At 65.9% G+C, this 113755-nt stretch carries 105 protein-coding genes and 1 tRNA gene (2 of these 106 cut by a window edge); 38 read left to right on the top strand and 68 right to left on the bottom strand.

The annotated features are described in order from the left end of the window. The 9 genes from ACT53T_RS01505 to fabG all read right to left on the bottom strand — a co-directional run. Positions 1 to 708, bottom strand: partial view of an FTR1 family iron permease gene (locus ACT53T_RS01505; RefSeq protein WP_400770196.1) — the 5' portion only. The gene continues 126 nt to the left of window position 1, outside the view; 708 of the gene's 834 nt are visible here — the first part of the coding sequence; the start codon lies at positions 706 to 708; the stop codon falls past the left edge of the window. A gap of 10 nt (positions 709 to 718) precedes the next feature. Beyond that, positions 719 to 1054, bottom strand: a complete 336-nt coding sequence (locus tag ACT53T_RS01500) for a cupredoxin domain-containing protein (RefSeq protein ID WP_476159642.1) — start codon at positions 1052 to 1054, stop codon at positions 719 to 721. 228 nt (positions 1055 to 1282) lie between these two features. Then, a complete protein-coding gene (locus tag ACT53T_RS01495; protein ID WP_476159641.1) occupies positions 1283 to 1663 on the bottom strand; it encodes a hypothetical protein in 381 nt (126 codons plus the stop codon). A 33-nt stretch (positions 1664 to 1696) separates the two neighbouring features. Continuing rightward, a complete protein-coding gene (gene gmk / locus ACT53T_RS01490; RefSeq protein WP_018267296.1) occupies positions 1697 to 2335 on the bottom strand; it encodes a guanylate kinase in 639 nt (212 codons plus the stop codon). A 72-nt stretch (positions 2336 to 2407) separates the two neighbouring features. Beyond that, positions 2408 to 3295 carry a YicC/YloC family endoribonuclease gene (locus ACT53T_RS01485; protein ID WP_476159640.1) on the bottom strand — a complete coding sequence of 296 codons (888 nt, stop codon included), beginning with the start codon at positions 3293 to 3295 and terminating at the stop codon, positions 2408 to 2410. 80 nt (positions 3296 to 3375) lie between these two features. Continuing rightward, on the bottom strand, positions 3376 to 5229 hold the full coding sequence (gene mltG / locus ACT53T_RS01480; RefSeq protein WP_476159638.1) for an endolytic transglycosylase MltG: 1854 nt from the start codon (positions 5227 to 5229) through the stop codon (positions 3376 to 3378). Positions 5230 to 5443: 214 nt separating this feature from the next. Beyond that, entirely contained in the window at positions 5444 to 6706 is a 1263-nt protein-coding gene (fabF, locus tag ACT53T_RS01475; RefSeq protein ID WP_026191559.1) for a beta-ketoacyl-ACP synthase II, read from the bottom strand. Between the two features lie 91 nt (positions 6707 to 6797). Next, complete coding sequence (locus ACT53T_RS01470; RefSeq protein ID WP_018267300.1) at positions 6798 to 7037, bottom strand: acyl carrier protein; 240 nt, start codon at positions 7035 to 7037, stop codon at positions 6798 to 6800. 266 nt (positions 7038 to 7303) lie between these two features. Next, positions 7304 to 8041 (bottom strand): 3-oxoacyl-[acyl-carrier-protein] reductase, encoded by a 738-nt coding sequence (gene fabG / locus ACT53T_RS01465; RefSeq protein ID WP_018267301.1) that lies wholly within the window; start codon positions 8039 to 8041, stop codon positions 7304 to 7306. A gap of 369 nt (positions 8042 to 8410) precedes the next feature. Between fabG and ACT53T_RS01460 the strand changes: the two genes are divergently transcribed. Beyond that, entirely contained in the window at positions 8411 to 9214 is an 804-nt protein-coding gene (locus ACT53T_RS01460) for an outer membrane protein (RefSeq protein ID WP_476159637.1), read from the top strand. Positions 9215 to 9274: 60 nt separating this feature from the next. On the opposite strand, the gene fabD is transcribed toward ACT53T_RS01460, so the two are convergent. The 3 genes from fabD to acs form a co-directional block, all read right to left on the bottom strand. Beyond that, on the bottom strand, positions 9275 to 10222 hold the full coding sequence (gene fabD / locus ACT53T_RS01455) for an ACP S-malonyltransferase (RefSeq protein WP_476159636.1): 948 nt from the start codon (positions 10220 to 10222) through the stop codon (positions 9275 to 9277). A 92-nt stretch (positions 10223 to 10314) separates the two neighbouring features. Beyond that, positions 10315 to 10509 carry an integrase gene (locus ACT53T_RS01450; RefSeq protein ID WP_476159635.1) on the bottom strand — a complete coding sequence of 65 codons (195 nt, stop codon included), beginning with the start codon at positions 10507 to 10509 and terminating at the stop codon, positions 10315 to 10317. 97 nt (positions 10510 to 10606) lie between these two features. Further along, positions 10607 to 12541 carry an acetate--CoA ligase gene (gene acs, locus ACT53T_RS01445; protein ID WP_476159634.1) on the bottom strand — a complete coding sequence of 645 codons (1935 nt, stop codon included), beginning with the start codon at positions 12539 to 12541 and terminating at the stop codon, positions 10607 to 10609. A 318-nt stretch (positions 12542 to 12859) separates the two neighbouring features. Between acs and ACT53T_RS01440 the strand changes: the two genes are divergently transcribed. After that, the gene (locus ACT53T_RS01440; protein ID WP_245267196.1) at positions 12860 to 13357 is read left to right on the top strand and encodes a hypothetical protein; all 498 of its coding nucleotides are present in this window, start codon (positions 12860 to 12862) and stop codon (positions 13355 to 13357) included. Between the two features lie 13 nt (positions 13358 to 13370). Here ACT53T_RS01440 and ACT53T_RS01435 read toward each other — a convergent pair whose 3' ends face one another. Then, positions 13371 to 14558 carry an MFS transporter gene (locus tag ACT53T_RS01435; protein WP_476159632.1) on the bottom strand — a complete coding sequence of 396 codons (1188 nt, stop codon included), beginning with the start codon at positions 14556 to 14558 and terminating at the stop codon, positions 13371 to 13373. A gap of 131 nt (positions 14559 to 14689) precedes the next feature. Here ACT53T_RS01435 and ACT53T_RS01430 point away from each other — a divergent pair, with 131 nt between their 5' ends. Both ACT53T_RS01430 and ACT53T_RS01425 read left to right on the top strand, forming a co-directional pair. Then, the gene (locus ACT53T_RS01430; protein WP_476159630.1) at positions 14690 to 15826 is read left to right on the top strand and encodes a methyltransferase; all 1137 of its coding nucleotides are present in this window, start codon (positions 14690 to 14692) and stop codon (positions 15824 to 15826) included. Positions 15827 to 15911: 85 nt separating this feature from the next. Then, positions 15912 to 16640 carry a S1 family peptidase gene (locus ACT53T_RS01425; RefSeq protein WP_400770208.1) on the top strand — a complete coding sequence of 243 codons (729 nt, stop codon included), beginning with the start codon at positions 15912 to 15914 and terminating at the stop codon, positions 16638 to 16640. On the opposite strand, the gene ACT53T_RS01420 is transcribed toward ACT53T_RS01425, so the two are convergent. The 4 genes from ACT53T_RS01420 to ACT53T_RS01405 form a co-directional block, all read right to left on the bottom strand. After that, entirely contained in the window at positions 16630 to 17067 is a 438-nt protein-coding gene (locus ACT53T_RS01420) for an iron-sulfur cluster assembly scaffold protein (RefSeq protein ID WP_476159628.1), read from the bottom strand. The genes ACT53T_RS01425 and ACT53T_RS01420 overlap by 11 nt on opposite strands. Next, the gene (locus ACT53T_RS01415; protein WP_476159626.1) at positions 17064 to 17468 is read right to left on the bottom strand and encodes a DUF1641 domain-containing protein; all 405 of its coding nucleotides are present in this window, start codon (positions 17466 to 17468) and stop codon (positions 17064 to 17066) included. Before ACT53T_RS01415 ends, ACT53T_RS01420 begins: the two co-directional genes overlap by 4 nt. An 18-nt stretch (positions 17469 to 17486) precedes the next feature. Beyond that, entirely contained in the window at positions 17487 to 18677 is a 1191-nt protein-coding gene (locus ACT53T_RS01410) for an NAD(P)/FAD-dependent oxidoreductase (protein WP_476159625.1), read from the bottom strand. A 144-nt stretch (positions 18678 to 18821) separates the two neighbouring features. Beyond that, positions 18822 to 19415, bottom strand: a complete 594-nt coding sequence (locus ACT53T_RS01405; RefSeq protein WP_142862913.1) for a TetR/AcrR family transcriptional regulator — start codon at positions 19413 to 19415, stop codon at positions 18822 to 18824. A gap of 151 nt (positions 19416 to 19566) precedes the next feature. Between ACT53T_RS01405 and leuD the strand changes: the two genes are divergently transcribed. From leuD to ptsN, 5 genes are all read left to right on the top strand, one after another. Next, positions 19567 to 20172, top strand: coding sequence for a 3-isopropylmalate dehydratase small subunit (gene leuD / locus ACT53T_RS01400; protein WP_476159623.1), 606 nt, complete (start codon positions 19567 to 19569; stop codon positions 20170 to 20172). A 164-nt stretch (positions 20173 to 20336) separates the two neighbouring features. Beyond that, the gene (gene lptB / locus ACT53T_RS01395; protein WP_018267318.1) at positions 20337 to 21239 is read left to right on the top strand and encodes an LPS export ABC transporter ATP-binding protein; all 903 of its coding nucleotides are present in this window, start codon (positions 20337 to 20339) and stop codon (positions 21237 to 21239) included. Positions 21240 to 21434: 195 nt separating this feature from the next. Continuing rightward, positions 21435 to 23009 carry an RNA polymerase factor sigma-54 gene (gene rpoN, locus ACT53T_RS01390; RefSeq protein ID WP_476159621.1) on the top strand — a complete coding sequence of 525 codons (1575 nt, stop codon included), beginning with the start codon at positions 21435 to 21437 and terminating at the stop codon, positions 23007 to 23009. A 389-nt stretch (positions 23010 to 23398) separates the two neighbouring features. Beyond that, the gene (hpf, locus tag ACT53T_RS01385) at positions 23399 to 23959 is read left to right on the top strand and encodes a ribosome hibernation-promoting factor, HPF/YfiA family (protein ID WP_400770216.1); all 561 of its coding nucleotides are present in this window, start codon (positions 23399 to 23401) and stop codon (positions 23957 to 23959) included. A gap of 226 nt (positions 23960 to 24185) precedes the next feature. Then, the gene (ptsN, locus tag ACT53T_RS01380; protein ID WP_026191563.1) at positions 24186 to 24650 is read left to right on the top strand and encodes a PTS IIA-like nitrogen regulatory protein PtsN; all 465 of its coding nucleotides are present in this window, start codon (positions 24186 to 24188) and stop codon (positions 24648 to 24650) included. A 57-nt stretch (positions 24651 to 24707) separates the two neighbouring features. On the opposite strand, the gene ACT53T_RS01375 is transcribed toward ptsN, so the two are convergent. Beyond that, entirely contained in the window at positions 24708 to 24986 is a 279-nt protein-coding gene (locus ACT53T_RS01375) for a con-10 family general stress protein (protein WP_026191564.1), read from the bottom strand. A 153-nt stretch (positions 24987 to 25139) separates the two neighbouring features. Continuing rightward, positions 25140 to 25955 (bottom strand): response regulator, encoded by an 816-nt coding sequence (locus tag ACT53T_RS01370; RefSeq protein WP_026191565.1) that lies wholly within the window; start codon positions 25953 to 25955, stop codon positions 25140 to 25142. 220 nt (positions 25956 to 26175) lie between these two features. Here ACT53T_RS01370 and ACT53T_RS01365 point away from each other — a divergent pair, with 220 nt between their 5' ends. The 3 genes from ACT53T_RS01365 (at position 26176) to fumC (ending at position 28504) form a co-directional block, all read left to right on the top strand. Next, positions 26176 to 26457: a NepR family anti-sigma factor gene (locus tag ACT53T_RS01365; RefSeq protein ID WP_476159619.1), complete on the top strand. Its 282-nt coding sequence runs from the start codon at positions 26176 to 26178 to the stop codon at positions 26455 to 26457. Further along, on the top strand, positions 26457 to 27035 hold the full coding sequence (locus tag ACT53T_RS01360) for a sigma-70 family RNA polymerase sigma factor (protein WP_018267325.1): 579 nt from the start codon (positions 26457 to 26459) through the stop codon (positions 27033 to 27035). Before ACT53T_RS01365 ends, ACT53T_RS01360 begins: the two co-directional genes overlap by 1 nt. 62 nt (positions 27036 to 27097) lie before the next feature. Then, a complete protein-coding gene (gene fumC / locus ACT53T_RS01355) occupies positions 27098 to 28504 on the top strand; it encodes a class II fumarate hydratase (RefSeq protein ID WP_476159617.1) in 1407 nt (468 codons plus the stop codon). 128 nt (positions 28505 to 28632) lie between these two features. Here fumC and ACT53T_RS01350 read toward each other — a convergent pair whose 3' ends face one another. The 12 genes from ACT53T_RS01350 to ACT53T_RS01295 all read right to left on the bottom strand — a co-directional run bounded on the left by ACT53T_RS01350 (position 28633) and on the right by ACT53T_RS01295 (position 43653). Continuing rightward, on the bottom strand, positions 28633 to 29538 hold the full coding sequence (locus ACT53T_RS01350; RefSeq protein ID WP_476159616.1) for a heparan-alpha-glucosaminide N-acetyltransferase: 906 nt from the start codon (positions 29536 to 29538) through the stop codon (positions 28633 to 28635). Further along, positions 29535 to 30521, bottom strand: coding sequence for a hypothetical protein (locus tag ACT53T_RS01345; RefSeq protein ID WP_476159614.1), 987 nt, complete (start codon positions 30519 to 30521; stop codon positions 29535 to 29537). Before ACT53T_RS01345 ends, ACT53T_RS01350 begins: the two co-directional genes overlap by 4 nt. Positions 30522 to 30569: 48 nt before the next feature. After that, complete coding sequence (locus ACT53T_RS01340) at positions 30570 to 32372, bottom strand: hypothetical protein (protein ID WP_476159612.1); 1803 nt, start codon at positions 32370 to 32372, stop codon at positions 30570 to 30572. Continuing rightward, positions 32369 to 32818: a GtrA family protein gene (locus ACT53T_RS01335; RefSeq protein WP_476159610.1), complete on the bottom strand. Its 450-nt coding sequence runs from the start codon at positions 32816 to 32818 to the stop codon at positions 32369 to 32371. The genes ACT53T_RS01340 and ACT53T_RS01335 overlap by 4 nt, the downstream gene beginning before the upstream one ends. Positions 32819 to 32990: 172 nt before the next feature. Beyond that, the gene (locus tag ACT53T_RS01330; RefSeq protein WP_476159608.1) at positions 32991 to 34481 is read right to left on the bottom strand and encodes an NAD(P)/FAD-dependent oxidoreductase; all 1491 of its coding nucleotides are present in this window, start codon (positions 34479 to 34481) and stop codon (positions 32991 to 32993) included. Positions 34482 to 34571: 90 nt separating this feature from the next. After that, entirely contained in the window at positions 34572 to 35747 is a 1176-nt protein-coding gene (locus ACT53T_RS01325; protein ID WP_476159606.1) for a GGDEF domain-containing protein, read from the bottom strand. Positions 35748 to 35917: 170 nt separating this feature from the next. Next, complete coding sequence (locus ACT53T_RS01320; RefSeq protein WP_476159604.1) at positions 35918 to 36658, bottom strand: nucleotidyltransferase family protein; 741 nt, start codon at positions 36656 to 36658, stop codon at positions 35918 to 35920. Then, positions 36651 to 38183 carry a tRNA (adenosine(37)-N6)-threonylcarbamoyltransferase complex ATPase subunit type 1 TsaE gene (tsaE, locus tag ACT53T_RS01315; protein ID WP_476159602.1) on the bottom strand — a complete coding sequence of 511 codons (1533 nt, stop codon included), beginning with the start codon at positions 38181 to 38183 and terminating at the stop codon, positions 36651 to 36653. The genes ACT53T_RS01320 and tsaE overlap by 8 nt, the downstream gene beginning before the upstream one ends. Continuing rightward, a complete protein-coding gene (locus ACT53T_RS01310; protein WP_400770228.1) occupies positions 38180 to 40714 on the bottom strand; it encodes a PAS-domain containing protein in 2535 nt (844 codons plus the stop codon). Before ACT53T_RS01310 ends, tsaE begins: the two co-directional genes overlap by 4 nt. 242 nt (positions 40715 to 40956) lie before the next feature. Further along, a complete protein-coding gene (gene ahcY, locus ACT53T_RS01305) occupies positions 40957 to 42363 on the bottom strand; it encodes an adenosylhomocysteinase (protein WP_476159601.1) in 1407 nt (468 codons plus the stop codon). Positions 42364 to 42480: 117 nt separating this feature from the next. Continuing rightward, on the bottom strand, positions 42481 to 43032 hold the full coding sequence (locus tag ACT53T_RS01300; RefSeq protein ID WP_476159599.1) for a hypothetical protein: 552 nt from the start codon (positions 43030 to 43032) through the stop codon (positions 42481 to 42483). A gap of 183 nt (positions 43033 to 43215) precedes the next feature. After that, on the bottom strand, positions 43216 to 43653 hold the full coding sequence (locus ACT53T_RS01295) for a four-helix bundle copper-binding protein (RefSeq protein WP_476159597.1): 438 nt from the start codon (positions 43651 to 43653) through the stop codon (positions 43216 to 43218). Between the two features lie 181 nt (positions 43654 to 43834). On the opposite strand from ACT53T_RS01295, the gene ACT53T_RS01290 reads away from it, so the two are divergent. After that, positions 43835 to 44551 (top strand): MgtC/SapB family protein, encoded by a 717-nt coding sequence (locus tag ACT53T_RS01290; protein ID WP_400770232.1) that lies wholly within the window; start codon positions 43835 to 43837, stop codon positions 44549 to 44551. Positions 44552 to 44591: 40 nt separating this feature from the next. Here the strand turns inward: ACT53T_RS01290 and ACT53T_RS01285 are convergent, their stop codons facing one another. Genes ACT53T_RS01285 through mnmE form a run of 5 tightly spaced genes read right to left on the bottom strand, consistent with a single transcriptional unit; the run spans position 44592 to position 50191 of the window. Beyond that, positions 44592 to 45470 (bottom strand): ParB/RepB/Spo0J family partition protein, encoded by an 879-nt coding sequence (locus ACT53T_RS01285; protein WP_400770233.1) that lies wholly within the window; start codon positions 45468 to 45470, stop codon positions 44592 to 44594. A 58-nt stretch (positions 45471 to 45528) separates the two neighbouring features. Continuing rightward, a complete protein-coding gene (locus tag ACT53T_RS01280; RefSeq protein ID WP_400770234.1) occupies positions 45529 to 46347 on the bottom strand; it encodes a ParA family protein in 819 nt (272 codons plus the stop codon). A 1-nt stretch (position 46348) separates the two neighbouring features. After that, positions 46349 to 46999, bottom strand: coding sequence for a 16S rRNA (guanine(527)-N(7))-methyltransferase RsmG (gene rsmG / locus ACT53T_RS01275; protein WP_018267342.1), 651 nt, complete (start codon positions 46997 to 46999; stop codon positions 46349 to 46351). 8 nt (positions 47000 to 47007) lie between these two features. After that, positions 47008 to 48855, bottom strand: coding sequence for a tRNA uridine-5-carboxymethylaminomethyl(34) synthesis enzyme MnmG (gene mnmG, locus ACT53T_RS01270; protein WP_476159595.1), 1848 nt, complete (start codon positions 48853 to 48855; stop codon positions 47008 to 47010). A 31-nt stretch (positions 48856 to 48886) separates the two neighbouring features. Next, entirely contained in the window at positions 48887 to 50191 is a 1305-nt protein-coding gene (gene mnmE / locus ACT53T_RS01265) for a tRNA uridine-5-carboxymethylaminomethyl(34) synthesis GTPase MnmE (protein WP_476159594.1), read from the bottom strand. Here mnmE and ACT53T_RS01260 point away from each other — a divergent pair. Then, the gene (locus ACT53T_RS01260; protein WP_476159593.1) at positions 50166 to 50363 is read left to right on the top strand and encodes a hypothetical protein; all 198 of its coding nucleotides are present in this window, start codon (positions 50166 to 50168) and stop codon (positions 50361 to 50363) included. The genes mnmE and ACT53T_RS01260 overlap by 26 nt on opposite strands. Positions 50364 to 50394: 31 nt before the next feature. Beyond that, positions 50395 to 50814 carry a hypothetical protein gene (locus ACT53T_RS01255; protein WP_476159591.1) on the top strand — a complete coding sequence of 140 codons (420 nt, stop codon included), beginning with the start codon at positions 50395 to 50397 and terminating at the stop codon, positions 50812 to 50814. Positions 50815 to 51419: 605 nt separating this feature from the next. On the opposite strand, the gene ACT53T_RS01250 is transcribed toward ACT53T_RS01255, so the two are convergent. The 4 genes from ACT53T_RS01250 to hemE all read right to left on the bottom strand — a co-directional run bounded on the left by ACT53T_RS01250 (position 51420) and on the right by hemE (position 55381). Next, positions 51420 to 52370 (bottom strand): Rieske 2Fe-2S domain-containing protein, encoded by a 951-nt coding sequence (locus tag ACT53T_RS01250; protein WP_476159590.1) that lies wholly within the window; start codon positions 52368 to 52370, stop codon positions 51420 to 51422. Positions 52371 to 52416: 46 nt separating this feature from the next. Next, complete coding sequence (rho, locus tag ACT53T_RS01245; RefSeq protein WP_018267347.1) at positions 52417 to 53685, bottom strand: transcription termination factor Rho; 1269 nt, start codon at positions 53683 to 53685, stop codon at positions 52417 to 52419. Positions 53686 to 53919: 234 nt separating this feature from the next. After that, positions 53920 to 54339, bottom strand: a complete 420-nt coding sequence (gene hemJ, locus ACT53T_RS01240; RefSeq protein WP_018267348.1) for a protoporphyrinogen oxidase HemJ — start codon at positions 54337 to 54339, stop codon at positions 53920 to 53922. Between the two features lie 4 nt (positions 54340 to 54343). Continuing rightward, entirely contained in the window at positions 54344 to 55381 is a 1038-nt protein-coding gene (hemE, locus tag ACT53T_RS01235; RefSeq protein ID WP_400770241.1) for a uroporphyrinogen decarboxylase, read from the bottom strand. Positions 55382 to 55892: 511 nt separating this feature from the next. Between hemE and ACT53T_RS01230 the strand changes: the two genes are divergently transcribed. The 3 genes from ACT53T_RS01230 to dnaQ are packed head-to-tail and all read left to right on the top strand — an operon-like array spanning position 55893 to position 57859. Further along, complete coding sequence (locus ACT53T_RS01230) at positions 55893 to 56480, top strand: Maf family protein (protein WP_476159718.1); 588 nt, start codon at positions 55893 to 55895, stop codon at positions 56478 to 56480. Beyond that, complete coding sequence (gene coaE, locus ACT53T_RS01225) at positions 56477 to 57097, top strand: dephospho-CoA kinase (RefSeq protein ID WP_476159588.1); 621 nt, start codon at positions 56477 to 56479, stop codon at positions 57095 to 57097. Before ACT53T_RS01230 ends, coaE begins: the two co-directional genes overlap by 4 nt. Positions 57098 to 57118: 21 nt before the next feature. Further along, positions 57119 to 57859, top strand: coding sequence for a DNA polymerase III subunit epsilon (gene dnaQ / locus ACT53T_RS01220; protein ID WP_476159586.1), 741 nt, complete (start codon positions 57119 to 57121; stop codon positions 57857 to 57859). 115 nt (positions 57860 to 57974) lie between these two features. Here dnaQ and secB read toward each other — a convergent pair whose 3' ends face one another. Further along, positions 57975 to 58454, bottom strand: a complete 480-nt coding sequence (gene secB, locus ACT53T_RS01215) for a protein-export chaperone SecB (protein WP_400770245.1) — start codon at positions 58452 to 58454, stop codon at positions 57975 to 57977. 111 nt (positions 58455 to 58565) lie between these two features. Beyond that, a complete protein-coding gene (locus ACT53T_RS01210) occupies positions 58566 to 59033 on the bottom strand; it encodes an FxsA family protein (protein ID WP_036293567.1) in 468 nt (155 codons plus the stop codon). Between the two features lie 108 nt (positions 59034 to 59141). On the opposite strand from ACT53T_RS01210, the gene ACT53T_RS01205 reads away from it, so the two are divergent. Genes ACT53T_RS01205 through ACT53T_RS01195 form a run of 3 tightly spaced genes read left to right on the top strand, consistent with a single transcriptional unit; the run spans position 59142 to position 61517 of the window. After that, complete coding sequence (locus tag ACT53T_RS01205; RefSeq protein ID WP_476159585.1) at positions 59142 to 59837, top strand: Tim44/TimA family putative adaptor protein; 696 nt, start codon at positions 59142 to 59144, stop codon at positions 59835 to 59837. An 11-nt stretch (positions 59838 to 59848) separates the two neighbouring features. Then, entirely contained in the window at positions 59849 to 60958 is a 1110-nt protein-coding gene (gene mltA, locus ACT53T_RS01200; protein WP_476159583.1) for a murein transglycosylase A, read from the top strand. Beyond that, a complete protein-coding gene (locus ACT53T_RS01195; protein WP_476159582.1) occupies positions 60951 to 61517 on the top strand; it encodes a Smr/MutS family protein in 567 nt (188 codons plus the stop codon). The genes mltA and ACT53T_RS01195 overlap by 8 nt, the downstream gene beginning before the upstream one ends. A gap of 23 nt (positions 61518 to 61540) precedes the next feature. Here ACT53T_RS01195 and ACT53T_RS01190 read toward each other — a convergent pair whose 3' ends face one another. Beyond that, positions 61541 to 62194 carry a DUF4384 domain-containing protein gene (locus ACT53T_RS01190; protein WP_476159580.1) on the bottom strand — a complete coding sequence of 218 codons (654 nt, stop codon included), beginning with the start codon at positions 62192 to 62194 and terminating at the stop codon, positions 61541 to 61543. Positions 62195 to 62207: 13 nt separating this feature from the next. After that, the gene (locus tag ACT53T_RS01185; RefSeq protein WP_476159579.1) at positions 62208 to 63854 is read right to left on the bottom strand and encodes a caspase family protein; all 1647 of its coding nucleotides are present in this window, start codon (positions 63852 to 63854) and stop codon (positions 62208 to 62210) included. 404 nt (positions 63855 to 64258) lie between these two features. Between ACT53T_RS01185 and ACT53T_RS01180 the strand changes: the two genes are divergently transcribed. Together ACT53T_RS01180 and ACT53T_RS01175 are read left to right on the top strand one after the other, a co-directional pair. Then, complete coding sequence (locus tag ACT53T_RS01180; protein WP_476159578.1) at positions 64259 to 65890, top strand: FMN-binding glutamate synthase family protein; 1632 nt, start codon at positions 64259 to 64261, stop codon at positions 65888 to 65890. 75 nt (positions 65891 to 65965) lie between these two features. Beyond that, positions 65966 to 67420 carry a methyltransferase regulatory domain-containing protein gene (locus tag ACT53T_RS01175; RefSeq protein ID WP_476159576.1) on the top strand — a complete coding sequence of 485 codons (1455 nt, stop codon included), beginning with the start codon at positions 65966 to 65968 and terminating at the stop codon, positions 67418 to 67420. A 17-nt stretch (positions 67421 to 67437) separates the two neighbouring features. Here the strand turns inward: ACT53T_RS01175 and ACT53T_RS01170 are convergent, their stop codons facing one another. The 13 genes from ACT53T_RS01170 to ACT53T_RS01110 all read right to left on the bottom strand — a co-directional run bounded on the left by ACT53T_RS01170 (position 67438) and on the right by ACT53T_RS01110 (position 87899). Further along, positions 67438 to 70257: a caspase family protein gene (locus ACT53T_RS01170; protein ID WP_476159575.1), complete on the bottom strand. Its 2820-nt coding sequence runs from the start codon at positions 70255 to 70257 to the stop codon at positions 67438 to 67440. Between the two features lie 139 nt (positions 70258 to 70396). Next, complete coding sequence (locus tag ACT53T_RS01165; RefSeq protein ID WP_476159574.1) at positions 70397 to 70618, bottom strand: hypothetical protein; 222 nt, start codon at positions 70616 to 70618, stop codon at positions 70397 to 70399. Continuing rightward, a complete protein-coding gene (locus tag ACT53T_RS01160) occupies positions 70618 to 72084 on the bottom strand; it encodes a hypothetical protein (RefSeq protein WP_476159573.1) in 1467 nt (488 codons plus the stop codon). The genes ACT53T_RS01165 and ACT53T_RS01160 overlap by 1 nt, the downstream gene beginning before the upstream one ends. Positions 72085 to 72091: 7 nt before the next feature. Next, positions 72092 to 73918 carry an NHL repeat-containing protein gene (locus tag ACT53T_RS01155; RefSeq protein ID WP_476159572.1) on the bottom strand — a complete coding sequence of 609 codons (1827 nt, stop codon included), beginning with the start codon at positions 73916 to 73918 and terminating at the stop codon, positions 72092 to 72094. Positions 73919 to 74228: 310 nt separating this feature from the next. Further along, positions 74229 to 76034, bottom strand: a complete 1806-nt coding sequence (locus tag ACT53T_RS01150) for a serine/threonine-protein kinase (protein WP_476159571.1) — start codon at positions 76032 to 76034, stop codon at positions 74229 to 74231. Between the two features lie 78 nt (positions 76035 to 76112). Next, positions 76113 to 76913 (bottom strand): PP2C family protein-serine/threonine phosphatase, encoded by an 801-nt coding sequence (locus ACT53T_RS01145; protein ID WP_476159570.1) that lies wholly within the window; start codon positions 76911 to 76913, stop codon positions 76113 to 76115. Next, positions 76910 to 77596 carry a type VI secretion system-associated protein TagF gene (gene tagF / locus ACT53T_RS01140; protein WP_476159569.1) on the bottom strand — a complete coding sequence of 229 codons (687 nt, stop codon included), beginning with the start codon at positions 77594 to 77596 and terminating at the stop codon, positions 76910 to 76912. The genes ACT53T_RS01145 and tagF overlap by 4 nt, the downstream gene beginning before the upstream one ends. Before the next feature lie 10 nt (positions 77597 to 77606). After that, positions 77607 to 81155, bottom strand: coding sequence for a type VI secretion system membrane subunit TssM (gene tssM, locus ACT53T_RS01135; protein ID WP_476159567.1), 3549 nt, complete (start codon positions 81153 to 81155; stop codon positions 77607 to 77609). A gap of 11 nt (positions 81156 to 81166) precedes the next feature. Beyond that, on the bottom strand, positions 81167 to 82684 hold the full coding sequence (icmH, locus tag ACT53T_RS01130) for a type IVB secretion system protein IcmH/DotU (RefSeq protein WP_476159565.1): 1518 nt from the start codon (positions 82682 to 82684) through the stop codon (positions 81167 to 81169). Further along, positions 82681 to 84021 carry a type VI secretion system baseplate subunit TssK gene (gene tssK, locus ACT53T_RS01125; protein WP_476159564.1) on the bottom strand — a complete coding sequence of 447 codons (1341 nt, stop codon included), beginning with the start codon at positions 84019 to 84021 and terminating at the stop codon, positions 82681 to 82683. Before tssK ends, icmH begins: the two co-directional genes overlap by 4 nt. 50 nt (positions 84022 to 84071) lie before the next feature. Next, on the bottom strand, positions 84072 to 85439 hold the full coding sequence (gene tagH / locus ACT53T_RS01120; protein WP_476159563.1) for a type VI secretion system-associated FHA domain protein TagH: 1368 nt from the start codon (positions 85437 to 85439) through the stop codon (positions 84072 to 84074). A 46-nt stretch (positions 85440 to 85485) separates the two neighbouring features. Next, positions 85486 to 86052: a DUF6931 family protein gene (locus ACT53T_RS01115; protein WP_476159561.1), complete on the bottom strand. Its 567-nt coding sequence runs from the start codon at positions 86050 to 86052 to the stop codon at positions 85486 to 85488. Positions 86053 to 86063: 11 nt separating this feature from the next. Then, a complete protein-coding gene (locus ACT53T_RS01110; protein WP_476159559.1) occupies positions 86064 to 87899 on the bottom strand; it encodes a type VI secretion system Vgr family protein in 1836 nt (611 codons plus the stop codon). A gap of 109 nt (positions 87900 to 88008) precedes the next feature. Between ACT53T_RS01110 and ACT53T_RS01105 the strand changes: the two genes are divergently transcribed. From ACT53T_RS01105 to ACT53T_RS01055, 11 genes are all read left to right on the top strand, one after another. Beyond that, on the top strand, positions 88009 to 88554 hold the full coding sequence (locus ACT53T_RS01105) for an OmpA family protein (RefSeq protein WP_476159558.1): 546 nt from the start codon (positions 88009 to 88011) through the stop codon (positions 88552 to 88554). A gap of 6 nt (positions 88555 to 88560) precedes the next feature. Further along, complete coding sequence (locus ACT53T_RS01100; protein WP_476159556.1) at positions 88561 to 90147, top strand: type VI secretion system protein TssA; 1587 nt, start codon at positions 88561 to 88563, stop codon at positions 90145 to 90147. Positions 90148 to 90314: 167 nt separating this feature from the next. Beyond that, entirely contained in the window at positions 90315 to 90854 is a 540-nt protein-coding gene (gene tssB / locus ACT53T_RS01095; RefSeq protein WP_018267376.1) for a type VI secretion system contractile sheath small subunit, read from the top strand. After that, positions 90851 to 92374 carry a type VI secretion system contractile sheath large subunit gene (gene tssC / locus ACT53T_RS01090; RefSeq protein WP_476159555.1) on the top strand — a complete coding sequence of 508 codons (1524 nt, stop codon included), beginning with the start codon at positions 90851 to 90853 and terminating at the stop codon, positions 92372 to 92374. Before tssB ends, tssC begins: the two co-directional genes overlap by 4 nt. A gap of 72 nt (positions 92375 to 92446) precedes the next feature. Further along, positions 92447 to 92929 (top strand): Hcp family type VI secretion system effector, encoded by a 483-nt coding sequence (locus ACT53T_RS01085; RefSeq protein ID WP_018267378.1) that lies wholly within the window; start codon positions 92447 to 92449, stop codon positions 92927 to 92929. 95 nt (positions 92930 to 93024) lie between these two features. After that, positions 93025 to 93600, top strand: coding sequence for a type VI secretion system baseplate subunit TssE (locus ACT53T_RS01080; protein WP_476159554.1), 576 nt, complete (start codon positions 93025 to 93027; stop codon positions 93598 to 93600). 3 nt (positions 93601 to 93603) lie between these two features. Continuing rightward, positions 93604 to 95568, top strand: a complete 1965-nt coding sequence (tssF, locus tag ACT53T_RS01075; protein ID WP_476159553.1) for a type VI secretion system baseplate subunit TssF — start codon at positions 93604 to 93606, stop codon at positions 95566 to 95568. Next, a complete protein-coding gene (gene tssG, locus ACT53T_RS01070) occupies positions 95565 to 96776 on the top strand; it encodes a type VI secretion system baseplate subunit TssG (protein ID WP_476159552.1) in 1212 nt (403 codons plus the stop codon). The genes tssF and tssG overlap by 4 nt, the downstream gene beginning before the upstream one ends. Next, complete coding sequence (tssH, locus tag ACT53T_RS01065) at positions 96773 to 99412, top strand: type VI secretion system ATPase TssH (RefSeq protein ID WP_476159551.1); 2640 nt, start codon at positions 96773 to 96775, stop codon at positions 99410 to 99412. The genes tssG and tssH overlap by 4 nt, the downstream gene beginning before the upstream one ends. Before the next feature lie 207 nt (positions 99413 to 99619). Then, on the top strand, positions 99620 to 100960 hold the full coding sequence (locus ACT53T_RS01060; protein WP_476159550.1) for a tetratricopeptide repeat protein: 1341 nt from the start codon (positions 99620 to 99622) through the stop codon (positions 100958 to 100960). A gap of 13 nt (positions 100961 to 100973) precedes the next feature. Next, complete coding sequence (locus ACT53T_RS01055; RefSeq protein ID WP_476159549.1) at positions 100974 to 102395, top strand: FecR family protein; 1422 nt, start codon at positions 100974 to 100976, stop codon at positions 102393 to 102395. A 126-nt stretch (positions 102396 to 102521) separates the two neighbouring features. Here ACT53T_RS01055 and ACT53T_RS01050 read toward each other — a convergent pair. Then, a tRNA-Arg gene (locus ACT53T_RS01050) sits at positions 102522 to 102598 on the bottom strand. 185 nt (positions 102599 to 102783) lie between these two features. On the opposite strand from ACT53T_RS01050, the gene ACT53T_RS01045 reads away from it, so the two are divergent. Further along, on the top strand, positions 102784 to 103548 hold the full coding sequence (locus ACT53T_RS01045; protein ID WP_476159717.1) for an alpha/beta fold hydrolase: 765 nt from the start codon (positions 102784 to 102786) through the stop codon (positions 103546 to 103548). 16 nt (positions 103549 to 103564) lie between these two features. After that, complete coding sequence (cysE, locus tag ACT53T_RS01040; protein ID WP_476159547.1) at positions 103565 to 104398, top strand: serine O-acetyltransferase; 834 nt, start codon at positions 103565 to 103567, stop codon at positions 104396 to 104398. Here cysE and ACT53T_RS01035 read toward each other — a convergent pair. From ACT53T_RS01035 to parC, 3 genes are all read right to left on the bottom strand, one after another. Next, positions 104367 to 104678 carry a BrnA antitoxin family protein gene (locus tag ACT53T_RS01035; protein ID WP_476159545.1) on the bottom strand — a complete coding sequence of 104 codons (312 nt, stop codon included), beginning with the start codon at positions 104676 to 104678 and terminating at the stop codon, positions 104367 to 104369. The genes cysE and ACT53T_RS01035 overlap by 32 nt on opposite strands. 13 nt (positions 104679 to 104691) lie before the next feature. Then, positions 104692 to 104958: a BrnT family toxin gene (locus ACT53T_RS01030; RefSeq protein ID WP_018267388.1), complete on the bottom strand. Its 267-nt coding sequence runs from the start codon at positions 104956 to 104958 to the stop codon at positions 104692 to 104694. Positions 104959 to 105169: 211 nt separating this feature from the next. Beyond that, complete coding sequence (parC, locus tag ACT53T_RS01025; RefSeq protein ID WP_476159544.1) at positions 105170 to 107422, bottom strand: DNA topoisomerase IV subunit A; 2253 nt, start codon at positions 107420 to 107422, stop codon at positions 105170 to 105172. Positions 107423 to 107572: 150 nt separating this feature from the next. On the opposite strand from parC, the gene ACT53T_RS01020 reads away from it, so the two are divergent. Then, complete coding sequence (locus tag ACT53T_RS01020) at positions 107573 to 107818, top strand: hypothetical protein (protein ID WP_476159543.1); 246 nt, start codon at positions 107573 to 107575, stop codon at positions 107816 to 107818. Here ACT53T_RS01020 and recO read toward each other — a convergent pair. The 5 genes from recO to ACT53T_RS00995 form a co-directional block, all read right to left on the bottom strand. After that, a complete protein-coding gene (gene recO / locus ACT53T_RS01015) occupies positions 107778 to 108608 on the bottom strand; it encodes a DNA repair protein RecO (protein WP_476159542.1) in 831 nt (276 codons plus the stop codon). The two genes, ACT53T_RS01020 and recO, sit on opposite strands and share 41 nt — an antisense overlap. An 8-nt stretch (positions 108609 to 108616) precedes the next feature. Beyond that, positions 108617 to 108847 (bottom strand): DUF1737 domain-containing protein, encoded by a 231-nt coding sequence (locus ACT53T_RS01010; protein ID WP_476159541.1) that lies wholly within the window; start codon positions 108845 to 108847, stop codon positions 108617 to 108619. 88 nt (positions 108848 to 108935) lie between these two features. Next, positions 108936 to 109211, bottom strand: a complete 276-nt coding sequence (locus ACT53T_RS01005; RefSeq protein WP_018267394.1) for a DUF6460 domain-containing protein — start codon at positions 109209 to 109211, stop codon at positions 108936 to 108938. Positions 109212 to 109268: 57 nt separating this feature from the next. Then, positions 109269 to 109694, bottom strand: coding sequence for a hypothetical protein (locus ACT53T_RS01000; RefSeq protein WP_476159540.1), 426 nt, complete (start codon positions 109692 to 109694; stop codon positions 109269 to 109271). A gap of 93 nt (positions 109695 to 109787) precedes the next feature. Then, positions 109788 to 110918 (bottom strand): DUF4424 family protein, encoded by a 1131-nt coding sequence (locus tag ACT53T_RS00995; protein WP_476159538.1) that lies wholly within the window; start codon positions 110916 to 110918, stop codon positions 109788 to 109790. Positions 110919 to 111063: 145 nt separating this feature from the next. Here ACT53T_RS00995 and ACT53T_RS00990 point away from each other — a divergent pair, with 145 nt between their 5' ends. Continuing rightward, positions 111064 to 111561 carry a PAAR domain-containing protein gene (locus tag ACT53T_RS00990; RefSeq protein ID WP_476159537.1) on the top strand — a complete coding sequence of 166 codons (498 nt, stop codon included), beginning with the start codon at positions 111064 to 111066 and terminating at the stop codon, positions 111559 to 111561. A 6-nt stretch (positions 111562 to 111567) separates the two neighbouring features. Here the strand turns inward: ACT53T_RS00990 and ACT53T_RS00985 are convergent, their stop codons facing one another. Further along, positions 111568 to 112959: a heme biosynthesis HemY N-terminal domain-containing protein gene (locus tag ACT53T_RS00985; protein WP_476159536.1), complete on the bottom strand. Its 1392-nt coding sequence runs from the start codon at positions 112957 to 112959 to the stop codon at positions 111568 to 111570. Positions 112960 to 113037: 78 nt separating this feature from the next. Beyond that, positions 113038 to 113755, bottom strand: the 3' end of a protein-coding gene (locus ACT53T_RS00980; RefSeq protein ID WP_476159535.1) for a COG4223 family protein. The gene runs 761 nt beyond the window's last position; the window shows 718 of its 1479 coding nt (coding positions 762-1479); its start codon lies off the right edge, out of view; it ends in the stop codon at positions 113038 to 113040.

Raw genomic sequence — 113755 nt, 5'->3', positions numbered from 1 at the left:
GCCGATCAGCGTATGCAGCACGCGGCCGAAGAGGCTCGAATCCGGCAGCACGCCCGATGTGTCCCACACCGTCTGCGACAGGGCGGTGACGATCCAGGCCTGCTGCAGAAAGCCCGCGCATTGCGCCGCGAGGCCCGCCGCCAGCAGAGTGATCATCGCCGTCGTCACGGCGAACAAATGCCGCGCCGGAATGGTGACGAGGCCGAAATAGGTGAGCGCGCTGACGCCCGCGCCGAGCACGAGGCCCGCCACGCCGCCGGCGAAGAGATCGGCCGCCGTCTCGCCCGAGGCGAGAATTCCGTAGAGGAACAGCGCCACCTCCGAGCCCTCGCGCAGCACGGCCACCGCGACGACCACCGCCAAAGCGAGAAAGGATTTTTCGCCAGAGACGGCGGCGCGGCCGGCCGCCGCCAGCTCGCTCGCCAGCTCGCGGCCGTGGCGCGCCATCCAAATATTATGCGTGGCGAGCATCACCACCGCCACCGCGAGGACGCCGGCGTTGAACAGCTCCTGCCCACGGCCGGCGACGGCCTGCGACAGCGCATCGGCGAACAGCGCGACGACGCCGGCGCCGAGCGCGCCCGCCGCCACGCCGCCGAAGACATAGGCCCGCGAGCCGCGCGCGCCGCGCGTGACGGCGAGCACGATGCCGATGACGAGACCCGCCTCTATGACCTCGCGAAAGACGATGATGAGTGCGCCCAGCATGGTGTGATCCTTACTCGACGACGAGCTCGCCCTTGGCCGTATCCTCGTGATATTCGCCGACGAAATGATAGCGGCCGGGTTTCAGCGGGCGCACGCGCACGGTGATCTCGGCCTTGCCGGCGACGACCTTCTCGATCTTGAGCGCCTTGCTCTCGAACTCCTCCGGCGTCGAGTCGAGATTCTTCACGACGATGGTGATCGGCTTGTCGGCAGGGGCATGCAGCTCGGAGGTCGAGAATCGGTGATCCTTGATGGAGATTTCGAGAGAGGTCTCGTCAGCCGCGACGGCGGCGCCGACGCCCGCCGCGAGAGCGGCGGCGACGAGAAGAATACGGGAGGATTTCATTTCACGCCTTTCGATGAATCGTTTCGACGCCTTCGCCCACGCCCCGCGTGAAGCGAAGCAAGAACCGGCCCACCGCCATGCGCGCGGCGGGCGATACGTCGCCCGTCCATGAATGCGCTACAGCTTGAATATGAAGGTAGTTAAAGGCTCGGCTCGCCACAACGGCGCGAGTTGAGATTGCTTCCAATGTGACCCGCTCGCGATGCGATTCGGACGAAATGTCGCGACTCAGCCCGGATAGCCGTGACGCGCCTTGCTCGCATGCACCAGAGCGACAGCCTGAGCGTCGCGACCCGCCGCGCAGGCCGAGGCGGCGGCGGCGATCTCGTTCTGGATCGTCGCATAGACGCCCTGATTCACGTGACCCATGGCGAGATCATTGTCCATGATCGCGCGATAGCGGCGGATGGCGCCGGAGCAGCCGGAGCCCTCCGGCAGCTCGAAGCCCGCCGGCGTCGTATTGCGCGTCGCGACCGCGGGCGCCGGCGCGACCGCGACCGCGACGGGCTGCGCGGAATTGCAGGCGGCGACGCATAGCGCCGCGATGATCGGGACGAAGAGCTTTGCGGATGTCATGGCGAAACCGAAATCCTTCTCGATGCGGCGCATTTCCCCCTCTCCCCGTTCGCGGGGAGAATCGCCTCACTCGCTCAAAAGACGCGCGACGAAAGCCTCTATGCCCGGCAGGCGACGCGGCCGACGCTGACGCTCGGCGCGCAATATTGCGAGAAGATCGTCGAAAGTGCGCTGCAGATCGTCGTTGACCAGCACATAATCATATTGCTTCCAACGCTGAATCTCATTGCGCGCATTCTCGAGACGGCGCTCGATCGTCTCGCGCGAATCTTCCGCGCGGCGCTCGAGACGCGCGCGCAGCTCCTTCATCGACGGCGGCAGAATGAAGACGGTGACAGTGTCCGCGGCCATCTTGTCGCGCACCTGCTGGGTGCCCTGATAATCGATATCGAAGAGCGCATCGCGGCCTTCGCGCAAAATCTCTTCCACCGGCGCGCGCGGCGTGCCGTAATAATTGCCGTGCACCTCCGCCCATTCCAGCAATTCGCCGCTGTCGCGCATCGACTCGAAGCGGCTCTTGGAAATGAAGGAATAATGGATGCCGTCGACCTCGCTGGAGCGGCGCGGGCGCGTCGTCACCGAGATCGAGAGGGTGAGGTCGAGCTCGCGGTTCTGCAGCAGCATGCGCGTCAGCGTCGTCTTCCCCGCGCCGGAGGGCGACGAGAGAATGAGGACGATTCCGCGGCGGTCTGGCGTTGTGGGCATCTCAGATCCAACGAATAGCGAGTGGCGAAGGGAGCGCGTCTTTCGCGCTACTCCCTATTCGCAATTTTCTCCTCACTCAATGTTCTGCACCTGCTCGCGCCATTGCTCCACCTCGATCTTGAGCTCGAGGCCGAGCGCGGTGAGCGCGCCATCATTGGATTTGGCGCAGAGCGTGTTGGTCTCGCGGGATAATTCCTGGGCGAGAAAATCGAGGCGGCGGCCGATCGGGCCGCCCTTTCCGATCAGCTCGCCGGCGCTCACGACATGGGCCTTCAGCCGGTCCAGCTCCTCGCGAATGTCGGCCTTGACCGCGAGCAGCACCGCCTCCTGATGCAGGCGCTGCGCGTCGAAGGAATGGCCCGTCTCCAGCAGAGCCGCGATCTGGCTGGCGAGCCGCGCGCGCACCGCCTCGGCCGAGCGGCCGGGCAGCGCCTCCGCCTGCGCGGTCAATTCGCCGATGCGCGCCAGACGCGCCGTCAGCACATCGCCAATGGCCGCGCCTTCGGAAGCGCGCGAGGCGGTCAGCGCCTCGAGCGCTTGCGCCAATGTCGCCAGCACCTTCGCGTCGAGCGCATTGCGCTGCTCCTCATCGTCCTCCGGCTCTATGACCTCGACAATGCCGCGCACGGCGAGCAGACCATCGAGCGAAGCCGGCCGCAAGGATGCGTGCAGCGGCACATCGTCCAACGCCTTCAGCAGACGCTCCAGCGCGGGGCGATTGATGCGCGTCTCGACCACGGCGTCGTCGCGTCGCGCGGTGAGATTGGCGAAGCAGGAGCCGCGAGCGATGCGGCCGGAGATCAGCGCGCGCGCCTTCACCTCCACCGCATCGAAATTGGGCGGAACGCGCAGCCGCAGATCCAGCCCTTTGGAATTGACGGTCTTGATTTCCCATGCGTAGCGCCACGGTCCGAGACTGTCGTGAGCGCGGGCGAAGCCGGTCATGCTGGCGAGAGACATTGCGATCCTTGGTAGGCGCGAACAGCGAGTAGCGAGCGGCAGTCTATTCGCTACGCGCTATTCGCCATCTCGCTGCTTCGTCACCGAAACTTGGCCACATCCGGCACGGTCTTGGCGGAGTTCAAATCCCAGCCGCGATCCCGCAGCGGATCGAGCGCCGTGCCTTCCGAAGCGTCGAAGGCGCGCGCGCGGGCGGCGCGCGGCGCCTGGCCGGCGTCGGCGGCCGAAGCGGAGAGCGGCAGGGGGCGGTCCACGGGCCGCTCCTCGACCGCCAAGCCGAGACGCGCGGCGCGGGCGCGCTGCTCGGCGCGCAGAGTGGCGGAGACCGGATAACTCGCCGACGAATCGAGACCATCGTCCTCGGCCAGCTCATCGGAGCCGGCCTGCGAATCATCCGCCGCGGCGGCGATCATCGTGACGGCGGCGCGCGCCTCGGGCTGGGCGCGCTGGGCGAATTGCGTGGTGAAGAGCGGCGGCGCGACCCGCGCCACGGCGGCGCGCTCGGCCGCGAGCCGCAGGCTCTCCTCATTGTCGCCGGCATATTCGAACGGGATGGACGGCAGAGCGGCGCCGATTCGCTTCAGCGCGCCATGGCGCGGATCGGCGGCCGTCACCGGCTCCATCTGCGCATCGGCCAGCGCTACGAGCCGGCCGAAAGCCGCGTCGCCACGCTTTTCCCGCGGGGCGGGCTGCGTCGGCCCGACGACGGCGCCGGGCTCCAGGCGATCGACGCCCTGAGCGCGGTCCTTCTCGATCTGACGCCAGCGCTGGACATTGCGCGAATGCTGCTCGAGCGTCTCCGCGAAGACATGGCCGCCGGTTCCGTCGGCGACGAAATAGAGCTCCTGCGTGCGCGAAGGATTGGCGACCGCCTCCAGCGCCGCGCGGCCCGGATTGGCGATCGGCCCCGGTGGCAGGCCGTCGATCGCGTAAGTGTTATAGGGCGTCCACTTCTCGACCTCGGACTTCAAAATCCCGCGGCCGAGCGTCGCGCGCCCGCCGACGAGGCCATAGACGATGGTGGGGTCGGACTGCAGCCGCATGCCCTTGCGCAGGCGATTGACGAAGACGGCGGCGACGCGCGGCCGCTCATCGGCCTTGCCGGTCTCCTTCTCGACGATGGAGGCGAGCGTCACCAGCTCATAGGGCGTCTTGACGGGAAGGTCGGGATTGCGGCGCGCCCAGATCTGATCGAGCAGCTTGCGCTGATCCTCCTGCATCTTCTGCAGCAGCTTGGCGCGCGGGTAGCCGCGCGCGACCTTATAGGTCTCCGGCAGCAGCGCGCCCTCCTTGGGCAGCTCCGTCATGTCTCCGGCGAGCACGTCGCTCTCGCGCAGGCGCGAGACGATCTGATCCGTCGTCAGCCCTTCGGGAATGGTGACGCCATGCAGAATTTGCCGGCCGTTGATGAGCTCGTCCATCACCTCGCGCAGGCTGGCGTTCTGCTTGAAGGCGTATTCGCCGGGCTTCAGCTTGCCGCGCACGCCCTCGATCAGGAGCGCGATGTTCATCAGCATGGGATTGTCGATGACGCCGTCGCGCTCGAGCTGCGCCAGAATCTCGGGAACGTCGCTGTGCGGGGCGATGTAGACGATCTTCTCGGCCGCGAGCGGGCCTGGCTCGCGCAGCTTGTGCAGCACGGCGATGAGGCCGAAAACGCCGGCGACGGCCACAACCAGCAGCAAGGAGAGCAGGCTGCTGAGCGCGGAGAGCGTTCCCTCCCGCTTGCGGCGCGGCGGGGGCGGCGGCGGAGCGTCCGCGCCGCCAGAGCCGCGCAGGCTGGCGCGGCGGCGGAAGAATGAGGAGGATTGGCTCTGAGACTGCGCGCCTGTGGGCTCCGGGCCCGCGGCCTCCGTACCCTTCGCGTCCTGCCCTAGGGCCTCGGACGGGCCATCCTTGGGCGTCTCGGACGAATCATTGGGAGCATCGCTCATCGGGAAACTCCGTCTCTTTGGTTTCGGGCCGTGTCGTGATTCGGATCACACCGACCAGAAAAACGCGACGGACCGAACAAAACGCCTCCGCGGCGGCGCGCCGAGAAGGATTGCGACGACTTTGCGGCGCTCGCGCGTCCGTTACCCTATCGTTCTTTGTGGCGAAATCAGGAACGCCCTTCGTCCACGGCCGCGCACGAACGCGGCGGCGCCGCTACTGCGGGCGCCGGAAGACAAGGGACGCGTTGGTGCCGCCGAAACCGAAGGAATTGGAAAGGACGATATCGATCTTACGCTCCCGCGCCTTGTGCGGCACGAGGTCTATTTCGGTCGCGACCGAGGGATTGTCCAGATTGCGCGTGGGCGGCGCGACGCCATGGGTGAGCGCCAATATGGAATAGATCGCCTCCACGGCTCCGGCCGCGCCGAGCAGATGCCCGATCGCCGATTTGGTCGAGGACATGGAGAGGCTGGGCGCCTCATTGCCGATGAGGCGATGCACGGCCTGCAGCTCGATCTCGTCGCCGAGCGGCGTCGAGGTGCCGTGGGAATTCACATAATCCACATCCGAGACGCGCAGGCCGGCGCGCTTCAGTGCGATCTCCATGCAGCGATAGGCGCCGTCGCCGTCGGGCGCGGGCGCGGTGATGTGATAAGCGTCGCCGGACATGCCATAGCCGATCAGCTCGGCGTAGATTCGCGCGCCGCGCGCCACCGCATGCTCATAGGATTCGAGCACGACGCAGCCGGCGCCCTCGCCCATCACGAAGCCGTCGCGATCGCGATCATAGGGCCGCGAGCCCGCCTCGGGACGATCGTTGAAGCCGGTCGACAGCGCCTTGCAGGCCGCGAAGCCCGCGACGCCGATGCGATTGACCGGCGATTCGGCGCCGCCGGCCACCATCACCTCCGCCTCGCCCAGCGCGATCAGCCGGCCCGCGTCGCCAATGGCGTGCGCGCCGGTGGAGCAGGCGGTGACGACGGCGTGATTCGGCCCTTTGAGGCCGTGCATGATCGACACATAGCCGGAGGCCAGATTGATGATGCGGCCGGAGATGAAGAAAGGCGACACGCGTCGCGGGCCTTTCTCCTTCAGCGTGATGGAGGTCTCATAAATGCCGCCGAGGCCGCCGATGCCGGAGCCGATCAGCACGCCGGTCGTGTTCTGCTTTTCCGCCGTGTCGGCCTTCCAGCCGGCGTCGGCCAGCGCCTGAGTGGCCGCGGCGACTCCATAGATGATGAAGTCGTCGACCTTGCGCTGCTCTTTCGGCTCGAACCAGGCGTCGGGATCGAAGGTTCCGTTGGAACCGTCTCCGCGCGGCACGAAACCTGCTATCTGACACGGGAGATCCGACGCCTCGAAGGTGTCGATGCGGCGAAAGCCGTGCTCTCCGGCGATGAGCCGCCGCCAATTGACGTCCACGCCACAGCCCAACGGCGAAACGATGCCGAGTCCGGTGACCACCACCCTGCGCATGGATTCTCTCGAGAGCTGTGCCTTGCAGTTCATTGACGAAAACGCGGAACCGCGGATCGATCCACGATCCGCGTCGCGTCGGCCATTGGCCTCAAGCCGCTTTGGCTTTTTCCAGATAGGAGATGGCGTCGCCGACCGTGTTGATCTTCTCGGCCTCTTCGTCCGGGATCTCGACGCCGAACTCCTCCTCGAAAGCCATGACCAGCTCGACGGTGTCGAGAGAATCGGCCCCGAGATCGTCGACGAAAGACGCCTCCGGCTTCACCTCTTCTTCTTTGACGCCGAGATGTTCGACAACGATACTCTTAACGCGCGGGGCGATATCGCTCATCTTCTCTGATCCTCGTTCGATCGATCTGCTGACACCGACTTGGCGGATCCAGAGTTCGGCTCGGACCTCGCTCGATCGTTTCAGGGGTAAACTACGTCACATTTCTGCGGTTTCGCTCGCGCGACCCGCGGAAACGTCGCCATCGGGAGGCGGGCTTTTTCGCCGGCCCGAATTGCTCTTTGCGGCGTCGCCCCCGGCCAGCGACGCGTCTGGTAGCATAATTAATTCGCCGTGGCGAGAGGCGCCCCGCGGCAAATCCTGAGCTTTCAGATCATCGCCATGCCGCCGTTCACATGCAGAGTCTGGCCGGTGACATAGGCCGATTCGTCGCTCGAAAGATAGACGACGGCGGCGGCGACATCCGCGCCCGTGCCCAGCCGTCCGGCCGGCACGGCGCGCAGAATCGTCTGTTTCTGCGTCTCGTTCAGCGCGTCGGTCATCGGGCTCTCGATAAAGCCGGGCGCCACGCAATTGACGGTTATGCCGCGCGAGGCGACCTCGGCCGCCAGTGATTTGGTCATGCCGATCATGCCGGCCTTGGCGGCGGCGTAATTGCCCTGGCCGGCGTTGCCGGTGACGCCGACGACCGAGGTGATGCCGATGATGCGGCCGAAGCGCTTGCGCATCATGCCGCGCAGCGCCGCCCGCGACAGGCGGAAGGCCGAGGTGAGATTGACGTTCAGCACCGCGTCCCAATCCTCGTCCTTGAGGCGCATGAACAGCATGTCGCGGGTGATGCCGGCGTTGTTGACCAGAATGTCGAGCCCGCCCATGGCCTTTTCCGCCGCCGGGACCAGCGCCTCGGCCTGCGCCTTGTCGGAGAGATCGCAAGGAAGGATGTGGACGCGCTCGCCGAGCTCGGAAGCGAGCGTCGCGAGCGCCTCCTCGCGCGTGCCGGAAAGCGCCACCACGGCGCCGCTCTTATGCAGAGCGCGCGCGATGTCCCGGCCGATGCCGCCGCTCGCGCCGGTGACCAGCGCCGTCTTGCCGCTCAGATCGAACATGTCTCTCCCCCTAGCCGCCGCTGTGCTCGCGCGGCTTCGCGAACCTTACGCGCCTCTATAGGGCGCCGCGCGCACGGCGCGCAATGTCGTAGCTCGGCTGCCGTCTTTGTCGCATTAGGTAGTTTTGCGGAGCGCGTGTCTGCCGATGCTATAGTATAAAAACAGTGTATCTCAAATTACCTAGGGGTGCCTTTTTATCACACCGACAAACGAAATGCTGTTTCGCGCCGCCTATAGCCTTTTTCGGCGTTTACAGTGTCAGGAATTTACGAAATCTTCGCCCGTAGCGGTTCGAATGCTTGCGTTGGTGAGGTCGAACGGCGTGATTGGCGTGCTGCGCCGCTTTATAGAGAATTGAGGAGCGATCTAATGAAAACCAGGATTTCCCTTCTCGCGGTCTTTTCGGCTCTGCTCGCCGGATCGGCCAGCGCGGCCGATCTGCCCTCCCGCAAGGAAGTCGCCGTCGCCTTCGTCCCGCCTCCGGCCTTCTCCTGGACCGGCCCCTATGTCGGTCTGAACCTCGGCGGCGGCTGGCTCGACCGCGGCAACAACAACAATAATTGGGCTTGGGGCTGGAACAACAATAACAACAACACCAGCGGCGGCGTTGTCGGCGGCGGCCAGCTCGGCTGGAACTATCAGATCTCGCCGCTCTTCGTCGTCGGTCTCGAGACCGACATTCAGGGCACCAGCATCGGCAGCGGCAACAACAACAATAATTGGTGGGGCGGCTTGGGCGGCGCCGATCGCACCCAGGTTCCGTGGTTCGGCACGGTGCGCGGCCGTCTCGGCCTGGCGCTGCTCGATTCCCGCCTGCTGATCTACGGCACCGGCGGCTTCGCCTATGGCGAGGTGAAGCATCCGTTCGGCGGCTTCTGGTGGGGCAACAACAATAACAATGACGTGCGCGGCGGCTGGACGGCCGGCGGCGGCGTCGAATGGGCCTTCCTGCCCAATTGGTCCGCCAAGATCGAATATCTCTACACGGAGCTCAATAACAACAATAACAACAATAATTGGGGCGCGCTGGGTCCGGTCCTGTTCCCGCAGTTCCCCGTCGCGATCTGGGGCGCCAACAATTGGAATCGTCATACGCGCATCAACACTGTGCGCGCCGGCATCAACTATCACTTCAATCTCTTCACCCCCGCTCCCGTGGTGGCGAGATACTGAAGCGTCTCTCCTCCTCCTAGGGACGAAGAGCCCGGCCCTCGCGGCCGGGCTTTTTTGTCGTCAAACGAAGGCGCGATAGGCGTCCAGATCTTCCGGCGCGCCGACATTGATTCCCTTGGCCTCGGAGGCGATGCGCTTCAGCAGGCCGGTCAGCACCTTGCCGGCGCCGCATTCGACGAATTTATCGACGCCCGCCCCGGCCATATGGGCGACGCATTCGCGCCAGCGCACCGTGCCGGTCACCTGCTCCACCAGCAGCCGGCGGATATCCTCCGGCGATGCGATCGGGCTCGCCGTCACATTGGCGACGACGGGGACCTTGGGCGCGAGAATCGTGGTCGTCGCCAGCGCCTCGCGCATGGCGTCGGCTGCGGGCTGCATCAGCGCGCAATGGAAGGGCGCGGAGACGGGCAGCGACACGGCGCGCTTCACGCCCCGCTCCTTGGCGACGAGAATGGCCTTCTCCACCGCGGCCTTGGCGCCGGAAACGACGATCTGGCCGCCGCCATTGTCATTGGCGACCTGGCAGACCGCCCCTTCGGCCTCGGCGGCCGCCTCGGCGATCGCGCGGGCGGCCTCCAGCTCGACGCCGATGAGCGCGGCCATCGCACCTTCGCCGACCGGAACCGCCGCCTGCATGGCCTGGCCGCGCAGCCGCAGCAGCCGTGCTGTGTCGGCGATGGAGAGCGCCCCGGCGGCGGCCAGCGCCGAATATTCGCCGAGCGAATGGCCGGCGACGAAGGCCGCGTCGCGTGAGAGGTCGAGCCCGGCCTCGGCCTCCAGCACGCGAATGGCGGCGAGCGAGACCGCCATCAGCGCCGGCTGGGCGTTGGCGGTGAGCGTCAGCTCCGCTTCCGGGCCTTCGAACATGATCTTGGAGAGCGGCGCGCCGAGCGCGGCGTCCACTTCCTCATAGACGGCGCGCGCCTGAGGAAAGGCCTCGCCGAGCGCCTTGCCCATGCCGACCGCCTGCGACCCCTGCCCCGGAAACACGAATGCCTTCGCCATGCGCTGCTCGCCTCTCTCGCTTGCACTTTGGAGAGGCGCCGAGTGGCGCAGGCGGAAGAGCCTGTCAAGTCGAGCGGCGAAAATCCCAAAGATCAGTGCAGGAAAAGCTTCAGCGCCACGGCGGAAAGGAGGGCGATGACAACGCCGAGCATCCACTCGATGACGGCCGCGTCCTTCTCGAGCTTGGAAAATCGGCTCTTGTAGAGCGCCAGGGCTTCGGCGGCGCGACGCGCCTTCTCCTCCGGCGCTCCGGCCGAGACGAAGGCGTCATAGTCCTTGGAAATCATGAGCTCACGTCGAATACGGGCGGCGCTTCATAAAATATAGCGCCGATTAGGCCGGCGCGCGAGGGGCGAGCTTCGCCGCCGCGCGCGCCCTCTCCCGTCACCCCGCCGGCCGGTTCTTGATCAGATCATCCACCACGCTCGGATCGGCGAGCGTCGACGTATCCCCCAGCGCGCCGATTTCATTCTCGGCGATCTTGCGCAATATGCGCCGCATGATCTTGCCGGAGCGCGTCTTCGGCAGGCCGGGCGCGAATTGGATCACATCCGGCGAGGCGATGGCGGAAATCTCCTTGCGCACGAAATCGACCAGCTCCTTGCGCAGACGCTCGGAGGGCTCGACGCCGCCCATCAGCGTCACATAGGCGTAAATGCCCTGTCCCTTGATGGCGTGCGGGAAGCCGACGACCGCGGCCTCGGCGACCTTCTCATGCGCGACGAGCGCGCTCTCGATTTCCGCCGTGCCGAGACGATGGCCGGAGACATTGATGACGTCGTCGACGCGGCCGGTGATCCAATAATAGCCGTCGGCGTCGCGCCGGCAGCCGTCGCCGGTGAAATATTTGCCCGGATAGGCGGTGAAATAGGTCTGCACGAAACGCTCGTGATCGCCGAACACGGTGCGCGCCTGTCCGGGCCAGCTGTCGGCGATGACGAGATTGCCCTCGCAGGCGCCCTCGAGCACATTGCCATTGGCGTCGACGATCTCCGGCTGCACGCCGAAGAATGGCTTGCTCGCCGAGCCCGGCTTCAGCGCCGTCGCGCCCGGCAGCGGCGCGATGAGAATGCCGCCCGTCTCCGTCTGCCACCATGTGTCGACGATGGGGCAGCGGCCCTCGCCGACGACGCGGTGATACCATTCCCAGGCTTCTGGATTGATCGGCTCGCCGACCGAGCCGAGCAGGCGCACCGACTTGCGGCTCGTCTTCTTCACCGGCTCCTCGCCGGCGCCCATCAAAGCGCGGATCGCCGTCGGCGCCGTGTAGAAGATGTCGACTTTGTGCTTGTCGATCACTTCCCAAAAGCGCGAGACGGTCGGATAATTCGGCACGCCTTCGAACATCAGCGTCGTCGCGCCATTGGCGAGCGGGCCGTAGACGATATAGCTGTGGCCCGTCACCCAGCCGACATCCGCCGTGCACCAATAGACGTCGCCCTCGCGATAATCGAAGACGAGCTCATGCGTCAGCGCGGCATGGACGAGATAGCCGCCGGTCGTATGCAGCACGCCCTTGGGCTTTCCGGTCGAGCCGGACGTGTAGAGGATGAACAGCGGGTCCTCGGCGCCGACCTCGGCGTAAGGACAATCCTCGGGAACCTTCTTCGCCTCGTCCTCGTAACGGAAATCGCGGCCGGGCTTCATATCCACCTTGGCGCCGGTGCGCGTGACGACGATGACGGTCTTGGCGGAGACCTTCTCCAGCGCGGCGTCGACATTGTCCTTCAGCGGCGATTTGCGGCCGCCGCGCACGCCCTCGTCCGCGGTGATGACGACATCCGATTGCGCATCCTCTATGCGGCCGGCGAGCGCATCCGGCGAGAAGCCGCCGAACACCACGGAATGCACGGCGCCGATGCGCGCGCAGGCGAGCATGGCGTAAGCGGCCTCCGGTATCATCGGCAGATAGATCGTCACGCGATCGCCCTTGCGCACGCCATGCGCCTTCAGCACATTGGCGAAGCGGCACACCTGCTCGTGCAATTCGCGATAGGTGATGTGACGCGAGAGCGAGGGATCGTCGCCCTCCCAAATGATCGCCACCTGATCGGCGCGATGCGGGAGATGGCGATCGATGCAGTTCATCGCGACATTGGTGGAGCCGTCGCCGAACCATTCGATCGCGACATTATGCGTGTCGAAGCTCACCTCCTTCACGCGCGTGAAAGGGGCGATCCATTCTATGCGCTGCGCCTGCTCGCCCCAAAAGCCGTCGGGATCGGCGACAGAGCGCCGGTAGAGCTCCGCATATTTCTCGGCGTCGACGCGGGCCTCGTTCCGCCACGCTTCCGGCACTGCATAGATCTTGTCGGTCATTTCGAGCGTTCCCTCGGATGATCGCGGCGCGTTGGAGCGCGCCGTCGGCTTGTCGTGAATATGACCTTATTTCGCGCCTGAGGCTATGGCGTCGAGTCCGCGAAGCGCCCCGCTTTTCGGCGCCGTCCTGCTGCGCGGGCGGCGCTGCGACGAGTCGCCGCGCCGCCGCGACATCAGGTCACAGATCGCTCCGAAGTGCTACGTATTACAGGAGCAATGCGCGTGCTGCGAGCTGAATTTCACGGCGGCGCCGGACTGGCCGGCGCCGGATTTGCGGCTCTTTTAGACGGCGCCACCCCAACGCCTCGAGGAGCCCAGATGAGGAAGACCCCATTGCTCGACGACATTCGCGAACTATGCCTTCGCCGCTGCGACACGATTTTCTATTCCCTCGTCGCGATCATCGCCCTCGCCCGCGCGATCGTGGATTTCCAGGAGGGCGCGTTCAGCGCCGAGCTCTACGCCGCGCTCGTCAATTACATCGGCTATCGCGAATTGCTGCGCCTCTTCCTGTGGGCGACCGTGAATCCGCGTTACGCCATCGCCTCGCTCTATGGCGCCGTCATCGCCTCGGCGCTGCCGGTCATGTTCTCGCATCCGAGCGCCTTCTTCTTCGAATGCACGGTCTATCTGCTGCTGCGCATCGCCGCCGACATGCTGTTCGGCCTCAATGAGAAGGCCGTGGTCAAGCTCTATCGCGAGGTGCTGTTCGACTATTACAATCGCAAGCCGCCGCAGAAGCGCGACCGCAAGCGCCGCAAATCTCTGCTCGAGCGTCTCGGCCTCGAGGAAGGCTTCGCGCCGGGCGCCGCCTGAGCTTTCGGCGCCGCTAACGCTTTGGTCCCGTCTCCGGCATGGCGACGAGGACCAGCGCGAGGCCCGCCAGCGCGACCGCGGCCAGCGTCAAAAAGCTCGCCGCATAGCCGCCGGACGTGACGATGAAGCCGGCGACGGACAGGCTCGTCGCGCCGCCCACGCCCTGCACGAATCCGAGCCCGCCGCGCGCCAGGCTGTAATGTCCCGTGCCGCGCATGATATCCGCCAGCACCAGAGGCAGCAGCGCGTCGAAGAGGCCGCCGCCGACGCCGTCCAGCAATTGCGCCGCGAGCAGATGCAGCGGCGTCTGCGCGAAGACGCAAGCGAGATCGCGCGCGAAGAGCGCGACGAAGGCGAGGACGATGAGCGGCTTGCGCCCGATGAGATCGGCGCGCTCGACGAGGAGCGCCATGCCGATGGTCGAGAGCTGCGCGAGAATGATTGCGGCCGAGGTCACGCCGCTCTCGAGGCCCGGATTTTCCGAGGCGAGCTTCTGCGCGATCAATGACAATGTCGGCGCATTGGCGAAATTGAACAGCGCCGCCGCCGCCGCATAGACGAGCAGCGGGCGGTAATGCAGCAAATCACGCAGCCGGCCCGGCTGCGGCGGATGCGCGAGATCGACATCCTCTAGACCGCGCGCGCGATCGTGATCGATAGCCTCGGCCGGAATGGAAAAGGCTGCCCGCGCCGCGAGCACAGCGAAGATCGGCGCCAGATAGAAAGGCGCCGTCTGCGACGCCAGCACGCCGACGAGGCCGATGATTCCGGCGATGAAAATATTCCCCGCGCGATCGAAGGCGGCGTTGCGGCCGAGCCGCTCGGCGAGACGCTCGCGGCCATAGAGGCCGAGCGTGAGCGCCGCCACTGTCGGCGCGAAGACGGCGCCGAGCGTCGCCATGACGATATCGGCCGCGACGACCACCGGAATGCTCGGCGCATGAATGATGGCGAGGCCGCAGGCGCAGAGCACGAAGCTCGCGACCACGAGAAGCTCGCGCTTGGCGCGCGTGCGATCGATGAAGGCGCCGACCGCCGGATGCGCGGCTATGCCGACGAGCCCGCTGACCGTCAGCACGGCGCCGATCTCGGCCTGGCTCCAATGCGCCTGCGTGAACAGGAAAACCCCGACGAAAGGCCCGAGCCCGCCGCGCACGTCGGCGAGAAAGAAATTGAGCCGATCGAGAGCGTCGAAGCGCATGGCGGCGATGGTCTCCCGGGCAGCCCCCGCGAGCGTCCCGCAAGGGCCAAACGCTGGACCCGGGATAATCGACGTTTCCGTGCCGGCGCTTTTGGGCTAGGAGCGGATGATTCTCGACGGAGGGGCGGCGTATGGGGCAGTTCTTTCGGGACAGGCTGCGGCGGCTGCGGGATCGGCTGGTGTCGAGCCCGCGCTTTCAGCGTCTCGCCGCCGCGCATCCGCTGACCCGCGCCGCGGCGCGCAAGCGCGCGCGCTCCATGCTCGATCTCTGCGCCGGCTTCGTCTATTCGCAAGTGCTCCTCGCCTGCGTGCGGCTGAAGCTGCTCGAGCTGCTGCTGGAGCAGCCGCGCACTGTGGAGCAGGTCGCCGAAAAGCTCGAGCTCTCGCAGGACGCCGCCGCGCGTCTGCTGGACGCCGCGGCCTCGCTCGGCCTCGTCGAGCGGCGCGGCAAGGGGCGCTTCGGCCTCGGCGAGCTGGGCGCGGCGCTCATCGGCAACAAGGCGGCGCTCTCGCTCGTCGCGCATCAGCCCATGCTCTACGCCGATCTCGCCGATCCGGTCGGCCTGCTGCGCGGCGACGAATCGGCCGAGCCGCGGCTCGCCGATTATTGGCCCTATTCGGCGGCGGAAAATCCCGCCGCCCTCTCCGCCGAGGAGGTCGCGCCCTATAGCGCGCTGATGGCCGCCTCGCAGCCGCTGGTGGCGCAGGAGCTGCTCGACGTCTACCCCATCCGGCGGCACACGAAGCTTCTCGACGTCGGCGGCGGCGAGGGCGCCTTTCTCATCGCCGCGGCGGCGAGGGCGCCGCGCCTGCGGCTGATGCTCTTCGATCTGCCGACGGTGGTGGAGCGCGCCCGCGCCCGGCTCGAGGAGGCGGGGCTCACCAAGCGCGCGACCTTCTTTTCGGGAAACTTCCTCACCGATCCGCTGCCCAAGGGCGCGGATGTGATAACATTGATTCGTATCGTCCATGATCACGACGACGCTTCCGCGCTGGAGCTGCTGCGCAATGTGCGCCGCGCCCTGCCGCGCGACGGGACGCTGCTGATCATAGAGGCGATGTCCGGCGTCGAGGGCGCGGAGCCGCTCGACGCCTATTACGGATTCTACACGCTGGCCATGGGCCGCGGCGAGCCGCGCACCCTCGCCGAGCTGCAGAAGCTCGCCAAAAAGGCGGGCTTTGGCCGCTTCCGCCTGCTGAGCAATCCTATGCCGATCGTCGCCAGCATTCTGCTGGCGAAGCCGGACCCCGATTATCACGGCCCCTGAGCGGCGCCCCTGACTTGCCGGGGCGGAACCGAGCAGCCATGTCGCCGTTAGGGGAGAATCTCCCATGGAGGAGAAAGGCCGGGCGATGACGATCGAACCTCTGCTTCTCACCACGGCGCGCGTGGGCACGTTCCAAGGCGACGCCCCGCTGACCAACGCCAGCGGCTTCTTCTTCGAGCGCGACGAACGGCTGTTCCTGGTGACGAGCCGGCATGTGCTGAGCGATGCGGCGACCGGCCATTGCCCCGACCGAATCGAGATCGAGCTGCATATCGACGCCGAGAACATGACCCAATCGACCGGCTTCTCGATGCTGCTCTACGAAGACGGCAAGAGCGTCTGGCGCCAGGGCCTCGACGCGGGCGGCGAGATCGATGTCGCGGCCATAGAGATCGAACGCCAGGCTCTGCCGGAGCCGACCGTCTATCGGGCCTTCACCCCGGCGCATCTCTGCGGCGAGTTCGACACGGTGGAGGTCGGCTCCTCGCTGCTGATTCTCGGCTTTCCCTTAGGCTTCCACGACACGCTGCATCATATGCCGGTGGCGCGGCAGGGCGTCGTCGCCTCCTCCTTCGGCCTGCGTTTTCAGGGCCAGGGCTATTTTCTCACCGACGCGCGCACGCATAGAGGCGCGAGCGGCGCGCCCGTTGTGGCCCGCGCGCCAACGCTGGAGGCGGGCCAGGGCGATCTGCCCTGGACGCTGCTCGGCGTCCATTCGGCGCGGCTGGACGTCGGCCGAGACCTCCAGCAGGACGAGGCCCTCGGCCTCAATTGCGCCTGGTACGCGGATATTCTGCTGGCGCTCACCGAGTAAGGAGGACACGCGCCTCGGCCAGCGCGTCGAAGGGCAGCAGAATGGAGCCGCGCCTTGTCGGGAAGGCGCGCGCGGCGGCGAATATCTCCAGCTCCCGCCATCTCTCGGGAAAGCCGACGTCGGCGCCGTCCAGAAGCTGCGCCAGCGCTTCGCCGGCCGTGAGGACATCGGCGAGAGTTTCGCCGATCGCCCCCGCGACGACGATTCCCGTCGCGGCCATGCCGAGCGTGCAGGCGCGCGCGCGATGGCCGAGAGCGACGACGCGGCCGTTCTCGCAACGCAGATCGAGCGTCAGCCGGCTGCCGCAGATCGGGCTCGTCCGCGTGACGGAGACGGCGGCGTCTGCGAGGCGCAGGTCGTCGCGCGCTCGCCGCGCCCAGTCGCGCACGCGCCGCTCATAGAGTGCGGCGAGCGCCGTGTCGGTCATGCCGGCTCGTCGCGCGTCTCGCGCCCGAGCACGGCGAGGAACAGCAGCGCGAAATGCAGGCCGCGCCGCACATCCTCGTCGCCCGCCGAACGCAGCAGGCCGAGCAGAGACGGCGTCGGCTTGCGCGACGCCTCATTGGCGGCGAAGCGCGCGGCGTTGCCGAGCGTCCAGGCGGCGCCGATCGACTCCTCATAGGCTTTCATCAGCTTTTGGATCATCGCGTCATCGGCCATGTCCACAGCGTCGGAAGCGAGAGAGAGAAGATCGACGATATTGTGAAAGCGCCGGCCCTGAAGCAGCGGCGAGGCTTTTTCGAGAAGATCGGCGATTCCCTTTCGCGTCGCCTCGTCGAGCGTTCGCGAAGCGCCTTCATGATGCATGTCGAGTTCGGTCGTGCTCATCGCTCATCCCTCGCTTTTTCAGATCACGCCGCGCGCGACAGACCAATAGATTCCGCGGTTGAAAGCCTTGCGGAGAAGCCCGCCCAGCTTTGTGGGCGGCGTCGGATGAACGTCCTCGTCATAGTCGTACCAGAGCGGCATTCCCAGCTCGAGGCCCATTTGCGCCACCGCCTGAACCTTGCCGTCATAGGCGTCGACCGTGCGGCCGATGCGAATGTCGCCGGCAATATTATTGGCGATGACCGGGCATTGGTTGTGACAGGAGCCGCCGGCCTTGCTGATCGGCAAATCGACCGTGTCGCCCATCACATAGGCGTTGGCGAAACCCTCGATCTGCAAGGTTCGGCGGTCGGTGGGCAGCCAGCCTTCATTGTTCATCGCCTGCGACACTCCGCTGGCGATCACCGCATCGACCGCGCGAATCGGCGGCGTGCACATCAGCAGGTCGAAATTCTCCTCATGGCCTTCCTCAGAGCGCGCGACCTTGCGATCGGGATCGACCGAATCCAGCGTGAAGCCGCGCTGGAATTTGATTCCCTTGCTCTCGAAGACGGTGGGCAGAACCTCGCAGACCTCCCGCTGGAGGAAGAGGCAGTTGCGCAGCAGCTGCGAGACGGTCGGATAGGTGTAGACGATCTCGACCTGGTCGCGCACGCCTTTGCGGCGCAGATATTCGTCGAGCATCAGCGTCGTCTCGATCGGGGCTATGCCGCATTGATGCGGAACATTGGGCGTCTTCGGAAAATTGACGGTGATGAAGATGCGGCCCTTCTCGAAGCCGCGGAGCTTGTCGGCGAGGCGGCGCGCCGGCTCATATTGATAGAAATAATCGCCCGCCTCTTTCAGGCCCGGTATGCGCTCGGGCGCCGGCAGGCATCCGGTGGAGACGACGATATAGTCATAGCCGATTTTGCGGCCGCTCCTCGTCGTCACGCTGGAGTCGGCGAAATCGAATCGCTCCACCTTGTCGACGATGAATTCGATCTCGGGTCGCAACAGGGAGCTCTGCTTGCGGCGCAGCTCGCCCTCGAAGAACATGTCGAAGGCCACATACATGAAAGCCGGCTTGTAATAATGCCAGGGCGAATCGGAGAGCATGGTCACTTGGACCGAGCCTTCCGAGATTTCGGGGTAGAGCTTCGCTACGATGCTGTTGGCGGTCATCGTTCCGCCTATGCCGCCGCCGACGACGAGTATGCGCTTGGCCACTGCTTCCTCCCATTTTTCCACAGGGCTTTTGCGCCCGCGGTTTTTTCGACGCGCTCGGGGCGCGACGGCTCCTCCGGGGCGATCGTTCGCCTCGGACTCGACCTCTGTTTAAAATGACCGGTCGTCTCAAATCCGGGCAAAAAATCAGGCGCGGAAATAGCCGTTCAGCAGCATGTCGCGGAACTGGGTCAGCGGACGGACGGAGCGCTCGATCTTCATGCGCAGAAGCGAGCCCTGCCACGCGTCCACGAGAAAATCGGCCATTTCTTTGGCGTCGAGATCACGGCGGAAGCAGCCCTCCGCCTGGCCGCGCGCAACTCCCTCCCGCAGCTTGTCGCGATAGCGGCGCACCGCCTCGCGCAGCGATGTCTGGCACAGATCGCTGGTGTCGCCGATCTCGCCGATCAGATTGCCGAGCAGGCAGCCGCCTTTGAACTCCCGGCGCTCTGTATCGGCGATCAGCTCGTCGAAATAGGCGCGGAGCGCAGCATCCGCGCCGACGTCGGTGCGCGCGAGATGCGCGTCGAGCTGGGCGATGAAGGGGTCGATATAATGCTTCACCACCTCGGCGCTGAACGCCTCCTTGCTGGGGAAGTAATTGTAGAACGAGCCCTTGGGCACGCCGACGCTCTGCACCAGCTCGTGCAGGCCGGTGCCGTGATAGCCCTGCTCCATCAGCAAAGCGACGCCCTGGTCCAGGAGCTTGCGCCGAATATCGTTCACGTCCCGTCTGCTCATGGCGCTCTTATACGACCGATCGTCTCAAACGGCAAGTGGCGGCCGACGCGGCTGTGGCGCCACAGGATCGCCTGCTTTGCGCCTTTGGCGACGATTTGCTAAAGGGCGCCGGAGAGCGCCCCGCGCGCCCGAGGCTCCAGGACAGTCCGAAATGGAAAAATTCGTCACCCTCACCGGCGTCGCCGCGCCGCTGCCGATCATGAACATCGACACGGACATGATCATCCCGAAGCAATATCTGAAGACGATTCAGCGCACCGGCCTCGGCAAGGGTCTCTTCTCGGAGCTGCGCTATAAGGACGACGGCTCGGACAATCCCGATTTCGTGCTCAACAAGCCGGCCTATCGCGACGTCAAGATTCTGGTGGCGGGCGATAATTTCGGCTGCGGCTCGTCGCGCGAGCACGCCCCCTGGGCGCTGCTGGACTATGGCGTGAAGGCGGTGATCTCCACCAGCTTCGCCGACATCTTCTACAACAACTGCTTCAAGAACGGCATTCTGCCGATCAAGGTCACGCAGGCGGAGCTCGAGAAGCTGATGGACGACGCTGCGCGCGGCGCCAACGCCACGCTGACGATCGACCTGCCGGCGCAGGAGATTCGCGGCCCGGACGGCGGCGTCGTGAAATTCGACATCGATCCGTTCCGCAAGCACTGCCTGCTCGAGGGGCTGGACGATATCGGCCTCACGCTGCAAAAGGCCGGCGCGATCGACGCTTTCGAGGCCAAAACGGCCGCGACTCGGCCCTGGGCCTGATCGCGGTTTACCGGATTGCAAAAAAGTAACGAGGGTTTTTGGTCGAGAAAGCTTAGGATCGTCGCGAGCGGCGCGCGATCTTCGCGGTCCGTCTCTCTCGTGCAGGGCGCTGAGGCTTGAGCTTTCGATCCTACCCATCCGCGAGCGACGCCCGACCCGGCCTATTGAGCCGGATCGGGGAACGGCTGCGCCTGCGCCGTCCCGCCCGAGCGGAGGCTTCGGCGCGTTTTTCGGCCGAAATCGACGCCCGGATCGAAGAGGGCGCCGATAATTTAGGCGCCGAGGAGACGCCCGAGATCGGCGCCGACCCCGCGTCCTATTCCGAGGCCGAGATCGCCACGCATAAGGGCGTGCTGTCGATCCAGCATCTCGCCAAAGCCTATAAGACCCGTCGCGTCGTCGAGGATGTGAGCCTGCATGTGGCGCGCGGCGAGGCGGTGGGCCTGCTGGGCCCCAATGGCGCCGGCAAGACCACTGTTTTCTATATGATAACCGGGCTAGTGAAGCCCGATCGCGGCGTCATCGCGCTCGACGGCTATGACGTCACCGGCCTGCCCATGTATCGACGGGCGCGGCTCGGCATCGGCTATCTGCCGCAAGAGGCGTCGATTTTCCGCGGGCTCACGGTCGAGGACAATATCCGCGCCGTGCTGGAGATCACCCAGCCCGACAAGCGCCTGCGCGAGCAGGAGCTGGACGCGTTGCTGGAGGAGTTCAAGCTCGAGCGCCTGCGCCGCACGCCGGCGGTGGCGCTCTCGGGCGGCGAGCGGCGGCGCTGCGAGATCGCCCGCGCCCTCGCCGGCCGCCCCGCCTTCATGCTGCTGGACGAGCCTTTCGCGGGCATCGACCCCATAGCCGTCGGCGGCATTCAGGACCTCGTGCGGCATTTGAAGGCGCGCGGCATCGGCGTGCTGATAACGGACCACAGCGTTCGCGAGACGCTGGGCCTCACCGACCGCGCCTACATCATCTACAACGGCCATGTTTTGACGGAAGGAACGCCCGACGAGATCGTCGCGCATCCCGATGTGCGGCGCATCTATCTCGGCGAAGATTTCCGCATGTGATTTGTGATTTTTGGAACGAAATTCCGACCGGAAGCGTCGCGGCGATTAACTGCTAGGCGGAATTTCCGGTGGGCGCCGAATAAATGGTCCTGCGCCCAATCCCTCCCCGTGCTATAAGCAAGAAACAGGCCGAGAACAGCCGTTGTGGCGGCCCATTGCCGTACGTAATGGCGGAAAGTTTCGAGTAGGCGGAAAATGGCTATTTCCACCAAGCTTATGATGCGTCAGGGCCAAGCCCTGGTGATGACGCCCCAGCTGCTGCAAGCGATCAAGCTGCTGCAATTCTCCAATCTCGAACTTTCTGCTTTCCTCCATGAGGAGCTCGAACGAAACCCGCTGCTCGAGGCCGTGGAGTCCGACGATTTCCCCGACGCCCCGCAGGAGCGCGGCAGCGACAGCGATGGCGGCGAGGCCAGCTTCGACGGGGTCGGCGAGCCGCGCGAGGGCGATTGGGCGCAGGAGAGCCTCGCGGTGGACGCCGGCCAGCTGGCGGCGGAGCTCGGCACGGAAATCGGCAACGCCTTCGAGCTCGAGGGCCAGCGTCCCGGCGCCGACACCTCGGGCTCGCTCGAGGGCGCGGGCCTCTCGGCCAATTCCTGGACCGGCGCCAGCGGCGTCGGCGGCGATGGCGAGACGCCCAATCTCGAGGCCTATGTCGCCGCGGACGCCAATCTGCACGATCATCTCGCCGAGCAGCTCGCCCTCGCCTCCGCCGACCCGCGCGACCGGCTGATCGGCCACGCCATCATCGACGCGATCGACGAGACCGGCTATCTGCGCGAGGACATAAACGAGATCGCCCTTCGGCTGGAGGCCGACCCCGAGCGCGCCGCCGCCGTTCTGGCGACGATCCAGAGCTTCGATCCCTCCGGCGTCGCCGCGCGCGATCTGCAAGAGTGTCTCGCCATTCAGCTGCGCGAGCGCGACCGCTTCGATCCGGCGATGCAGATTTTCATCGCCAATCTGCCGTTGCTGGCCAAGCGCGACTTCCCGGCCCTGGCGCGGCTCTGCGGCGTGGACGAGGAGGATGTGACGGATATGGCGGCGGAGGTTCGCCGTCTCGATCCCAAGCCCGGCCGCGCCTTCGGCGGCGCGCCGATCCAGCCGCTGGTCGCCGATGTGATCGTGCGGCCGGCGAGCGACGGCGGCTGGATGGTGGAGCTGAACTCCGACGCGCTGCCGCGCGTGCTGGTCAACCACTCCTATGCCGCGAAGGTGAGCGCCGGCGCCAAGCGCGACGGCGACAAGACCTTCATCTCGAGCTGTCTGCAGAACGCCAATTGGCTGACCAAGAGCCTCGAGCAGCGCTCCCGCACCATTTTGAAGGTCGCCTCGGAGATCGTGCGGCTGCAGGACGCGTTTTTGGCCAAGGGCGTCGAGCATTTGCGGCCGCTCAATCTGCGCACCATCGCCGACGCCATCGGCATGCACGAATCGACCGTCTCCCGCGTCACCTCCAACAAATATATGATGACGCCGCGCGGCATATTCGAGCTCAAATATTTCTTCTCCGCCTCCATCGCCACCACCAGCGGCGGCGAAGCCCATTCGGCCGAGGCGGTGCGCTACAAGATCAAGCAGATGATCGACAAGGAGAGCCCTTTCGACGTGCTCTCCGACGACGCCATCGTCGCACGGCTCAAGGAGGTGGACATAGACATCGCCCGCCGCACCGTCGCCAAATATCGCGACAGCCTGCGCATCCCCTCTTCCGTCGATCGACGCCGCGCCAAGCAGGCGATGGCGCGGGAGAATGCGCCGGCGCTGTGAGCGTCCCGGGCCCCGCTGGAACGCCCTGCCGCGAATGACGGCGCCCTTTCTGTTCGAATGACGCGATTCATCGGCTCCGTAGCAGCGCCTAGGCGCCCGGGCGCCACGGGAATGAGCAAAACGCTCGCCCATTGACTTCCCGAGCCGAGGCACTTAGAGCCTGTCGCCGAAGCGGGCAGGGCGCAAATGCGAGCTCGGCCCGTCTTCCGCCACGTTCGAACGGCAAGAATGACGCTCGAACGCTGGGCCGGGACATTCGCCGGCGTCGCGGCGAGGACCGTGGGGGGACGGTCGAAACCGACGCTCACGAGACCATCGCGAGATTTTTTTTCGAGGGAAGGCGGCTCCGCGCCCGGCGCGAGCCCTCCAATGGACGAGGCGAATCCGATATGTCGCTGCGCGTGTCCGGCAAGAACATCAACATCGGCGAGGCTTTACGGATTCATGTCGGCGACCGGCTGAAGGCCGCCGCCGGCAAATATTTCGACGGCGAGCTCAGCGGCCATGTGACGATCTCGCCGGAAGGCTCCGGCTTTCGCGCCGATTGCAGCCTGCATCTCAATGGAATCGACGTTCAGGCCGACGGCCGCGCGCAGGAGCCCTACGCCTCCTTCGACCAGGCCGCTGATCGCATCGAAAAGCGCCTGCGCCGCTACAAGAGCCGGCTGAAGGATCATCACGCCCCCCGCGAGGACGGCGAGGTGGCGCAGAGCTATGTGCTCGAGGCGCCCGATCAGGAACAGGACGCGCCCAAGGAATTCGCGCCGACGATCGTCGCCGAGGCGACGTCGCGGCTGCGTCGGCTGACGGTCTCGGCCGCGGTTTTGGACCTCGATCTGACCGGCGCGCCGGTGGTCGTTTTTCGCAACGCCGACACCGGTCGGCTCAATGTTGTCTACCGACGCGGCGACGACCATATCGGTTGGATCGATGCGCCGGGCGGCGAATAGGCGGCATATATCTTGCCTTTTGATTGGATGAAGCTGTGAGGGCGGCCATGCTTATTGCTCACCAATGGAATTCGCCCTGCGACCCGAATGAGAGCGGCCGTCGTCGCCGCGGGTCGGGTCGCAATGGCGCGACGCGGCGCATCCTATGATCAACAGCGATTTCGCGCGCGACACGCGCGACGGCGGAGCTCGGCCCCGACAGGGCCTCGAATGGGATAGACGCCACATGCGGCTCGCGGATTTGCTCTCCACAGAAGCGGTCATTCCCGCGCTCAAGGCGAACAGCAAGAAGCAGGCGCTTCAGGAGCTGAGCGAGAAGGCGGCCGAGATTTCCGGCCTGCCCGCCCGCGAGATCTTCGACGCGCTGCTGCAGCGCGAGCGCCTCGGCTCCACCGGCATTGGCGACGGCGTCGCCATTCCGCATGGCAAGCTGGCGCGCATCAAGACGATCTTCGGGATTTTCGCGCGGCTGGAGCGGCCGATCGACTTCGAGGCGCTCGACGGCGCGCCGGTCGATCTGATCTTTCTATTGGTGACGCCGGAGGCTTCCGGCGCCGATCACCTCAAGGCGCTGGCCTGCGCGGCGCGCGTGCTGCGCGACCCTTCGATCGTGGCGACGATTCGCGCGACGCGGGACCCTTCGGCCCTCTATTCCATCATCGCGCAAACCTCCACGCCCCACGCCGCCTGAGGCCTTCGCGCCGCTGACGTCAGCCGGCCGCGATACGGCGAAGAAAAAGGCCGCGGATTACTCCGCGGCTGTTCTCGGCTTGCTGTGGGAGGCGTGGCCGCCCTTGCGTCCCGCCTCGGAGGCGAGCTGGTGATCGCGGGAGAAGCTCCGCTTCGTCGGATCGACGCTCTGCCCGCCCTTGCGCCCGGCCTTGGCCGCCAGCTCGGGGTTCTGCGAGAAGCTGCGCTTTTCATCGGGAACGTTCTGGCCGCCCTTGCGCGCGATCGCCCGCTGCTTCTCGGGGTCCATCGAAGCAAAGCCACGGTTCGACTTTTTCGGTTCCTGGATCGCCGTCATATCTTTTACCTTCTCTTGTCCCCCGGGAGTCAACGCCCGAGTCAAGACAAGGTTGCGCTCTATTCGCTTCCGATAGAAGTTTTTTTTGCCGCAATTCGGCCTGTGGTCTATACGTACGAGAATCAGCTATTACCTACGCTATGGCCTAATTGCTCACTTGTGCTTATCATTGTATTTGAGATGGGACCGTCGGTCGAAAAACAAAGCTTGACTGATGATCGCTTTCAAGCTGTCGACGCTGAAAGGCTTGGCGATGAGAAACGCCGGCTCGGGCGGCTCTCCGGTGAGAAAGCGCTCTGGATAGGCGGTGACGAAGATCACCGGGGTCGACAGCGCGCCCAGTATTTCATTGACCGCCTCGAGGCCGGAGCTGCCGTCCGCCAGCTGAATATCGGCCAGAATGAGGCCGGGTGGAGTCTTGGATATGGCCTCGACCGCCTCCTTATGGGTGCGCGCCACGGCGACGACCCGATGACCGAGCTCCTCGACCAGCCCGCGCAGATCGAGCGCGATCAGCGGCTCGTCCTCTATGATGAGCACATCGGTCGCCAATTGGCCGGCGATCTCGGCGCTCGCCGTGTCGATGAGCGCCGCCGCCCGCGCCTCGGACACCGCGAGCGCGCGCGCGATCTCGCCCAGCGAGAAGCCCTCGAGCGCGCTCAGCAGAAAAGCGATGCGGGGCTGCAGCGAGATGGCGTCGAGATTGCGCCGCGCGCCCGTCTCATCGTCGCTCGCGGCGCCGGAATGGTCGGTGTGGGCGTTGATCGGGCTCGAGGTCCATATTTCCAGAAACAGGCGATAGAGGGAGATTTTCAGATCCTCGTCGGCGACGAGGCGGGTGGGATCCGCCACCGCGGTCTCGAGCGTCGCCAGCACATAGGCGTCGCCCCCTTCGCGGCTGCCCGAGAGAGCGCGGGCGAAACGCCGCAAATAGGGCACATGCCTTAGAATAGCCTGAGAAATGGACATCATGTCCCTCGTTTCGCGTTGCGAAAGTCGCGCCATCATGGCGCGCCGTGCTGCGTCAAATCGCCGCCGTATATATGGGAACTATTTGGTAAAATTAGCGTTGTGCGTGGGTCGGCGCAAAGCAGTATAGCGCGGCCGCGTCCGCTCGCCAGAGTCGGGCCTCACGGGAATTCTCGAGGAGCAGATGGTAAAAAGCAGCCGGAAGTCCACTGCCGCAGCCTTGAGCACGAGCGAAAGCGCCAATGAAAGCATTCTGGAGGACGGCGCCCTGGTCGCGGCGCCCGAAGGGCTCGTGGTGCTGAATTCACGACGTCCCCAGCGGAGCGCGCGCGCCAAGGCGGCGGAGACCAGCGACCTCGGCGAGCAGATCGGCGAGCAGCTGCGCGGGCTCTATGACGACGTTCTCAGCCAGCCGGTCCCGGATCGTTTCTTAGAGCTCTTGAACCGTCTCGAGAGCGACCCGATATCCCCGGAGCGGTCGAAGACGCCCGGGGAGGGATAGTGTCGACATCCGAAGCGGCGAAAGCCCAAGGAAAGGGGACCAAAGCCGACCTCGTCGCGGCGATTCCCAATCTGCGCGCATTCGCGGTTTCGCTCTGCGGCAACGCCGATCGCGCCGACGATCTCGTCCAGGAGACGCTGGTCAAGGCCTGGAGCAGCCTCGCCTCCTTCACCGAAGGCACCAATCTCACGGCCTGGCTGTTCACCATTCTCCGCAACATCCACTATAGCGACTATCGCAAGCGGCGCCGCGAGGCGCCGGACCCGGACGGCGCCATAGCCGCGCGGCTGGTGTCGCTGCCCGCGCAGAACGCGCATATGGATTTTCTCGATTTTCGCAGCGCGCTGCAGAAGCTGCCGCTCGACCAGCGCGAGGCGCTGATCCTCGTCGCCGCCTCCGGCCTCTCCTATGAGGAAGCCGCCGCCATCTGCAATTGCGCGCCCGGCACGATGAAGAGCCGCGTCAATCGCGCGCGCAATCGCCTCGCCGAGGTGCTCGCGCTACGCTCCACCAGCGATATCGGCGATTCCTATTACATCGGCGAGCAATCGATTCTGCCGCGCACGGGCAATGATTGATAGACGGGCCGAAATGCCCCATAGGGAAGCTTGAGCCCGATCATTTTCCGCGAGCGAGACCGATGACCGACAAGACGACCGAATTCCGAACCGAGCGCGATTCCTTCGGCGACATAGAGGTTCCCGCCTCCGCCTATTGGGGCGCGCAGACGGAGCGGTCGCGGCAGAATTTCCCCATCGGCGTCGGCCGCATGCCGATCGAGATCGTCCATGCGCTGGCGCGGGTCAAGCTCGCGGCCGCCGAGGCCAATCTCGAGAAGGGCCTGCTGAAGAGCGAGGTCGCCGCCGCAATTTCCGCCGCCGCCCGCGAGGTGATCGAGGGCAAGCTCGACGCGCATTTCCCGCTCGTCGTCTGGCAGACCGGCTCCGGCACGCAATCCAACATGAACGTCAATGAGGTGATCGCCAATCGCGCCAATGAGGCGCTGGGCGCCGGCCGCGGAGCCAAGGCGCCGGTCCACCCCAATGACCATGTCAACCTCGGCCAATCCTCCAACGACAGCTTCCCGACCGCCATTCATGTGGCCGCGGCCATCGCGATTTCGCAGCGCCTGCTGCCGGCGGTGGAGCGGCTGCACGCGGCGCTCGCCGCCAAGTCCAAGGCCTTCGAGCATATCGTCAAGATCGGCCGCACCCATTTGCAGGACGCCACCCCGGTCACGCTGGGCCAGGAATTTTCCGGCTATGCGGCGCAGGCCGAGTTCGGCGCCAAACGCATCCGCCAGGGGCTCGAGGATTTGTTTCTGCTCGCCCAGGGCGGCACCGCCGTCGGCACGGGCGTGAACACTTACAAAGGCTTCGCCGAGGCGGTCGCGGCCAAGATCGCGGCGCAGACCGGCCTTCCCTTCCAGACGGCGCCGAATAAATTCGAGGCGCTCGCCGCCCATGACGCCGCCGTCTTCGCCCATGGCGCGCTGAACGCGCTCGCCGCCGGCCTCTATAAGATCGGCTGCGACATTCGCCTGCTCGGCTGCGGCCCGCGCGCCGGCCTCGCCGAGCTGAAGCTGCCGGAGAACGAGCCCGGCTCCTCCATCATGCCCGGCAAGGTCAATCCGACCCAGGTCGAAGCGCTGACCATGGTCTGCACGCGCGTTTTCGGCAATAACGCCACCATCACCTTCGCCGCCTCGCAGGGCCATCTCGAGCTGAACGTGTTGAAGCCGGTGATCGCCGCGGCGCTGCTGGAATCGACGATATTGCTCGCCGACGGCATCGACAGCTTCATCACCCGCTGCATCGACGGGATCGAGCCGGACGAGGCGAACATCAAGAATTTCTTGGAGCGCTCGCTGATGCTGGTGACGGCGCTGGCGCCCAAGATCGGCTATGACGCCGCCTCGAAAATCGCCCGCGCCGCGCATCACAATGGCACGACTTTGCGCGAGGAGGCGCTGAAGTCCGGCAAGGTGACGGACGCCGAATTCGACGCGCTGGTGCGGCCGGAGAATATGCTCGCGCCGAATGATTGAGGGCGGCGCGAGAGAGCGACCCGCATTTTTCCGTCATTGCAAGGAGCGCAGCGACGAAGCAATCCAGAAGCCGCCTCACGGCTGAAGGATTGCTTCGCTCCGCTCGCAATGACGGCCCCGAGCAAAAGCTATTTCACCACGCAGGCGCGCGCGATGCGCTCGAGACGGGCGCGGCCGTCGTCGGTCGCAGCGTCGGGCAGCGCATCCTCCCGCGCCGCCTCGCGCGCCGCGCAATCGCAGGCCGTCTGGCATTTTTGAGCATTGGCGCCGGACGCCACGCATTGCGCGCGGCAGGCTTCTTCGAACCGCGCATTCTGCATCGGCGCGAGCAGCATGGCGACGGCGGTGAAGCCGGCGAAGAACAACGGCTGATGCAAGAGATAGAGCGCGAGGCTATGCCGCCCGAGACAAGCGACGGCCCGGGTCGCCGCATTGCCTTGCGTGCTGGCGGCAGTCGCCGGGCGTAGACGCGCCAGCTTCCCCGCGCCGACGCCGAAGAGCAACGCCCCCGCCCAGGGCGCGAGCGGGCGATAATCATTGGTCATCGGCTCGAAGGTCGAAAGCCCCGTCCACCAGAACCAAGGCGCATCGAAGAAAGACGCCCGCGCGAAGAAGGATGCGATGACCAAGGCGAACCCCGCGGCGAAAGCCGCCGGCCAGGGCAGCCGCAGGAAAGGCAGAGCGAGCAGGCTCGCCGCCGCTATGCAATGCAGAATGCCGAAAAAGACGAAGCTCGACGGGAAGGCGATATAGGTCCCAGCGCTCACCAGCAGCGCGGCGCCGACGAGCAGCGCGAGCCGGCGCCAATAGGCGCGCGCACGAAACGCCGTCCCCTGCGCGAGCGTCAGCGAAAGGCCGGCGATGAACAGAAAGCTCGACGCGATCGCATGGCCGAACGCCTTATAGGCGTCCGAATAGGGGATATCGGGATCGATATGCCCGAAATGGCCGAGGTCCCAGCCGAAGTGAAAGGCGAACATCGCCAGCACGGCGAGGCCGCGCGCGACATCCAGCCAAAGGAGCCGCGCGGTCATTTGACCGCCGTCGCCGCCGTCGATTGGAACTTGCCGAACACCATATCCGGCGCCGAGAGATTGTGCCGCGACGGCATGTGCCGGCCGAGCCAGATTTCCGTCGCCGGCGCGCCGGGGAAGCCGATGACCGGCGCCTCCTGCCAGCCTATGCCGCGCTTGGCGCGCCAGGCGACCAGCGCCGCGTCGCTCATCGATTGCGTGGTGTACATGGACCGCAGCGAGGCGAAGGGCAGGCCGTCCGGCATTGCGTCGCTATAGGAGACATCGAGCACGATGCGATCCTGATCGATGGAGCCGAGACGAATCTTCGCCTCGCCGCCGCGGCGGAAGCGCAGGGTGAAGCTGCGTGTCTCGGGATCGAAGACGATTTCCTTCAGCGCGACGATCGGGCGCTCCTGCACCTCCACCGGGCCGATGAGGAAGGAGGAGCCATAGGCCGTCCAGCGCATATCCTCGAAAGGCAGCGGGCGCGCGCGCCAATAGCCGTCCGGCGGATAGAAGACCAGAATTTCCTCCGCGCGCTCGCGATAGGTCATCCACAGCTGCACGAGATGAAAGCCCTTCTCCACCCGGTCGCCGACGCGCACCGGCACGTCATTGGGCCGCCAGAAGGAGGGGAAGGTGTAGCCGACCAGCCAGAATTCCGGCGTCTCCCAAAAGGTGAGGCGGCGCGCGTCGGCGGCGAATTTGGAATCATGCGAGAGATCGCAGCTCGTCCAATCCGGCGCCCAGCGGTCCGAGCCGATCATGCCGATATAGGAGGGATGAACCGCCTGCACGCGCATGCGCCGCACCTGCGGCGAGACGAAATCCAGCTCGATATTGTCCTTCTCGGCGCAGAGCTCGGGCGTGGATCGGTTCTCGATGCGCACTTGCAGATCCTCCTCCGCCTCCAGCGCCTGCTGCGCGAAGGACGGCCGGGCGAAGGGCAGGCTGGAAGCGGCGACGAGAAGCCGGCGGCGATCGATCAGCGGAGCGGACATGGGCGGTATCGGATTCCTGTTACGGCAAGAGCAACGATGCGCGGGATATTATTGCGCAGGACGCAGGGCGAAAACATGGAAAGGCGAGCGCTCGAGTGGGATTTTCTCGAGAAAGGAGGGGCTCTCGCCACGCGCGAGGGCGGCCGCCAGCCCATGGGGCGCGCGCTCGATGAGGGCGTTGCCGGTCTCGCCGCCGTCGCACCAGAACAGCAGCTCGGCGCCGGCGGCGCGCAGCAGGCGCTCGGCCGCGGCAGGATCGGCCAGAAAAGCGTCGACCGCGAGGCGATTGCCGCGATTGTCGCGATGATAGGGCGCGGCGAAGACATGATGCGGCGTGAAGGCGAGAATATGCGCGCCCATATCGACCGGCGCGACGATGCGCGCCGGCGGCAGCGCCGCGAGGCCGGAGAAGGCCGCGGCCTCGAGGCAGGCGCGGCGGGTCTCGCGCGGGGCGGCCTCGCCGTCCGATTGCAGCGCCAGAGCGAGGCCCATGGGCGAGACGAAGAGGCAGAGCAGGCCGATCGAGAGCCAGCGCAGCAGCGGCATGACATGAGCGAGGCGCGCCGATAGCGCGGCCGCCGCGCCGGCGAGCGCGACCATGGCCAGCGGCGTGACCGAAGAAAAGACGCGAATCTGCCAGAGCGCCGCGGCGAAGCCGATGAGGATCGCCGCCGCCAGCATGGCCCAGCGCCCGCGCGCGAGGCCGCGCTCCCGCCAGGCGAGGACAATGGCGGCGAGGAGGCCGAGCAGCACCGGCGCGGCGGTGGAGACCATCAGGGCCGGATCGGAGACAAAGGCCTTCAGCGGCTTGGCCTCGGTGACATGGGAGAGCCAAAGATCGCGCAGCAGCGGATCGAGCCCGACCAGCGGATCGCCGAGACATTGCGGCGCGCTGGCGACGAAGGCCGCGAGCGCGGCCGCGCCGACGAGGCCGAGCGCGATGGCGCGGCGCGCAAACGTCTCGAGGCGCGGCGCTGCGGCGGCCAGCGCCGCGAAGCCGAGCGCGCCGACGAGGATGGCGCGAATATGGACCGCCGAATAGGCGTCGCAGGCAGAAAGGCCATAGCGCGACGGCGCGACAGTCGCCGCGTAAGTGAGCGGCGCGAAGACGAGCAGGCCGAGAGCGAAAGAGAGAAGTCGGCGCGACGCCGCTGCGCCTTCGACGAGGAAGAGGATCGCCGGCGCCGCCAGCAGCACGATGAAGAAGGGAAGATTCTCGAGGCTGATCGCGAGCGACAGAGCGAGCGGCGCCGCGGCAGCCGCGAGCGCCAGAGGACGCTTCGCGTCGAGGCCGAGCGCGATGAGGCCGAATGTCGCCATCAGCAGCACGATCTGCGGCGCGTGATGATCGATGCGGCCCGGCGTGAATTGCATGAACATCGGCGCGGAGAGAAAGACCAGCCAGACGGCGAGCATGCGCGCCGGGCGATCCGCCATGACGCGCGCGACAAAGGCCGCGAGCGCGAAGAGCAGAGCGAGGCAGAGAAAGGGAAAGGCGAGCCGCGTCGCGCGCTCCGCCATCTCCGGCGCGAGCAGCAGGCGGAAGAGCAGGTCCAGCGCGGCGAGCGGCGTATCGACGATGCGCGACCAATGCATGAAGAGCCCGTCCGGCGGATCGAGCCTTCGCGCCGTCATATCGAACCAGGATTGGCCGGCGAGGAGATCGCGCAGCTGCACGGCGCGCATGGCGTCGTCGGAATCGTAGAATTCGCCGGCGCTCCACACGGCGCGCGCGCGAGGGAGCGTCAATAGCGCAGCGCCCGCGAGCGCCGGGATAATGGCGGCGAGAAGCGGAATTTCACGACGCGTCCGCACATGGACGCGCGCCGTGTCGCCGGCGAGCGCGCTCACGCAGAGGCCTTGGCGGCCGGCGCCGAGAAGAGGAGCGCGCGGCGCGCGGTGAAATTGAACAGGAAGACGACGCCGGCGGTCGGAATTTTCGCAAAAGCGGGATCGAAGCCGAGACGGCCGACGAGGAGCAGCATCAGCGCCTCGGTGACGAGCAAGCCGGCGAGGCCGATGACGCAGAAAAGCGTGAATTCCGACGCCGGCCGCACGCTGCGCCGATCACGGAACACCACCGCTATGCTGAGCGCATAGACGAGCGCGAGCCCGCCGCAAAAGCCGATCGCCGCCGCGACGAGATAGGGAATACCGAGCGTCTTGTGACAGAGCAGCAATAGCCCATAGTCGAGCGCCAGCGCCGCGCCGCTCGCCAGCCCATAGGCGATGAGATCGCGCAGCACGCGCGTGGCGGCGAAGACGTGGCGGGTCGAGCTGCTCGCAATCTGCGTCATTCGAAGCCGAGACGCGAAGGCCCCCTCCCCAGCCCTCCCCCGCTGTGCGGGAGAGGGAGCAGATCGCGCGCTGCATCGAGATTTCGCGGAATGTCGGCCGCCCCCTCTCCCGCATAGCGGAGGAGGGTGAGGGAGGGGGCGCGACGGCCTTTCCTCTCGAGAGCGCAAGCCACTAGGCGACCCGCTTCGGCACGAGACGCTCGCTCGCCAGCGCCTGCTGCGCGCCGGAGACGCCGGCTTCCGTATATTCGGCGTCCTCGTTCACGCCCCAGACGTCATAGAGCGCGCGGCCTGCGATGATGTTGAGCGCGGTCAACATGCCGGTCATCATCGCATGATCCTGGTTGTTGTATTTGTGCATGCCGTTGCGGCCGACGAGATGCAGGCCCGGATAGCGCGCCGCCAGCTCGAGACGAATCGCCTGCACATTGGCGGCGTAGGAATCGTCATAGACCGGATAGGCCTTGGCCTGACGCACGACACAGGCGTCGCGCACATCCTCCGCCGTCATGAGGCCGATCTTTTCGATCTCGTCCTTGGCGAGCGCGATGAGATCGGAGTCCGCCGCGTTCCACAATCCATCGCCCTCGAAGCAGAAATATTCGAGGCCGAGACAAGTGGAGACGCCGTCCGCGATCATCTCCGGCGACCAGGATTTGAAATTCTGCACGCGGCCGACCTTCACCGACGGATCATGAATATAGATCCAATTGTCGGGGAACTCCTCCTGCGGCCGTCCGATCAGCACGACGGTGAGAAAATCGCGATAAGCGAGCGCGCGCGCGTTGAACAGGCTGAGCGGCGTCGGCGTCAGCGCATTCATCACCTCGCGCAGCGGCGCGGAGGACAGCACATTGCGCGCGCGATGCGTCTCGACGACGCCTTGCGCATCGCGCGTCGTGACGGTCCAAATTCCGCTCGCTTCATCGAAAGCGAGCTGCTCGACCTTGCAGCCCATTCGCAGACCGCCGCCGAGCTTCTGCATCTTGCACGCGGCGGCTTCCCACATCATGCCGGGGCCGCGACGCGGATAGCGGAAGGATTCGATCAGCGTCTTCGCGGCGTTGCTGGATTTGCGGAGCTTCAAGGAGCGGCGCAAGCCGTCGATGATCGCCGCGCCGAGGCTGAGGCCCTTGATGCGCTGCGCCGCCCAATCGGCGGAGATGTCGTCGCAGCTCATGCCCCACACTTTTTCGGTGTAGGTCTTGAAGAAAATGCCGAACAGCCGCTCGCCGAACTGATTGCGCACCCATTGATGAAAGGAGCGCGGCTCCTTCACCGGAAAGGCCTTGGCGAAGGCGAAGGACGCCATGCACAGCGCGCTCTCGATAAGCCCGAGATTCTTCAGCGCCTCGAAGGCCTTCAGCGGATAGGCGTAGAATTTCTCGCGATAGAAGATGCGCGACAGACGCGGCCGCTCGATGAAATCGTGCGGGAGAATCTCGTCCCACAGATCGACGATCTCTTTCGATTTCGAGAAGAAGCGGTGGCCGCCTATGTCGAAGAGAAAGCCCTTGTAGCTCGCGGTGCGGCTGATGCCGCCGACATAGGATCGGTCCTGCTCGAGGACGAGAACCTCGCGGCCGTTCTTCGCCAGAACATAAGCGGCGGTGAGGCCTGCAGGCCCTGCGCCGATCACTATCGATTCGATGATCTCGCCCATGACGGCCCTGAGACAAGCGTGGCGTGCGCCGGCCGCCCGCGTCACACGGCCAGGCTCACGGCACGTAGGGGCAGTATGGATGCGCTTTGGTTAACGCGCTGTTACGCTCAGGATGCCCGCATCGCCGCGTCGTTGCGCGCCGGCGAAGATCACGCGATTGCGCCCTTCCGCCTTGGCGCGATAGAGCGCATCGTCGGCGACGCGGGTCATGGCGGCGAGGTCCGGCGTCGCATCCTCGAGAACGGTGACGCCGACGCTGACCGTCGCCGCGCCGTCCGCGAGATGCGCTGCGTCGTGGATGAAAGCCGAGCGAATGCGTTCGGCGATCGCCAATGCGCTCGTCCGATCGGCCGGAGAGAGGATGGCGACGAATTCCTCGCCGCCGATGCGCGCCAGCATGTCGCTCGATCGTGTGTTTCGCGTCGCCGTCGCGCCGAAGACGGCCAGCACGCGGTCGCCCTCGGCATGGCCGAAGCGGTCGTTGATATATTTGAAATTGTCGAGATCGAAGACGAGCACCGCCGTCGAGGACGCAGGGGCCGACCGCTTCGCGCGCTCGACCGCCCGTTCGAAAGCTCGCCGATTGGGAAGGCCCGTCAGCGGATCGATCATCGCCGCGACTTCTCTTCGCTTCGCGAGGCGCTCTTTGGAGAGCGTCGCCAATAGAAAGCCGAGAACGGCGATAAAGCCGGAGAGCTCGAGGAAGCGGTACTTCAGATAGGGGCTGGTGAGAAAGCTCGTTTCGTCGACCGCGAGAAAGGGCGCGGCGATCGCGAGCGCGATTTCGAGCCCCGCCTGCAGCGCGATGATCCAGGCCGTCACGCGAGACACGACGAGACGCTGGCCGCCGATTCGGTTGTAGCGGAACAATTGGACGGCGGCGGCGACTTCATAGATCGCCGAGATCGCGGAGACTTCTGAAATTCGAAAGTGAATATCGGCGCGCCACAGGCCGGCGGCCCAAATCACGCCGCCGAGCAGGGCCAGCAGCGGCCGAACAGGCTCGCCGACAAAAACGAGAATGCCCGTCCACAGCAGACCGCATGCCCATAAGGTGAGCGCGTTTCCGAAAATGATCGAGAGCCATTCGACCTCATTGCGGAAAGCGTAGCAGAGCGCCGAGGCGCCCGCCGTCGCGAAGACCGCGGCCCACCACCATAATTCTTCGGCTTCTTCGTCGCCGCGCCAGATCGCGTAGAGGAAGACGCCGAGCAGCGACAGCATGAAGGCGCCGAATAGATATAGGGTCGGCGCCAATGCGATCATCGCGGTTCACGATCCTATGAGTTGAAAATTTCACAAATGCCGAGAGTTTCCGGTCTTGGAGCACGAGCGTAGCATCGAATATGCCATGGTCTGAAAGTCATAAACAGCATCGGGAGCGCGTCGCGGCCGGACAAGACGTGGCAAAGGTAAAAAATCCTCGAGCCTGCGTTCTATCCTTCCCCTGCGACTCGTCGCAGCCGATCTTTCTCCTCGGCGACGGCGCTTTCGGCCTCCTCGATCGCGCCCATCGTGCCGACATGCAGCCATTTGCCGTCGAGCGGCGCGCCGAAGAGCCGCCCCTGCTCCGCCGCGCGAAAGAAAAACGGCGCGAGGGGAAACACATCCTGCTCGACAGTCTCGAACAATTGCGGCTTGACGACGCCTATTCCGGCATAGACGAAATCCGCGGTCTCGCCGGCGGCGCGCTTCGTCAGCCGGCCGTCCGGCGCCCGATGGAAATCGCCGTCCCAATCGACGCCGACGCTGCCGAGGCGCGGAGCCAGCAGCAGCGCGATGTCCATGATCTCCGGGTCCCAGAGATCGGCGAGGCGGCGCAGATTATCCGCGCGCGCGCCGATCCAGAAGGCGTCGGTGTTGCAGATGAAGAAGGGCCGTCCGGCGAAACGGTCCAGAACCTTCTTTATCCCGCCGCCTTGATCGAGCAGCTTCTCGCGCTCGTCGGAGAGGATTATGCGCGGCGTCCGCCGGCCCTCGAGATGCGTCTCGATCTGATCCGCGAGATGATGGACGTTGACGATCGCCGTGGCGACGCCGGCCTGCGCGAAAGCGTCCAGCGAACGATCGAGCAGCGTGACGCCGTCGATCGCGACGAGCGGCTTGGGCAGCCGGTCGGTCAGCGGCCGCATGCGCGTGCCGAGCCCGGCGGCGAAGACGAAAGCCGCCTCAGGCATGGAAGAGCGCGGGGAGGTTGGCGACATACCAGGCCTCGAGATCGGCGAGCGCGGGATGGCGCAGGCCCTTGCGCAGATAGCTTTCCACGCGCGGCAGATGAACGAGATATTGCGGCTTGTGATCGCGCTGATCGAGCCGCGCGAAAATGCCGAGGATTTTGGTCGCGCGCTGAGCGCCGAGAATGGCGTAGGCGCGCGCGAAAGCCGCCATGTCGAACAGCGGATCGGCCTCGCGGCGCTTGCGGGCGTAATGGCCGAGCAGGCGCATCTCCAATTCGTCCGGCACGTCGACGCGCGCGTCCTGCGTCAGCGACACGACGTCATAGGCCGGATGGCCGAGCACAGTGTCCTGGAAATCGATGACGCCGACGCGCGCCGTCCCTTGGCGGTCGGGCAGCCAGATGAGATTGGGCGAGTGGAAATCGCGCAAGGTCCAGGTCGGCGCCGACATCACGATCTCGATCAGCGCCTGGCGCCAGAGATTGACGAAGGTCGCCTTGGAGCCCGACGATATGCCGCCGCCGCCGACGCGCGCCGCATACCACTCCAGCAGCAGCTCGACCTCGATCAGCAGCGCGTCGAGATCATAGGGCGGAATGTGATAGGGGGTCGAGCCTTCGACCGGCAGAACATCCGGCAGGCGGCGCGCATGCAGCGGCGCGAGCGCCGCCAGCGCCTCTAAATAGCGATCGGCGATGGGCGCGCCGCCGGCGACGACGCCGTCGCGGCCGAGATCCTCCAGCAGCACGAAGCCGGCGGAGAGATCATAGGCGTAGATTTGCGGCGCCGAGAGGCCCTGCCCGCGCAGCGCATCCGCCATCGCCACGAAGGGCTTCACCGTCTCGGCGAGGCGCGCGATGGCGCTATAGGGCTTGCCATAGCGGATCGGCGGGCCGTCCGGCCGCGCCGGCGAGATCATCAATATGGCCTGCGCGCCATCCGGCCGACGCAGCACCTCATAGACGCGCGAGGAGGCGTCGCCTTGCAAATATTCGCGCGTGGCGTCGGCCCAGCCGGCGCGCTCCAGAAACTCCCGCATGGTGCGGAAGGCCTTGAGCCGCCCCGCCGCCTTGCCATGAGCGAGAATGCCGATGCGGCGCGCGTCCGGCGTCTCCAGCGCGGCGAAGGAGAGCCGCACCTCCAGCCGCTCGCCGGCAAAGAGGCTCGGCGCGCGCTCCGGCCATTCGACCAGCACCAGCGCATCCTCGGCCGCCTCCTCGAAGCCCATGGCCTCGAGCTCCGCCTCGCCGCCGGCGATGCGATAGAGATCGGCGTGCAGAATGCGGCAGGCGGGCGTCTCATAGAGCTGCATCAGCGTGAATGTGGGACTCGGCGTCTCCAGCGTCGGGTCCTGCGCCAGCGCGCGGATCAGCGCCCGCGCGAAGGCCGTCTTGCCGGCGCCGAGATCGCCGGAGAGGGTGACGACCCGCACCGTGTCGCGAATGAGCGGGGCGAGGCGGGCGGCGAGCTCCGCGGTCTGCGCTTCATCGGCGACGTCGATCAGCCATTCGGCCTCTTCGCTCATGAGGCCTGTCCTTTTTCACGCGGGGCGAGACCCTGCTGGCCGCCGCTCTCCTGCGCCGGGAATATGCAAGTGACCGTCGTGCCTTCGCCGAGCGCGGAGTCGATGAGCACGCGCCCGCCATGCAGCTCGGTGAAGGCGCGCACGATGGAGAGGCCGAGCCCGACGCCCCTGTGGCGCGAGCCCGAGGTGTGCGACTCGAAACGGTCGAAGACTTTGTCGAGGACCTCCGGGGCGATGCCCCGCCCCCGATCGGCGACCTTGAACACGATTTCCCCCTCCCGACGCAACGCCGCGAGGGTAATGGTTTGTCCCGGCCGAGAAAAGCCGATCGCATTGGCGAGCAGATTGAACAGGATCTGGCGGATGCGCTTGGCGTCGCCGCGAAAGCGCCCGACCTCGCCGGTGGCGACGATCTGCAGCTCTATGTCGTTTTCGGCCAGCCGGTCCTGAACGCCCTCGGCCGCGGCGCGCATGGCGTCGCCGGCGTCCACCTCCTCGAGCTCCAGCTCCATGGCGTCGCTGTCGATGGTGGCGAGATCGAGAATGTCGTTGATGATGGCCAGCAGCGCCGCCGACGACTTGCCGACATAGCCGAGATATTCGAGCTGCTTGGCGTTGAGCTCGCCGGTCGTCTTCTCGCCGAGGAGATGAATGAAGCCGATGATGTTGTTGAGCGGCGAGCGCAGCTCGTAAGAAACATGATGGACGAAATCGTTGCGGATTTTCTCCGCCGCGATCAGCGCCTGATTGCGCTCGGTGAGCGCGCGCTCGACATTCACGCCCGCCGTCACATCGACGAAAGTGAGCAGCGCCGCGCCCTCCGGCAACGGCTGCGCGGTGCAATCGAGCACCACGCCGTCGGAACGCTCTATGCGCCGCGTGAAGCCCTGGCGCATGTCCTGCAAGCCGGTGACGAAGCCGCGCAGCTCGCTCCACGTCTCCTCATTGAGATGCAGCGGCCGGCAGAGATTGGCGACGGCGTCGAAGCGCGGCTTCTCGTCGAGAATGCTCTTCTCGAGCGCCCATAGCGCGAGAAAGGCGGGGTTGCAGAAGCGCAGGCGTCCGTCGGCTCCGAAGACGGCGACGCCCTCGCGCAAATTCTCCAGCGTCTCGTTCTGCATGCGATCGAGCGCATGAAACCGGGACTCGAGGAAATAGCGCTCGCTCACATCGTCATAGAGATAGGTGACGCCGCCTTGCGGATTGGCGTTCGCCACGACGCGCAGCGTGCGCCCATTCGGCATGTGCCAGACATGCTCGTGATGTTCCTCGGAGGATTGATAGGCCTCCAGCAGCCGCGCCTTCCAGGCTTTGTAATCGGCCTCGACGGGAAGGCGCTGCTCGGCGCGCAGACGATCGAGAATCTCGCTGTCGCTCGGCCCCTGGTCGAGATAGGCGCGATCGAGCGGCCAGAGATTCTCATAAGCGGCGTTGCGATAGGTGAGGCGCTTGGCGCGATCGAAAATGGCGACGGCGATCGGCAATTGATCCAGCGTGCGCGAATGCGCCTGCATCTGCTGCTCGAGATCGGTGCGCGTCGTGTCGATCTCCTGGCGGTCGATGGCGAGCGCCGCGGCGGCGCCGTGACAGGGCGCGGCGACGACATCGAGACGATGCCGCTCGCCGGCGACCACCGCTGTCACGCGCGCGCGCCAAACCTCGTCGCGTCCGCGCGCCGTCTGCGCCTGCAGGCGCGCGTCATTGTCGAGCAGCTCGATCTGACGGCGCAGCGCGTCGGCGGCGTTTTCCGCCTCCACCGCTTGCGCATAGGCGGAATTGACGAAGATGAGCTTGCCTTCGACGTCGCGCATCCACACCGGCGTCGGCAGCGCCTCGAGCAGAGCGCGCAGCCCCTCCGATTCGGCGACGCTGCGCCCATGCCGCTCGCGCAAGGACAAAAGCTCGAGCCGCTCGCCGGAGACCTCGCGAATGCGCAGCACGGCGCGGCCGGCGACGGCGCGACCTTCGGCGTCGAAGCGTCGGCCTTGCAGGCTGGCGAGCGAGAGATGAAATCCTTCGCCATTCTGGCGCAGGCGATCGACGCGCTCCTGCAGCGCCGCCGCCTCGTCCGGTCCGAGCCAGGAGCCGAAGGCGAGCACGCGGCGCGCGAAGGCCGGATCATTGAGCCCGTTCTCTATGTCCGGCTCGCCGGCGGCATTGTCCCAGGAGACGAAGAGCTGCGGCTCGCTGGAGAGAAAAATCTCGGCGCGATCGAGCCGCTTGCGCGTCGCTTCCAGCTCCGCCGCGAGCCCGGCCTCGCGCCGGCTCCACACCTTGCGCTCGCCGAGATGGGTGAAGGCGACGACGACGGCGAAAAGCGCGAGACCGCCGGTCAGCGCGAGATTGACGAATTCGGCGTTATCGGTGGTGCTGAGAAGATTGGCGAGCGCCTCCGCCCGCGCCGGTCCGCCGAAGGGCAGCAGACTGACGGAGGCGAGCCCGCGCGTGACGTTGCGAACGAGCGTCGAGGACGCTCCCCGACGTCGCGCAGGCGGCAACGCTTTCGGCCCGAAGGCCGCATCGTGAAACATGCGAACCGGTCTCCACGTTCGATTTGCAAAGGCTCATCGCAAACAAACGCCGTAAGCCGTCCGCGCGCCACCGAGGCGCCGTCTCGAATCGCGTCTAATCTAAAGCGCGCCGTCGAAAAGTGAAACGCGGATCGTGACCGGGAGAATGGCGCCTAAGGATTTCGCCGAACTGGCGTCGCGCGAAAAAAAACGGCGGAGCGAGAGAATCGCTCCGCCGTGTCGCGCTCGCGAGGCGAGAGAAATCAGTAGCGGTAATGGTCCGGCTTGAACGGGCCGTTCTGCGGCACGTTGAGATAGGCGGACTGCTGCTCGGTCATCTTGGTGAGCTTCACGCCGATCTTGTCGAGATGCAGCGAGGCGACCTTCTCGTCGAGATGCTTGGGCAGCGTGTAGACGCCCACCGGATACTGGCCCTGCTTGGTCCACAGCTCGATCTGCGCCAACGTCTGATTGGTGAAAGACGCCGACATCACGAAGGACGGATGGCCGGTCGCGCAGCCGAGATTAACGAGGCGGCCTTCGGCGAGCAGAATGATGCGCTTGCCGTCGGCGAACTCGACCTCGTCGACCTGCGGCTTCACATTGTGCCATTTGAGATTGCGCAGGCCGGAGACCTGAATCTCGCTGTCGAAATGGCCGATGTTGCAGACGATGGCGCGGTCCTTCATGGCGCGCATGTGCTCGGTCGTGATGACGTCGACATTGCCGGTCGCGGTGCAGAAGATGTCGGCGCGCGTCGCCGCGTCCTCCATCGTCGTGACCTCATAGCCTTCCATCGCCGCCTGCAGCGCGCAGATCGGATCGATCTCGGTGACGAGCACGCGGCAGCCGGCGTTGCGCAGCGAGGCGGCCGAGCCCTTGCCCACATCGCCATAGCCCGCGATGCAGGCGACCTTGCCGGCCATCATGACATCGGTCGCGCGGCGAATGCCGTCGACCAGCGATTCGCGGCAGCCATAGAGATTGTCGAACTTCGACTTGGTGACCGAATCATTGACGTTGATCGCCGGCCAAAGGAGCTTACCTTCCTTGTGCATCACATAGAGGCGATGCACGCCAGTGGTGGTCTCCTCGGTCACGCCTTTGATGGCCTCGGCGTTGCGCTTGTAGAAGCCCGGATTGGCCTTGAGGCGCTTCTTGATCGCGGCGAAGAGGACTTCCTCCTCCTCATTGGTCGCCTTGTCGAGGAAGGCGGTGTCGCCATTCTCGGCGCGCAGGCCCAGATGGATGAGCAGCGTGGCGTCGCCGCCATCGTCGAGGATCATGTTCGGCGTGCCGCCGTCGCCCCATTCGAAGATGCGATGGGTGTAGTCCCAATAATCCTCGAGGCTCTCGCCCTTGATGGCGAAGACGGGCGTGCCGGAGGCGGCGATGGCGGCGGCGGCGTGGTCCTGGGTCGAATAAATGTTGCAGGACGCCCAGCGCACATCCGCGCCCAGCGCCTTCAGCGTCTCGATCAGCACGGCCGTCTGAATGGTCATATGCAGCGAGCCGGCGACGCGCGCGCCTTTCAGCGGCTGCGACGGGCCGTATTCCGCGCGGGTCGCCATGAGGCCGGGCATTTCGGTCTCGGCGATGTTGAGCTCCTTGCGGCCCCAATCGGCGAGGCCGATGTCGGCGACGACATAATCGTTGAAATGGGTGGTCATGACGCTCCCTTCAGGCGTTGTCTCGCCTTTAGGAAGGCGAGCGGGACGGGCCTGGCCGCCTATAGCAAGGCGGCGGAGCAGATGCAATAAAGATATAAACAAGTCTTTATGTCAGCTTCACGCCGGCTTGCGGTCGCGCAGGAACACAAAGGCGCCCAAAGCCGCGATCACGGCGACGATCAGCAGGATCAGCAGCGTCGATTCCTCGAGCCAGGCGATCGCCGGAACGGCAAGGCCGAGCAGCAGGCCGACCAGCGACACGCGCCAGACATCCGCATGAATGCCCGCGGTGAAGGAGCCGAGCGCCAGCACGGTGAGGACGGTGAGCGCGCTGCTGTCGGAATTCATCATCTGCTTCACATCGCCGATGAAGATGAGGCACATTGCGGCGAGGACCGCGCCCCAATGCAGCACCTGCGTGCGCAACAGCCGCCATTTTTCATCGGCAGTCTCCGCCTCATGCCAGCCGCCCGCGATGCTGATGAGCCCGAAGATCGGCGCGAGCGCGATCCAATAGGTCGTCATGCCCTGGCGCGTCACGCTCGTATAGGCGACGCCGAACAGCGCCAGCAGGAGCATGAGGAAATAAGGCCATTGCCGCAGAAAGAACGAGGCGACGCCGTGAGAATGCGTCTCGGGCGAAAGGATTTCCGGCGCTCTGTGGGTCACTTGTGCAGGCTCCGTTTCGACCCGCGTCACGCGACGCGGGGAGAGAATGGCCGGCGGCTCGCTGAGAAAAAATCCAGAGATCGTCGAAATGCGCTTCGGCCGCCCCGGAGCGCAAAGCTCAATATAATCGTTGTTTCAACAAAGACGAGACGCGCCATGGCGCGTCCCGCGAATAATCGGGCTTTAGGCCGCGACCTTCTCGCACTCGTCTGCGCAGGCCTTGCACGCGTCGCCGCAAGCCTTGCACTCTGCGATATTCGGGAACTTGTCGCATTCCTTCTTGCAGGCGAGGCAAGCCTGAGCCACAGCCTTCGCGAAGGAGGGGGTGAGCGCCGAAGCCGTGCCCGAGAGCGACGCCAGAGCCTTGCAGGCCGCGACGACGTCGAAGGTGGACTTGGTGCAAGGACCCATGCTGGCGTCATTGGCCGCGAGCATCTCGAAGCAGTGACGCAGGCATTCCTCGCCCGCGGCGACGCATTTGGTGGTCGACTCGAACAAAGCCTTATATTTGGAGCCGCCGCCATGATGGTGAGCGTGCGGATCTTCGGCCGCCAAAGTCCCCGTGGCGGCGGTTGCGGCGGCCAACGCGCCCATTGCAGTCACAAATTGCCGACGTTCCATGAATCTCCCCCTGAGTTTTAGGAACAACAACAATCTCAGCTTTAAGCTTTTTGGAGCAAGATTCAATCATAACGACCATTCGGCGAGTAAAAAACGTCGCGAAGCTCTGCCAATGTGACCAATCGGTTACAATGATTCGAAGACGCCGCGAGACGGTCGCGCGAAGACACGGATAGGGAAGATGGCGTTCATTACCAACTTCAACGCGCCGGAATTTTTCAATTCCCTGATATCTCTGCTCGTTGCGCTGCTGCTCGGCACGCTGATCGGGGCGGAGCGGCAATATCGCCAGCGCACCGCCGGGCTGCGCACCAATGCGCTGGTGGCTCTCGGCGCCGCGGCCTTCGTCGATCTCGGCATGCGCCTCAACGGCAATGTCGGCGCGACGCAGGTGCTCGCCTATATCGCCTCCGGCGTCGGCTTTCTCGGGGCCGGCGTCATCATAAAGGACGGCGCCAATATAACCGGCCTCAACACCGCAGCCACGATCTGGTGCTCGGCCGTCACCGGCGCCTTCGCCGGCGCGGATCACGCCGCGGAAGCGATTTTGATGGCGATCTTCACCCTCGCCGGAAACATGCTGCTGCGGCCGCTGGTCCATCTCATCGAGCGCGCGCCGATCGACGAGCGCTCGACGGAGGCGATCTACCGCCTGCATGTCACCGTCTCGCAGACGCGGCGCGACGCCCTCCGCGATCTGATGGTGGAGAGGCTGGAAGCCGCCGATTATCCCGTGCGCGAGATCGAGGAATTGGAGCGTGGCGAAGGCGAGGTGGAGCTGATCGCAATATTGACCTCGACCAGCATCGACCCGAAAGAGCTGGACGTCGTCGCCGCCGAGCTGGAGAAAGTCGCCGGCGTCGAGCATGCGAGCTGGACGGCGCAGACGAGCGAGTGAAAATCAGCTGCGAGAGGAAGCGGCGAGCGCGCCGCCTCCTTCAGCCCGTCAGCCGTCTGCACAATCCGTCGAGCTGCTCCAGCGTCGTGTAGCGGATGCGCAATTCGCCGCTCTCGCCGCGATGATGGATCGAAACATAAAGACCGAGCGCATCGGTCAGCAGCTTCTCCATCGCCACCGTATCCGGGTCCTTATCGACGCGCGGCTTGCGGGATTTCGTCTCCAGCGGGCTATCGGCGACCTCTTGCTGCGCGAGACGCTCGACGTCGCGAACCGTGAGGCCCTCGTCGACGACACGGCGCGCCACGGCGTCGGGATTGTCGACGGCGAGCAATGCGCGCGCATGGCCGGCCGAGATCGCGCCCTCCGTCACCAGACGCCGGCTCGCCTCGGGAAGATTGAGCAGACGCAGCGTGTTGGCGACATGAGACCGGCTCTTGCCGATGATCTTGGCGAGATCGGACTGCGAATAGCCGAACTCCTTGCCGAGCCGCTCATAGCCGCGCGCTTCCTCGATCGCATTGAGATCGGCGCGCTGCACATTCTCGATAATGGCCAGCTCGAGCGCCTCGCGATCATCCGCCTCATGCACGATGATCGGCACATCGGCGAGATTGGCGAGCTGGGCGGCGCGCCAGCGGCGCTCGCCGGCGATGATCTCATAAGCGTCGGCGACGCCCGGAACAGTGCGCACGACGATCGGCTGAATAATGCCCTTCTCGCGAATGGAGGCGGCGAGATCGGCGAGATCATCCTCGTGGAAGGCGACGCGCGGATTGCGCGGATTGGGCCGCAGAAACTCGATCGGCGCACGGCGCTGGCCGCGCGCGCGCTCCACCGCAGGCGCTTCCTCGCCCGCGTCTCCGATCAGAGCCGCCAGCCCTCGCCCCAATCTCCTGCGCGTCGCTTCTTCGGCCATTTCGGAACAGGTCCTTCGAATCGAGAGGCGCGCCATTCGCGCGCCGAGAAACCTTGGATCAGGCGGCCCGCAGCTGCTTCTCGCGCTGGATGACCTCCGTCGCGAGCTTCAGATAGGCCTGGCTGCCGCTGCATTTGAGATCATAGAGCAGCACGGGCTTGCCATGCGACGGCGCCTCGGACACGCGCACATTGCGCGGGATCACCGTCTCATAGACCTTGTCGCCCATGAAGCGTCGCACATCGGCGACGACCTGGGTCGCGAGATTATTGCGGGGATCGAACATGGTCAGCACAATGCCATGGATCGACAGCCGCGGATTGAGCGAGCGTCTGACCTGATCGACCGTCGACAGCAGTTGCGACAGGCCTTCGAGCGCGAAGAACTCGCATTGCAGCGGCACCAGCACGGCGTCGGCGCAGGCGAGGGCGTTGATGGTCAGCAGATTGAGCGACGGCGGGCAGTCGATCAGCACATAGGTGAAGGCCGGCGCCTCGCCATGACGCTCGGCTGCGATCATCTCGGCGACGGCGCGCTTCAGGCGGAAGGCGCGGTCCTTGTCGCCGGCGATCTCGAGCTCGACGCCGAGCAGATCGAGCGTCGAGGGCGCGATCGAGAGCCGCGGCACGGCGGTCGCGACGATCGCCTCGGCGAGGCTGCTTTCGGCGAGCAGCACGTCATAGGTGGAGATTCGGCGCGACTTACGGTCGACGCCGAGCCCGGTGGAGGCGTTGCCCTGCGGATCGAGATCGATGACGAGCACTGTCTCGCCTACCGCGGCCAGGGCCGTGCCGAGATTAATGGCCGTCGTCGTCTTGCCGACGCCGCCCTTTTGATTGGCGAGGACGAGGATGCGGGGCTGAGGAACGTCGGTCACGTCAAGCTCCAAAATCCCGCGCGAGGGCGATAATACGGCCGGACGAATGAGTGCGGCTCTGCAATGTCCAGATCTGGAAACTATCCGCGGCGCTCGAGCCGGTCAATTCAGTGGCCCAGTCTTCGCCCTTTAAAAACACGCCTTTGACGTTTTTCAACAGAAGTTCCTGCGCCCACTCGATCAGCTGCGGCATCGGAGCCAGCGCACGGGCCGTCACGCCGGCCACTGGATCGGTGATTCGGGGCAGCTCGGTTTCGATTCGGCCGACATGAATTTCCGCAGCGGCCCCTGTTTCACGTGAAACAGCGCGCAGAAAGGCCGCCTTGCGCTGATCGCTCTCGATGAGATGAACCTTCGCGCCGGCATGGTCTTTCAGGCAGATCGCCAGAACCATGCCGGGAAAGCCCGCGCCGGAGCCGAGATCGACCCAGCTCTCGAGGCTCGGAAAAAATTCGCGAATCTGCCCTGAATCGGCGAAATGCCGCGTCCATAGCTCGTCCAAAGTGCTCTCGGCGACGAGATTGATGGACTTCTGCCATTTGCGCAGCAGCGATTCGTAAATCTCCAGCTCGCGAATATAAGGCTGCAGCGACGGCGCGATCTGCAGCGCTCTGTCTCGATCGCTGACGCGATCCTTTCCTTTCCCGGCCATATTACTGATCACCCACGCCGCGCTCGCGCCGCCAAAAGCGTGAGGGCCGCTGGAGTGACGCCCTCTATGCGCTGGGCCTGGCCGAGCGTGCGCGGACGCAGCGCCGACAGCTTGGCGCAAAGCTCCGCGGAGAGCCCGCCGATCTCCCGATAATCGAGAGCCGCGGGCAGAGCCAGCTGCTCGTCCCGGCGATAGGATTCGATATCGGCGCTCTGCCGATCGAGATAGACGGCGTAGCGTGCGTCGGTCTCGACACGCGCGGACGTCTCCGCATCGATCTCGCCAAGCTCTGGCCAGATCGCCGCGAGCCGCGGCAGATCGATCTCGGGGAAGGACAGCAGAGCATAGGCGCTGCGTCGCTGCCCGTCCTGATTAATGGGCAACCCGGCGCGCGCCGCGGCAGCGGAGGTGAGCGACAATTGCTGCAGCAACGCGCGAGCGCGGTCGAGCTTGTCCATTCTGTCCCGATGCGCCAGCTCGCGCTCACGTCCGATACAGCCGATCTCCAGGCCCTTGCCGGTCAGGCGCTCATCGGCATTGTCGGAGCGCAGCGACAGACGATATTCGGCGCGCGAGGTGAACATACGATAAGGCTCGCTGACCCCGCGCGTGACGAGATCATCGATCATAACGCCGAGATAGGCCTCGGCGCGATCGAAAACGCTCGCTTTTGCGCCGCCGGCCCGCGCCGCGGCGTTGAGCCCGGCGACGAGGCCCTGCGCAGCCGCTTCCTCATAGCCGGTCGTTCCATTGATCTGGCCGGCGAAAAACAGCCCCCTCACGCGTTTCGTTTCCAGCGTGGCGTCGAGCTCGCGCGGATCGACGAAGTCATATTCGATCGCATAGCCGGGGCGCAGAATCTGCGTCTTCTCCAACCCTTCGATCTTCTGGATGAAAGCGCGCTGGACCTCCTCCGGCAGCGAGGTCGAGACGCCATTGGGATAGACAGTGTCGTCGTCTAGGCCTTCCGGCTCGAGGAAAATCTGATGCGCGTCGCGGTCGCCGAAACGCGTGACCTTATCCTCGATCGAGGGGCAATAGCGCGGACCCGGCCCCGATATCGCGCCGCTGCGCATGGGCGAATGCTCGAGATTGTCGAGAATGACCTTATGCGCCGCGGCGTTGGTGCGGGTGATATGGCAGGCGATCTGCGGATTGGCGATGGTCCGGGTGAGATAAGAAAAGGGCTCCGGGATCTCGTCGCCCTTCTGTTCCTCGAGCCGCGCCCAGTCGATCGTGCTGCCATCGAGCCGGGGCGGCGTGCCGGTCTTCAGCCGCCGGGCGGCGAAGCCGATGCGCCGCAGATCCGCGGCGAGGCCGATCGAAGGATTTTCGCCCATGCGGCCGGCGGAATAGCGCGTCGCGCCGATGTGAATCACGCCATTGAGGAAGGTCCCGGTAGTCAGAACCACCGCGCCCGCGGCGAGCGTCTCTCCGTCCAGGGTCACGCCGGTCACGCGGCCGTCTTGCAGGACGAGACCTTCCGCCGAGCCCTCCACGACCTCGAGATTCGGCGTCGCGGCGATCGCCGCCTGCATCGCCTCGCGATAGAGCTTGCGATCCGCCTGCGCGCGCGGACCGCGCACGGCCGGACCTTTGGAGCGATTGAGCAGCCGAAACTGAATGCCGGCGGCGTCGGCGACACGGCCCATGAGCCCATCGAGCGCATCGATCTCGCGAACCAGCTGGCCCTTGCCGAGCCCACCGATCGCCGGATTGCAGGACATTGCGCCGATCGTCGCGCGCGAATGGGTGACGAGCGCCGTGCGCGCGCCACGCCGCGCCGCCGCCGCGGCGGCCTCGCAGCCGGCATGGCCGCCCCCGATCACGATCACGTCATAGGCCGGTCGGCTCAATTTCCTATCCTCGATCCTGTTTCACGTGAAACTATTTGCCGATGCAGAATTGCGAGAAAATCGCATCCAGCACCTCCTCCACATCCACGGCGCCGACAATCCGACCGAGCGCCCGGCCTGCGACACGCAGATCATCCGCGACGAATTCGAGCGCCTTGCCGGAATCGAGACTGGTCTCGACCGCCAATTTCGCCTCCTGAATGAGCCGCCTATGCCGCTCACGCGTGAGAAGCGCCGTCGAGCCGTCGCCCAGACGTCGCTTCGCGCGACCCGCAATTTCCTCCAGAAGTCGGTCTATTCCAAACCCCGTTCGAGCGGAAATTGCAAGGTCATCTGATGTGCAATCTAGAAAATCCGCCTTGGTTGCGACACGGATCAGCTCGGCGCCGTCCGAAGGCTCCAATTGCGGCGTCTCCCGCCCCCCTTCCGAGAGCCACAGCAGCAGATCGGCCTCGTCGATTCTGGCCCGCGTCCGCGCGACGCCGATGCGCTCGATCTCATCCTCCGCCTCGCGAAGACCGGCCGTGTCCACCAAGGTGATCGGCATCCCGGAGAGATCGAGATGAACCTCGATCATATCGCGCGTCGTTCCCGGAATGGCGGAGACGATCGCCACCTCGCGCCGCGCCAGCGCATTGAGCAGCGTCGATTTGCCGGAATTGGGCGGGCCGAGCAGCAGCACGACAAAGCCGTCACGCAGACGCTCGCTGGCTTCGCTCGCCGTCAGCGCCTCGGCCATTTCGGCGATCACAGGCTCGAGCAAGGGGTGAAGCGCCTTCGCCGGCTCGAAGACATCCCCCTCATCGGAAAAATCCAGCTCCGCTTCGACCAGAGCCAGAGACCCCACCAGCCGCTCGCGCCAGCCTTCGACTCTTTTGCGCAGAGCCCCGCCGAGCGCCCGTATCGCCTGACGGCGTTGGAATTCTGTCTCCGCATCGATGAGATCGGCGAGCCCTTCGACCTGCGACAAATCCATCTTGCCATTGGCGAGGCTGCGCCGTGCAAATTCCCCCGGCTCCGCCTCGCGCAGCCCGGGAAAAGCGCCCAGAACGCCGAGCAGCGCGCGCGCCACAGCGCGGCCGCCATGAATTTGCAGCTCGGCGTAATCCTCGCCGGTCGGCGAATTCGGCGCCGGAAAATAGAGCGCGAGACCGCGATCGAGCGGCTCGTCCGCGCCCGGCGCGCGCAGCGTCACATAATGGGCGAAGCGCGGCTGAGGCGTGAGCCCGGCCAAAGCCGCGAGCACATGCGCAACCGCCGGGCCGGACAGGCGAATTACCGCGATCGCGGCGCGGCCGGCGCCGGATGCGATGGCGAAGATCGTGTCGCTGGACATGATCCTGATGCTCTACTCGAATTTACCCGCGCAGGAAAAGAAAGAACGCGCCTTCCCACGACTCGCGGCGCTCCTGCCGAGCGATCGCAAAGGATTGGAACGAATCGCAGCGCGGGCGGAAGCGCGACAGCCCAAAAAAATCGGCTTCCATCGCAATATAGTTAAGATATAGTTAATGGGCATTTTTTAAAAAAGGAGCGAATATGCTCGCCCGATTTTTTGCCCTCATCGTCTGCGTCGCGAGCATTGTCGGCGCCGCGACTCCCTCCTCCGCTCAGGAAATATTCGACAGCTCCATTCCACTCGCCGCCGCCGGGCGCGCGGCGCATGCGCTGAAAATGCGCCTCGATTGGATCAGGAACCATCCGAACATTCCGCTTCCCTCCGGCAATCCGCAGATCACCAGCGGCTTCATCTCGACGCCGATCGTCGCTCTGCACATACCGCCGGCCGTGCCGGGCGTTTTCTTCCAATTCGCGACCGGGCCGACTGGCCTCGCCTGGACAGAATTCGACTTCGTCGGACCGTCGGGTCAGAATTACGCGATTTATTATTTCACCTATGCGGCGCCGACATCCGGCGCGGTCAATCGGCTCGGCACGACCTATCGGTTCAACTCTTAAGCCGAGGCCGGCGTCTACACGCTGGTCAGCGCGACGATCGCCGATTACGTCGGCAACACGACCACCTATAATCCCGATCAGCTCGCGAAAATCTTTCCCAAGCTGACCTTCTATCTGTCGAATATCGGCGATTCCGACAGCGCCAAGCCGCAGCTTCTCTCCGGCAAGATCACGCCGACCGTCAGCCTGTCCTCCCCGCGGCCGGTATTCGCGGCCGATCTGATCGTATCGGACAGCCTCTCGGGGGTCGGCGGCGCCTCGCTTATCCTCGCCTCGCCGGACGGCCAAATCTATACGCAGGCATGGGGCCAGCCGGGCACGCCGATTCAGCTCCCCGCGAAGCTGACAGCAGCCGCGAATTTCACCTATGAGACGGATTTCCCGCGCGGAACCTGGACGATCATCAACGTTTCGATCAGCGATATCGCCGGCAACACGCTCGACATCTCGGATGCGAACCAGATCAAATCGCTGCTCGGGAGCAACACCTTCCAGCTGACCGACTAAATCCATCGGGCTCGGCGCGGCCACGTCGGCGGAGCTCCATGGAGCTCCGTCGCGGAAAGCTCATCGGGGCGCGTTCTTGGAACGCGTCCCGGACAGATTCAGGCGCTGGAGCCGGCGAGGCGCTGACGATAGAGCCGGCGAAAGGCCAGAGTGGCCGCATCCGTCCGCACGGAAGCCTCCTCCCCGCCGAGCGGCGAGAATGGCGGCGTCGAAGATTCGACGATCGCGCGATCTTCTTCCGCGATTCGGCGGTTGGACCAGAGGAACAGCGCATCGAAGAGCGAGGCGCGCAAAAAGCCGCGGGCGGTGAGCAGGAGAAGACGCGTCTCCCGTTCGCCGATGGGGATGCACACGGCGAAAATGCGAAAGACGCGGCCGCGAAAGTCGAGCGACAGCTCCATCAGATTGGGAAAGACATAATCCAGCGTCGCCGGACGTTGCCGTCCAACGACCGAGGCCGTGATCTTGCCGCCATGGTCATGCGGCTCGAAGCTCACATCCATCCTGGCCTGCGGGTCTTGGTCGAGCGCGCGCGCCATGGCCCCACCGAATGTGCGCCGATGGATGAAGGCGACATGGGGCGAATCGAGCATATTTTCCATCACGCGCGTCCAATGCGCGCGCCAGACGAAGCTTTGCGCGCAGAGCCGCAGGCCGCGGGTCAGCGAGACGATCGGCGGCGGCGCGTCGGACGCCTCCCCCGGCGCCGTGCGCAGCCAGAGGACGCCGTCGATCTCCCGCATAGGGAGCCGCGTCGCGCGAATAGAGTCGCGCTTCGCCTCCGGGTTCCAAGGAATGTGACGAAGGCTTCCATCCACGCCGAAACGCCAGCCATGGAAGGGGCAGCGAATTTCGCCCTGCTCGACACAGCCGAGCGAAAGGGCGACTCCGCGATGCGGACATTGGTCGATCAGCGCAGCCGGCGCGCCATCGGGGCCGCGGAACGACACGATTTTTTCGCCGGCCACAGTGAGCGGCAGAGGCGCGTCGGCCTTCAGCTCGCGCGCGAGGCCGACAATGGTCCAGACATTGGCGAAACCCTCGAACACGTTCTCCCCGCGAATTCACATCGCCGGCGCGTCCGAGGGCGCCGGATCAGGTGTTCATCGAATCGAAGAAGCTGGCGTTGCCCTTGGGCGTCTCGCGCAGCTTGCCGAGCAGGAACTCGATCGCGTCTACCGTGCCCATCGGATTGAGGATGCGGCGCAGCACATACATCTTCTTGAGTATGTCGGACGGCACCAGCAGCTCCTCCTTGCGGGTGCCGGAGCGGGTGATGTCGATGGCCGGGAAGACGCGCTTGTCGGAGACCTTGCGGTCGAGAATGATCTCCGAATTGCCCGTGCCCTTGAATTCCTCGAAGATCACCTCGTCCATGCGCGAGCCCGTGTCGATCAGCGCGGTGGCGATGATGGTCAGCGAGCCGCCCTCCTCGATATTGCGCGCGGCGCCGAAGAAGCGCTTGGGACGCTGCAGCGCATTGGCGTCCACGCCGCCGGTCAGCACCTTGCCGGAGGACGGCACCACAGTGTTATAGGCGCGGCCGAGACGGGTGATCGAATCGAGCAAGATCACCACGTCGCGGCGATGCTCGACCAGGCGCTTGGCTTTCTCGATCACCATCTCCGCGACCTGGACGTGACGCACGGCCGGCTCGTCGAAAGTCGAGGATACGACCTCGCCCTTCACGGAGCGCTGCATATCGGTCACTTCCTCCGGGCGCTCGTCGATCAAGAGAACGATCAGATAGCACTCGGGATGATTTGTGGTGATCGACTGCGCGATATTCTGCAGCAGCACGGTCTTGCCGGTGCGCGGCGGCGCGACGACCAGAGCGCGCTGGCCCTTGCCGATCGGCGCGACGAGATCGATGACGCGGGCGGAAAGATCCTTGCGCGTCGGATCGTCGATCTCGAGCTTCAAGCGCTCGTCGGGATAGAGCGGCGTCAGATTGTCGAAGGGAACCTTGTGCCGCACCTTCTCCGGGTCTTCGAAATTGATCGAATTGACCTTGAGAAGCGCGAAATAGCGCTCGCCCTCCTTGGGGCTGCGGATCATGCCCTCGACAGTGTCGCCGGTGCGCAGGCCGAAGCGCCTGATCTGCGAGGGCGACACATAGATATCGTCCGGGCCGGCGAGATAATTGGCGTCCGGCGAACGCAGGAAGCCGAAGCCGTCCTGCAGCACCTCGACGACGCCTTCGCCGACGATCTCGACGTCGCGACCGGCGAATTGCTTCAATATTGCGAAGAGCAGTTCCTGGCGCCGCATGAGCGACGCGCCCTCGACCTCATGCTCCTCGGCGAAGGCGAGAAGCTCGGCGGCCGATTTGGACTTCAGGTCCTGAAGCTTGATTTCCCCCATTTGGGACAATCCTCGACGATATTCGGATGAAACTTGGCCTAGGGCGGCGGGATGGGGCAGATAAGGAAGCGGGAGACGATGCCCCGGTGAGCCGGTATGGATCCGGCTGTCGTGCGAAACGACGATCTGCCTTTAGGTGAGCAAGTCAGCAATTAATCCTTTTCGGGCGGAAAGGCAAGCCATCCGCCCGAAGCTCATGACAATTCCGTGAAAGACGGGGAAAATTCCCTGTCCTCAGAACGGCTTGACGATCACCAAAATGACGATGCCGATCATCAGCAGCGTCGGGACTTCATTGATGAAGCGGAAAAATTTCGCCGGCCGGTGATTCTCGTCGCGCTCGAAAGCCTTTTGCGTGACGCCGAAATAGAAGTGGACGCCGGTCAGAAGGACGACGAGCGCCAGTTTGGCGTGCAGCCAGCCGGCTCCATGGAAGGAGCCGAAATAGATCAGCGCCAGGCCGGCCGCCCAAGAGACGATCATCGCCGGAGCCATGATGTAGAGCGCCAGCCGGCGCTCCATCTTCTTGAACAGCGCCGAGGGCGCGCCCTGCCCCACTTCCGTATGATAGACGAACAGCCGCGGCAGATAGAGGAGCCCGGCCATCCAGGAGATCACCGCGATCACATGCAGAGCTTTGATCCAGAGATACATGGCTTTAATTTCCTGTTCCGCGAATACGCTCGATCAATTGCGAGACATGCTCTAACGGGGTCTCCGGCAAAACGCCGTGACCCAGATTGAAAATATGCGGACGTCCGGCAAAGCTCCGCAAGATCGAATCGATCTCGCGATCGAGCGCCGGCCCGCCGGCCAGCAGGGCGAGAGGATCGAGATTTCCCTGCAGCGCCGGCCCGGCCGGGATCTCCTTCACCGCCCAGTCGGGATCGATGGCCGTGTCCAGCCCCAGCGCATCGGCGCCGAGCGTCCCGGCGAGACGGGACAGATGCGTGGCGCCGCCGCGCGGGAAGGCGATGATCGGCACGCCGGGCCGGGCGGCCTTCACCGCCGCGATGATCTTCCTCAGCGGCTCCGCGACCCAGCGCTCGAACTCGTGAGCCGGCAGCACGCCGGCCCAGCTGTCGAAGAGCTGCAAAACCTCGACGCCGGCGTCGATCTGGCGAATGAGATAGGCGGTGGAGGCCTCGACCAGAATATCGATGAGCCGCGCGAACGCCTCCGGCCGCCGATAGGCGAAGAGGCGGGCCGGCGCTTGATCCGGCGTGCCGCGGCCGGCGATCATATAGCTCGCCACCGTCCAGGGCGCGCCGCAAAAACCTATGAAAGTCACTGACTTCGGCAGCTCGCCCTTCACCCGGTCGATCGTCTCGAACACCGGCGAGAGCTTGCCGAGATCGAAATTCTCGGCGAGCGCCTCTATGTCGCGGTCGCTCTCCAGCGGGATCAGCCGTGGCCCATGGCCCGTCTCGAACCAGACCTTCTGCCCCAGCGCATCTGGCACGACCAGAATGTCGCTAAACAGGATCGCCGCATCGAAGCCGAAACGCTCGATCGGCTGCAGAGTGATGCGCGCCGCCGTCTGCGGATTGTAGCAAGTGTCGAGAAAGCTGCCGGCTTTGGCGCGCAGCTCCTGATATTCCGGCAGATAGCGGCCGGCCTGTCGCATCAGCCAGATCGGCGGCACGGCGCGTGCTTCTCCGCCCAGAACGGCGAGGAGAGGCTTGAGATCACCCATTTCGCTTATTGCTCCGGCAGCATCGGGAACGAAAAGGGATGCTCTGCGCTCCCTCCGGCTTTGGAGCTAACCCAAAACGACACAAAAAGAAAATTCAATCTTTAAGAGATTTTTTTGATTTTATTGGCGGTTCATTAACGAAGGTTAATTTTCGTCAACCTTTTGTCCACACCTTACGTATCGTGACCTTTGCTGTAGAGCCTTTTGCGCCCCCGCTGTGGACAAATTGGTAAATGAAACATTAACAAAGGCTTGCCGACATCCGCCCACAAGCTCTGCCGTGGATGGCGGAGAATCCCGCGCTGCAATGGCCTAGCATCCGCTTTTCCCCACTCGTTTCGACGCCTGTTGATCGATGGGCTACGTTATGCGCAGCTGTGCACATGCCCGGCCCGCCGGCGCTTATTTTTCCCCATAATGCCCACGACCACGCCACGCCTGTGGGAATCGATCGGAGGAGGTTCGACTGCCACAGGATCGTCCCAGCGCCTTCTGGCGTCTCGCCGCGCCGCTGATTCTCGCCTCCAAGAGCAAAGGCCGGCGCATGGCGCTGGAGCAGACCGGCGCGCCTTTTCTCATTCACCCGGCGGAGATCGACGAGCGCGCCGTGGAAGCCGAGGTTGTCGCCGCGGGCGGCGGCGCGGACGTTGTCGCGGCGCGATTGGCCGGCGACAAGGCGAAGCGCGTCTCGCTGGCGCGGCCGGGCGCTCTCGTCCTCGGCGCGGATCAGGTGGCGAGCTGCGAGGGACGCCGTTTCGGCAAGCCGGCGAACGTCGCCGCCGCCGGCGAGCAGCTGCGCTTCCTCTCCGGGCGGACGCATCGTCTGCATTCGGCGGTCGCTCTCGCCCGCGACGGCGCCATAATCTTCGAGACCGTCGCCCATGCCGATCTGACGATGCGCGCTTTCTCGGATGATTTTCTCGCCCGCTATCTCGAGCTCGTGGCCGAGGAGGCGACGACCAGCGCCGGCGCCTATCAGATAGAAGGTCTCGGCGTTCATCTCTTCGAGCGCATAATCGGCGATCATTGGACCATTATCGGAATGCCGCTGCTGCCGGTGCTGGAGGCGCTGCGCCGTGAGGGAGCGATTCTGTCATGAGCGCCGACGCCGCGCCCCGTCCTCTGGTCATCGGCCTCACCGGGTCGATCGGCATGGGCAAATCGACGACGGCCGATCTCTTCCGCGCCGAAGGCGTCCCCGTCTATGATTCCGATCGCGCCGTGCATGAGCTCTATCGCGGTCCCGCGGCGGCGCAGATAGAGGAGCTGTTTCCGGGCGTCACGGCGGATGGCGTCGTCGATCGCGCCCGCCTCGCTGCTCGCGTGCTCGGCGACGGGGAGGCGCTGCGCCGTCTCGAGGCGCTGGTGCATCCGCTCGTCGCCATCGGCCGCGACGAATTTCTCGAGAATTGTCGCCGCGCGGGCGAGCCTCTGGTCGTCTTCGATATTCCGCTCCTCTTCGAGATCGGCGCACAAAAGGATGTCGACGCCGTCGTCGTCGTCTCCGCCCCGGCGGATATTCAGCGCGCGCGTGTTCTGGCGCGGCCGGGCATGACGGAGGAAAAATTCGCCGCCATACTCGCCAAGCAGATTCCCGACGCGCAAAAGCGCGCCGGCGCCGATTTCGTGGTGCATAGCGAGCGCGGCCTGGATTCCGCTCGGCAGGAAGTTCGGCTAATCCTCGAGGAGCTGGCGCGACGAAAGCCGTCGCGCTGATCCGATCGAGAGAGGCTGCCGATGCGTGAGATCGTCTTCGACACGGAGACGACCGGTCTCGACCCCACCAAGGGCCATCGCATCGTCGAGATCGGCGCGGTGGAGATTTCCAATCTCATCCCGACCGGCCGCACCTTCCATTTCTATCTCGATCCAGAACGCGACATGCCGGAGGAGGCGTTTCGCGTCCATGGCCTCTCCTCGGCCTTTCTCACCGGGCAGAAGAAATTCCGCGAGATCGCCGACAGCTTTCTGGAATTCGTCGAGGACGCCAATCTCGTCGCGCATAACGCCGAATTCGACATGCGCTTTATCAATTTCGAGCTCGGCCTGCTCGGAAAGGCGGCGATTCCTTTCGATCGCGTCGTCGACACGCTGACCATCGCGCGCCGTCGGCATCCGGGCGCCTCCAATACTCTGGATGCGCTCTGCCAGCGCTATGGCGTCGATCTCACGCGCCGCGACAAGCATGGCGCTCTGCTCGACGCCGGCCTGCTCGCGGAAGTCTATGCGGAGCTGATGGGCGGCCGCCAAACGGCGCTCATTCTGCAAGCGGACGCCGCGACTCTGGCGGAGGAGAATGGCGGAGAATTTTTGCGTAGTCGGCCGCAAAAGCTGGCGCCGCTGCTCACCGAGGCGGAGCGCGCCGCGCATGAGGCCTTTATCGCCAAGCTGGGCAAGGAGCCGATGTGGCTGCGCTATCTCGCGCAGCCGGAGACGGCCGAGCCGGCCATCGAGACGCCGATGGAGAAGCGAGCCTGACGGCTCGCCTCTGCGATTTCCCAGGGTTTGTCATTGCGAGCGCAGCGAAGCAATCCAGAGCCGTAAGGGGGATTGCTTCGTCGCTTCGCTTCTCGCGATGACGACCGGGGGTCGCTCAGTTGGCGTTGGCCGGAGCCTGCTGCGCCTGGGCCGCGCGCTGCTGATAGAGCGCGAAAAAGTCGATCGGATCGATATAGAGGGGCGGGAAGCCGCCATTGCGCGTGGCGTCGGCGACCACTTGGCGCAGGAAGGGGAACAGCAGACGCGGGCATTCGATCATCACGATGGGATGAATCTGCTCGGCCGGAATGTTCAGCAGGCGGAACACGCCGCCGTAATCCACCTCGAGCTTGAACAGCACTTCCTCGCTCTCGGTCGCCGAGGCTTCCAGCGTCACCGAGACCTCGAAGTCTTCCGGTGAAATCTGCCGGGCGTTGACATTGACCTGAATGCCGATCTCCGGCGGATTCTGGCGCGGCTGCAGCGAGCGCGGCGCATTGGGATTCTCGAAGGAGAGATCCTTCACATATTGCACGAGCACGTTGAGCGCCGGGGCGCCGGTCGGGCCGGAGCCGTTTCCATTCGTATCGGTCATCGTCGAACTCCCTGCCGATTTCGGCTCCCGACAGGCGCTATGGCATGACGGCGCCTGTCACGGCGCCCGCCTAACACGTCCCCTTGCCTGCGACAACGGATTTGACGCCGATCAGACAACTTTGGCGGGAGGGGCGCGACGCGCGCGCACGCGGCGCTTTGGGCCTTCATCGACAATGGCTTTCCACTCGCCCGGGGAAAGATCGATGGTCTGCGGACCCTGCCGCTCGGTCTTGCCGCGAATGCGATCGGCGACCTGCGCGCGGATCGACGGCGACTTCAGCGCCAGGCCGACGAGATCAGAGGCGAAGCCGGGCAGAATGAGCAGCAGCGAGCCGACCGCCTCGAGCCCGCCCTCGAGCAGAGCGACGCCGGATTTCAGCTCCTCGCGCGGCTGGCCGACGCGGCTGCGCAGATAGACGAACAGCCGCTTGACGTCGGCGAGGCCCAGCAGCGTCGTGCCGACGCCGAGCGCCACGGCCGCCATCACGCCGAGAAACTGCACGACGAGCACGAAGGCCAGGATCTCGACGAAGAGCCAGCCTGTCAGCACATAGGCGACGAGTTTCGACTTGTTCACCTCGGCGCGCCCTCCGTTCCCGCCATGAGAAACCCCGGCGAGGGGTTGATTCGTGACATCTGGGACGCGACATGATACCGGACAATCCCTGCGACTGGGAGACGCCCTTTGTCGGGATCCGATTTCGACCCCTCCATCTTGGTCTTCGCCGCGCTCGCGGCTTTCGTCGTTTGGAAATTGTGGTCCGTCCTCGGCGTGCGCGTCGATCGCGAAGGCCCGGCCTCCGATCGCGCCGGCCCCGCAAGGCGGATCGGCCCGGCTCCGGCCCCGCAAGGCTCGGCTTTCGCGCCGTCGCCCGCCAATGGCGCGCTGGACGCCGACCGCTGGAAAGGCCTCGCCGAATCGGGCAGCAATGGCTGGCGCGGTCTGGACCAGATCGCCGCCTCCGATCGCGGCTTCTCCGGCCCCGCCTTCGTCGAGGGCGCCAAGAAGGCCTATGAGATGATCGTCGAGGCTTTCGCGCGGGGCGATCGCGACACGCTGCGCAACCTCCTCTCGACAGAGGTGTTCGACAGCTTCTCCGGCGAGATCGCCGGGCGTGAGCAGCGCAGCGAGACGGCCGAGGCCCATGTCGTCTCCATCGATTCCGCCACGGTCGAGGACGCCAAGGTCGAGCTCCGCAAGGCGCAGATCACCATTCGTTTCGTCGCCAAGCTCCAATCGGTCCGCCGCGACAGCGCCGGCGCCGCGATCGAGGGCGATTCCGCTTCTCCGCTCGAGATCGTCGACCTCTGGACTTTCGCGCGCGATGTCGCGTCGCGTGATCCGAATTGGAAGCTCGTGGCGACCGAAACGGTTCATTAGGCGGATCTCGAGTGGCGTCCGTCGATCTCGATCCAGTCGGTTTCGATTCGATCGACGCCATTTTTCAGGACGATCTCGGCGCGGCCTTTCGTGTCTTTCGCCGTTCGGCCGAAATCATCCTCTCCGCTGCGCCGCCGCTCCGCCCGGCTCTGCCGGCAGACGAAGCTCTGGCCCGCGTCTGCCGCATCGCCGTGGGCATGGATGCGGCGCGGCTCTCCCAAGATGTGGCGCTCGATTTTTTCGCCGCCAATTTCCGTCCCTTTCGACTGCGCGGGCCCGGATTCGTCACCGCCTATTACGAGCCGGTGATCGAGGCGCGCGAGGCTCCCGACGCGCAATTCCGCACGCCCGTCCCGGCCCGTCCGGCCGATCTCGTCACGCTGAACGAGACGCCCATTCGCGGCGAGGCGGGCGAGGCGCTCACCTCCGCCCGGCGGCGGGCCGACGGCGGCCTCGAGCCCTATCCCGATCGCCGCGCCTTGGAGGAAGGCCCGCCGGAGCAGCGGCCGCGGCCGATCGCCTATGTTCGCGATCGGGTCGAGCTGTTTCTCATTCAGGTGCAGGGCTCGGCGCGGCTGCGCTTTCCCGATGGGCGCGAATTGCCGCTCACCTATGACGGCCGCAATGGCCGTCCCTATACGTCGATCGGCCGCCTGCTCATCGAGCGTGGGCTTGTTCCGCAAAGCGAAATGTCGCTCGAGCGCTTGAAGACGGAAATCCGCGCCCTCGGCCAGGAGGATGGCGCGCCCGGCGCCCGACTGATGCAGGAGAACCGCTCCTATGTCTTCTTCCGCGCCGATTCCTCGCCGGAGCGGCGCGACGGCCCCATAGGCGGCGAGGGCTGCGCGCTGACGCCGCTTCGCTCCATCGCCGTCGATCGCTCGCTGTGGAGCTACGGCCTGCCCTTTTTCATCAGCGCGACCGTGCCCTGGCGCAGCGTGGCGGCGGAGCCCTTCGCCCGGCTGATGATCGCGCAGGACACGGGCTCGGCGATTCTCGGACCGGCGCGCGCCGATCTCTTCTTCGGCGCTGGGGACGAAGCCGGGGCGCTCGCCGGGCTGGTGCGCCACAAGGCGGATTTCACCGTGCTGCTGCCGCGAGGAGCGGGCGGCGATGAGTGATCCGCCGCGCGAATCGCGTCGCTCGCGTTTTCTGTCCCGAGAAGAGATAGAGCTGTGGAACAAGGTGACGGCCGATGTGCGGCCGTCGCGCGGCCGTCGTCGCCGCCCGCCGGAGGAGCAGCCGGTCGAGGCCGGCGAGCCGAAGAAAGGCGCCGCCGCTCCGCCTCCTCCGACGCCCGCTCCGGCGGAGAAAAAGCCGCGGCCCCGCCCGGCCGCGCCGCCGGCGGAGATCGATCACCGCACGCGCACGAAATTGCGTCGCGGCCGGCTCGAGGTGGAGGCCAAGCTCGATCTCCACGGCCTGCGCCAGGCCGAGGCGCAGACGGCGCTCTACGATTTTCTGCGCCGCGCCCAAGCGGCCGGTGCGCGCATGGCGATCGTGGTGACGGGCAAGGGCGTGCGCAGCGAGGAAGGCGGCGTGCTGCGCCGCCTCGTGCCCCTATGGCTGAGCGCCCCGGCGATGCGCGATCTCGTGGTCGGCTTCGGCGAGGCGGCGCGCAATCACGGCGGCGAAGGCGCGCTCTATGTGCAGATCAGGCGCCCGCGCGGAGCGAAATAGCCGATACGGGAAAGCTCGGCGGCTCACTTGATTCCGTAGAATTTCGTCGCGAAGGACCATTTGGGCGCACGGATCGGGCGCTCGCCCTCGGCCGGCAATATCTGCAGCATTCGCGTCGAATCCTTCACGAAATCCGCGGCCTTGGCCTGGCCCGCGATGGCCGCCGGCACATCCGGCAGATCGACGATCTGCAAGGGCGCGTCGCTCAATATGGCCACCACCATGCCGACGCCCGTCGGCGGCGAGGCGACGAAGCGATAGGCGGATTTGCCGCTGGCGTCCGGCAGCGTCATCGACTGGCCGGCTTTCAGAAAATTGGCCTTCTCATCGACGCCGGCGGGGTCCGCCAAAGTCACCATATTGGGGAAGATCTGCGCCAGCTTTCCCTGCGCGTCGACATCGACCAATATCACATAGCCGGGCTTTTCCGCCGTCACGCGAAAGCTCATCGGCGCGCCGAGCGCGAACTCCTCCTGCGGCAGCACCTCGATCCGCACGCCCGCGCCGGCGGCCTTGGCCGGCTCCTTGGGGATCGCCGGCGCTTGCGTCTGCGGCGACGGCGCGGCCTCCGCTGGCGGATCGTCGATGATGCGCACCGAGCGCGTCATATCCTGCGGCTCGGCGAGCGCGACGCTCGCGACGCAGCAGAGAAGCGGGAGACAAAGACGCCGCATCATTCTCTCCTCCTTTTCAACGCGCGGTGAAAATGCCGACTGTGCCGAGCTGCGCCTCGCCGTTCGAAAATTGCGAGACGATATCGATGACCTTGGCCGGATTGCGAAGCCGATCGAGCTGCCGCAGCGCCTGCTCGAGCTGCGGCATGGGCCGCGTCGAGGCGATGGCGATGATCTGATCGGCGCCGAAGGGCTCGCCCGCGACGACGCTCAGCCGATAGTCGGAAGATTGCACGATGGGCGGGTCGGAGGCGAGCGGATAGAGCAATTGCAGCACGCCGTCGCCGGTGAGGTCGAACAGCAGCAGATTGCGGCCGGCGACTCCGCCTATGGTGATCTCGACGCGCTCGCCCTTGCGCCGCAGCCCCTCGGGCGAGACGCGCATCGGCAGGGGCCCTTTGCCAGCGACGAGCTTCAGCCAGCGCACCGTCGCGGCGCGGTCGATCAGAACGTCGAGCTCATGCGCATCGACATTATGCGCCAGCACATCGCCGCCGGAGAGCGCGTCGCGGCTCGCCGCATCCCAGAGGATATCGGCCGCCGCATCGGCGCCGACGAGCACGAAAGGCGCATGGGCGCCGGCGCCCGTTCCGCGTTCGGCGGCCGCGCCGCGCAGAGCGAGGCGGATCGGCTCCTTGGGCCGCGGCGGCAGAGCGGCGGGCTTTGCCGGCGGCAGGCTCTGGCCCGGCCCGATCGCCATGGATTTCGGCGTCAGCGGCGTGATCGTCAGCCCGCCGCCGCCGGAGGAAGCCGCGGCCTCTTCCTCTTCCGCCGGCGATCCGCCCACGGCCTGCACGCCGACGCCGCGGCCGAGCTGCGCGATCACATCCTTCGAGGCGTCGAACCCGCGCGGCTCGACGACGGCGACGCTCTGACGCTGATCGCTGAGCTGATAGGTGAGCCCTTTGACATAGGCGATGAGCTCCGCCGTCGTGACGGCGCCGTTGCCATCGGCGTCCGCCGCGCCCTCCAGCGCGCGCGCGACGGCGTAGCTCAGCGCGCCGCGTCGGCCGACGCCGACAATCTCCAGCTCGGGCGCCTCGAATTGCGCATCCGCCGCCATCAGCACGACCGAGCGCGCGAAATCCCTTGGCGCGATCTTCGTCGTGGCGGCGGAAGCGCCTTCATTCAGTGAGCGATAGACGAGCTTCGCCGCGCGTGGATCGACCTCGCGCGCGAGGCTCTCGCCGAAAGAGGCGTCGGCGATGAGAAAGACGCGCGCGCCCTTCTTCTCGAAAGCGTCGATCATGGAATCGAGCTCGGCGCGCGCGATTTTCTCGCCATTGTCGCGCGCCTGTCTCGGATCGAATTTCGGCAGCACCAGAATCGGCGCGTTCTGCTGCGCGCCATAGCCGGCGAAGGTCAGGAAGATCGTATCGCCCTTTTGCGCGCGCGCCAACATGGCGTCGAGCGCGCGCATCACCGCGGCGCGCTCCGCTCTGTCGATGAATGTCACAATGTCGCGCGCGCCGCGTCCGCGCAGGCTCGCCTCGAGATCGCGCGCATCGGCGACGGCGCCGCGCAAGGGCGGCGCATGCTCATAATGATCGACGCCGATGAGAATGGCGCGCGTCTCGGCCGATGCGGCGTGCGTGAAAAGACCGAGCATAGCGCAAGCGATCACGCCTCGCCGCAGAACAGACGATAGGCCTTTGCGCTGCATTTTCCCTCTCCCCGCGAGCGGGGAGAGGGCCGACGCAAGGGGCTCGGGGCGTTGGCCAAAAACGCAAAACGTCCCGAGCCCCTCATCCGCACCTTCTCCCCGTGAACGGGCAGAAGAAAGGCGGCGAAGGCGGCGCGACGCGATCAGCTGCAAAGCGCAGGAAAAATCAGGAAAAGCGATCATGCGTGCGAGGGATCTCGAATGACGCAAAAGGCCCGAACAAGCGAGGCGAGACTATCATTCGCGCCTCCGCGCCGGCAAGCGCGGGGAAAAGCGCTCGCGCGCACGGTGGTCGCGCGAATGCAGCTGTCTCGTGAGAGGCTTCGGCGCTTCGCCGCGGAAAAGCCGCCGATCCGCCTGCGCCCCGCGGCGGCCGCGTCACATTTGTGAAGGAGATTTCGAACATGCTCCGCCTGCTCTTTCTCCCCTTCACGCCGCGCTTCATCGCGCTCACCCTCAGCGTCGCGGGCTTTGTCGTCTGCGCCTTAGCGACGAAGGGCGATCTAGCGAGCGCCTTCTTTCCGGCGGCGCTCGCTTGCGCCGCGCTCTGCGCGCTCGGCGCGCATGATCTGCTGCAGCGCGAGCATGCGATTTTGCGCGCCTATCCCATTTCCGCGCATCTGCGTTTTCTGCTGGAGCATGTGCGGCCGGAGCTACGGCAATATTTTTTCGAGGACAATAAGGACGGCCGTCCGTTCAGCCGCGACAAGCGCGCCATCGTCTATCAGCGCGCCAAGATGAGCATAGACAAAAGGCCCTTCGGCACGGAAATCGACGTCTATGAGGAAGGCTTCGAATGGCTGCGCCATTCGATCGCGGCGCGGCCCGTTTCGCATGAGCATTTTCGCACGCGCGTCGGCGGCGATTGCGCGCAGCCCTATGACATCTCGCTCTTGAATATTTCCGCGATGAGCTTCGGCGCCTTGAGCCGCAACGCCATTCGCGCGCTCAATCTCGGCGCGCGCAAGGGCGCGTTCGCGCAGGATACGGGCGAGGGCGGCTTCAGCCCCTATCATCAGGAGGCCGGCGGCGACGTCGTTTGGCAGATCGCCTCCGGCTATTTCGGCTGCCGCACGCGCGAGGGCGCATTCGACGCGGAGAAATTCGCCGAGATCGCCACGCGCGATCAGATCAAGATGATCGAGGTGAAGCTGAGCCAAGGCGCGAAGCCCGGCCATGGCGGCGTGCTGCCGGCCGCCAAGGTGAGCGAGGAGATCGCGCGCATTCGCGGCGTGCCCATGGGCGAGGATTGCATTTCGCCGGCGGCGCATTCGGCCTTTTCGACGCCGATCGAATTGCTGCAATTTCTGGCGCGGCTGCGCGCCCTCTCCGGCGGCAAGCCCGTCGGCTTCAAGCTCTGCCTCGGCCAGCCATGGGAGTTTCTCGCCATTTGCAAGGCGATGCTGGAGACGGGCCTCCATCCCGATTTCATCGTCGTCGACGGCAAGGAAGGCGGGACCGGCTCGGCGCCGCTGGAATTCATGGATCACATCGGCATGCCGATGCGCGACGGACTCGCCTTCGCGCATCATGCGCTGATCGGCGTCGGCCTGCGCGACGCCATCCGCATCGGCGCCGCCGGCAAGATCGCCACGGGCTTCGACATGGCGCGCGCGCTCGCGCTCGGCGCCGATTGGTGCAATAGCGCGCGCGGCTTCATGTTCGCGCTCGGCTGCATTCAATCTTTGTCCTGTCACACGGATCGCTGCCCGACCGGCGTCGCCACGCAGGACGCCTCGCGCGGCCGCGCGCTCGTCGTCTCGGACAAGGCGGAGCGCGTGCGCAATTTTCATCATGCGACGCTCATGGCGCTCGCCGAGCTCGCCGCCGCCGCCGGCCTCGATCATCCGAGCGATTTCGCGCCGGAGCATTTTTGTCGCCGCATCTCTCCGCATGAGGCGGCGACTTTCGCCGAGCTCTATCCGGCGCCGGCGCCCGGCGCGTTTCTCTCCGGCGAATTGGATGCGCGCTTCGCCGCCGCTTGGCGCAGCGCGCGCGCGGATTCGTTTCGGCCGGCGTCGCTCGCTCTCGCCTGATCGTCCTGCAGCCGCGCCTTGCATGAGGCGGCGAATTCATCGAGGATCGAGCGTCCATATTGCGAGCCCATTCCCATGACGAATGTCTATGACGAGCAGGACTATCCTTACGCTGTCCGCCATTGGACGCATCCGACGCAGCTCGGCGCGCTTTCGCAATTGATGGGGCGGCTGGCCGCGCCCTTTCAGGACTGCCGCGTGCTGGAGATCGGCGCCGGCGATGGCGTCAATCTCGCCAGCATGGCGATCGGCGCGCCGCGCGCGCAATTCATCGGCGTCGATCTCTCCGAGCGCGCCGTCGCGGCGGAGCGCGAGCTGACGGCGGCCGCGGGCGTCGCCAATCTGCGGCTCGTTTGCGGCGATCTGCGCGATTTTGCCGGCGAGCCGCAATCCTTCGATTACATCATCGCGCATGGCGTCTACGCCTGGGCGCCGAAAATTGTTCAGGATGCGGTGATGGCGCTGTGCGGGCGGCTGCTGTCGCCGCGCGGCGTCGCCATGATCAGCTATAATGCGCTGCCGGGCTGCCGCTTGCGCCAGGGCCTGCGCGATATGCTTCTCAGCGCCGTCGCGGGAATAGCGGAGCCCGAGCGCAAGATCGCCGCCGCGCGCGCGACGGCGAGCTTCTACGCCGAGCAATGGTCGGCGAGCGATAATGCTTTTCGCAAGGCGCTGGCGCTGGAGGCGCGCGATTTTCTCGGCCGGCCGGATGGGCTCATTTTTCACGACGAGCTCGGCGAGATTTACGATCCGCAGCTCTTCTCCACGGTCGTCGCCGCGGCGCGCGCGCATGGGCTCGATTATCTTTGCGACAATGATCCGTCGCTGGTGGGCCATGCGCTATGGGAGAGCGAGCTCTGGAGCCAATCCTTGCCGCTCACCGGCGGCGATCAGATCGCCTATGAGCAGGCGCTCGATTTCGTCGAGACGCGGTTTTTTCGTCGCAGCCTGTTTTGCCGCGCCGGCGCGCCGCTCGAACGGCGCTTCGCCCCGGAGCGTCTTTCCGGCCTCTATCTCGAGGCGCCGCTCGAACCGTTCGTCGACGCCAGCGTCGCTGTGGGCGAATACGCTTTCAAGACAGCCGGAAAGGGCGAGGTCTCGACGCGGGACGAGGCGTTCGGAGCGGCCATGCGCCGGCTCGGCGAGTCCTATCCGCGCGCGCTCGCGATCGACGAGATCGCGGCCGAGCCCGCGGCGCGCTCGGCGCTGCTGCGGCTCTTCGCCGGCAATATGGCGCGCCTGGCGACGGAGCCTTTTCCCGTCGGACGAAATCCGGGCGAAAAGCCTTTCGCCAATCCGCTGGCGCGCGCGCAGGCGCGGCTCGGCCTCGGCTCGGTGACGAGCTATCGGCATTCGCAAGTCGCGCTCGAGGGCGACGACACGCGGCGCTTTCTCGATCTGCTCGACGGAACGCGAACGGTCGACGATCTCGCCCGCGCAATGTCCGGCGAGGCGGAGGAGAGCCGCACGCGCGCGCAAGTGGAGGCGGCGCTCGCGACCTTCGCGATGTGGGGCCTGACGCGCGCCTGAGCGGCCAAACTTGAAAATCAGAAGCCCGGATTATGCGACCATGAGAGCGGCTTCGGCGTCGCGGCGACCGGAGCGGCGACAACGGCCGGGGCCGCCGGACGCGCCGGGCGGGCGGCCACCGGGCGCTCGACGGGGGCGCGCTCGCGCAGATGATGCGGAGCGACGACCGGCGCGGCGATCTGATTGCGCTTGCCGGCCCGCGCCGGACGCGCCGGCTCCTCGTCCTCGTCCTCATGGCGACGCGCATTGTGCTTGGCCGGCTTGGCGGCCGGAGCCGCCTCCTCGCGGGCCGCATCCTTGACCGGCGCTTCCACGGGCTTGGCGGCGACGGGTGCGGCCTGCTGCGGGCAGACGGTCTCGGTCTGACCCTGCAGCTGCGCGACGAGCTCGTCGGTGAGGCGCGTCGGCGCGGACTCGCCTTTCTTGCTCGCATAGGCGGCGAGCGCGGATTTGGTCGGCTCGTCGAGCTTGCCATTGGCGGCGGCCGCATAGCAGCCGAGCGTCTTCAATTGCGTCTGCGCGGCGCGCACGCGCGTCTCGATCGCGGCGACAGCCTTGTCGAGATCGCCGCGCGCATCGCCGCAGGAGAATTTGCGGCCGCGCAGCGCGCCCAATTTCTGCTGCGCGTCGAAGCTGGTCGCATCGACATCGGCGACGCTCTTGCGATCGGCGGCGCAGGCGCCTTCCAGCTCCGCGATCTTGCGGCGGGCCTCGGCGCGCGCCGTTTCGCAGCTCATGCCGTCCAGCGCGGCGCGCAGGCCGGAGAGATCGCCGGACTTTCCGTCCAGCGCCTTGCGATCGGCGTCGCAGCTCTCCTTGGCGAGGCGCTGCTTCTTCTCCAGCTCGGCCGCCAGCGCCTTGCCGTCCTTGCGCACATCCTCGCAAGTGGTCGCCAGCACGGCGGCGCGCAGAGCGATGAGGTCGTCCGCCTTGGATTGCAGCGTCTTGCGCTCGGCGTCGCAGGTCTGGCGCGCGAGAGTCTCCTGCTCCTCGAGCTTGGCGAGGCGGCCCTTGGCGTCGTCGCGCGCGGCGTCGCATTTCATGCCCAGGGCGGCCGCGCGCAGCCGCGCGAGGTCGCCGCCCATTCCGGCGACGGTCTTGCGCTCGGCGTCGCAGCTCTGCCCCTCGATGCGGATCGCCTTGCTCTCCAGCTCGGCGACGAGAAGATTGGCGTCGTTGCGCACCGCCTCGCAGCGCATTTTGGCCGCGGCGGATTTCAGCGCGCCAATGTCGCTCACGCCGGCGGCGCCCAGCGCCTTGCGATCGGCGTCGCAAATATCGCGCTCGCGGCGCTCCTTTTCCTCGAGGCGGGCGAGCACGAAGCGCGCGCCTTCCACCGCGGCGGCGCAAGTCATGCGGCCGACGGCGGCGCGCATGCCGGGAAGATCGCTCGGATCGACGGCGGCGAAAGCCTTGCGTTCGGCGTCGCAAGTCTCGCGCTCGCGGCGTTCCTTCGCCTCCAGCGCCGCGACCAGCGGCTTGGCTTCCTCTATCGCCGCGCGGCAGGCGAGGCGGCCGGAAACGGCGCGCAGGCCGAAAAGATCGTCGCGCGCGACCGAATGCAGCGCCGCGAGATCGGCGTTGCAAATCTCGCGCTCGCGCTGCTCCTTCGCCTCGAGCCGGGCGATGAGATCGCCGGCGCGGCGGCGCGCGTCGGGGCAGGACATTTTCGCGGAGGCGGCGCGCAGGCCGGCGAGATTGTCCTCACTGAGCGCGCCGAGCGTTTTATTGTCGGCCTCGCAGCTCGCCAGCTCGCGGCGCTCTTTCTCCTCCGCCTTGGCGACGAGCGCTTCGGCGCTCTTGCGCGCGGCGTCGCAGGAGAAGCGTCCGGCGGCGGCGCGCAGGCGCGTAAGATCAGTGGGGGAGATCGCCTCCAGCTCCTTCTGCTCGGCGTTGCAGCGCTGCACGCTCTCGAAGAGATCGAGCCGCAGCTGCGCGTCGCGAGCGCGGGGCGAGGTCGGATAGAGCGTCAGCACGCTGCGGAAATCGGCCGGGTCCTGCGTCTTGGAGGCCTTCTGCCACGCGCGCTCGGCCATTTCGTCCGGGCTGAGGAAATAAAAGTCGCCATAGATGCGGCTGGAGATTTCCGGCGACTGCTTGCCCTTGGTCGTGCGCGCGACATCGTCGCTGACGAGGTTGAACAGCCGGCGGATCTCCACTTCCGGCGCTTTCAGATTCTTGAGCAGCGCCTCGGCGAAGGGGCTGTTGCGGCCGGCGCCGTCCAGCGCCACCTCATGCGGCGCGGCCGCATAGGCGACGAGAATGCCCTTGGCGCCCTTGTTGACCGCGACGGCCATCCGCTCGAGGCCGCGCGGCAGCATGCCGCCGTCGACCGAGCGCGAGGCGGTGACGAGACTGTCGAAAGGATTGTTGCGGCAGGCGTCGAGGATGAGAATATTGACGCCCGCGGATTTGGACAGGGCGAGGCGCACGCGGTCCATGTCCAGCGCCTTGAACTCGACATCGGCGACATCCTTCACTGCGATGTCGGTCGGCAGCAGATAATTCTTGCCCTCGTTCTGCACGCCATGGCCGGCGTAATAGAACAGCGCGACATCGGCGCCGGCGGCCTTGCGGGAGAAGTCGGCGAGCGCGCCGTCCAGCTGATCCTTGCGGGCGTTGACGATGGCGATCACCTCGAAGCCCAGCTCCTTCTCGAGCGTCTCGGCGACGTCCTTGGCGTCATTGACCGGATTTTTCAGTCTGGCGATGTGGTCGTATTCGGCGTTGCCGAGCACGAGAGCGACGCGGCGCTCGGCGAAGGCGGGAGACGCGACGACGGCCGCGAGAGCGAGGCTCGCGAGGGCAAGGACGAAATTTTTCCAATGCTTCGTCATTTCGCCGATGGCCATTGTCTGATGAATAGACGCGATCCCAATGACGGGACGCTATCATCGCCCTTGTCGTCGTCGCAACCGATATCAGAGGCGGGAAGCGCGGCGATGTGAGATGACGCACATTCCGGCCGCGCGCCGATCATTTTTTTCCGGCGTGATAGGCGGCGGCGTCGATCTCCTCGCCTTGGAGAATCGCCTCGGTGAGCAGCCTGTTGTCGTGCGGCACCGCCGCCTCATGGGCGGCGCCGTAGAATTTTTGGAAGAAGCCGCCGGTCTTGCTGTCGAAGCGGAACATCACATCCTCGAAAGGATAGTCGACATAGATGTCGCGGTCGCGAAAATCGGCTTTCGATAGTCCCATCACTTTCCTCCCGCGCGCCGAATGGCGTCGTAATAGGCGCGGCTCTCGGCCTCGATCTCCGCGGCCCGCGGATCGCCGGCCGGAAGATCGCGATACGCCTCATAGAGCGCATGCCCGCGTCCGCCCTCGAGATTCGCGGCTTTGGCGATCTCCGCATATTTCTCCTCGCCCAGGATCAGCTTCGCGACCTCGGGCGTCTCCTTGGCGTAGATCATCTGCGGCGTGTTGACTTGAATTTCCGCCATGATCCCGGCTTCTGTCTTCAAGACCGTATTGGCGCCGCTATAACCCAGCGCGTCCGATCCCGCGTCGATGATCTTGCATTTGGCGCCTTTCTCCTTCAGCAGCGCGACGGCGGCGTCGAAATTCTCCTCTTCGACGACGATCGTGTTGCGGGCTATGTCGCGGATGCGGGAGGCGTCGCCTTGATAATCCGCGATGATCTTCGCGCGCGCCCGGTCGATGTCCTTGAGCGGCGCCTTGGCCACCGCGCCGCCGGTCTTCTCGGCGATTTCCGCGGCGATGGCGTCTATCTCCTGCTTCGCCGCCGGGGCCTTCTCATAGATTTTCGCGAGCTGCTCCGTCAGTCCGGGCTGCAACAGCTTCTGCTCAATCGGGGGCCCGGCCGGCTTGCTCGGCTTGGGCTCGAACCTCTCCGCCTTCGGCGCCCTCTCCTGCGGCGTGTTGCGCAGGCTCGGCTTCTTCTCCGTCCATCGCGCGGCTTTTTTCGCGGCGCCATGGGTCAGCGCGGCGATCAGAACAGCGACGCCGAGCCTGGTGACGCCTTCGGCGAAAATCGCCGCCGCCTCGTCGAGCTGCGCCGCGCTCTGCGCCATGCGGATCAGATCGAGCGCATGGAACAGCGCATGCAGCCCCTGCCAGACCTGCGCGCCGCCGAAATAGACGCCCGCGCCCAGCAGCACGGCGTCGATCGCCTCGCCCGCGCCGAAAGCATGGGAGATCGCCCATAGCGCCAGCACCTCGACCGTGATCGCCAGCGCCTTGGGCTCGATGAGCTCGGCGAAAGCCTGCTTCGTCGTTCCGCTCAAATGGTTCGGAACGAGGCGGAGCGTCGCGGTCAGACGCTCCTGCATGTTCATCCCGGTGAGATTCATATCGGCGAGCTTCGCGCCGCCCGGCGGCGCGGCGGCCGTGGAGACGCCGAGGCCCTTGGCGCGATCCTGAACGACGAAAGCCGCCAGCGCGCCATTACGGCTCATGCGCGCGACGCGATCGATCAGCGCGCGATCGTCCGCCTCGCGAATGCGCGCGCCCTCCTCCCGCCAAAGCGCGAATGCGCGGCGCAGCGCATCGGCGCCCTCGGGATCGGCGAGCGCGAGGCGCAGCCGGCGACGCACCTCATATTCGCTGACCAGCGCGCGGCGGTCGCGGCCGGCGAGGCCCGCGAAAGCGGCGCGCGGGCCGAGGATCAGCGTCTCCGAGCCGGTGCGCAGGCGCAGGATCATGCCGCTCTCACCGCGCCCTTGTCTTGACCGCGCCCTTGGCGGGCTTCTCGGCGCCGTTCTGATCCAGCGCTTCCGGCCGGGCGTTTTCCGGCTTGGTCTTGCCCATGGGCGTCGCCGTGGCGACGGCGGCGACCGGCGTCGGCGCGCTCATATCATTGGCGAGGCCGCGAAAGCGCACCGGCCGATAGCCGCGCGCCAGCAGCGAGGCGAGCGGATAGATGTTGCGGCACACTTTGCCATTGCAGCCGCCGGTCGAGGATTCGATCACCTCGGCGCGGCGGTCCGGGGTGAAGCGCATGAACAGCATCACATGCGAGCCCGGCTTGTTGAGCGCGTCGCCGGGCAGCAGATCCCAAGGATTGCTCAATTCGCGCGAGATCGCCGGAATCGCCATTGTGGTGAAATGGGTGGAGAGGCCCCAGCAGGCGCTGACGAAGGCCGAGCAATCGACGCCGGCGACATCGGGCCGCGGATCGTTGCGCGTGCAGACATTGCCGGCGAGGCGCCCGGCGCCGATCTCCGCCGCTATGCGCGGCAGCGCTCCATGGCAGCCCCAGCAATAGGGAATGCCGACGACCTCCTGCCCCAGCTTGCCGTGCAGATAGCCGGGCCGGCGGATGCGCGCGAAGCCGCTGCAAGAGCGATCCGGGTCCGCCCCATAGGCGCCGGCGTTGACGCGCCAGCGCACATTGGCGAATTGCAGCGCGGTCTGCACGACCTGCGTGCGATCGAGCGGACGCGTCGCAGCCGTCGCGCCCTTGCGCTTGCCGAAATCCGTGAGCGCGTAAGAGGGAATCGCCGGCGCCGGCGGCGCGAGATCGATGGTCTGCCCGTTCTTCATCGGGCGGAAGCCGACGCCGAGCAGATCGACCCCGCCCTTGCGCGTGCGCAGGAAATAGACGTCGCCCTCCGCCGAGACGGTGACGAAGCGGCGCGACAGCGCGACCTGCTTGTCCAGCGGCAGCTCATAGACGCCCTCGAGCGCGCCATTGGAGGCGTAGCGGGCGACGAAGGTGGAGGGCTGATCGGTGGCGTCGGTCGGAATATTCTCGCCCAGCACGAAAATGCGGCCGCGCTGATCGACATCCAGCAGCTCCACCGAGCCGATGCGGCTGCGCACCTGCATTTTGAGCTTGGCGAGCGCCGCGCCATCCTTGATCTGCAAGGAGATGGAGACGGCTTTTTTGTCGAGGGCGTTCACATCGGCGACCACCTGCCCGCGTCCATGCGAGGCGATGGTCTGGCGCGAGCGCAAGGGCTTGCCGTCGCCGAGGCTGCGCGTCGCGGCGTCCTCGCCGATCTCCTGCGAGCCGGTCTGCGCGAAGGCGGAGAGCACCGCCTCGTCCGGCGCGGAGACGGAGCGCGTCACCGCGAGGCTGCGCGTCTGCGCATCCTGCGGCCCGGTCGCCTGCAAGGCGCGCGGACCTTCGTCCCACACATAGATCGTGTCTCTGGCGACGACGATGTCGGTCGGCCGCAGATCGCTCGGCAATTCGAGCGAGCGCGTCGCCTCGGCGGGCTTGCGCGGATCGAAGCGCAGCACGCGGCCATTGACCTGATCGAGCAGATAGATCTCGCCGTCGGCGCCGGAATAGATCGCCTGCGGGCCTTCGATCTCGGTATCCGCGCCGGCCTCCACCACGCCGACCGAGGCCGCGTCGCCGCCCTGGCGGAAGCTGCGGACGAGCGCATCGTCGGCGAGCGCGTTTCCCTGCGGCAGAGCGAGCGCCGCCAACGCCAGAAGGGACGCGATCGCCCTCCCCTTGCCGGCTATCGGATTTACCCATCGCAAAATGCCGCCGCCGTCATGGCCGGGCTTGTCCCGGCCATCCACGCCAGGCAGCCGAGAAATCGCAGGAAAGCGCCCGCTATCGACGGATTCGTCCCACGACGGACGCCCCATCGGAGCCGCCGCGTCACGCCGAGCTTTCGAGAGGTCTCGGCGTCCTGGCGTGGATGGCCGGGACAAGCCCGGCCATGACGGCGTGGGGAGAAGGAAGGCGGCCAGCGCCGCGCGATCGATCGGAAATCCTGTCACTGATCGCGCCATGAGCAACCTCCGCCCGGCGCAGCGCCGGAAAATGCGAGCTTCAAAGTCCGAGGCCGAAAAATCTCGGGGCTATTTTCGCCGGCCCCGGCGGCGCTCAGCGTCCCGAGACCAGCGACACATATTTCAGCGCCACCGCCGGCGGCGGCGACGCATTGGCCAGCTCCTCCGCGAGCTTGGCGAACACGTCTTTGGCGGTCGCCGCGCGTGCGGCGCCGGCCAGGGAGATGGGCGTCGCGCCAGCGATCGCCACCAGCAGCACCGGGCCGGGCCGAGTGGCGCGCAGCTCCATCGCGAAGTCGCGCCGTCCGGGCTCCTGTCCGAGCCGAGCGCTGAGATCATTCACCAGTCCGTCGTCGTCGACTATGAGAAAACGCACATGTTCGGCGCGCGTTTCGATCGCGCCCTCGAGCTTGTCGCCGCTGCGCTGCAATTGCGTGCGCGCGACGTCGAAGCGCAAAGGCTCGCGAACGGCGAGGAACTTCTTGGCGAAGCCGAGCGCCGGGCATTGCGGCGCCGTCACCTTGCGGACGCCGATCGCGGCGGGAACGCCCGTCGCATCCCTGAACGATTTGTCGAGCGCATCGAAGGGCTCGCGGCCGCGGCCATAGCCGTCGATCTGCGCCTCGCCGGCGGAAATCTCGCCGACGACCGCGAGGAAGCAATCGCCGCCGTCGAAATCGCGCGCATATTCGCGCAGCCGCACGAAAGGATCGGGCCGCGTCTCGACGGGCTTTTGCGGCTCGACGACGGTCGTCGGCGGTTCGGCGGCGACGTCGGTCGTCGGCGGCGTCTCGGCCTGCGTGGTCGCGGCCGGCTCCTCGCGATGAAGATAGCGCCAGCCGCCGAAGCCTGCGGCGGCGAGCGCGATGACCGCGACGAGAGAGCCGATAAGGAGGCCGGCGCGCCGTGGCTTCTTCTCCTCGGCGGGTCTCGCCGGCGGCGGAAGCGGCGCGGCGCCGAGCGGAACCGGAATCGGCGGCGGCTCCGGCGCTCGGGTCGGGACGGGCGCTCTCGCCCCACGCGGCGCGAAGACGGTGGAGCCGCGCTCGTCGGCGTCGGGAGTCCAGGCGGCGAGCTCGGCCATGCTGCGCGGCCGGGCCTCGGGGTCCGGCTGCAGCATTGCGGCGATGATCGGCCGCATCATCGGATCGACGGCGGAGAGATCGGGAAGGACGCGGCGGCGCTCGATCACCTCCACCTGCGTGCCGTCCATCGGCAGCGGCTTGCCGATGAGGCAGGCCGCCAGCACCAGTCCGAGACTGTAGATATCGGAGGCCGCGCGCACATCGCCGCCGAAGAGGCCGAGCTGCTCCGGCGAGACATATTTGTATTTGCCGGCGAATCCCGAGCCGATCACCGTGCTGTCGCCGACCCTCAGCGAGCGGGCGATGCCGAAATCGATGATGCGCGAGCGGGCGATGCCGGTCTCCGGCACGATGACATTGTCCGGCGAGACGTCGCGATGGACGAGGTTCTGCTCATGCGCCGCTTGCAGCCCGGCGGCGATGCGGCGCATTAGCGCGAGAACCTGCGGCGCCGGCAGCGGGCCGCGGTCCAGAATATCGGAGAGCGGCTGGCCCTCGACGAACTCCATGGCGAGATAATGCCGGCGCAATTGCGGCTCCAGCGTGAAGCCGAAATAGCGCACGATGGCTTCGTGATGAATGCGACGCAGCGCCAGCGCCTCATTGCGGAACATGGCCAGCACGGCCTCGTCGCCGGCGAGCTGATCGCGAATGAGCTTTATGGCGACCGTGTCGCCGGTCTCGATCTCATGGCCGCGATAGACGTCGCCCATGCCGCCCGCCTTCAGAAAGGCGTCGATCTCGTAATTGGCGTTGAGCCGCGTGCCGGGCGGCAGGGCGCCGTGGATCGATTGGACATCCGGCGGGTAAGACATTTGATCGCTCTATAAATCCTTGGGCGCGGCCTTCGCCGCCTTCCTTCTCCCCACGAGCGGGGAGAGGGAGAAAGATCTTCAACGCGGCCTCGTGGTTTCTCTGGACTCCTCCCGTCCCGGGCGCAAGCGGGTCGGCTCCGCCTCCTGCTGCCGATAGGCGGCGACGAGGACTGTCACATTGTCGGTCCCGCCGCGGGCCAGCGCCAGATCGATCAGCGCGCGGCAGGCCTCCTCCGGCGCGCGGCCGCTGGCGAGGCCGGCGATCTCCGCCGCCGTCACATGGCCGGTGAGCCCGTCCGAGCAGAGCACGAGCATGTCGCCCTCGAGCAGCTCGCCATTGACGAAATCGAGCGCCAGCGTCGCGCCGGCGCCGACCGCGCGGGTGATGACATTGCGGCGCGGCCAGTTGCGCGCCTCCTCCGGCGTCAGCACGCCATCGGCGAGCAGCTGCTCGGCCTCTGTGTGGTCGATGGTGATCTGCACGATATCGCCGCCCCGCAGCAGATAGGCGCGGCTGTCGCCGGCCCAAAGGCAGGCGTAATAGCGGTCGAAAGTCAGCAGCATGACGACGGTGGAGCCCATCGTGCCGACGCCGCGCAGCGCCGCCTGCCGCCGGATATCGCGATGCGCGCCTTGCAATGCGGCCTCGCATTGGCGGCGCAGCTCCGCCGCCGCGCCCTGCGGGGCGACGCGGCTGAGGCTGTCGACGACCACCGCGCTGGCCGTCGCGCCGGCGGCGTGGCCGCCCATGCCGTCCGCCACGGCGAAAAGGCCCATATGCGGCTTGGACAGGAAATTATCCTCATTCTCGGCACGCACGCGGCCCTTGTCGGAGAGCGCGAAGGCGCGCATCGGGCGAAGATCGGCCATGCCGCTCATGGCTCGCTCGCCGCGGGCGTGAAGCGGCCGGAGATCATGGCCGAAAAGATCGCCGGATCGGGCATGCCGGTCGAAGCCAGCGCGTGAGGCGCGAAACCCTCGCCGCCTTGCGTCCACCAGAAGCTCTGATCGGCGACGGCGCGGGCGCGGGCGAGCGCCTCGCGGGCGGAGCGGCAGGCTTCGGCAAAGCCCGCTTCGCCGACGCGCGTCGCGGCCGCGCTCGGCGTCACGAGACGCGCCTGCGGCTGCTCCAGCGCCGGCGCGGGCAGAACCTCCAGCGCCTCCAGCGCCGATTCGAAAGCGACGCCCTGCTCCAATGTCGAGAGCAGGAAATCCTCGAGCGTCGCGAACCAGAGGTCCTGCGGATCGGCCTCCGGCGGCGACAGCGCCTCGCCCGCCTCGGCGAAAAATGCGACGCTGAGCGGGAAATAGCGGCCGACGCCATCCATCGAGGGCATGAAGGCGCCGAGCGTCGTCATGCCGCCGCAGAGCTGCGGGCCGAGCCAGAAGCGCCAGATGGGCGCGGTGAGATAGGCCGCCTGCCAAGCATCGCCGAGCTGCGCGCGGCTGGAGGCGACGCCGCCTTGAATCCACGGCTCGAAGGCGGCGAGAAAGCCGCGCGGCGCGCCTTGGGACACGAAATCGCGCTTCGCCTGCAGCTTGCCGAATAGTCCGCGCCGCATTCCGCGTCCCTCACAATTGCGTCGGGCAATGGAATTCGGTGAGCGCCGGCAGAGTGAGCGGCTTCAACGTAGAGCCCGCCTGAAAGCCGAAGATCAGCGTCTGCTTGCCGAGCGAGAAGGTCGCGTTGAGCCGCTCGCCGGCATAGGAGCGCCCGGCGGCGTCGAGCAATCGGAACAAAGCCCAGCCGCCGAAGCGCTCGAGCACGATGGGCGCCGCCGCCGGCGCTGAGCCGTCCGCCGCGGCGGTCTGGCTCGGCGCGAGATCGGTGGCGAGGCTCACCGCCGCGCGCCCGCCGCCGGCGCCGGGCCATTGGATCGCGCGCGGCGTCACCGAGGTTCCGGCGACGGAGGTCGCCTCCTGGCCATTCACCTCGAATTTCGCCGTGCGGCCCGCGCCGCTCAGCGGCGGCGGAAAGACGGTGAGCGCGAGATTCGGCATGTTGCCGCCCGACGGGAAAAAGGCGTCGCGAATCTGCGCGGCGCGCTGGAACTCGCGCAGGCTCGCGGCGGAAAGGCGCGCGGTCAGCGGATATTCCGGCCGGAAGCTCCAGGGCGTCTTGGCCGTGTCGACATATTTGGCGAGCGACTGCTTGAAGAAGGAATCGAGTATCCCATTCGGCCCGAACAGCCGGCCGAATTCGGCGAGGCCGATCTCGCTCGCCGCGCCTTTGACGAAAGGATAGCGGCCGGGCGTCAATTGCTGGCAGGAGGTCGCGACCTGCTCGCGAAAGGCGCCGGTCAGCCTGATCAATTCCGAGTCGAGCACGGCGCGATCGAAATCGGAGGCCGCGCCGGTGAGCATGGGGCGGAAGGGCTCCGGCAGGCGATCCGCCGTGCCGCGGAATTTCTTCAGTTGCATGGCGAGCGCCGCATTCGCCTGCGGCGAATTCTCCGGCAGAGTGGCGCCGACGACGAGATTGTCCTTTATGTCGTTCAGCTCGGCGAGCAATTCGTCGATCGGCTTGCGCGGTCCCGCGCCGTCGAGCCAGATTTGGAAAGGGACGAAGCGCTTCTCTATCTCCTCGCCCGGCGGGCGGTCGCCACGGCCGGGGAAGAGATCGCTCGCGGCGATCTGCGGCGCGGCGGCGCCTTCCTTGGCCGGCGCGTCCTTGCGCAGCTTGCGCTCCTTGGTGAGAGACGTCTCCTCCACCACGGATTCGAACAGCGCCTTCAACGGCGAGTTGGAGGCGGTGGCGGCGCCGAGCGCGCGATATTGCGGCTTGTCGGCGTTGAGGCGCTTCATCTTCAGCCGCGCGAGCGCGCTGCGCCAGGCGGCGTCGAAATCGCGGCCATAGAGCGCGAGCAGATCATTGCCGAGCGAACGATATTCGTCGCCGAGCGTCTCCTCGTCTCCCGGGCGCCCGAGCACCCAGCGCTCCTTGCGCACGCGGTCCGATATGCCGGGAAGACCGCGCAGAAAGGCGCGCTTGAAGCCTTCGTAAGTGTAGAAGCCCGGCACGCGGATCGTGTCGAGATCCTTGCCGCTCGCCTCCTCGAACAATTGATCGAAGAGAAGACCGCCGGCGCCCGGCGCCGTCCAATCGGCGACGTCGAGCGTGCGCGCTTCCGACTTCAGCAGCTCATAGGCGCGCTCGGAGAGCTTCAAGCGCGCGAGAGTCTTCTGGCTCTCGTCGATGAGAGTCTGATTGGGATGAACGAGCAGCTCGCCATTGTCGAGCTCGAGCATGGCGTCGAGATGCTGTTCCAGCGCCTTGGCGTTGTCGGCGAGTGGACCGCGGAAGAGATTGTCGCGCCAATCGCGCCGCTCCCATGCGAGAATCACCTCGCGATCGACGGGCGTGCGCGCATGGCCGAGCATCAGATAGACCTTCAGCGCCTCATAGATGAAGCCCGGATCGTCGCGATGCTCTTCGAGCAATTCCTCGAGGCGGAACAGAAGCCGCGGCCGCAGCAGACGCTCGAGCGCGAGACGATAGGAGGCGATGGAAGCCTCGACGAGACGCGGCCGCTGGCCGAACCCCAAGCCTTCGAAGAAGGATTCGGGATCGCCCCGATGCGCATAGCCCGTCGGCGCGTCGCGCAGCTTCTGCAACAGGCCGAGAATCTTGCCATAGTCGCGATCCTCGACCACCATTTGCCGCGTCAGCGGATAGGCGGCGTCGGCCGCATATTCGCGCGCCAGAGTCTGCGCGTTCGCGGTCAATTCGGCATTGGCGGAATAGCTCTTCCACATCGCAAAGCTCGCGCCCGCGCTGATGAGCGCGATGAGCGCGAAGGCGGCCGTCTTCAGGACGAAGCCGCGCCGCACCGCGCGCGGATCGGTCGACACCCAGGCGGCCTCGCCGATGATGACCTTCTCCACGAGATCATAGAGAAAGAAGCTCTTGCCATAGCCGCGGAAGCCGATGCCGCCGACATCATGCGCGCCGAAATTCTTGACCAGCGCATTGATGAGCTGATCGATCGGCGTGCCCTCCTGCGTGCCGGAGGTGAAATAGAAGCCGCGCAGATTGGCGTTGGAGTGATAGCGCGTCGGCTCGAAGATCGCGTTGAGGAAATCATGCACCGGCCGCTTGAGCGCCGCCATTTGCGCGGGGAAGCCATAGAGCGCCACGCGATTGGCGGGATTGGGCTCCTCCTGCAAACGGTCGAGCATGTACTGGTTCAAGCGCTCGATCAGCGCGTCGAGCTCGCGCGGAATATCGGCGACGAGATTGAGCTTCTTGTCGGCGGTCTGGAAAGTCGCGCCGAAGACGCTCTGCAATTTGTCATTGTCGAGATCGGCGAAGAATTCGGTGAAGCCGGCGACGAGATCGGCCTTGGTGAAGACGGCGTAGACGGGGAAATCCACCTTCAATCGCTCGTGCAGCTCCAGCAAGCGCGAGCGAATGGCGCGCGCATGGGCGGCGCGCTCCTCGCGCGAGCAGAGCAGCAGATCCTGCACGCTGATCGCCACCAGCACGCCATTGATGGGCTGGCGTGGGCGATGCTTTTTCATGAGATCGAGAAAGGAGAACCAGCTGCGCTTGTCGAGCGCGGCGTCGGAATCCTGTGTCGTGTAGCGGCCGGCGGTGTCGATGAAAACCGCGTCCTCGGCGAACCACCAATCGCAATAGCGCGTGCCGCCGGCGCCGGCGATCGCCTCCGGCGTCGCGCCGCCGGCGAGCGGAAAGCGCAGGCCCGAATTGACCAGCGCCGTCGTCTTGCCGGCGCCGGGCGGGCCGATGATGACATACCAGGGCAGGTCATAGAGATAGGTGGAGCCGCCCTTGGCGGATTTCCTCAAAGTGGCGAGCGCGTCCTTCATGCGCTCGCCGAGCACAATGGAATCGTCTTCGGCTTCCGCATCGGCGACGCCATCGGCCAGCGATGCGGCGTTCTTGCGCCGGCGCCAGAAGGAGAAGCCCGCGACCGAGGCCGCAATGGCGACGATCAGCACGATGACGATGTCGCGCACGATCTCATTCTCGAGCGGGCGCCAGCTCCCGAAGGCGATGAAAGGCCCGGCGAGATAGATGATGCTCGAGATCGACGCGAGGCCGAGACCGAGCAGAATGATGCGGACGATGTCGCCCTTGACGCCGGGCTTCTCGGACATTGGGAGTTTCCTCAGTCTATGCGGCTGATGAGCACTTCGACGCGCCGATTGAGGCGCCGTCCGGCTTCATTGGCGTTGTCGGCGATCGGCTCGGACGGGCCGCGGCCGGCCTCCGAGACGCGCGAGGGATCTTTGAGCAGCGGCTTCAGCAGCGCTGCGACGGCGCGCGCGCGCTCCTCCGAGAGACGCTGATTGTCGCGGAAGAGATTGAGCGGGCTCAAGGGCTGATTGTCGGTGTGGCCGATCACTTTGATCGGCCCCGTCTCGCCGTCGATCGCGCGCGCGATGCGCTCGGCGATGGGCGAGAATTGCGGCAGCACCGCCGCCTTGCCGGATTGGAACAGCACCGCGTCGCCGACCTTGATCTGCACCCATTTGCCATTGCAGGTGACGCTCACGCCGTCGCCGACTTGCTCGCCGATGCGCTTGCATTGCACGGAAGGTTTCGGCGGCGGCTCCACGCGCGGGAGATTGAGCCGCTCCTGCAAGGCGATCTTGGTGGAAGGATGCAGCGTCTCGATCTCCGCTGCGACGGATTCGCCGACGCCGCCGAGCTTTGCGCGCAGGCCGATGAAGACGCCGAAGAGCAGGAGCGCCGCGACAGCCGCGCTCGCCCATAGGGGCAAAACGAACCCTTTGCGGCCGAGCGGCAGCGCCTGGCCCTTCCAGCGCGGCGAGAGATCGAGCGCCTGCTTCGGCCGCACGCGGCGCAGCAGCTCATAGAGATTGCGCTGTATGTATTGCAGCTGATTGGGGCCGCCCTCGGCGGCGCGATATTGGCCCTGAAAGCCGAGCGCGAGACAGACATGCTGCAGTTCCAGCACGTCGAAATTGGCGCCGGGGTCGCGCTGCAGCCATTCGAGCTGCTTGAAGAAATTCACGCCGCCGAGCCGCTCGCCGAAGAAGCGCGAGGTCATGCTGTAGCGCGTCCACAAATGGCGGTCGTCGGTCGGTATATTCTGCACAATGTCGTCGGCCGTCGCGCAAACGAGATATTTGGCGACGTTCGCCTGCTCCGGCGTGACGCCGGCGCTGCGAATATCCTTGTCGAAAAAGGCGACGGCGGCGGCGACCTGCTCGAGCAGGCTCTCGAGATCGGCGCTGAGCGCGGCGACGCGCAGTCGCCCCAGCAGATGCAGCAGCGGGCCGGCGGCGCGCAATATGGGATTGGGATGCTGCGCGACGAGCGCGTCGAAATCCAAATCCTCGGCGCGCTGCAAGGGCGCGGCCGCTTGCTGCTGCTGTCCGCGGCCCGTCACCCAGGCGTCGGGCGCCGGCGCGCGCGGCGCGCTCGCGGTCTCGAAGGGCGAGGGCGCGAATTGGCCGTAAGGATGCTCGGCCGGGCGCGGCGCGCCGAAATCTTGTTGCGGCGCATAGGCGGGCGCCGTCTGCGGCGTGTAGCCGGGCGTCGGCGCAGCGGGCGGGGGCGGCGCGACGGGGCGCGGCGGCGGACGGCGCCCGCCGGGATTGGGCTGAAAGACGGTGCGATCGCCGCCAGAGGAGCCGAAAGGATTGTCCTTGTCGCTCATCTCTTATCCTCCCGAATGGCCCAGAGCTCGAGCTCGAGGTCCGGCCAATCGCCCGAGAAATGCAGGCCGATCGCGGCGGCGACGCTGAAATCGGGCCACAGCGGGCTCTTCTTGTCGATGTAGAAATAGACGTGATCGCCGATGAGACGGATCTGCGGCGGCGGCGAGGGCCGATGCACGATCTGCACGCCGGGCAGATTGTAATGCACGATCTCGTTCATGCGCGTGTCGGGACCGAGCTTCAGCAGATTGGGGAATTGCATCTGTATCTCGCTGAGCGGACGCCGCGACGACACTTCGAGATAGAAGGACGCGTTCTGAAACAGCGAGCGATCCTTGATCGGCGATTTGAAAGCGTTGGGCGCGAGCTGCTGCAGCTCGAGACGAATGGCGCGATGATCGGCGTCCTTGCTGAGAAAATCTTGAAGATCGCGCAGCACCGGCTCGAATGTATTCTTCAGATTGTCGTGATCGTAAGGCCGATAGCTCGGCGCGCGGCGATCGGCGGCGCAGAATGTGGCGAGCTCGCCGGCGAGCGAGACGAGAAACACATAGAGCCGCTCTGGATGCAGATGATTGGCCGTATGCTCGAAATGCTGGAGCGCCGGTATCGCGCGATTGAGCGTCTGCAGCAGCAGATAGTCGCGATTTTGCAGGCCGCCGCCAGCGGTGGGATCGGCGGCGTAGCGCGCGATGGATTCGAGCTTGTTCTCGATCCAGCCGATGACGCGATTGAGCCAGCCGACGACGACGTCATGCGCGCGGCAGATCAGCACGGTCGGTGCGAATTCTGGATCGAGCAGCACCGCGCCATTCTCGAGCTTCACGATGCGCGCGACGGGAAGATTATTGTAGCCGCGCTTGCGCTCGCTCTCGAGATGCAGCTCCATGCGCGGATGCGCGACCTCTATCTCCTCCTCCACGCGCAGCTCGGATGTGGAGTCGATGAAGGTCTCCGAGGCGTGGAAATAGCGGCTCGCGGAAGCGCTGTCGCGCCGCGCCACCTCGCGCGTGTTGGGCGAGGCTTCCGGGAAGGCGAGCCAGACGATGCGATTGGCGATCTTGTCGTCGATCGGCAGAGGCTCCGGCAGCTCCTCCTTGCCCTCGAGCTGAAAAGGCGTGCCGTCCTGCATCACGCCCCATGCGGCCTCCAGGCCGAGCTTGCCGCGCTGCGCGAGGCCGTGGTCGATGTCGAGGCGGGAGAAGCCCCAGGAGAAGGGCGCGAGATTGCGCGTGCGGGCGGTCGTCGCCCATTCCAGATAGCGGTCGCCCTGCTGGAAGTGGTGCGGGCGCAGGAACAAACCTTCGCTCCACACGACCTTGCTGCGCCAAGACATTTGCTCCCCCTGTCATTTATTTTTGGGCGTCGGCCCGGTCGTCCTCTTTTTTATTTCCGGGCGTCGGCCCGGTCGTAGCAGTCGGCGAAATTGCGCATGAAGGCGTCGGCGAGCTTGTCGCCCGAGCGCGGGCTCATCGCCGTCCAGCGCTCGACATAGCGGTCCCATAGCCGCGCCTTGCGCGAGCCGACCAGCGAGGCGATGCCGCTGTCCTTGCCCTGCGCTCTCTCGAGGCTCGCGGGATCGAGGCTGTCGCTCAGCATGCGCACCGCTTCCTGCATGGCGGCGTAGGTGCGTAGCTCATGCGCCTTCACATCGACGAAGGCCTGGGCGAAGGCGGGGCCGGCGGAGAGATATCCTGGCCGCGGCGGACCGAGCACGATGCGCAGCGCCTCTTCCGTCGTCGGCGCGAATTTCAGCGGGTTGTTGCCCTGCGCCTCGATGATCGTATGGCTGGCGCTGCGCGTCAGCCGCTTGGCCTCGGCGCGGGCGCGCAGCAATTGCCGCGTCTCCTCGGCGATGAGGCGCGTCAGCGTTCCGAGCTGCTCGCCGAGCTGCGCCGGCGTCGCGCCGGCGAATGTCTGCTCCGGCAGGTTCAGCGCCTGCGCGAAGCTCGTCAGAAATTCGGCATAGGCGCCCTCCATCCCCGGCGCCGCGGCGGGCGCGGACGGCGGCGGAACGGGCGCCGCGACGAATGGCGCAGGAGCGGCGAGAGGCGCAGCGACGAGAGGCGCGACGGAAGGCGCGGCGGCGGGCGGCGGCGAGCACCAGTCGACAATGGGCGCGGGAGTCGAGACGGGCGGCGCCGGCGCGCCCCAAATGTCGTTCGGCGCGCCGGTCGGAGCGGACTGTGGCGGCTCGCCCCAAAAGGCGGCGGGCGCAGGCTCGGCGGAAGGTCGGCGCGGGGTTGGCGCTATCGGCGTCGCCACATCGGCGACATGGTCGATCCAATCGGTCTGCGGGGCCGGATCGAGCCGGCGCGGATCGAGCGAGCGCGGATCGATGGGCGGCGGCGCCGGCTCGGAGGAGCTCCAGAAATCGTCATAGGCCGGCGCCGGCTGCGTCGATGAGACGGCGGCTGCGTCGAGCGCGGGCGCGTCGCCCTCCACGCGCGCCGCCACGACATAATCGCCGATATAGAGACGATCGCCGTCGCGCAGCCGATAGGGCGATTGCACGCGATTGTCGGGGTGATTGACGAAAGTCCCGTTCATCGAGACATCGGTGAGATAATAGCCGCCGTCGCGCGGCGCGATCTCGCAATGGCGGCCGGAGATGAAATGATTCTCGTCCGGCAGGCACCAGTCGAGATGCTGATTGCGGCCGATGTCGATGCTGCGGCGGCCTTCCGCGACATAGGTCAGCGGGCCGCCGTCCGGCCTTCGGCTGAAATTCTCGATCGTCAATGTCAGGCGCATTCCCCGATGGCTCCCTCAGCGGGCCGCGAGCCCGCGCCTTCTCGCCTCATGACCGATGAAGCTCGCCGAGCGCGCAACGCAGCGCCGCCTCTATCCAGCCGCTCTCGACGGACTCGCGGCGATCCCCCGCCACGGCGCCGAGCGCGATGAGCACGGCCCCGCGCGCCGCCTGTGCCGTGGCCTGCGGCGGCGGCTCCAGATAAAAGGCGGGATCGGGCGAGACATTGCCGCCCGACCATCCCGCCGCTTGCGCGACCCAGGCCGCGGCGAGCGATTTTCGCGCCTGCGCCGCCTCCTCCAGCGCGCGCCGCCGCCGCGCCTCGCTCGGCTCGCTCACCCATTCCTCCGCCGCCTGCAGGCAGCGCAGCGACATGGCGTCCGCCGGCGCCGTCTGCCGCACGCAGCGCGCCGCCCACCACACGGCCTCGCGCCGCGCCAGAAGATAGGCGCAATAGGACAAGGCCGCGCGATGGTCGCCCTCCTTCGCGAGACGGGAGACAAAGCCCGCGGAAGGCTCCTCGCAGCATTCGATTCCGACGTCGATCTCCGCCGTGGGAAAAGCGGCGTAGAGGTCGCGCACGGTGGCGAAGCGTATCTTGCTCGGCGCGCTCACCCTCTCCCCCTTCAGTTCAGGTCGATCTTGGCGGCGGACAGGGCGATCATCGTCGAGCTGATCTCTATCTTGCTCGGCGTCAGCTTTATCGAGCTCGCGCCCGTTTTCAGCGTGATCGTGTCGCCGAGCGATTCGATCGTTATGCTCTGATCGACCGTCGTCGCATCCTTGCCGCCATGAATCGTCGTCTTGCGCGAGCCGCTCTGCAATGTCAGCTCGTCGCCGCCGCTCTTCAGCGTCGTCTTGCGCGAGGCGCCTCCGCCGGAGAAGGCTTCGCCGATCTCCGTCGTCTCGGAATTGCGGATTACGACATCGTGATCCTTCTCCGCATGCATGCGGATTTTCTCGGAACCCTTCTTGTCCTCGAACATGAATTCATTGTAGCCGCCATGGCCCTTGGAGGAGTCGGATTTCAATCCCGACTGCGTGTTGTTGTCCGGCAGCTTATAGGGAAATCGATTGCCGCCATTATACACGGCGCCGACGACGATCGGCTTGTCGGGATCGCCCTCCAGAAATTCGACGACCACTTCCATGCCGATGCGCGGAATGAATTGCGCGCCCCAGCCGGGGCCGGACCATAGCTGCGCGACGCGCATCCAGCAGGAGCGCTTGTCCTCGCGGTCCCAATGGAAGCGCACCTTGATCATTCCATGGCCGTCGGGATCGGTGTCGATCTCCTCGCTGTCGGCGTCCTTGTCGCGCGCGACCACCTTCGCCGTCTGCGGCCCATGCACGAGCGGCCGCGGCGTCACCAGGGGCGCGCGAAAGACGCGATCGGCCGGCTGCAGCTCGTAATTGCCGTGATAGGGCTGGCGTCCGTCGAGCCCGCCAGTGGAGCGAAACGCCTCGTCGGCGAAATGATGCGAGCAGCGGACGATGAGATATTGCTTGTTCTCCGCCGTGGTCGGATGGCGGTCGAGCGTGGCGAGCCCGCCCGGAAAGAGGCTGGGCGCCTGGCCCGATGCGTAGCGGCGGTAGTCGATCGCCTGCTCGGCCTCGAGCCGCGCATCCGCATAGAGGCGCCCGTCGCTCGCATTCTGGTATTTGCCGGGATAGTCGTAATATTCGTAGGTCGTCGCGCGCGCGTAGCTCTCGGAGCCCTGCGTCCTGGCCTTGAGATTGGAGCCCGGCTCGCGAAAGGCGTAATCGCGCAGCTCGATCTTGCCGGTGCGGAACCGTCGCTCCGACGACCAGGAGAGCAGCGCCTGCTCCTGCTGCGTGAGGCCGGCCAGCGCATTGGCGAAGACGATGGAGGCGCCGCCCTCGATCGCCTGATGCGAGGAGCGCGAGTCGGACAGAACCATCGTATGCGCGCCGTCCGCGTGCTTGAAGTAGTAATAGATTCCGTGCTGCTCCATGAGCCGCGAGACGAAATCGAAATCGGTCTCGCGATATTGCACGCAATAGTCGAGCTCTGGATAGCTGCGCTTGGTCGCTTTCTCGATCGTTATGTTGCGCTCGCCGAGAACGTCGGCGACGATGGCGAGCGCCGACTTGTGATGAAAGATGCGGCAATTGGTCGTGCGGGTCAGCAGCCATAGGGCCGGCCGCAGCACGAAGCGATAGACATAGAGATCCTCGAAGGCGCCGATCGCCTGCGCCTCCGCGACGATTCCGTTGAAATGACGTTGCGGCCGATCGAGCAGCGACAGAGCCACTGTGCAGTCGCGGCCGAGCAGCTGGTCGAAATCGACATTGGCGTCGGGACTCACCGTCTCGATGCGAATCTCGAACAGCTCGCTCAATCCTTCCGTCGCGTCGAGCGCCGTGATCGCGAGCTTGTCCTTTCCCAATGGCGTGGACAGGATTGCGATGCGGCCGTCCTGAATCAATATGTCAGACATGGTGCATCCGAAGCTCGAAACGATCCTGGAAAGCGAAACGGGTAAGCCCTTGACGATACGTAACGGCAAAAATAGTGTCGAGAAGTATTTTTGCGCCGGGGACGACATATTGGGACGCAAGCTTCTTCTCGCTCTCGCATTGTCGACGGTTGCGGCCCGCGCGCCGTCGACTCTCAGCCGCGCCGATGACGCGCCGGCCTATTCCGCAACGGATATCGTTCGACATTTCGCCGCGGAGCCGTCCTTCGGCGCGGCGCGCTCGCTGTGCATCGGCGCAGCGGCGGATTGCCCCGGCGACGCAGCGGAGAAAGCCGCGCGGAACGAGGCCTTCGACCTCGAGGTGACATTCGATCTCGGCTCCGATCGGCTGACGGCGCGCGCGCGCAAGAATCTCGACCAATTCGCCGAGGCGCTGCGCGATACGGCGCTCGCCGCGCGACGTTTTCATGTCGATGGCCATACCGATGCGCGCGGCCGCGACGAGACCAATCTGCGGCTGTCGCAACGTCGCGCCGAAGCAGTGCGCAACTATCTGGTTTCGGCGGGGATCGACGCCGTGCGGCTGGACGCGCAAGGCTATGGCCGCGCGCGGCCGAAAGCGCGCGATCCGCTCGACCCGGCCAATCGCCGCGTCGAAACCCGCGCGGAGGATTGAGCGGCCATGGCGATCGTCGATCCGGCCTTTCTCTCGTCGCCCGTCTCCGAGGCGGATCCTTGCGGCCCCGATCTCGACGAGAACGGCGACGCCGCCTTCATGAATTTCTTCGCCTTTGCGCCGTTTCAACTTCCCGAGACCTTCTTTACCGACGGCCGGCCTTTCGACCCGACCGACAATGAATTCCGAGAAGCCATAGAATACATACCGGCGATGCTCGCCGATGTGATGAAGCGCACACGCGATCTGCGCCTCATGGTTTTTCTGGCGCGCCTCGCCATTCTCAAGCGCAACCTCGACGAGTTCGTCGAAACGGTCGCAGCCATGGCGACCTTGCTGGAGCGCTATTGGGACGGCGTGCATCCGCGCCCGCGTGACGGATCTGTGAAGGCGCGCGCCGATATTCTCGACGAGCTCGACAGCTCTGTCGTGACGATCTCGCTGCAATTCGTCACGCTCCATGCGGATCGGCGCAAGGGCAATATCGCCTTTCGCTCCATTGTGCTCGCCGAGCAGGAGAAGGCGGCCGAAGGCGCAGAGGGCGGCGAGAAGCCCGCGGGCGGCCGCATAGCGGCGATGACGCAGGAGCAGATCGTGCGCGTTCTCGCCGACGCCGGCGAGGAGGCCGTCGCGGCGCCGCGCGCCAGCTTCCGGCGGCTCGAGGTGGCGCTGAAGACTATTCGCGCCCGCTTCGCCGAGCATACGAGCGGCGCGGAGACGCCGGAATTCGGCGCGCTGCTGAAGGTCGTCGGCGGCGTGCTGAGCTTCTTTTCCTTGGCGTTTCCCGATCCGACGGCGCCGGAGCCGGACGAGGGAGAAGGAGACGAAGCGGGCGGGGACGCGCCGCGCGGCGCCATCGCCTGCGCCGCCGACGCGCGCCGTGCGCTCGATGCGGCGAAGGATTATTTCTGCCTCTTCGAGCCGTCCAATCCGGCGCTGCCGCTGGTCGCGCAGGCGATCGTCCTGCAGGGCAAGACCTTCATAGAGGTGCTGGCCGCTCTGCTGCCGGACCGTCACGCCTATGCGCAATTTTCGATCGGCGGCGAGAACGCCTTCAAGCTGGCTGTCGCGCCGCTCGGCGACATGACGCCGTCGCGCGCCGAATATTTCGACGAGCGCCAGACGCCGCGCAAGACGCGCCGCCGTGCGGCGCCGCCCGCGCCGCTGCTGATCGAGGCGCCGTCCGTAGAGGAGCCGGCGCCTTTCGAGGAAGAGAGAGCAGAGCCGGAGAGCATAGAGCAAGAGGCGCAGGCGAGCGCAGAGGAGCCGGACGCGGCGATGAGCGCCGCCGCGCAGGATGGTCTCGCGGAGACGAGCGAGATCGAGACGCCGGCTCCGATCGTCGTCGAGCCGGAGCAGGTCGAGCCGCGGCCGGAGGCGATCGACTATGCCGAGGATTATGAGATCGACGCTCCGAGCTTCTCGGCGACGACGCGCGTGCAGGCCTTGCTGCTGCTGGACGATATCGCGCGCTATTTCCGCATCGCCGAGCCGTCGAGCCCGATTCCTTGCCTCATCGATCGCGCCCGCGCGCTCGCCGACAAGGACTTCATCGCCGTGCTCGGCGCCGTGCTCGAACGCGAGGAGAGCTGACGGCCGTCGTAAGATTGACACGAGTGTGCGCCATCACACAGCGATTTTGAGCGGTTCGACGAGTATACGGAGGGCAGCGCGAACACGAGCCAACTCGGCGCGTCCACGGCTTGACAGTTTCGCGATGCTCGGCTTCTCTATCGCGAATTCATAAAGGATTATTGTATATGGCGAAGATGAGTGGGCAGAAATTCATCGCGCGCAATCGCCCTCCGCGAGTTCAAATCGAATATGTCGATCCGACCGCCGACGAGAAGGTCGAGCTTCCCTTCGTGATGGGCGTGCTGGCCGATCTCTCCGGCAACTCGCCCGGCCATGGCAAGGAAGACTTCGACAAGGGCACTGCGGCGACCCGCAAGTTCGTCGAGTTCGACATGGATAATTTCGACGAGCGCATGAGCTCCGAGCATGGCGTTCGTCCGGGCGTCAGCTTCCATGTCGACAACAAGCTCTCCGATCAGCCGGGCGAGAAGCTGAGCGTGAAGCTCGATTTCAAGAGCATGGCCGATTTCAGCCCCGCCGCCGTCGCCAAGCAGGTGCCGGTGCTCGCCGAGCTGCTCGAGGCGCGGCAAAAGCTCGCCAATCTGCGCGTCTATATGGACGGCAAGGACGCCGCCAACCAGCAATTGCGGGCTCTGCTGAAGGACCCGCAAAAGATGGAAGCGCTCAAGGAATTCCTCTCCGCGACCCGATCGGGCGACAAATGAGCGAGGCGCAAGTGACCACAGAGCTCACACAGACCGAAGCCGCTGTCGCCACGACCGGCGGCGAACTCGACGAATTTCTGCAATCGCTGAAGCAGAGCTTCAAGCCGCCGAAGGACGAATCCGCGGCCAAGGAGCAGAATGCGCGCGTCCAGGACGCGATCTCCATCTTCGTCAATCAGGCGTTGTCCAACACGGACGCCGTCATCAAGGACGATGTGCTCGACACGATCGAGCGGCTGATCGCCTCCATCGACGAGAAGCTGACGGCCCAGCTCAACGAGATCATCCACGCCGACGAGTTCCAGAAGATCGAGAGCGCCTGGCGCGGGCTGCATCATCTCGTCTACAGCTCGGAGACGGATGCGACGCTGAAGATTCGCGTGCTGAACATCTCCAAGACCGAGCTCTATCAGCATCTGAAAGACTATCCCAAGGCGAAATGGGACCAGAGCGAGCTGTTCAAGCGAGTCTATGAGGAGGAATATGGTCAGCTCGGCGGCCAGCCTTATGGCGCGCTCGTCGGCGACTTTTATTTCAGCCATCATCCGACCGATGTGCAGCTGCTGCGCGATCTCAGCAAGATCGCCGCGGCCGCCCACGCGCCCTTCATCACCGCCGCCGATCCGAGCCTGATGCGCATGGACAGCTGGAACGAGCTGTCCAATCCGCGCGACATCGGCAAGGTGTTCGACACGCCGGAATACGCCGCCTGGAAGAGCCTGCGCGATTCGGAGGACGCCAAATATCTCGGCCTCACTCTGCCGCGCGTGCTGGCGCGCCTGCCTTACGGCGCGGCGTCCGAGCCGGTGGAGGAATTCGGCTTCGAGGAAGACACCGACGGCCACAAGGGCGAGAAATACGCCTGGATGAACTCCGCCTATGCGATGGCGGCGAACATCACCCGCGCCTTCAAGGACCACGGCTGGTGCTCGCGCATTCGCGGCGTCGAATCGGGCGGCGAGGTCGAGGATTTGCCGACGCATACGTTCCCGACCGACGATGGCGGAGTCGATCTCAAATGCCCGACGGAGATCGCCATCAGCGACCGCCGCGAGGCGGAGCTGGCCAAGGCCGGGCTGATGCCGCTCATCCATCGCAAGAACACCGATCGCGCGGTGTTCATCGGCGCGCAATCGCTGGCGCGTCCGAAGGAATACAACAACGACCCGGACGCCACCGCCTCCAGCAATCTCGCGGCGCGCCTTCCTTACATGTTCGCAGTGTGCCGCTTCGCACATTATCTGAAGGTCATGGTGCGCGATAAGATTGGCTCCACCAAGGAGAAGGAGGAGCTGCAGAGATGGTTGCAGAACTGGATCGTCCAATATGTCGACGGCGACCCGACCAATTCGTCCGATGAGGTGAAGCGCAAGAAGCCTCTCGCCGGCGCGAAGATCACCATCGTCCCGAATGAGGAAAATCCAGGATATTATTCCGCGACATTCGAGTTGCGGCCCCATTATCAGCTGGAAGGCATGAATATCGGAATGCGCCTCGTGTCCCGTCTCCCGATCAAATAGGGAAGACGGCGAGGATCGCGAAAAAGCGATTTCATGCATCGATCTTTCGAACCCGATCAAAGGATATAGACAATGGCGACCGATATTTTTCTCAAGTTCACTTCCAAGGTCGAAGGCGAATCGTCCGACAGCAAGCACAAGGGCGAGATCGAAATCTCGAGCTATGGATTCGGCGTGACCAACCAGGGCACCTCCGGCCATGGCGGCGGCGCCGGCGCCGGCAAGGCGGATTTCCAGGATCTGCATTTCACCAAATCCGTCGACAAATCCACGCCGAACCTTCTCAAATTCACCGCCGAGGGCAAGCATTTCGAGGAGGCGCTGATCACCGTCCGCAAGGCCGGCGGCGGCCAGCAGGAATATCTCAAGATCACGCTCAACGATGTGTTCATCACCTCCTATCACAGCGACGGACACAGCGGCGCGGTGCCGTCGGAGAGCTTCACGCTCAACTTCACCAAGGTGAAGCTGGAATACAGCCCGCAGAAGGCCGACGGCTCGCTGGAGCCCAGCATCAGCGGCGGCTACAATGTGAAAGAGAACAAGTCGTTCTGACGATGAATGACGTGTCGGCGGCGCTCGCGCGACGAGGCCGCCGACCGTATGTCGCATCGCTCGCCGCTACGCGACGCCGCGCGGGAAAAAGCTCAATGACCTCCTCGACGACGACGAGCGTTCGCCCGGCGGATCGGCTCAGCCCCCCTCTCATGCATGTGTTTCGCGCCGCGCATCGCGACCGCCGCGAGCAGGCGCGCGAGTCGGCGAAGCGCCAGGCGCTGCTCCGCGAGGGCGGAACGCCGGAGGCGGAGCGCAAGACGCGGCCGCAGCGCGCCCCCATCAATGAGCAGGAGCTGAAGGCGGAGGTCGAGCATGACGTCGCCGCGCTGATGAATCACGTCTCGATGGATTCGACGATCGATCTTTCGCCTTTCGCGCGTGTGCGCGGCTCCATCCTCAATTACGGCTTCCCCGATCTCGCCAATCGCACCATGGAGGAGCTGGAGGCGCGCGATCTCCATGGCGAGATCATCGCGGTGCTGAAGCAATATGAGCCGCGCCTCATTCCCGGCACCGTGCGCGTCACGCGCGACCGCTCGCCGGAAGCGCTGCAGGAGATTCGCTATATCGTCGACGGCCATCTCCTCTGCCAGCCGCTCAACGTTCCCATCGAGTTCGTCGCAAAATTCGAGGAAACGACGGGCAAGCTGCATCTTGCGCGGCGCTGAGCGATGAATCGCGAATTCCTCGATCTCTATAATCGCGAGCTCGATCTCTTCTACGAGCACGCCGCCGAATTCGCGGAAGAATATCCAGAGATCGCCAAGCGCCTCGGCGGGCTGCTCCGCGACCGCGCCGATCCCATGGCCGCAGGCCTATTGGAAGGCGCCGCCTTCCTCGCCGCGCGCGTGCAATTGAAGATCAAGCACGAGTTTCCCGAATTCGCCAATAATCTCCTTGAGCAGCTGGTTCCGCATTATCTCGCGCCGACGCCCTCCGCCATGCTGGTGAAGGCGCTGCCGAAATATGGCGACTCCGCGCTCGCCGACGGCCGTCTGTTCCCGCGCGGCGCGCAGATCGACGCTGCCTATCTCGAGGCCGATAAGGAGATCGCCTGCCGCTACACGCTGACGGCGCCCATCCGCCTCTGGCCCTTCTACATAAAATCCGCGGAATATTTCACCAGCGCCGCCGCGCTGCAGCCGCTCAAGATCAATGTGCGCCGCGAGACCGTCGCCGGCATGCGCATCACGCTCGTCGTCGCCGCGACGTCGGACCCCGCCGACGACGCGCGCGAGAAGGCTGCGCCGCCGCAGCCCTGGTCGCTGTTCAGCGACAATAAGGCGACGGAGCTGCCCTTCCATCTCGCCGGCGCCGAGGCGCACGCCAATGCGATCTATGAGCAGATCTTCGGCCATTGCACGGGCGTGTGGTTCCGCTACGTCGACGCCAATAATGACGCCACCGTCATAGAGGCGCCGAAGAACTGTCTCCGCCAGCTCGGCATGGATGAGCAGGAATCGCTGTTGCCGCGCGACGATCGCATCTTCCGCGGCTTCGATCTGCTGCATGAATATTTCATGTTCTCGCGCAAGTTTCTTGGCTTCGAGCTCGCGCTCGATCGCGAGAAGGTGACGAGCCGCCTGCCTTCGCGCGTCATCGACATCGTCTTCGGCTTCGACGAGGTCAATAGCGCGCTGGCCGCCAGCGTGCAGAAGGACATGTTCGCGCTCTATGCGGCGCCGGCGGTCAATCTCTTCGAGATGGCGACCGATCGCGTCTCCGTCAAAGCCAATCAGCACGAATATCATGTCGTGCCCGACAAGAGCCGCTATCTCGACTACGAGCCGCATCGGCTCATCGACGTCTTCGCGCATTTTCCCGGCAGCGTCGAAAAGCGCCCGGTGCGGCCGCTCTACGCCTCCTCCACTGATCTGCGCGAGAAGAATGCGCTGCAATACACCATCCGCCGCGCGCCGCGCCGGCGCACGATCGAGGAGAAGCGCTACGGGCCGGCGGGCGATTATTTCGGCACGGATCTCTTCATCTCGCTGAGCGACACGGGCGCGTTGGATGAGAACATCGGCGTCGCCGAGCTGAGCATTCGCGCGCTCTGCTCTAATCGCCATTTGCCCGAGCATCTGCCGATCGGCCAGAACCGCGTCGATTTTCGCCTCGCCGACGATGTCGAGCTCGATCTCGTTTGCGTCGCCGGCCCGACGCGGCCGGGCGAGCCGCTCGTGTCCTATCAGCGCCGCCGCGCCGAGACCGCGCATATGGGGACGGTCTCCTGGCGGCTCATCAACATGCTGAGCCTCAATCATCTCGGCCTCACGGAGCGCGAGGCGGGCGACAACGCCCGCGCGCTGCGCGAGATATTGACGACCTTCACCGAGCCCAATGACGCCGCCGGCGAAAGGCGCGTGCGCGGCGTGCTGTCGGTGGACAGCCGGCCCGTCGTGCGGCGCATTCGTTGCGGCGGCGGCGTCGGTCCGGCGCGCGGCACCGAAGTGACCGTGACACTGGACGAGAAGGCCTTCGAAGGAACCGGCGCCTTTCTGCTCGGCGCGATCCTCGATCGCTTCTATTGCGAATATGCCGCCTTCAATCATTTCACCCAGCTCGTTCTGCGAACGACCGAGCGCGGCGAGATCATGCGTTGGCCGGCGAGGCTCGGCGCGCGGAGGGCGCTTTGAGCTATTTCGAAAAAATGCGGCGCGAGCCCTGGCGCCATGACTTTCTCGACATGATGCGCCGCGTCGAGCGCAGCCTCGGTCAGCGGCTCGAGGGCGACAGCGTGTTCGCGCAGCCGCGCCCGCGCATCGGCGACAGCGCCACGCGCCGCGACGAGGTGGTGCGGCTCGGCTCGGAGCAATTCGCGCGCGAGGCCGCACTCACCTTCGGGCAAGAGCCGTGGATGGCGTTTCCAGGCTCGACGCTGCGTGAGATCGCGCCACGCTGGAACAAGCCGCTCCCGCCCGCCGACGTCATTGCGCGGGCGCAGACGCCGGCCGATCGCGTGCATATCGTCTCGGCCTTTCTCGGCCTGCTCGGCCCGCAGGGTCCGCTGCCCTATCATTTGACCGAGGAAGCCTTCGCCTATGCGCAGGCGGAGGATTTGTCTTTCATCCATTTCCTCGATCTCTTCAACAATCGCTTCATCCAATTGTTCTTCCGCGCCTGGGCCGATGCGCGTCCCATCGTGCAGGCGGACCGGCCGGACTATGACCGCTTCGGCGCCTATGTGACCTCGATGGTCGGCGTCGGCTCGCAGGCCTTCGACACGACGCCGGGCAAGCATGACGGCGCGCGTCGCGAGAGCTTCATACCGGAGGGCGTCGGGCTCTATGCGGGCCTGCTCGGCCCGCAGGTGAAATCCGCCTCGCGTCTGCGTCAAGCCATTCGCGGCATGTTGCGCGTCGAGACGGAGATCGACGAATTCATCGGCTCCTGGCTGGAGTTCGACGCGCGCGAGCGTTCGCATCTGGGCGGACGCAACAGCACGCTCGGCGTGGATTTCCTCGTCGGCGCCGCATCCTTCAGCGTGCAGGACAAGATTCGCGTGCGGCTCTACGTCGCCGATATGGCGCAATATCGCAAATTCCTGCCGGTCGGCGACGATTGCGATCGGCTCGTCGATATTTTGTTTTTTTATGTCGGCGACGAGATCGATTGGGATGTCGAGCTCGCCGTGCCGGCGCGCTGTGTCGAGCCCATCCGGCTCACATCCGATTCCGCCGCGGGGCCTGCGGGCGGCGCGCGACTCGGCTGGACGAGCTGGCTCGTCGACGAAAATGCATCGAGGAAAGACGGCTATCGGGCCGATGCGCGCTTCCAGCCTGCGGAGCGCAAGAGGCATGAGCGCGAAAAAGCCAGACGCGAAGCGGAGGCGATGAAATCATGACCGACATTGGACTCGAGACAGTCACCGGCAAGCTCAATCTCGTCGGCTTCGAGACGATCGCCAAAGCGCATCGCCAAGCGAAAAGCCTCGGCAATCGCTATGTCGAGCTCGCCCATTGGCTGCTGCATATGCTGGAGAAGACCGGCTCCGACGTCGATGTGATCGCCGATCATTTCAATCTCGATCGCGCCAAGCTGCTCCTCGATGTGGAGCGCGCGATCGGCGCGCTGACGCCGAGCCAGACGGAGACGCCCTATTATTCCGGCGCGGTGATCGAGGCGCTCGATCGCGGCTGGCATTATTCCACGCTCTTCTTCGCCGAGGCGCAGATTCGCACCGGCCATGTGCTGGTCGGCGTGCTGAAGACGGATCGGCTGCGCGCCGCGCTGCTCGCCGTCTCGCGCGAATTCGCCAAGATCGCCGTCGATGCGCTGCTCGACGAGCATAAGAAGATTCTCGCGCGCTCGGACGAAGAGAATCTGCGCCCCATAGACGGCAGCGGCCTCGCGCCGACGAGCGGCGCCGGCGCCGCAGCGGGCGAGACGCGCGGCCAGACGGCGCTCGATCGCTTCTCGCAGGATTTGACCGCGCGCGCGCGCTCCGGCGAGATGGATCGCATATTGGGCCGCGACGAGGAAATCAGAAAAATCGTCGATGTGCTGATGCGTCGGCGGCAGAATAATCCGATCCTCACCGGCGAGGCCGGCGTCGGCAAGACGGCGGTGGTGGAAGGATTCGCGCAGGCGATCGTCTCCGGCGACGTGCCGCCGCCGCTGCGCGACGTCACTCTGCGCGCGCTCGATGTCGGTCTGCTGCAGGCCGGCGCCTCGATGAAGGGCGAGTTCGAGCAGCGGTTGCGCTCCGTCATCGACGAGGTGCAGAAATCGCCGAAGCCGATCATTCTCTTCATCGACGAGGCGCATACGCTGATCGGCGCCGGCGGCGCGGCCGGCACGGGCGACGCCGCCAATCTGCTGAAGCCGGCGCTCGCGCGCGGGACGTTGCGCACCATCGCCGCGACGACATGGAGCGAATATCGCCAATATTTCGAGAAGGACCCGGCGCTGACGCGCCGCTTCCAGCCGATCCAGATCGACGAGCCGGACGCGGCGCGCGCGGCGGCCATGCTGCGCGGCATTCTCGCGCCGATGGAGAAGCATCATGGCGTGCGCATTTCCGACGCCGCCATCACCGCCGCCGTCGCGCTGTCGCAACGCTACATCCCCGCGCGGCAATTGCCGGACAAGGCGGTGAGCCTGCTGGACACGGCGAGCGCGCGCGTCGCCATCAGCCAATCGACGACGCCCGCCGCCATCGCGGACAAGCGCGTCGAGATCGACCATCTCGCGCAGGAGAAGGCGGCGCTGCTCGCCGATCGCGATCTCGGCGCCGACACGCGCGCGCGCGTGAATGAGATCGACGATGCGATCGCCGCGGCGAAGGACAGGCTCGGCCTGCTGGAGAGCGCTTGGAGCCAAGAGAAATCCATCGTCGACGAGGTGCGCTCGCTGCGCGAGATTCTCGCGCAGACGCAAGAGGAGAGCGCGCAGGAGAGCGAGCGCGCGAAGCTGACGGAAAAGCTCGGCGCATTGGCCGCGCTCGATCCCGAGACGCGCGCCATTTATCCGCATGTCGACGAGCAGGCGGTCGCCGCCGTCGTCTCCGATTGGACAGGCATTCCTGTCGGCCGCATGGTGAAGGACGAGATCGAGAATATTCTCCGCCTGCCGGAGATTTTGAACAAGCGCGTCGTCGGTCAGAGTCATGGCCTCGCGATGATTTCAAAGCGCATCGAGACCAATCGCGCGCGGCTCGACAATCCCAATAAGCCAATCGGCGTCTTCATGCTCTGCGGCCCCTCCGGCGTCGGCAAGACGGAGACGGCGCTGGCGCTCGCCGAAGCCATTTACGGCGGCGAGCAGAACATCATCACCATCAACATGTCGGAGTTTCAGGAGGCGCATACGGTCTCCACGCTGAAGGGCGCGCCTCCCGGCTATGTCGGCTATGGCGAGGGCGGCCGCCTCACCGAGGCGGTGCGGCGCAAGCCCTATAGCGTCGTGCTGCTCGACGAGATCGAGAAAGCGCATCCCGATGTGCATGAGATTTTCTTTCAGGTCTTCGACAAGGGGCAGATGGAGGACGGCTCGGGCCGGCGCATCGATTTCAAGAATACGCTGATCATCCTCACTTCCAATGTCGGAACCGATCTCATCATGGAGCTCGGCGCCGATCCCGCCTATCACGATGACCCGGAAGCGCTCGCCGCCGCGCTGCGGCCGGAGCTGCAACGCGTCTTCCCGCCGGCGCTGCTCGGGCGCATCGTCGCCATTCCCTATTTCCCGCTGTCGCCGCAGATGCTGTCCGGCATTGTGCGGCTGCAATTGAACCGCATCGGCAAGCGCATAGAAGAGAACCACAAGGCGGCCTTCGTCTATGACGACGCGGTGGTCGATCACATTGTCGCGCAATGCAATGATCCCGATTCTGGCGGACGCATCATCGACAACATCATCACCAACACGCTGCTCCCCTCGCTCTCGCGCGAATTCCTGAAGCGCTCGCTCGCAAAGGAGGAGCTGCGCGAGGCGCGGGTGACGGTGAGCGAGGGCGCCTTCGGCTTCGAATGGAGATGAAGCGGCGACGTTCCGCTCATGCCAGCGGCATTCCGTCGTCGTGGCGCGGATGCCGACCGCGATCATGACGCTGGAACATTGCTGCGGTCCGGCTTCGGGGCTCTGTGGCCAAGGCCGCGGCTCTTGACGCAGCCCCAAAAATGACGCAATTGAGCAAAGGTTTAGCAATAAATTGCTTTCAGTGCGGCGTGCGCGTCGGGGCGAGAGTTGGCGACAAGGACTAAAATCAGTGCTCTCCTGCTGATCGCTTGCGTTGCGCGCTGCGACGCTTCCGCGCATTCGGAGCAGGCGCCCGAGCAATCGGAGCTGGATCGGCTGGCGGCCCACGTCCGCATGCGTCCGACCGATTACGAGCAGACCTACGCCTATATTCGGCTCGCGACGGAGCTGCATGACGAGGCCGCGATCGGCGCGCTCGAGCGCTTGCTGATGTATAATCCGGCTCTCGGCCGCGCGCGCAAGGAGCTCGGCTTTCTCTATGCGCGCATCGGCGCCTATCAGAGCGCGCTCTACAATCTGCGCGCGGCGTTGAAATCGGCGGATCTCGACGCTGCGCAGAGAGCGCAGATCGAGGCGCAGCTTCCCGATATCGAGAGACATACGCAGGCGAGCCGTCTCTCGGGAAATTTGCAGATCGGCGTGCGCACGCAATCCAACGCCGCCTATTTGCCGTCGAGCGGGCTCTTCGACGTCGGCGGCGTGCAGACGCCCGGCGGCGTCACCGGACGGCAGTCCGACGCCAACACTTTCGAGCAGGCGCAGCTGACGCACGACTATGATTTCCAGAATCAGCGCGGCGACACGCTGGAGACGCGCGGGCTGGCCTATGCGACGCAGCAATTCGCTCTGTCGCAATATAACGTCGCCTTGTTTTCGCTCTCCGTGGGGCCGCGCTTCGGCCTCGCGGAGATTGCGCCGGGCCTTTCGGTGAAGCCCTATGTCTCGGGCTCGGCCGCGCTCGTCGGCAATCTCAACTATCTCAACACGGGCGGCGCCGGCTTCAGTCTGCGTCAGGCCTTCGGCGATCGGCTGTCGCTGGAGCCGGGTTTCGAATGGTCGCGGCTCTGGGTCAATTCCGGCTCCGCATCGGGAAGCGGCGCGCAGACGGTGGCGACGATCGCGAGCGGCGATGTCGTCACCGGCTCGCTCGGCGTCAGCCTGCGCATTTTCGACAATGTGCGTCTCGAGGGACGCGGCGCCTTCTCGCGCGCGGCGGCCTATGTCGCGACGCAGGCCTCCGATCAATTCGATCTGCAGGCGATGTTGCGCGTGGAGGTCGATCCGCCGCTCGCGGAAATGCCGCGGCGATGGACCATCGCGCCCTACGCGCGCTTCACGCAGATCGCTTTCGATATCGCCAATCCCGCGCTCGATCCGTTCCGCGTGCGACGCGACGACGCCTGGACCTATGGGCTCGCGCTGGACGCGCCGATCACGGCGGAGCTGGGCGTCTCCGGCCATCTCGAATTTCTGCGCAACGATTCGAACATATCGAGCTTCAAGATGCAGAATGTCTCGCTGACATTCGGCCCGACCGCGAGATTCTGACGAAGGGGAGGCGATGCGAAATCTGCTCCACGCGGCGCTCCTCGCGCTCTTTGGCCTTTGCGCGACGAATGTCCGCGCGGATGTCGTCGGCAATGTCGGCGCGGTCAATCAGGCGGCGCAAGGAACGCCGCCCGGCGGTTCCGCCAAAGGATTGACGCTCGGCTATGGCGTCGTCGATCGCGAGCGCATCGACACCAAGGCCGAAGGCCGCGCGCAGATCGTCTTTCTCGACAAATCGACGCTCGGCGTCGGAGCGAACAGCTCGGTGACGATCGATCGTTTCGTCTATGACGCCGCCGCCGGCGCCGGCAAGCAGAGCCTCTCCATCACCAAAGGCGCGCTGCGTTTCATCGGCGGCGAGGTGAGCCATGGCGCCGGCATGGAGATCAAGACGCCCTCGGCGACCATCGCCGTGCGCGGCGGCATGGTGCTGGTGCGCGTCGGCGGCGCCGATTGCCGCGAGATCGCGCAGCCGGGCGGCTGCGACGAGATCGTGCTGCTGAATGGCGTCGCCACCATCGTCACCGCAAAAGGCCGGCGCATTCGGCTGACGCGACCGGGCTATGGCGTGGTCATCGGCTCGGGCGGCGAGGAGATGTCCGATCCCGCGCCGGCCGGCGAGGCGTCGATCGAGGGCTTCGACCGGCAATTCGCCAGCCTGCCGGGCCAGACCGGCGGCGCCGGCCTCGGCGCGCTGCCGACGGGCGCGCAGGCGCTCGCGCATCTCGGCTCTCTTCGGGAGCCCGATCGCACGCCTTGGGCCGGGCTCGGGGCCATCGGCGCGCATTGGGGCGGCGCCGGCATAGCGCAGAGCCGCGCGCAGACGAATAATCAGACGGTCGCGACGCAGACGCGCCAGGCTCTCGCCGCCATCGTCGCCGCTCAGCACGCCCAGCACCCCGTCACGGGGGGCGGGACGGGCTCCTCCGGCGTGACGATCGATCCCGGCAATCCCGCCAGCGGCGCGGTGGGCGCGCTCTTCGCGAATGGATTTTGCGTATGGGGCTGCGTGACGCCGACTTTCGTCTCGCAGAGCGTCTCGGGAACGACGACCACCATAACGCTGCGGGCGAGCTTTCCCGGCTATGGCTATTTTCTGATCGCTCTGTCGGTCGATGCGGCGAGCATAAATTACACTGCGGGCCAGACCTCGGCGTCCTTCAACGGCGCATTCGGCGCCACTATCGTCTATTATCCCCAGAGCGGCGCCGCGGCGCAGACGAACACCTATAATTTCGTGATCAATGAGCTTTTGAGCTGGTCCGGCGTGGTCTCGACGAATGGCGCGCCGACGTCATTCACCGTCAGCGGCAGCGACACGCTGAATTTCGTCAATGCGGCCGGCATAATTCTCGAGCCGCCGCCGACGTCGACCAATGCATTCTTCAGCCTGCCGAACGGCTTCACGCAGAGCTTCGAATTCTCCTATCCGTGACGGGCCGCCTTCGACGGCCTGCCGCGCGCTCCCGCCGAAGCCTGTGCCGATTCGGCTCCGCGCAAATCTGCGAGCGGAGCCCGCGCCGAGCGCAGGCGGATGCCGTCCAGATTTTTTAAGGAAAAATGGCGCGCCCGAAGAGATTCGAACTCCTGACCCCCAGATTCGTAGTCTGGTGCTCTATCCAGCTGAGCTACGGGCGCCTTACGGTCCGTTCCGCGTCACGAAGTTGCGTCGAACCGGTGGAGAGGTCGTTTAGCGGCTACGAGGCCGCTTGGCAATAGGAAGATATTTCCCCCGCCAAGACGCTTGCGCTGCCCTACGGCTGCGATAATTACCGACGATCCTGATGCCGACGCTCCTTGAATGTAATAAAATAGGATTGATGATGGACGAGTTCGGGTCGAATGGCGCGCAGATCGCCTATATCGATTTTCCGCCGCTGACGGAGGATCGTGGGGAGCCGATCGTTCTCATTCACGGCTTTGCCTCGACGCATGCCGTGAACTGGCTCTTTCCCCAATGGGTCAAGACTTTGACCGAGGATGGTCGGCGCGTCATCGTGCTGGACAATCGCGGCCACGGCCGCTCGGAGAAGATTTACGATCCCGCCGCCTATGACCTCGCGCTGATGGCCGGGGACGTCGCCAATCTGCTCGCGAGCCTCGGCGTCGCCCGCGCCGATGTGATGGGCTATTCCATGGGCGCGCGAATCGCCGTCACGCTGGCGCTGAATCATCCCGAGGTCGTCCGTTCGCTCGTGCTCGGCGGCATCGGCGGCAATCTCGTGACCACGGGCCTGCCGCGCGGCCTGGCCGAGGCCATGGAGGCCGAGCGCATAGAGGATATCGACGACCCGCTGCTGAAGATGTTCCGCGGCTTCGCCGAGGCCACGCGCGCCGATCTGCTGTCGCTCGCCGCCTGCGCGCGCGGGCCGAATCAGATCGTCGACCGCGCCCGGCTCGCCGCGATAAAGGTCCCCGTGCTGATCTGCGTCGGCACGCGCGACGAGGTGGCCGGCGATCCGCATCCGCTCGAGCCCTTGTTCCCGGACGCCCATATCGTCGATATTCCCGGCCGCGACCATAATCGCGCCGTCGGCGACCGCGTCTTCAAGCAGGCGGTGCTCGATTTCCTCGCGCAGCGGGAATAGGCCGCGGAGCGACGCCATGACCGACAGCGCCCCCGCCCGGCTCGTCGCCCTCTCCGGCGTCGATCCGCTTTTCGCCCGCCTCTCGGCGGAGGCCGAGGCCGCCGCGGGCCGCGAGCCCAATATGGCCGCCTTTCTCTATGCGGCCGTCCTGGCGCAGGACAGCCTCGAGGCGGTGATCGCGCATCGAATCGCGCAGCGCCTCGCGGCGCCGGAGCTGCCGGCGACGGTCATAGAGCGGCTCTGCCACGATCAGATGGCGCGCGATTCGGCCCTGGGCGCAGCGTTGCGGGCCGATCTCATGGCCGTATTCGACCGCGATCCGGCCTGCACGCGGCTGCTCGAGGCGGCGCTCTATTTCAAGGGCTTCCACACCATTCAGAGCTATCGGCTGGCGCATGGGCTGTGGCGCTCCGGCCGCAGCGATCTCGCGCTCTGGCTCCAGAGCCTCGCCTCGGCGCGCTTCCAGACCGACATCCACCCGCAGGCGCGAATCGGCGCCGGCTTCTTTCTCGATCACGCGACCGGCGTGGTGATCGGCGCCACCAGCGTCATAGAGCATGACGTCTCCATGCTGCATGGGGTGACGCTCGGCGGTTCCGGCACTGCGGGCGGCGCGCGCCATCCCAAGGTGCGCCATGGCGTGCTGATCGGCGCGGGGGCCAAGCTGCTCGGCGACATAGAGATCGGCGAGCGCGCGCGCATAGCGGCGGGCTCGGTGGTGCTGGAATCGGTGCCGGCGCACAAGACGGTCGCCGGCGTGCCGGCCCGCGTCATCGGCGATGTCGGCGCGGCCGAGCCGGCGCTGACGATGGATCAGATCATCGACGAGTCGCACGATCCGGGGTTGTAGGGTTCCGCGCAGGGGGCTGCGATTTGCGATTCGCCTGCTCCACATAGGAGCGTAGGACGGCGTTGATCTTGGTCTGATATCCTTTGCCCTGCCGACGAAAGAATTCGAGCACATCCTGGTCGACGCGCATGTTGAGCACGGCCTTCGGCTGCGGCAGCTCCACCGAAGCGGTCGACCAATCGACGATCATGTCGGCTTCGTCAGGATCCGAAGCGATAGCGGCTTCGATCTGCTCTTGGGTCAGGGCCTCTGCGCGCTTCCAATCGCTCTCATCGCGCAATGATCGCAATTCTTCATCCGTGTACCTGACGATACGCTCCTTCTTCGGCGCGGCGCGCGCGCCTGAACGAGATGATTCGGCGCGTCTCGCCGCGCCAAGTCCAGATGATCGTGTAGAATTTTTCATCGATACGGCCCACTGTCACGAATCTCGCCTCTGCAGCATTCGCTGATCGCGCGGTGATCGTCGGTCTGCCATCGAAAAGCAGCCCAGCCACGGCAAAGTCGAGCCCATGCTTGGCGACATTGGCGATGCGCTTGTTCTCGTCCCACTCGAGCATAGCAATCTATACTTATTGTCTATACAATCAACCCTCGGAAGCCGACTTCGGCTTCTCAGCGACAGTTTCGATCACTGAAAGTGGCGTAGAGACGAGACATGCGAGAGTGAGGCGGCTCATCGTCGCTTCGTCGATCGCGCCGACCGCCGCGAGGTCCTCTGCGATCTCATGAAGCGCGCGGAGCGCTTCGCTGCGGAAACGCCTCTCCATTTCACCCCCCGAATCGATTGCTCTTCGGGAACCCCCGCGGCGGCAGGCGCCCCGCTTCCGCCCTATGGGCGATCCATTCGCTCAGCTCGCGCTTGTCCACGGTGAAGGTGCGGCCCGACGAATCGACCCAGGTCAGTCCGTCGGCGAGCGCGAAGACCTTGGCGTCGGCGACCCCGCCATCCTTGTAGCGTTGCAGACGCACGCCCTTGCCACGCGCCATTTGCGGCGCCTCGGCGAGCGGGAACACCAGCAGCTTGCGATTCTCGCCGATGATGGCGACATGGTCGCCCTCCGCCGGCGTCACGATCTTCAGCTTCGTCGTCTCCTCGACATTGAAGACGGCGCGGCCCTTGCGCGTCGTCGCGACGAGGTCGTTCTGCGAGACGACAAAGCCGCGGCCGTCATCGGCGATCAGCAGCAGCAGCGCGTCCGGCGTCTGCGGCAGCACCTTCACGATCGCCGCATCTTCGTCGATGTCGGCCATCAGCCTTATCGGCTCGCCATAGCCGCGCCCGCCCGGCAGCTTGGCGGCGTCCAGCGTATAGGCCTTGCCATTCGAGGCGAGCGCCAAAACCTTGGAGGTCGTCTGCGCGAAGAAGGAGGTCTCCAGCGCATCGTCGCCCTTGAACTGCAGCTGCGTCAGATCGGCCACATGGCCCTTCAGCGCGCGTATCCAGCCCTTCTGCGTCACGACGATGGTGATCGGCTCGCGCTCGATCAGCGCCTCGGCGAGATCGATGTCGGTCGCCTCCGGCGCATCCTCGAAAGTGGTGCGCCGCTTGGCCAGCTTGGCGTCGGCGAGAATTGTCTTCTTCAGCTCGCGAATCTGCGTGGTGATCGTCTTCCACTGCTTGGCCTCGTCGGCGAGCAGCGATTCGACCTCCGTCTTCTCCTCGAGCAGCTTCGCGTGCTCCTTGCGCAGCTCCATCTCTTCCAGCTTGCGCAACGCGCGCAGGCGCGTGTCGAGAATATAATCGACCTGCACGTCGGTGAGCTCGAAAGCCGCCTTCAGCGCCTGCTTGGGCTCGTCCTCCTCGCGGATGATGCGAATCACCTCGTCGAGATTGAGGAAGACGATGATCATGCCCTCGAGCACCTCGAGCCGGCGCACGATCTCGCCGAGCCGATGACGCGAGCGGCGCTCCAGCACCTCGCGGCGATGGTCGAGCCATTGGCGCAGAGCCTCGTCCAGCGAGACGACGCGCGGCACGGCGCCGTCGACGAGCACATTCATATTGACGGGGAAACGCACCTCCAGCTCGGAGAGCTTGAACAAGGTCTCCATCATCAGCGCCGGATCGACGGCGCGCGTGCGCGGCTCGATGACGACGCGCACATCCTCGGCCGATTCGTCCCGCACATCGCCGGCGAGCGGCGCCTTCTTCTCGACGACCAGCTCGGCGAGCTTCTCGATGAGGCGCGATTTCTGCACGCCATAGGGAATCTCGGTGACGACCGCGACCCATTGCCCGCGCGCGGTCTCCTCCTTGTGCCAGCGCGCGCGCAGGCGGAAGGAGCCGCGCCCCGTGCGATAGGTCTCGATGATCTGCGGACGCGGATCGACGACAATGCCGCCGGTCGGAAAATCCGGCCCTTGCACGAAGGTGAGCAATTGCTCGGCGTTGGCGCTGCGATGCGAGATCAGATAGAGCGCGGCGTCGCACAGCTCATTGAGATTATGCGGCGGAATGGAGGTCGCCATGCCGACGGCGATGCCTTGCGCGCCATTGGCGAGAAGATTGGGGAAGGCCGCCGGCAGCACCACCGGCTCCTGCTCCTCGCCCGAATAATTGGGGCGAAAGTCGATCGCGTCCTCGTTGATGCCCTCGAGCAGCAGACGCGCGACCGCGGTCATGCGCGCTTCCGTGTAGCGATAGGCGGCGGCGGCGTCGCCATCGACATTGCCGAAATTGCCTTGCCCGTCGACGAGCGGATAGCGCGAGGAGAAATCCTGCGCGAGGCGCACCAGCGCATCGTAGATCGCCTGATCGCCATGCGGATGGAAGGAGCCCATCACATCGCCGACGATCTTCGCACATTTCTTGAACGGCGTGTTCGGGTCCAGCCGCAGCATCTGCATGCCGTAGAGAATGCGCCGATGCACGGGCTTCAATCCGTCGCGCGCATCCGGCAGCGCGCGTCCGGTGATCGTCGAGAGCGCATAGGTGAGGTATCGCTCCTCGAGCGCCGTGCGCAATTCCACCGGCAGCGCATCTCCGCCGCCTTCGTCTGTCGTCGTTCCGCTTTTCGCCATCTCGCCGACTCCCGCCCTTTCGGCGTTTACTGCGTGCGCTTATATCCCGCCGCGACTCTGGCGTGAACCATTGCCGTCGCTGCGTGCTTCCACTAAGACAGCGCAGCTTTCGGCGTCCTGTGGCGCCTCCGTCTTTTCGAGCCGCATCTCATGAAGAAGCCTCTCCTGCTCGCGTTTTTCGTCGCCGCCGCCCTCGCGGGGGCCAGCGTCCGCTCCATGGCGCTCGAAGCCTCGCTGTTCGACTGGCTGCCCTTTCTGCACGATGATTCGGCGGAGAAGAAGGACGCGCGCCACGGCGCCTCGCCGCAGGCGCTGTGCAAGGAAGTGGAAGTGCCGGTCGACGAAGGCTATGGCGTCAGCCGTCATGAGCGCCGCGTGGTGTGCGAGCAGGAGTGAGCGCCTCGAGCGAGCCTGAAGGCTCGCGGTCCTGGGGGCGCGTTGGACCGCGAGCCTTCAGGCTCGCATCCGACGCCGCCACGGCGGCCATATAGAGCCCACGCGCCTGCGGCGCGGCGAGGCCGCGCGGGCCGAAGACGTCGCGCTGCAGAAAATGCCCGGTGAGGCGAAAGGCCGCCGCCAGCTCCCCGGCCTCCGCCCCGGCCGGCGCCGGCTGGCGTAGAAAATCGGGGAAGGGCAGCAGACGATCGCGCCAGGGCGCGCCGGCGGCGCGCGCGACCGCCCGCCCGGTCTTGGGCGACACATAGGCGAGATCGGCCGTCTCCCCCGTCAGCGCGCAACGCTCGAGATCGAGGCCGAAGCCGAGCGCCGCCAGCATCGCCAGCTCGAATCGCGCCATCAGCGCCGGGGCGAGATCGAGCGAATCGAGCCGGTCGGCGATGACCTCGGCCATGTCGAACAATTCGCCATGCGGATCGCGCTCCGGCAGCAGCCGCAGCAGCGCGCAGAGATGGCCGACGCCATGCAGGGCGAAGGCGCGGTCGATGAGCCGCGCCGCCCGCGAGCGCAATGGCTCCACGGCGAAAGCGCCGAGATGCTGCTCGAGCCGCGCCCGCCAGGCGACCTCGACGCTATTGCCCGGCTGCAGCACGGAGCGCAGCGCGCGGCCGGCGCCGCCGCGCACCATGCCGGCGTGACGGCCATGGGCGCGCGTCATCAGCTCCAATATGACAGCGGACTCGCCGTGGCGCTTGACGCCGATGACGAGCCCTTCGTCCCGCCAATCCATCTATCCTGTCACAGCTCGGAGAGTTTCACGTCCGGCGTGTATTTGAAATCATAAACGTCCTTGGTGATCGCCTGACCGCAGATCACCTTGCCTTTCGTCACGTCGAAGGTCAGCGTCGGCGAGCCATAGAGCGACCAGCCGAGGCTCAGCGCCTCGGTGACGCGCTTGCAGAACTCCACATCGTCGGGACCGGTCAGATAGCGATAGACGGTCGATCTCTTGCCTAGAGTTGCGGACATTGTGACCCCTCGGGAATGGCCGGCGGGCGATTCGCCCGGGCGCTCGCGCCGTCATCCTCGCGCGCGCTGCCTCGCGCAAGAATTTTCTCTAGCGCCGCCCGGAATTGAAGAGCCGCAGCACGAACCAGATCGGCACGACGATGACCGCGCCGGTGATCACATAGCCGATGACCGTGTGCACCGCGCCGAAGCCGAGCGAGGAGATGCGATCGAAGAAGCGCCGCGCGCCATGGACGAGATCCATGGGCTCGATCTCCAGCCACATCAGCAGCGCGCCGACGACCAGCGAGACGAACAGCAGCTTGACGAGCACTTGCAGCGGCGAGCCGCCGAGAAAATCATGGAGTCGACTATTGGAGGCCATGCGTCCTTCGCTCTCGATTGCGGCGTGATCGACGCGAAGCGATCACGCGAAATTCTATCAGAGGCTGTCGCCCTTGGGAGCCTCCTCGCGGAAGAGCTGCATCATGCGCCGCAGGAATCGCTCGGTAAAGGAGAGCGCGCGCTCGAACTCTTCCTCTCCGGGCAGGCCCTTGCGAGGAGCCGTCGCCTCGGGCGCGGCGCCGGGGAGCTTGGCGCGCAATTGCGCATTCTCGCGGGCGAGGCGGTCGATCTCCTCCTGCAGCGCGGCGCGCTCCTCCGCGGCGACGCGGCAGACGGAGAGCCCGCCCTCCACCGTGCAGAAGGAGACCGCGCCGGTCTGCTTGTCGAGCCGCAGCATTCCGCCTTCCGCCGGGCTCATGGCGAAGCGGCCGGCCTCGCTCTGGGAAGGCTCGGCGGCGGGGGCTTCGGCCCGCGCGGCGGCGGCGGCGAGCAGGGAGAGACAGACGAGGGAAAAGACGCGCATCGGCTCCGACCAGTTTCAGCAGGCCGCCCCTCGAGGCCCCGCTCCGATGTGGCGAGAGGGGCGGCGCGCGTCAATAGGCGGGGCCGCTCCCGCTCAATCCTTGGGTCCGAGGAGCAGCACGCGCAGCAGACCGGAGGGCCGGAAATCAGCGGCGCGCATCTCGAAGGCGGTGGGCGAGATTTTCTTCAGATCGGCGAGGCAGAAGCTCACGAGGCGCGTCGGCTTGCCCTTGTCCACGACGAGCCGGAATTGCCGGACCGGCGCGGCGGACGCGCCGGCGCCGAGATCGAAGGAAATGCGGCGCTCCTGCAGCTCGGCGACATTGGCCTCGGGGAAGATCCGCGCGGCGGGTTGCGGCTTTTTCGGCGCATCCACCGCCGCGGGCTCGGCGCTCTCGGGCGGAAGCGCGGCGGCTTCCTGCGCCGTCGAACGCCGGGCCGCAGCGGCGGAGACCATTTTGTCGACGCCCGCGAGAAAGGCGCGATCGAGGCAATAATCGGCGCGGCGGCGCTCCACCTCCGCCGCCAGCTCCTTGGAGGAGCGCAGCGGCTCGCGCAGCACGCTGTCGCGGGCGACGCCGACGCTCGAGCGAAAGCGAAAATCGAGCAGCGCGCTCTGTCCCGGCGCGAGATCGAGCGTGCGCGTCGCCACGCCGCGCACCGACCAGCGCGGCGCATAAATGGGATTTCCCGCCTGATCGACGCCATTCTCGGTGATGAGCCCATCCTTGACGAGCCGCGCGCGGGCGTCCGGCGCCAGAGCGGCGAGCTTGTCGTGAAAAAAGCCGATGGGAACCAGCGGCAGGCCGCTGCGACGCAGCGCGGCGGTCACGTCCTTGCCCTCGACGAAGGCGCTCTGCGAGACGGCGAGCGGCGCCGGCTTTTGATCGATGGTCGCGGCGAGGCCGATGTAATTGACCGGGTCGGCGCCGGGAATCGACCAGGCTGAGTCTGGATCGGAAAAATCGATCTCGGGAAGGGGGAAGGCCACATTGGTCCGCGCCGGCGCCGCCGTGGGATTGACGATGCGATATTTCAGCGAGCTGTTCTGCGCGCCGAGCGTCAGCTCCATCTGCTCGACGACGAGCCCCGCCGCCTCGAGCCCGGCGAGCTCCGGCCCGCGATGGACCAGCTCTTGAAGAGTCTCTTCCGCCCGCGCTCCCCAAAAGCCGAGCGCCAGAACCGCCGCCGCCAATCCGGCGCTTCGGGGGAAAGGGAAATTCATCGAAAGCCGCCTTTCACTTTAGAAAATGCACGCGAGAATATCGTCTCCGCCGCGAAAGCGATATGGGCGGGCGCACAGCGCGATTGACGGCGATGGCCTATCGAATAGGCTGATATGCATTGCTCGAGATCATAGGGAGCGGATCATGGGACGGCCGGCTGCGCGCGTGAGCGATCCTGTGGCCCATCCTCTGCCGCCGGTGCTGACGCCCGGCCCCGGCAGCTTCAATGTGTTCATCGGCCAATTGCCGGCCTGGCGCGGCGTCGGCGGCGCGGCCGTGGCGGCGATACAATCCGCGAAAGCCACTTCGGACGCGACGATCCAGGCCGCCGAGGCGGCGACGCTGGCCGCCGCTGGCACGCCGGGCGCGCCCGCCGCTCTGGCGGCCGAGCAGGCGACCAAGGCCGCGGCGGCCGCCAGCATGGGATCGATGATCAGCGGCGCCGCCGGCGGCGCGGATATTCACATCTGCGCGACGCCGCTGCCGATCCCGCCGCATGGGCCGGGCGTGGTGGTGGACGGCTCCGCCAGCGTCTTCATCAACGGCCTGCCCGCCTGCCGGCAGGGCGACACCATCGTCGAGGCGGTCGGCCCGCCGAACAAGATCGTCATGGGCCTGCCGACCGTGCTGATCGGCGGGTAGAGCGCGTCAGGCCGTCGCGCTCTCTTCCTCGATCTTGGCTTCCAGAAGCCGCTCCGGCCGGGTCAGGAACGCCGCCGGAATATCGGCGCGGGCGTCCTCGGTCGGGCCGCGGACGGGCTCGGGCGGCGTCGCCCAGACGAAAGCGTCGAGCTTGCCGGTGACGGGCGAGGCCGGCGCCCAGCGACGCGAGATGACGCCGTCGGCGATCCAGGCCGGATCGCGCGGCGCGCGCGAGCCGCGGGCGAGCCATTCGCGCACCGGCCCGCTGGGGCCGTTCTCGGCGTCCTCCAGCTCCGCCATCAGCAGGCAGATCTGGGCGGTCGGCGTCTTGCCCTCGGCGACGAGCGGAGCCAGCGCCTTGCGCGCGGCGCCGAAATCGCGCGCCGCCAGAGCCGCGCGGGCGACGAGGATCCCCGCCTCCGGCGCATGCGAGACGGAGGCGGCGAATTTCCTCACGCGGACCAGACGCTCGGCGTTGGATTCGCTCGGCGCGATCTCGAGAAAAGCTTCGGCGATGTCGGGATGCGTATGCTCGGCATAGGCTTTCTCGAGCAGCTTCAGCGCTTTGGCGCTGTCGCCATGACGGGCGAGCAGGCGGCCGATCAGCGTGATCGCCGGAACCAGATCGGGCGCGCGCTTCACCGCCTGGCGGGCGAGATGCAGCGCCTCGCTCGGATGCTCGGCCTGCTTCTCCAGCGCCAGAGCGGTCTCCACCACGGCGCGCAGGCGCTGCGCGGTCGGCAGATCGATGGCCTTGGCCTTCAGATTGGCCTCGACGGCGACGCGCGCCTCGTCCCAATTGGCCTGGGCGCCGTGATGCTCGAGCAGCGCATGGCCGGCCCAGGGCAGCGGCGCGAGCTGATGCGCCTGATCGGCGAAATGATGCGCCGCCTCGTCGTCCTTGCGGCGCTTGGCCTCTATGTGCAGGCCGCGCAGGCCCAGAAGGCGCGTCTCCGAGAGCTGCGTCATCTCGTGAAAGGCGGTCTCGGCGCCGACGCGGTCGCCCTCGAGCTGGGCGACCTGCGCGCGCAGCAGATAGGTGAGCGGCTCCTTGTCGAGATTTTTCACCGCCTCCTTGGCGGCGCGCTTGGCCTCGGCGAGATGGCCGGCGCCGGCCGCCACAATGCCGCGCGACAGGGCCTGAAAGCCCCGCTCGCGGCGCTTGGCGCGGGAGCTCTGCTTCAAGCGCGCGGGCGCCTGGAAGAAATAGGCGATGATCGCCCAGGCGATGAGGATCGCCGCGATCGTCGCGAGCAGCGCCGCTGCGCCGACAACCAGCGTCGTCTCTATGTGATAGCCGCCCCAGTCGAGCGTGATCGAACCGGGCTGCTCGATGAGCCAGTGGAGGCCGATGGACAGAGCGGCCAGCGCCGCAATGAAGAAGAGCAGCAGAATCATGGGTCGTCGATCCTCGCCTCGGCTCTAAGCGCGTCCGCTTAGATTTTTTGTTTCAGCAGGATTATTGTCTGGCCCTGCTCAGTTCTTTGGTTTTGCGAGCGCATCCAGCGCGCCCGCGAGAATGGAGGCCGCCGCCTTCTCCGCCTCCACGCGCTGGCGGGCTTGCGTCTCCCACTCGCGCGCGACGGCCTTTGCGGCGTCGGGAAATTCGGCGAAAGCGGCCAGCGCCGTCTCGATCTCGCCGCGGTCGAGCGCGGCTTCCAGCTTATCGGCAATGTCGCCGATCGTGGCTTTCTCTTTCTCCACCGGGCTGCGCACCTTCACCAGCTTGGAGGCGCCTTGCAGCAGCCGATCGGCCAGGGGGGCGTCGGGCTTCAGATCGGCGGAGGCCTCGAGCTTGCGCACCAGCGGATGGAAGGAGGCGCGCAGCGCGCGCGCATCGGGAGCGCCCTTCTCGGCCAGAGGCGCGAGCGCGGTCAGCGCCTGCGAATCGGCGCCCTGGGCGGAGAGAATGGCGTATTCGGACGGGAAGGGGGCTCCCCGGTCCAGCGCCCGCTGCAGCGAATGCGCGACCACGGCGACAGTCGCCGGATTGGGGCCTTTCTCCTCCGGCGCGGCGGCCACGGGCGCGGGCGGCGGCGGGGCCGGCTCCACCTCGCGCGGGGCGCGGGTCTCGTCCTTGGCCGCGTCGAGCTTGTCGCGAAGAGTCTTCACCTCGTCGGAGAGCCAGTCGATCCGGCCCTCGAGGCCGCTGACATTGTCCTCGACGTCTTGCACCTTCTGGTCCGGGACCTTG

The sequence above is a fragment of the Methylosinus sp. DMC45 genome (genome assembly GCF_056313885.1).
Note: the sequence above shows the minus strand (reverse complement) of the source record. Positions and strands in the feature narration are given on the sequence as shown.

Bases quoted from the DNA above. Each gene is read 5' to 3' on its own strand.
- ACT53T_RS01500 (WP_476159642.1), bottom strand. From the start codon at position 1,054: ATGAAATCCTCCCGTATTCTTCTCGTCGCCGCCGCTCTCGCGGCGGGC.
- ACT53T_RS01495 (WP_476159641.1), bottom strand. From the start codon at position 1,663: ATGCGCCGCATCGAGAAGGATTTCGGTTTCGCCATGACATCCGCAAAG.
- gmk (WP_018267296.1), bottom strand. From the start codon at position 2,335: ATGCCCACAACGCCAGACCGCCGCGGAATCGTCCTCATTCTCTCGTCG.
- ACT53T_RS01485 (WP_476159640.1), bottom strand. From the start codon at position 3,295: ATGTCTCTCGCCAGCATGACCGGCTTCGCCCGCGCTCACGACAGTCTC.
- mltG (WP_476159638.1), bottom strand. From the start codon at position 5,229: ATGAGCGATGCTCCCAATGATTCGTCCGAGACGCCCAAGGATGGCCCG.
- fabF (WP_026191559.1), bottom strand. From the start codon at position 6,706: ATGCGCAGGGTGGTGGTCACCGGACTCGGCATCGTTTCGCCGTTGGGC.
- ACT53T_RS01470 (WP_018267300.1), bottom strand. From the start codon at position 7,037: ATGAGCGATATCGCCCCGCGCGTTAAGAGTATCGTTGTCGAACATCTC.
- fabG (WP_018267301.1), bottom strand. From the start codon at position 8,041: ATGTTCGATCTGAGCGGCAAGACGGCGCTGGTCACCGGCGCGAGCGGC.
- ACT53T_RS01460 (WP_476159637.1), top strand. From the start codon at position 8,411: ATGAAAACCAGGATTTCCCTTCTCGCGGTCTTTTCGGCTCTGCTCGCC.
- fabD (WP_476159636.1), bottom strand. From the start codon at position 10,222: ATGGCGAAGGCATTCGTGTTTCCGGGGCAGGGGTCGCAGGCGGTCGGC.
- ACT53T_RS01450 (WP_476159635.1), bottom strand. From the start codon at position 10,509: ATGATTTCCAAGGACTATGACGCCTTCGTCTCGGCCGGAGCGCCGGAG.
- acs (WP_476159634.1), bottom strand. From the start codon at position 12,541: ATGACCGACAAGATCTATGCAGTGCCGGAAGCGTGGCGGAACGAGGCC.
- ACT53T_RS01440 (WP_245267196.1), top strand. From the start codon at position 12,860: ATGAGGAAGACCCCATTGCTCGACGACATTCGCGAACTATGCCTTCGC.
- ACT53T_RS01435 (WP_476159632.1), bottom strand. From the start codon at position 14,558: ATGCGCTTCGACGCTCTCGATCGGCTCAATTTCTTTCTCGCCGACGTG.
- ACT53T_RS01430 (WP_476159630.1), top strand. From the start codon at position 14,690: ATGGGGCAGTTCTTTCGGGACAGGCTGCGGCGGCTGCGGGATCGGCTG.
- ACT53T_RS01425 (WP_400770208.1), top strand. From the start codon at position 15,912: ATGACGATCGAACCTCTGCTTCTCACCACGGCGCGCGTGGGCACGTTC.
- ACT53T_RS01420 (WP_476159628.1), bottom strand. From the start codon at position 17,067: ATGACCGACACGGCGCTCGCCGCACTCTATGAGCGGCGCGTGCGCGAC.
- ACT53T_RS01415 (WP_476159626.1), bottom strand. From the start codon at position 17,468: ATGAGCACGACCGAACTCGACATGCATCATGAAGGCGCTTCGCGAACG.
- ACT53T_RS01405 (WP_142862913.1), bottom strand. From the start codon at position 19,415: ATGAGCAGACGGGACGTGAACGATATTCGGCGCAAGCTCCTGGACCAG.
- leuD (WP_476159623.1), top strand. From the start codon at position 19,567: ATGGAAAAATTCGTCACCCTCACCGGCGTCGCCGCGCCGCTGCCGATC.
- rpoN (WP_476159621.1), top strand. From the start codon at position 21,435: ATGGCTATTTCCACCAAGCTTATGATGCGTCAGGGCCAAGCCCTGGTG.
- hpf (WP_400770216.1), top strand. From the start codon at position 23,399: ATGTCGCTGCGCGTGTCCGGCAAGAACATCAACATCGGCGAGGCTTTA.
- ptsN (WP_026191563.1), top strand. From the start codon at position 24,186: ATGCGGCTCGCGGATTTGCTCTCCACAGAAGCGGTCATTCCCGCGCTC.
- ACT53T_RS01375 (WP_026191564.1), bottom strand. From the start codon at position 24,986: ATGACGGCGATCCAGGAACCGAAAAAGTCGAACCGTGGCTTTGCTTCG.
- ACT53T_RS01370 (WP_026191565.1), bottom strand. From the start codon at position 25,955: ATGTCCATTTCTCAGGCTATTCTAAGGCATGTGCCCTATTTGCGGCGT.
- fumC (WP_476159617.1), top strand. From the start codon at position 27,098: ATGACCGACAAGACGACCGAATTCCGAACCGAGCGCGATTCCTTCGGC.
- ACT53T_RS01350 (WP_476159616.1), bottom strand. From the start codon at position 29,538: ATGACCGCGCGGCTCCTTTGGCTGGATGTCGCGCGCGGCCTCGCCGTG.
- ACT53T_RS01345 (WP_476159614.1), bottom strand. From the start codon at position 30,521: ATGTCCGCTCCGCTGATCGATCGCCGCCGGCTTCTCGTCGCCGCTTCC.
- ACT53T_RS01335 (WP_476159610.1), bottom strand. From the start codon at position 32,818: ATGACGCAGATTGCGAGCAGCTCGACCCGCCACGTCTTCGCCGCCACG.
- ACT53T_RS01330 (WP_476159608.1), bottom strand. From the start codon at position 34,481: ATGGGCGAGATCATCGAATCGATAGTGATCGGCGCAGGGCCTGCAGGC.
- ACT53T_RS01325 (WP_476159606.1), bottom strand. From the start codon at position 35,747: ATGATCGCATTGGCGCCGACCCTATATCTATTCGGCGCCTTCATGCTG.
- ACT53T_RS01320 (WP_476159604.1), bottom strand. From the start codon at position 36,658: ATGCCTGAGGCGGCTTTCGTCTTCGCCGCCGGGCTCGGCACGCGCATG.
- tsaE (WP_476159602.1), bottom strand. From the start codon at position 38,183: ATGAGCGAAGAGGCCGAATGGCTGATCGACGTCGCCGATGAAGCGCAG.
- ACT53T_RS01310 (WP_400770228.1), bottom strand. From the start codon at position 40,714: ATGTTTCACGATGCGGCCTTCGGGCCGAAAGCGTTGCCGCCTGCGCGA.
- ahcY (WP_476159601.1), bottom strand. From the start codon at position 42,363: ATGACCACCCATTTCAACGATTATGTCGTCGCCGACATCGGCCTCGCC.
- ACT53T_RS01295 (WP_476159597.1), bottom strand. From the start codon at position 43,653: ATGGAACGTCGGCAATTTGTGACTGCAATGGGCGCGTTGGCCGCCGCA.
- ACT53T_RS01290 (WP_400770232.1), top strand. From the start codon at position 43,835: ATGGCGTTCATTACCAACTTCAACGCGCCGGAATTTTTCAATTCCCTG.
- ACT53T_RS01285 (WP_400770233.1), bottom strand. From the start codon at position 45,470: ATGGCCGAAGAAGCGACGCGCAGGAGATTGGGGCGAGGGCTGGCGGCT.
- rsmG (WP_018267342.1), bottom strand. From the start codon at position 46,999: ATGGCCGGGAAAGGAAAGGATCGCGTCAGCGATCGAGACAGAGCGCTG.
- ACT53T_RS01260 (WP_476159593.1), top strand. From the start codon at position 50,166: ATGGCGAAGATCGTGTCGCTGGACATGATCCTGATGCTCTACTCGAAT.
- mnmE (WP_476159594.1), bottom strand. From the start codon at position 50,191: ATGTCCAGCGACACGATCTTCGCCATCGCATCCGGCGCCGGCCGCGCC.
- ACT53T_RS01255 (WP_476159591.1), top strand. From the start codon at position 50,395: ATGCTCGCCCGATTTTTTGCCCTCATCGTCTGCGTCGCGAGCATTGTC.
- rho (WP_018267347.1), bottom strand. From the start codon at position 53,685: ATGGGGGAAATCAAGCTTCAGGACCTGAAGTCCAAATCGGCCGCCGAG.
- hemJ (WP_018267348.1), bottom strand. From the start codon at position 54,339: ATGTATCTCTGGATCAAAGCTCTGCATGTGATCGCGGTGATCTCCTGG.
- hemE (WP_400770241.1), bottom strand. From the start codon at position 55,381: ATGGGTGATCTCAAGCCTCTCCTCGCCGTTCTGGGCGGAGAAGCACGC.
- coaE (WP_476159588.1), top strand. From the start codon at position 56,477: ATGAGCGCCGACGCCGCGCCCCGTCCTCTGGTCATCGGCCTCACCGGG.
- dnaQ (WP_476159586.1), top strand. From the start codon at position 57,119: ATGCGTGAGATCGTCTTCGACACGGAGACGACCGGTCTCGACCCCACC.
- secB (WP_400770245.1), bottom strand. From the start codon at position 58,454: ATGACCGATACGAATGGAAACGGCTCCGGCCCGACCGGCGCCCCGGCG.
- ACT53T_RS01195 (WP_476159582.1), top strand. From the start codon at position 60,951: ATGAGTGATCCGCCGCGCGAATCGCGTCGCTCGCGTTTTCTGTCCCGA.
- ACT53T_RS01190 (WP_476159580.1), bottom strand. From the start codon at position 62,194: ATGATGCGGCGTCTTTGTCTCCCGCTTCTCTGCTGCGTCGCGAGCGTC.
- ACT53T_RS01185 (WP_476159579.1), bottom strand. From the start codon at position 63,854: ATGCAGCGCAAAGGCCTATCGTCTGTTCTGCGGCGAGGCGTGATCGCT.
- ACT53T_RS01180 (WP_476159578.1), top strand. From the start codon at position 64,259: ATGCTCCGCCTGCTCTTTCTCCCCTTCACGCCGCGCTTCATCGCGCTC.
- ACT53T_RS01175 (WP_476159576.1), top strand. From the start codon at position 65,966: ATGACGAATGTCTATGACGAGCAGGACTATCCTTACGCTGTCCGCCAT.
- ACT53T_RS01170 (WP_476159575.1), bottom strand. From the start codon at position 70,257: ATGACGAAGCATTGGAAAAATTTCGTCCTTGCCCTCGCGAGCCTCGCT.
- ACT53T_RS01165 (WP_476159574.1), bottom strand. From the start codon at position 70,618: ATGGGACTATCGAAAGCCGATTTTCGCGACCGCGACATCTATGTCGAC.
- ACT53T_RS01160 (WP_476159573.1), bottom strand. From the start codon at position 72,084: ATGATCCTGCGCCTGCGCACCGGCTCGGAGACGCTGATCCTCGGCCCG.
- ACT53T_RS01150 (WP_476159571.1), bottom strand. From the start codon at position 76,034: ATGTCTTACCCGCCGGATGTCCAATCGATCCACGGCGCCCTGCCGCCC.
- ACT53T_RS01145 (WP_476159570.1), bottom strand. From the start codon at position 76,913: ATGAGCGGCATGGCCGATCTTCGCCCGATGCGCGCCTTCGCGCTCTCC.
- tagF (WP_476159569.1), bottom strand. From the start codon at position 77,596: ATGCGGCGCGGACTATTCGGCAAGCTGCAGGCGAAGCGCGATTTCGTG.
- tssM (WP_476159567.1), bottom strand. From the start codon at position 81,155: ATGTCCGAGAAGCCCGGCGTCAAGGGCGACATCGTCCGCATCATTCTG.
- icmH (WP_476159565.1), bottom strand. From the start codon at position 82,684: ATGAGCGACAAGGACAATCCTTTCGGCTCCTCTGGCGGCGATCGCACC.
- tssK (WP_476159564.1), bottom strand. From the start codon at position 84,021: ATGTCTTGGCGCAGCAAGGTCGTGTGGAGCGAAGGTTTGTTCCTGCGC.
- tagH (WP_476159563.1), bottom strand. From the start codon at position 85,439: ATGCGCCTGACATTGACGATCGAGAATTTCAGCCGAAGGCCGGACGGC.
- ACT53T_RS01110 (WP_476159559.1), bottom strand. From the start codon at position 87,899: ATGTCTGACATATTGATTCAGGACGGCCGCATCGCAATCCTGTCCACG.
- ACT53T_RS01100 (WP_476159556.1), top strand. From the start codon at position 88,561: ATGGCGATCGTCGATCCGGCCTTTCTCTCGTCGCCCGTCTCCGAGGCG.
- tssB (WP_018267376.1), top strand. From the start codon at position 90,315: ATGGCGAAGATGAGTGGGCAGAAATTCATCGCGCGCAATCGCCCTCCG.
- tssC (WP_476159555.1), top strand. From the start codon at position 90,851: ATGAGCGAGGCGCAAGTGACCACAGAGCTCACACAGACCGAAGCCGCT.
- ACT53T_RS01085 (WP_018267378.1), top strand. From the start codon at position 92,447: ATGGCGACCGATATTTTTCTCAAGTTCACTTCCAAGGTCGAAGGCGAA.
- ACT53T_RS01080 (WP_476159554.1), top strand. From the start codon at position 93,025: ATGACCTCCTCGACGACGACGAGCGTTCGCCCGGCGGATCGGCTCAGC.
- tssF (WP_476159553.1), top strand. From the start codon at position 93,604: ATGAATCGCGAATTCCTCGATCTCTATAATCGCGAGCTCGATCTCTTC.
- tssH (WP_476159551.1), top strand. From the start codon at position 96,773: ATGACCGACATTGGACTCGAGACAGTCACCGGCAAGCTCAATCTCGTC.
- ACT53T_RS01055 (WP_476159549.1), top strand. From the start codon at position 100,974: ATGCGAAATCTGCTCCACGCGGCGCTCCTCGCGCTCTTTGGCCTTTGC.
- ACT53T_RS01045 (WP_476159717.1), top strand. From the start codon at position 102,784: ATGGACGAGTTCGGGTCGAATGGCGCGCAGATCGCCTATATCGATTTT.
- cysE (WP_476159547.1), top strand. From the start codon at position 103,565: ATGACCGACAGCGCCCCCGCCCGGCTCGTCGCCCTCTCCGGCGTCGAT.
- ACT53T_RS01030 (WP_018267388.1), bottom strand. From the start codon at position 104,958: ATGCTCGAGTGGGACGAGAACAAGCGCATCGCCAATGTCGCCAAGCAT.
- parC (WP_476159544.1), bottom strand. From the start codon at position 107,422: ATGGCGAAAAGCGGAACGACGACAGACGAAGGCGGCGGAGATGCGCTG.
- ACT53T_RS01020 (WP_476159543.1), top strand. From the start codon at position 107,573: ATGAAGAAGCCTCTCCTGCTCGCGTTTTTCGTCGCCGCCGCCCTCGCG.
- recO (WP_476159542.1), bottom strand. From the start codon at position 108,608: ATGGATTGGCGGGACGAAGGGCTCGTCATCGGCGTCAAGCGCCACGGC.
- ACT53T_RS01010 (WP_476159541.1), bottom strand. From the start codon at position 108,847: ATGTCCGCAACTCTAGGCAAGAGATCGACCGTCTATCGCTATCTGACC.
- ACT53T_RS01005 (WP_018267394.1), bottom strand. From the start codon at position 109,211: ATGGCCTCCAATAGTCGACTCCATGATTTTCTCGGCGGCTCGCCGCTG.
- ACT53T_RS01000 (WP_476159540.1), bottom strand. From the start codon at position 109,694: ATGCGCGTCTTTTCCCTCGTCTGTCTCTCCCTGCTCGCCGCCGCCGCC.
- ACT53T_RS00995 (WP_476159538.1), bottom strand. From the start codon at position 110,918: ATGAATTTCCCTTTCCCCCGAAGCGCCGGATTGGCGGCGGCGGTTCTG.
- ACT53T_RS00990 (WP_476159537.1), top strand. From the start codon at position 111,064: ATGGGACGGCCGGCTGCGCGCGTGAGCGATCCTGTGGCCCATCCTCTG.
- ACT53T_RS00985 (WP_476159536.1), bottom strand. From the start codon at position 112,959: ATGATTCTGCTGCTCTTCTTCATTGCGGCGCTGGCCGCTCTGTCCATC.